This is a genomic window from Mongoliitalea sp. (genome assembly GCF_054166905.1).
The window spans coordinates 57,672-154,012 of sequence record NZ_JBSZCK010000026.1; the positions used below are offsets into that span (position 1 = coordinate 57,672).

A 96,341-nucleotide genomic window follows, 5' to 3' on the forward strand; every position below is an offset into this window, starting at 1 on the left:
GTAATGGAAGAGCGGCAGGTGACCATGGATGGAACTCGGTATACGATGGAAGCTCCATTCATGGTATTGGCAACACAAAACCCGATCGAGCAAGAAGGGACCTACAATCTTCCCGAAGCCCAGTTGGATAGATTTCTATTTAAAATCACCTTGGATTACCCGGATGTAGATCAAGAGTTGGAGATCCTCAAAAGCCATCATGCCAGGAAATCGGCAAATGCCATGGACCAGATTCAGTCTGTTTTGAAGCCTGAGGCCTTGATAGCCTATCAAGAATTGACAGCAGCAGTGAGTGTGGAGGAAAAGATTTTAAGATATATTTCTGAAATTGTCGTGCGTACAAGGAATCATCCAAGTTTATACCTAGGAGGTTCTCCTCGTGCCAGTTTGGCGATTATGAATGCCTCCAAAGGGGTGGCCGCTATTGATGGAAGGGACTTTGTGATTCCGGAGGATATTAAAAAAGTGGTAACTCCTGTGCTGCGACACAGAATCCTGCTAAGTCCTGAGCGGGAAATGGAAGGGCTAAGCACAGATACCGTCATCGAAGGAATCGTTCAATCTGTTGAAATCCCTCGCTGATGTTTCAAAAGTTTATCCAACAATTGTTTGTAGGATCTAGGCTATATGTGATCTTGCTTAGCTTGAGCTTGATTTTTTTGCTTTCCTACTGGGTTTCCTTGTTGTTTCCCATAGGCATTATCTTGCTTTGGAGTCTTGCTTTTTTAGTGCTGTTGGATACGATTATTCTTTTTCGCAAACAAGAGGCATTGGTAGCACAGCGTCTATTGCCAGAGAAGTTTTCCAACTCGGATGCGAATGAGGTGCGGTTGTTATTGGATAATCATTTGGCCATTTCTATCGCGTATACCATCATCGATGAGATACCTGTGCAATTTCAAAAGAGAGATTTTGAGCTTACGGGCGTGTTGCCTGCAAACTCAACACACCAAGTATCCTATCAGCTTATTCCCCTGGAGAGAGGGGAGTATTATTTTGGAGATTTGCATGTATTTGTGCAAAGCAAATTTGGTTTGGTCAAGCGAAGGGTGAGTTTCCAACGGGGGCAATTGGTCAAGGTATATCCTTCCTTTGTTCAAATGCAGCAGTATGATTTTTTGGCCAATGATACCAGAAGAGTGGATCAGGGCTTGAAGAAGATCAGAAGAATCGGGCATACCTTGGAATTTGAGCAGATCAAGGAGTATGCGCTTGGGGATGATGTACGTTCCATCAATTGGAAAGCAACTGCGAAGGCAGCCAATCTGATGGTGAATCAGTTTCAGGATGAAAAGTCACAGCCGATTTATTCCATCTTAGATATGGGGAGAGTCATGCAGATGCCATTTGAAGGCCTGAGTCTTTTGGATTATGCGATCAATAGCTGCCTTGCTTTTTCCAATATTGCCATCAAAAAAGGAGATAAAGCAGGGGTGATTACATTTTCCCATACCATCCATCAATCACTTGCAGCGAGTAATCGCAAAACCCATCTATTGAGTATACTAGAAATGCTCTATGGCCTGAAGACCGATTATTTGGATACGGACTTTGGGTTATTGTACACGTGGCTGAAGCGCAAGGTTAATCAACGGAGTATGGTCATTCTCTTTACCAATTTTGAGCATCATGCTGCATTGGAGCGGCAAATGCCGTATTTGCAGGCGATTGCTAAGCAGCACTTATTGGTAGTGGTCATGTTTGAAAACACGCTGCTTGAGTTGGTGGCATCCCAGCAATCGGAACGTATTTCAGATGTGTTCAAACAAACGATAGCAGGTAAATTTCTTTTTGATAAGCGATTGATGGCCAAAGAACTCAACCGTCACGGTATCCAAACCATCTTAACCAAACCACAAGAACTCAGCATCAATACTATCAACAAGTATTTGGAATTGAAAGCGAGGGGGTTGATTTAATTCATCCTTCCCAACAACTGTATCCTATGGGAGTCAAGTTTGATGAAGATGAAAAGCAAAATGGTAAAGGACCAAAGGGAGGATCCTCCATAGCTAAAGAAGGGAAGTGGAATTCCAACTACCGGAAAAAGTCCAATAGTCATGGAAATATTTATCATGAAGTGGAACAACAAAATGGAAACCACACAATACCCATAGATGCGGGAAAATCTGTTTTTTTGCCGCTCCGCCAAGTAAATCAGTCGGATAAGCAAGGTGCAGAACAAGAATATCATAACCGTACTGCCTATCCATCCAAACTCCTCTCCTAGGGTACAAAAAATAAAATCCGTATGCTGTTCAGGCACAAAATCAAACTTGGTTTGAGTTCCTTCCAAATACCCTTTTCCCCAAAAGCCACCGGAACCAATAGCGATTTTTGATTGAGTAACATTCCATCCAACACCTAAAGGATCTAGGTCAGGATTAAATAAGACCATGATCCGGTTTTGTTGGTGTTCGGGCAGTTTGGATACAACATAGTCTAAGCTGTAAATGTAAACAACCGTGAAAATCCCTATTCCCAGCAACGTCACGATTCTCCCGATTCGTTTTTTTCCTGCTATAATCAGGAAGGCAATAATGGCAAATACTCCGCCAACCAGATACAAATTATTTTCAATTCCCAATGCAAGAAGTGAAATAGCGATAAAGCCCAAGCCCAGAACATAATAGGTTTGGGGCATACCTTCTCTATAAAGCATGATAAAGAATGCTGAATATACCATGGCTGTACCTGTGTCGGGTTGCAGCATGATAAAGGTAACCGGAAGGAAAATAATGGCAAGTGCTTGGAGTTGATGCTTGGGTTGACTCAGGTCAAAGGCGGGCCGCTCCATAAACTTTGCCAACATCAAAGCGGTAGCAAACTTGGCAAACTCTGCCGGTTGAAGTCGAAATGCCCCAATTTCAAACCATGCCCGCTGTCCATTGACCAGTTTTCCAAAGAATGGCGTAATGATCAAAAATCCTAAAAAGATAAGGTATAAGGGGATTGCCAGGTTTTCAAACAGCCGATAATCAGCCACCATGATGATGGTGATCAAAAGAATTGCAGTACCGATCCAGACAAGCTGCTTACCGGAATTGATAGAGAAATCAAAAATACTTTTGGCAGCTTGCTCATCATATACCGCTGCATAGATATTAAACCAGCCAAAAATGACCAAGCAGGCATAGATACTGACCGTCAACCAATCGATTTTATTTAAATATAGTTCGTCCTTGTTTCTCACCTTACATAAATTTTCCTACCAGCACATATTCTTCCAAAGCTTCTCGGGTAATATAGCCGCGGATGTATTTTTCAATCATTAAACTTGCTGTACTTGCAGCTGCACGTCCACCCCAGCCTGCATTTTCTACATACACGGCTATAGCGATTTTAGGATCTTCTTTAGGGGCAAAGGCTACAAATACAGAGTGATCTTCACCCTGCGGATTTTGGGCAGTACCCGTCTTGCCTGCTACAGTGATATCTTTGATCGCAGCTCTGGCAGCAGTTCCATAGATAGCTTCCGCCATGGCATCCTGCACCATATCAAAGTGATGGGCGTCGACTCCCACCTCTATTTTTGTGCGGTATTTGATATCGATTTTGGTAGGGTCCCCATCGATAGCCTTGATCAAATGAGGGGTATAGTAATAGCCTTTGTTCGCGAAAATTGCGGCTAAGTTTGCCATTTGAAGTGGTGTCACAAGCATTTCGCCCTGTCCGATCGAAAGTGAGTAAATGGTAGAATACTTCCAACGGTTAGGACCGTAGACGCGGTCATATAATTTACTGGAAGGAATGGATCCGCCTTTTTCATTGTATAAATCAATTCCTAAAGGCCCACCTAAGCCAAATTTCATGACTTTTTCTCTCCATTCGTTTAAGCCGATTTCTGTATCCTTAAAAGTATTTCTGGATACTTCCCGGTTGATCATCATCCGATAAGCCTGATGGTAGTAGGGATTGCAAGAATACTTGATTGCACCAAAAAGATTTACCGGATTGGGGTGATTGTGGCATGCGACAAGCGAACGGTTACAGGAAAGGGTCGTATTGGGGTTTAATACACCCATTTGTAGACCAATGAGGGATTGAACAACTTTAAAGATAGAGCCTGGAGGATACATGGCCATGATGGGCCTGTTAAATAAAGGCTTGCTTTCATCCCTGTTGAGCAACAAATAATTAGAACCAAACTTGGCACCTGTCAATAAATTTGGATCATAAGTAGGTGCGGAAATCATGGCGAGAATCTCCCCTGTTTTCGGTTCAATAGCTACTACGGAGCCACGCTTTCCAGCCATCAGAAGCTCTCCATATTCTTGTAAAGCCAAATCAATGGTCGAGGTAATATTGTGACCTGCCACCGAAGCAGTATCATACTCTCCAGCCTTGAAAGGACCTTTGTCAACTCCCCTGACATTTACCATTTTGTATTTCACCCCTTTTACACCTCGCAGGGTTTTTTCGTAATACCCTTCAATTCCACTGAGGCCTACATAATCCCCTTGTCGATAATACCGTGCAGTATCCCGTTCGAGTTGCCCAGCAGAAATCTCCCCAATATATCCCAAAGCATTGGCCGCAGCAGGCTGAGGATAAGATCGCACCGAGCGAGTCATGACAAAGAGTCCCGGATAATCTATCAGGTAATCTTGGATTCTGGCAAAATCCGTAGTAGAGATTTGCCGGACCAAGGGAGATGGTTTTACACTCGAATATTTCCGTGCAGCGGTATAATTTTCAATTAACTGCTCTTTACTGATCTGAAAAATTTCGCAAAATCGGACGGTATCTTTTACGGTAAATTCCCGTGGAATGACCATCAAGTCAAAAATAGGATTGTTGTACACCAAGATTTTGCCTGTACGGTCGTATACCAAGCCTCTATACGGGTGGTCTACCACTCGCTGAATAGCATTCCGCTCAGCTCTTTTCAAAAAGCTGTCGTCCAATACCTGAATTGAGAATAATCTTGTCACAATTACCAACCCCACCAAGATGATGACTATGCTGAGGATGATAGGTCTTTGTTCATTCATTAAACACCCCTTCTTCTCCTGTAGAATAACAGTTGAACAATTATACTGATTATAAATACAAAAATAGCACTGAATACTGTTTTTTGAACGACAGGCATAAACAAATCTGTACCCAAGTATTCAATTAAAAAAAAGATGAGGTGATGAATAATAAATAGGGGCAAGCTATAGGTCAAAAACCATCCGAAGCCCATATTCAAAAAGCTCGGCTGAAGGTCTTCATCATATCCCCCCGTAGGAGTCAATACTTTAATCCATTGATTGCGAATGAAGCCAATCACCAACAAACTTGCTGTATGGATGCCCATGGTGTCATAAAAGATATCTACACTTAGCCCCAGTATAAATGAAATCAAAAGCATAGAGATGACTTTGATTTCTAGGGGAAGTAGCAGCAGGTAAAGCACATACAAAAAGCAAAAACCCATCCCAAAGATCACCAGGTTTTTCAACAGGAGCACCTGAACCAAGAGGTAAATAAAAAAGCTAAGGACGAGATAGAAAATCTTTCTGCTATTCATTGACTATTCCACTTGATTCGTATAACTCATCCAACTCCTGTTCCTGATTGTTTTCTACTAGGTACACGTAAGAAATTTTTGTAAAATCGGTAGATAATTCCAAAGTAATGTCCAAGTAGTTGGTTTCTTTTCCTGGTTGTACATCGATGACTTTTCCTATAGAAATTCCTTCAGGAAAGACCGCATTGTATCCGGAGGTTACGATTTCGTCTCCGATTTGTATGGATACGTGCCTAGGGACATAGAGCATTTTGGCGCGTTTAGGGTCTGCTGCGTCCCATTTGGTAGATCCAAATACTTCAGATGATTTAACCTTGGAAGAAACCAATAAATCGGTATGAAGCAATGAAATGACTGATGCGAAATTCTTGGTCACAGCTTTCACCCTTCCTACTACACCTTCTTCATTGAATACTCCCATTCCTTCTTTGATTCCATGGGCCGATCCGCGATTGATGGTCAGATAGTTTTGGCTGTGATGGATGGAATTGTTGATGACCTTTGCTCCCTTAAATTGAAAGCTTGCGCTCAGCACACTGTCTAATTCCATATACACAGAGTCCGCAGGTTTTTTGAATTTCTCCAATTCCGCTAATAGGTTGGCATTTTTATCTACCAGAGCCTTATTGACTGTAGCCAAAGAGAAATAGTCCAATACGTTGGATTGCGTATTCAGGATAGAGCCACTGATTTGGTTGGCACTATTGAGTGCAGCTGATCCCTGCTGAGAATTATTGGAAACTATCAGAAAAATAGCAACGGCCTCTAATGCTACGAATAGCAAAAAGGCCCGAATTCGATATAAGAATAGGAAAATCCGCTGCATTCTTCATTAAGTCATCAAAACTGTCCTGAAGTTATGAATATTTTTCAAAGCTGTACCTGTACCTCTTACCACTGCTCTCAATGGATCTTCGGCAATGTGTATAGGTAGCTTTGTTTTTTGATGCAATCGTTTATCCAAACCCTTCAATAAAGCACCACCACCGGTCAAGTGAATACCGTTGTCATAGATATCAGCAGAGAGTTCAGGTGGAGCAATTTCCAAGGCTTTCAATACCGCTTCCTCGATTTTGGATACAGATTTGTCCAAAGCGAAAGCAATTTCAGAATAGGAAACTTTGATGACTTTAGGAATCCCTGTCATCAAATCTCTCCCTCTGATTTCATAATCTTCCGGAGCATCGTCTAATTCAGTCAATGCAGAGCCGATAGCAATTTTTACTTTTTCAGCAGAGCGCTCACCTATCAAAAGGTTGTGCTGTCTACGCATGTAGTCCAAGATATCCTTTGTGAAGGTATCGCCCGCCACACGGATAGATTGGTCAGCCACGATCCCGGATAAGGCTATCAAAGCAATCTCCGTAGTACCTCCTCCGATGTCCACGATCATGGAACCCATCGGTTTTTCAATATCGATACCGATACCGATAGCTGCTGCAATCGGTTCGTAGATCATATACACTTCTTTGGCTCCTGCATGTTCTGCGGAGTCACGTACAGCTCTTTTTTCTACTTCTGTAATCCCGGAAGGAATACAGATTACCATTCGGTGGGATTTAGGAAACATCCCTTTGTTATGACCCGGAATCATTTTGATCATTCCTCGGATCATTTGTTCTGCAGCATAGAAGTCTGCAATCACCCCATCTTTCAATGGACGGATGGTTTTGATGTTCTCATGCGTTTTTTCATGCATGTTCATCGCATCCCTCCCTACTGCCAGGACCCTATTGGAGGATCTGTCAATAGCAATGATGGAAGGCTCGTCTACAACAATTTTATCTTTATGTATGATCAGTGTATTGGCAGTTCCTAAATCTATGGCAATGTCGCTTGAAAAAAAGTCGAATAAACCCATTCTGTTGTTAAATTTTGTCTTGTTTGTGGCGCTAATTTAGCATTATTAATGCCAAATATTCCCCGTGGGTCGGCAAAATTATTATCTAATTCCCAATTTCTTACAAGAATGCTGTTTTTTTTTGTGGGAATATTTTTCTTACCTTTGTGAAGTAATATCCGAATGCATGAGGGGACTTGAGTCCCCTCTTTCATTTGTTAGGATTGAAATGTTATGAATGTCAAGGAAAGTATAGAAGAAATAGTATTGAAGCATTTACCGGATGAATCTCATTTTGTGGTAGATGTTCAAGTACTGCAAAAGTCCTCAAAGACATCGGTCAAGATATTAATCGATGCAGATCAAGGACTAAATATTGACACCTGTGCTATTGTGAGTAGAGCAGTCGGCGAGGAAATAGAGGCCAAAGAGATTTTGAGTGATGCATATATCTTAGAAGTGTCCTCACCCGGCTTGGATTTTCCGCTAAATTCCAAAAGGCAATATGTAAAAAATATTGGAAGATCCCTGAAAGTCACCTTAGAAGATGGCAAGGAGATTGAAGGAGAATTGATGGGGGTGGAGACTTTTGGTCTTCAGCTAAAGGTGAAAATAAAAGAAAAAGGAAAGAAAGCAGTGGAGGAGGAAATGACTCTTCCATTTGAGCAGATAAAAAAATCAATTGTATTAGTCTCATTTAAATAACAAAGATGGATGCTAAAGTTCTAATAGATTCCTTTGCAGAGTTTGCAAGATCTAAAAATGTGGATCGCCCTACCATGATCCGTATTCTGGAAGATGTCTTCAGAGCGATGATTCGCAAGAAGTATGAGAACGATGAAAACTTTGATGTGACCATCAACGCTGATAAGGGAGACTTGGAAATCCTTAGAATTAGAGAAATCGTCGATGATAACTCTGAAGACATTTGGGATTTAGATAAAATCTCTCTAACAGAAGCGAGACAAATTGAGCCCGATTTCGAAGTTGGTGAAGAAGTGTACGAGAAAATCGAGTTGGAAGCCTTCGGTAGAAGGGCAGTACAGATGGCGAGACAGACCTTGATCCAAAAAATTAAGGATTTGGAAAAAGACCTGTTATTCAATCAATACGAGGAGCTTGTAGGGGAAATTGTTTCGGCAGAAGTCTACCAAGTATTGGGTAGAGAGGTATTGTTGATAGATGGAGAAGGCAATGAATTGATTCTTCCTAAAGGTGAGCAAATCCCGAAAGATAGATTTAGAAAAGGGGACAGCGCCCGTGCTATTGTACATAAAGTAGAAATGGTCAATGGAAACCCAAAGATCATTTTATCTAGAACCTCTCCGATTTTCTTGGAACGTTTGTTTGAGAATGAGGTTCCGGAAGTATTTGACGGATTGATTACCATCAAAAAGATCGTAAGAGAACCGGGAGAGCGCGCTAAAGTAGCTGTAGAATCCTATGATGATAGAATCGATCCAGTAGGTGCTTGCGTAGGTATGAAAGGGAGCAGAATCCACGCCATTGTACGTGAATTGCAAAACGAGAATATAGACGTCATCAACTACACAGATAACCTTGAATTGTATGTTCAACGCGCCTTGAGTCCTGCAAAAGTGACTTCAATCAACGTTGATAAAGAGAAATTGCGAATCTCCGTATTCTTAAAGCCTGACCAAGTATCTATGGCTATTGGTAAGGGAGGATTCAATATTCGTTTGGCTTCCCGCTTAGTCGGATACGAAATTGATGTATTTAGAGAGTTGGGTGAGTTAGAAGACGAAGATGTGGATTTGGAAGAGTTTGCAGACGAAATCGAACACTGGATTATCGACGAATTTAAGAAGACAGGTTTGGATACTGCAAAGAGTGTCTTGACTTTGACTAAGGATGATTTGTTAAGAAGAACAGAGTTGGAAGAAGAGACCATTGAGGAGGTCTTTAGAATCCTCAGACAGGAATTTGAACAGTAATAAAAAAATATTCCCCAATTATTGGGTTATATTTGTCAAAAATTAAGAGAGAGAGTTTTTAGCGTATGTCAGAAGATAAAACTATGCGATTGGGCCAAGTAGCCAGAAAACTCAATGTGGGGATTTCCACATTGGTAGATTCTTTGGGCAAAAAAGGCTTCGATGTAGAAAACAACCCGAATTCTAAAATCAACATAGAGCAGTTTAATATGTTGGCCAAGGAATTCAAATCTTCCGCTATGGAGAAAGAAGAAGCATCCCATTTGCATATTGGGAAGCGTCATCACGAAAATTTCACCATAGAGGCAGAATCTGAGGCGAAGGAAGAGAAAAAACCTGAGCCAACACCAGAACCAAAGCCTGCACCAAAGCCGGCTCCAGTAGCTCCTGTGGCGAAAGAAGAGAAAGCTCCTGAGCCAGAAAAGGAAAAAGTTGCAGTAGATGCACCTAAGCTACAAGGAATTAAGGTTTTGGGAAAAATCGATTTGAATCCTAAAAAAGAGCAACCTGCACCTGAGCCAGTTCAAGCAAAGGTGGAGCCTCCCAAATCGGCTCCTGCACCTGAAGCGAGCAAGCCAATACCGGCTCCTGCTCCATCACCAAGCCCAGCCCCTGAACAAAAAACTGCTAGTTCGGAGGAAAAAGCTGCACCTCAACCTCAGGCTGTGAAGCCTCAGTCTCCTGACACTCGCGTAAAAGAAACTCCTGTTCAACCGACTGCCTCTCAGAAGCCAGCTCCTGCAAAAGCGGAAACAGCCCCAGCGGCTGAGCCAGCAAAACCTGTTGTAGAGCAGAAGCCTGTTGTAGCTCCAACTACTCCTGCTGCGGAAGAAAATGTTCCTACGGAGCTGATTTCAGCCAAAGCTGATGCATTGAAAGGTTTGACAGTCTTAGGTAAAATTGTACTTCCTGATGAACGCTCTAAGAAAAAAGGTGGCAAGCCTGTGGCGTCTTCTGATGAGAAGAACAAAGACAACAAAAAGAAAAGACCTCGTAAGAGAATTGATAAAAAACCAGGTCAAGGGGATCGTCCGGCAGCAGCTGGAGGAGATGCCAATAAGCCTGCACAAGGACAGGGTCAAGGCCAAAGACCTGCTGGTCAAGGTCAAGGTGGTCCAAGACCAGGTGGACAAGGTGGTCAAAGACCTGGAGATAGAAGACCTCAACAAGGCGGACGTGGAAATCAGCGTCCTGCTCCAAACACCAACCGAGTACAAAAAGCAGAACCTACACAAAAGGAAATCCAAGATCAGATCAAGCAGACACTTGCACGCTTGCAAGGTGGAGGCAAATCTGGCGGAAAATCTAAGAGAAGAGATAAACGTGCTGAGCGTCAGCGCGAGGAGATGGAGGGCGAAGAGGAAAGCAAAATCCTAAGAGTAACCGAATTTATCTCAGCTAACGATTTGGCATCTTTGATGGATGTATCGGTCAATGAGGTGATTTCTACCTGCTTGTCTCTGGGTATGTTCGTTTCCATCAATCAACGATTGGATGCGGAAGCCATAACTATCATCACTGATGAATTTGGATACGAAGTAGAATTCTCCAAACCAGATGAAGAAATTGATGAGGTAGAACAAATCGATAGTGAAGAAGAGTTGGTGCATAGAGCACCGATTGTCACCATCATGGGTCACGTAGACCATGGTAAAACATCCTTGCTCGATTATATTCGAAGGTCGAAAGTAACTGCTGATGAGGCCGGAGGTATTACGCAGCACATTGGTGCTTACGATGTAACTACTACCAATGGTGATAAAATTGCATTTTTGGATACACCAGGTCACGAAGCCTTTACAGCGATGCGGGCCCGTGGTGCGAAAATTACAGACGTTGCGATTATCGTAATTGCGGCGGATGATAGTATCATGCCTCAAACCAAAGAAGCAATCAACCATGCGCAAGTAGCGGGTGTACCGATGATCTTTGCGATCAATAAAGTGGATAAGCCAAACGCAAACCCTGAGAAAATTAAGGAAGAATTGGCTAATATGAACTTATTGGTGGAAGACTGGGGAGGTAAATATCAGTCTCAAGATATCTCCGCAAAAACAGGTTTGGGTGTAGATGAGCTTTTGGAGAAAGTATTGTTGGAAGCTGAAATTCTTGAATTGACAGCTAATCCGAACAGAAATGCCTCCGGAACAGTAATCGAAGCCTCCTTGGATAAAGGGAGAGGATATGTTGCTACTGTCATGGTACAAATGGGTACCTTGAAAATAGGTGACGTCATGCTAGCTGGACCTCACTATGGTCGTGTGAAAGCCATGTTTGATCACAAAGGCAAGCGTATGAAGGAAGCAGGCCCATCTACTCCTGTACAGGTATTAGGTTTGGGTGGTGCCCCTCAGGCAGGTGATACCTTCAAAGTTTATGACAATGAGCGTGAAGCAAGAGACATCGCCAACTCAAGAGAGCAAATCTTGAGAGAGCAGTCTTTGCGTACCAAGAAACATATTACTTTGGATGAGATTGGTCGTCGATTGGCTATCGGTTCATTCAAAGAATTGAATATCATTATCAAAGGTGATGTGGATGGTTCTGTAGAGGCTCTTTCTGACTCCTTATTGAAACTATCCAAAGCAGAAGTTTCTGTAAATATCATCCATAAAGCGGTAGGTCAGATCTCTGAGTCCGATGTATTGTTGGCCTCAGCTTCTGATGCAATCATTATTGGATTTAATGTGAGACCGTCTTCAAATGCGAAGAAACTTGCTGAAAACGAGGAGATTGAAATCAGACATTATTCCATCATCTACGATGCGATCAATCAAATCAAGGATGCGATCGAGGGTATGTTGGAGCCTGAATTTGAGGAGATCATCACAGGTAACGTACAAGTTCGTGAGGTATTTAAAATCTCCAAGATTGGTACCGTTGCAGGTTCCTATGTGACTGATGGTTATGTTACCCGTAAAAATAAGATCCGCATTATCCGTGATGGTATCGTCATCCACGATGGAGAAATCGATCAGCTGAAGCGATTCAAAGACGATGTTGCTGAAGTGAAGGCTGGTTATGAATGCGGTATTTCTATCAAAAACTTCAATAATATCCAAATCGACGATATCATTGAGGGCTACATGATGCAGGAAATCAAAAGGAAAAAATAATTGATCAAATAAAAGGAGCCTTCGAGCTCCTTTTTTTATGCCTTTTCAATTCTAAGATGATAGAAGCAGTTAGATATTTTTGTTTGATACTACTTGGATGGAGTTTGATTTCTATCCTAGCAGGATTGTATAAACCGGTCTTAGTTCTATGGTTTCTCGATCGGATGAACCGAATGATGGTATTGAAGTACTATGGATTGCTGGGGTTGATTTCAGGAGGAACGTGGTGGTGTTTGGGATTAGTGTAAGTTGAGTTGTACCAAGTACTAAGTACCATGTACCAAGTATGAGGAAGCGAGACTTGCCTGCTGCAAGCAGGAGACGAGAAGCGAGAGACGAGAGTTTAGAAACAAGAACCAAGAGACAAGAACCAAGAACCAAGAACCAAGAAACAAGAATCAAGAGACAGGAGACGTTTGACATGTCCTGAAATATGCTTGCTTCGACAAGCTCAGCAAAAGTGCGCGAAATAAAGTTGAAATATACCTCTACCTGAGGTAGACAGGTTCGGAGATATATTTGGTGGCATTTAAATAAGATAATTCTTCTTAAAAAAGTGTCAAGAAAAATCAGGTCGTGACAACTGTTTGTTTTAGAATTTTTGAAAGTGACTTTAATGTTGAAATTATGGACATCATTGGATGGCAGGATATAAGGCGGCTTCCATGACTAATCCAATACGAAAGAATAGATCTTCTGCTTTATTCCATTTTTAAATCATCTATCCAAACTTTGTCTTCCTTTCCAAGTTTTACTTTTAGCATCCCCTGTGATGTGCAGTTTATAATGCGTATTTTTGTCATTTGAATCCCATGCAACAATCCTACATGCCTGATACAGACACCCTGACGGAGCAAAAACAAGAATATATCGAGATCTTTGGAGCTCGTGAACATAACCTCAAAAACATAGACCTTTCCATTCCCCGCAACAAATTGGTGGTCATTACTGGTCTGAGTGGAAGTGGAAAAAGTTCTCTTGCATTTGACACCATCTACGCAGAAGGTCAACGCCGCTATATGGAAAGTTTCTCTGCCTATGCCCGTTCATTTTTGGGAGGTATGGAGCGTCCCGATGTAGATAAAATCAATGGTCTCTCACCGGTGATTTCCATTGAGCAAAAGACTACCTCTAAAAATCCCCGCTCTACCGTAGGTACAGTGACAGAAATCTATGATTTTATGCGTCTGTTGTATGCCCGGGCAGGTGAAGCATACTCTTACCTTTCCGGTATCAAAATGATCCGGCAGACGGAAGACCAAATCATCGAACAATTATTTGAAAATTTTTCTGGAAAAAAGTTATACATCCTTGCTCCAGTAGTCAAAGGTAGAAAAGGCCATTACCGAGAATTATTCGAGCAAATACGCAAAATGGGTTACTCCAAAGTTCGTGTAGATGGTGTGGTGATGGAGATGGTACCCAAAATGCAGGTAGACCGATACAAAATCCATGATATTGAAATTGTGGTGGATCGCATAGTAGCAGAGGAGGAGGACCGTTTCCGGATTTCCCAATCCTTAAAAACTGCCTTGAATTTGGGGAAAGGTGTGATCATGCTGCGCGATGAATCGGGCGCTATCCATCATTTTTCCAAATATTTGATGGACCCAACCACAGGTTTATCCTATGATGAACCTGCTCCCAATACCTTCTCTTTCAACAGTCCTTATGGTGCCTGTCCAACTTGTAATGGCCTGGGAGTGACAGAGGAAATTACCAAAGAAAGCATCATTCCAGATCCTAGTTTGAGTATCACCCGTGGTGGGATCGCTCCCTTAGGAGAATATAGAGATATCTGGATTTTCAAAAAAATTGAAGCCATCCTTAAACATTTTAAATGCAGCATGAGCACTCCGATCGGTAAATTACCGGAAGAGGTGTTAAATGTCCTATTGTATGGGGACAAAATTGAGGTGGCTGTAGATTCCGTGAAGTACCCAGGTACGCAATGGAATACTACTTTTGAAGGAATTGTCAATTTTCTTCAAAAGTATCAGGAAGGTGGTTCCGACAAAATACAGCAATGGGTCAGCGAATTTACCATTACCAAAACCTGCCCGGATTGTGACGGGTATCGTCTTAAAAAAGAAGCTTTGCATTTCAAAATCGCCGATAAACACATCGGGGAATTGGCTATGATGGATATTCAGACGTTGGGCAACTGGTTTGAGAATCTGGAGGAGCGTTTGTCTGACCGGCAAAATGTCATTGCCAAAGAGGTTTTGAAAGAAATCAGGAAAAGAATTGGCTTTTTATTGGATATTGGCTTGGACTATTTGTCCTTGAATAGACCTTTGAGAACCCTCTCCGGAGGTGAGGCGCAGCGGATCCGTTTGGCTACCCAGATTGGCACCCAACTTGTCGGTGTTTTATATATCTTGGACGAACCCAGCATTGGACTGCATCAGCGGGACAATGTTAAGTTGATCAAAGCCCTGCAAGATTTACGTGATCTGGGCAACACGGTATTGGTAGTGGAGCATGATAAGGACATGATGCTGGATGCCGACTATGTGGTAGACATAGGGCCCGGAGCAGGAAGGCATGGTGGTCAGATTGTAGCAGCAGGCACTCCTCAGGAAATCCTGCAGAAGAAAAGTACCACAGCCAAGTACTTGTCAGGTGACCTGAAAATTGAAATCCCTGCCCAAAGAAGGACTGGAAATGGACATTTTTTAACGTTGAAGGGAGCCTCTGGAAATAACCTGCAGGATGTGGATTTAAAATTGCCCTTGGGTACCATGATCTGTGTAACAGGAGTTTCTGGAAGTGGAAAAAGTACATTGATTCATGAGACCTTGTATCCTATTCTCAATCAGCATTTTTACAATTCCAAAAAGGAGCCTTTACCTTATAAATCCATTGATGGGTTGAAACAATTAGATAAGGTCATAGAAGTAGATCAATCTCCCATTGGAAGGACCCCACGATCCAATCCTGCAACCTATACAGGAGTATTTTCAGATATCAGAACCCTTTTCACGGAGTTGCCGGAAGCAAAAATCCGTGGGTATAAGCCAGGCAGATTCAGTTTCAATGTTAAAGGTGGTAGATGTGAGGACTGTGAAGGTGCGGGGATGAAATTGATTGAGATGGACTTCTTGCCGGATGTACATATCCCATGTGAAACCTGCAAAGGCAAACGCTACAATCGAGAGACCTTGGAAGTGCGTTTCAAAGGAAAATCCATTTCCGATGTCTTGGATATGACCGTGGAGCAGGCAGTTGAGTTTTTTGAAAATCAACCGAAAATCCTCCGAAAAATCAAAACCCTCAATGATGTTGGTTTGGGTTACATTACCTTGGGACAACACGCCACCACCTTATCTGGTGGTGAGGCCCAACGGGTGAAGTTAGCTACTGAATTATCCAAAAAGGACACCGGAAATACTTTCTACATCTTAGACGAGCCCACGACGGGACTACATTTCCAGGATATTGAACACTTATTGCAGGTACTTCAAAAGTTGGTGGACAAAGGCAATACGGTGTTGATCATTGAGCACAATTTGGATATTATCAAGGTAGCGGATTATGTGGTAGATCTTGGACCGGAAGGTGGTAATGGAGGCGGCAGCATTCTGGTGCAAGGAACACCTGAGGTGGTAGCCCAGCATCCAAAGAGTTATACAGCCAAATTTCTACGTGCCGAACTTGCTTGAATGAGCATATAACCTGTTATCTACGATTCAGTACCCTTTTGTAAATTGGTCTTTTTAGACTCCATAGCTCAAGGTATATTTGAAGCACTATGAACAAAATCAAACTCTACTGGATCTTACAAATACTCGGATGGTCTAGCTATGCGATGATCAACTTATTTTTTGCATCCTTGGATAGGGGTTTGACAAGTGTTCAAGTATGGGCCTTTTTGGCGTTAGCAGCAGTTTATTTGTTCTCTACACATCTTCTCAGACATGTAGTGAAAAAGTATGGCTGGTTCAATTTGGAGTTTAGCCGCCTGCTAACGTACACCTTGATTGCCTTGACCGTGTTGTCCCTTGGTAATACGGTAGCTCAGATTATTCTAAACATCATCTTTGGTACATTGAAGCCGGAGGAGGATTTAAGACCCCTGCTGATTGCAGTCAATACATTTGTGAGTTTCTTGTTTTATGCCTTATGGGCTATGTTGTACTTTTTGTTCCACTTTTTGGATAATTACAATCAGACACTAAAGTACCAAGCTAAGATCAATGAGATTCAACTGAATCATCTGAAGAGTCAATTGAATCCGCATTTTATATTCAATGCTTTGAATTCAGTACGAGCTTTGGTGGATGAAGATCCTAAAAAAGCCAAAATCGCTATCACACAACTGTCCAATATTTTGCGGTTTTCCCTGATGATGGACAAAAAACGGGTCATTGATTTTGAAAATGAGCTGAATACTGTCAAGGATTACCTGAATTTGGAAACTATCCGATTTGAGGAGCGATTGCAGGTTAGTTACCTGATTGAGGCAGAAGCTTATGATTACAAAATACCTCCCATGATGTTGCAGACCATCGTGGAGAATGCCATCAAGCATGGCATATCCAATCGGGTGAAAGGAGGGCTTATTGAAATCAAATGTTTTGAAGGCATTACAGATGATTTGGTTATTCAGGTCAAAAACTCAGGACAGTTAAAAAACACAGTGAATCCTAAGCGAAAGAATGGAGAAGGCCATGGGATTACCAATACTATTCAACGATTGAAATTAATATATGGGCAACGCGCTTCCTTTAAAATATACAATTCTGGAAGTGATTTTGTCATCACTGAAATAAAAATTCCAAAACAAAACCTTACCTTAGGTTAAAAATTAACAAAAACCATGCAAGCACTTGTCATAGATGATGAACGATTAGCAAGAAAAGAGTTGATTAATCTCCTTTCCCAATTTGAGCAGGTAGAAGTTGTCGGTGAAGCCAACAACGTGGACGATGCCAAAGAGAAAATCGAAGCCCTATCGCCTGATGTAGTCTTTTTGGATATTCAAATGCCTGAGAAAACGGGATTTGATTTATTGGAAGAATTGGACAACGTGCCGTATGTGATTTTTACGACTGCTTACGATGAGTATGCGATCAAAGCTTTTCAAGTGAATGCTTTGGATTATTTATTGAAGCCGATTGAGCCAAAAAGATTGGCCGAAACTATCGAGCGACTGCAAAAAAAATTACAGGAAAACGCTGAGAAATCCACCCAAGAAGTGAGCGAGTCTACTGGTAAAAAACTTACTCTCAACGATCAGGTTTTTGTAAAAGATGGGGATCGCTGCTGGTTTGTTCGTCTTTCCAATGTTCGCTTGTTTGAGTCAGATGGGAATTACATCAAAGTATATTTTGATAATTTTAAACCCATGATTCACAAGTCTTTGAATGCCTTGGATGAGCGTTTGGATGAAAAGTCTTTTTTCCGTGCAAGTCGCAAGCATATCATCAATCTGAGTTGGGTAGAGGGTATTGAGCCTTGGTTTAATGGAGGCTTGGTAGTGACACTCAAAGGAGGAGACCGTATTGAAGTCAGCCGAAGACAAGCCGCAAGATTTAAAGACATGATGAGTCTTTAATCCATCATTTATTCGAATATTTCTCCGATTAGTTGATTTAGGTTTTAAAATTTCGTAAATATACAGGCATATTATTCTTGTATACATAAAAATCTTGTTTGTACAATCAGTTTTAGGTTAGCCAAACCCAAATGGACTTATGAAAGAGGAAAGAATCCTTATTGTTGAAGATGATGTAAACATCGCGGAGAATATCGAAGAGATATTGGAATTGTTAGGGTATATCAATATTGATATTGCCAATTCAGCTAATCAAGCCGTCAAAATTATCAAGAAATATAAACCTGATTTGGTATTTATGGATATCAAGTTGAAAGGTGATAAAGATGGGATTGAGCTAGGTGAAATTGTACATCAAATGGTTGATGTTCCGATAGTATTCGTGACTTCTTACTCTGACCCTACCATCATTGAGCGTGCTAAACGTATCAATCCTGCAGGATTTATTGTAAAGCCTTTCAACACAAATGACATTCATGCTATAGTAGAGATTGTACTCTATAATAAGCGTGTAAAACCTTCTGTAGAATCTGTCAGTGTAAAAACTGCGGACGAAAGCCCCTATTTGGTTACAGATGCGGTATTTATCAAGTCAGATAATGCATTTGAGCGAGTACCTTACGATAATATTTATTACGTGGAGGCTAATGGCAACATGGTTACCATCTTCACGAAAGCCAAAAATTACACCATCCGTAAGTCTATGAAGGATATGGAGGATAAATTACCACCATCGATGTTCCTCCGGGTTCAAAAATCCTTTATTGTGCAATTGAATCAAATTGAAAGTTTCAATACCCGGGATATTACTTTGAAAACAGGGGATGTTGTCCAAGTGGGGAGACAGTACTATAACAGTTTCCTAGCTAAATTGAATACCATTACAGAAAGTTAAAACAAAAAAAGCTGATCATTTGATCAGCTTTTTACTTTTCTACTGTACTAAGTACACTGATAAGTTGGATGATTTCGACATCAAATGTCCTTTTTGAATCATCTCCTGAAATTTTTCATTCAGTTCATTGCTGTTTCCGTACAATTCAGCTACAATCTCACCGCACTTGTTGATAAAAACGATGGAGGGTGTTTTTTTAGTAGCAGGTTCCAGGATTTCGATCTTAAGATCTTTTGCCATTTCCTCCAATGCTACCGCTTTACTTCCCTCATGTGTAGAAGCAAATAATAATTGGCTTCCCAACAAAAAGCTCGCTGTAAATAGAATCATCTTTTTCATAACCGTATATTAACCTTTATTTATTTCGAAATTTTGACCTTCGTTCGTTGTCGAAAGCATAGTATATACAGCAGAGTTGATGAAAAGGTTTCAGATTTCTAAAAATTTTTTTCAGTAGATAATTTTGTTTTCAAAAAATATGATGGCTAATGGTTTGAAAATATCATTTATTGGCTATTTCAGAAAAATAATATTCTGAAAAAACGGATTAGGGTTCACGCAAAGTCGCGGTGTTTTGAGCCACAAAGGCGCAAAGAAAAGATCTCAATCATCAAAAAGGAGGTAGAATTCTTAATGTAAAATCAACCCTTAATGTCCTTTAGACAAGAATGCAAGATGTTGAATTGAAACTTTTCCAAAGTTTAATTAGAAGACAATCAATCTGAACCTGCAAATAGAACTTTGGAAATTTATGCTAAACTTAACGAAATCAAATCCACCTTCTAAAATCTAAAATCCAAAACACCTATCCTCATTCCTTTTACAATAGCTCGTTCGCCAAATTTGCCAGCTCTGAGCGTTCTCCTTTTTCCAGTTTGATATGGGCATAGAGTGGATGGTCCTTGACTCGGTCTATGAGGTATGACAAGCCATTACTCTGGCTGTCTAGATATGGTGTGTCAATTTGGAAAATATCTCCCGTGAAAATGATTTTCGTGTTTTCTCCGGCTCTACTGATGATGGTTTTGATTTCGTGAGGCGTAAGGTTTTGTGCCTCGTCGATGATAAAGAAAATGTTGGATAAGGAGCGTCCTCGGATATAGGCTAATGGTTGAATGACCAACTTTTCTTGGTTGACCAATTCGGTGATTTTTTGGTATTCTTTGTCGGATTCTTTGAATTGGTTTTGAATAAATTTTAGATTGTCCCAAAGTGGCTCCATATAAGGATTCAATTTGGATTTGATATCTCCCGGTAAGTAACCAATATCTTTATTGCTTAAAGGAACAATTGGTCTCGCTAGGAATATTTGTTTATAATCCCTCCGTTGCTCTAAAGCTCCAGCCAAAGCTAATAGGGTTTTTCCTGTTCCAGCTACCCCTTGAATGGACACCAGTTTGATACGTGGATTTAAAATGGCATGGAGCGCAAATGTTTGCTCTGCATTTTTTGGTTTGATATTGTAGGCCAATCGCTTATCTACCCGTTCGATTCGGTTGTCTTCGGCATTGTAATAGCTTAAAACTGAATTTTTTTCACTTTTGAGGATATAGAAAGCATTGGATTTGCGCTTGCGCGTGCCCAAAATATGCTTCGCTTCCACTGAGTGCTGATCGTAAAGTGTGTTAATTACTTCAGGTGCTATACCATCTAATATAAACTTACCCGTATTTTCGATTTCCGAAAGGTTTTTGATTTTACCTGTTTCGTAATCTTCGGCATGGATGTCGAGTGATTTGGCTTTGAGACGGAGGTTGATATCCTTACTGACGAGGATTACCCGGCGGTTTTTTTCGGTCTGCTTGAGATGTAGGGCTGAATTGAGAATTTTATGGTCATTTTTTTCTTCCCCAAAAATCATATTAGCATTGATGCTGCTATCAGGATTCATGTGGATCTTAAAATTCCCTTTGGTTTTGCCATTCAGTGGAGTCCAGTTATGGATCATCTGATCTTTAGAGAGGGTATCCAAAAGTCTGATGAATTCCCTAGCCTCGAAGTTTTTGGTGTCATTTCCTTTTTTGAACTGATCCAACTCTTCCAAAACAGTAATCGGAATGACCACATCATGTTCGGCAAAATTCATGATGGAGTTGTGGGCGTATAGGATGACCGAGGTATCTAACACAAAAATTTTACGGTCTTGGTTGGTTTTTGCTCTTGGCATGGTTTGAAAGCTGTTAGTGGTACAATTCTGTCGAATAAGTTAGAAAAATAAATTATAGATTTCCATTGAAAGCCAAAAAATTCCGTTTATGTGGTTTATTTATTTGACTATCAAGAGTATATTTTTTGAAGTAGTAGGTAGAGTTTTTGGTGATAACCCCAAAGTTTTCATCCTTATGATTTTCTCCCTATTGCTTTTCTTTAGAGTTCACAGTTTTTTTCTGGCGGAAATTTCAGGTCCTGACTAGAAAACCAGTCTAATGTCTAATGTCTAACGTCTTATGTCTCAAACTGTCCACGAATGACACAAATTACACGAAGTAAGTATTAGCTTGATGGATCAGGCTTTTGATGTTTTCTTCTCTAGCCTCTCTCTACAATTTATTCGCAAAGCTCAGCGAATTTCACGAATGGGTTTCTCGCAGAAAGTGCAGAAAACGCGGAAAAAATTTTAAAACACAGATTTGAATATGGATTTCCGCAGATTTCCACAGTTTTTTCCTGCAGGAAATTGTATGTGCTCACCACAATCGAGTCTAATGTCTCATATCTAACGTCTTTTTCGAGCTCGGTTGAAATTAAAAAGTATTAGTGCAATTAGCGCAATTCGTGGTCCTTTTTATTTACGGAAATTGCAGGTCCTCACCACAACCCTGTCTTGATTCTTGGTTCTTGTATCTTGTCTCTAAACATCCTTCATCCTTCATCCCTCATCCTTCATCCTTCATTTCTCTCACTGATAATGCGCCTGTATCCCCCTAACAATTAGCAATTGTGCAAGCACATAGGTTCCCATGATAAGGACGGATGCTTCGGGGAAGGGTTTGAAAAACATGTTGATGGCGATCATGCTGTCGGAAATCATAAATAAAAATGCTCCAATGAATACCTGCCAAAAACTTTCTGGGGAGGTTTCTTTGAACCGTTCTCTTGCGGTAGTGGCCATCATGACAATGATGATAATGTAGACAACCACAGGGATTTTCATGCTACCTAATCCGGGGTTTACTAGGAAGTAAACAAATGCTGCTAGTAGATAGATTGGTAAGTTATAAAAAAATAGCTGGAGGAAATTTACCGTTCCCACGCGGAAAGGCTGACGTTGACTAATCTTAAAGGCTATGATGTAACAAATATGGGCCATCAAAAACGCTCCTAGTCCATAAAGGAAAAAAGGCTGCCATAATAAAAGAGTATCCCCAAGCCAAGAGAATATCAGGGCACCAATCATGGCCTTGCGAATATAAGTACCTTTCAATGCGATACTTACTTGCCAAAAATAAATGGCCAAAAATGGAATAATCAATGTTTTCGTGTACAATCTTTCTTCTTGTTGCCCATTGGCTGTCAGGAAGATATCTAGGATAGATATCAACAGAAACAAATAAAGCCAAAGTATATTTTTCTTTTTCATCGCTGGAAACTCGTTCGTCTTCAAATATAAGCAAACCTCTCACTTTTATTTGGTAAAAATAAGATTTTGCTGAAGTTAACATTTGGTTAAAGATTTCTTAACAACCCATGAGTGAAACGAAGGAAATTTGTTTTTTTAAGTTAATTTGAAATATCTCAACCGATTGAAATAGATTAATTCCAGCATTAGGAAATATCGTTCTTTTCCAATGTTAAGGAATTGTTAAGTTTGCATGTGAATAAATGTTAAAATTTAACAATTCGAAAAAAAATAACTTGGATATGAGGGCTACATTTGTAGCGGAAAAAAACTATTCCTAAACTAAATTTATTTCCACAAAAAACAAATATTATGAGGCAATCATTACTTAAGAGTCTTTTTGCGGCAGTAATGTTGATTTTCGTATCAACTTCTGCATTCTCGCAAGGGGTGACTACATCAAGTATGCAAGGTTTGGTGACAGACCGTTCTGGAGAGACGCTTCCAGGTGCTAACATTGTTGCGGTCCACATGCCATCCGGTACACGATATGGAGCGGTTTCCAATTTGGAAGGTCGTTTCATCATCCCTAACGTAAGGGTAGGTGGTCCTTACCAAGTAACCATCAGCTTCGTTGGTTTTGAAGATCAAGTGATTGAAGGTATTAATCTTGCGCTTGGTCAGAACTTCAACATCAATGCAGTCATGACAGATGGTGTTAACCTAGAAGTAGTTGAAGTTGTCGGCTCTAGAGGAGGTATCTTTGATGCGGATAGAACTGGTGCTGGCTTGAACGTGGGTGCAGACAAAGTAAATGCTTTACCTACTGTCAACAGAAGTGTGAATGACTTTACCCGTTTGACTCCTCAATCTAATGGTAACTCTTTTGCGGGAACAAGTTCTCGTTTCAACAACTTTACTTTGGATGGTAACATCTTGAACAACAACTTTGGTTTAGGTACTGCGCAGCTCGCTGGTGGAAACCCTATTTCCATCGATGCAATCGAAGAGATCCAAGTAAACTTGGCTCCTTATGATGTAAGACAAGGTGGATTTACCGGTGCCGGTGTGAATGCGGTTACAAGATCTGGTGACAATACCTTCAAGGGTTCTGCTTACTATTTTTTAAGAACAGACCAAATGAGAGCTACTAGAATTGTTGACAATTTTGTACCTCAGAATAATGCTAGAAATGAAATTATGGGTTTCCGTTTGGGAGGTCCAATCATTAAAAACAAATTATTCTTCTTTGTGAATTATGAAGAAGAGCAAGAAGATACACCTTCTATCTTGAGAAGAGCAAGAAGACCAGGAGAAACTCCTGATGGTCAGTTTATCTCTCGAGTATCTATTGAAGATGCAAACTTTGTTAGACAGAGCTTATTGGATATCTATGGTTATGATACCGGTGCTCCTGATTCTTATCCATTCGCGTCTGAGCAGACACGTTTAAATATCCGTTTGGATTACAACATCAATCAAAACAACAAATTGTTTGTTCGTTACAACAGATTCTCTTCTTTCTCTGATGTACCAACCAACGTTCGCTCTACAAGAAATATGTCAGTGTTTAATAACACTTCACGTATCGGACCTGAGGCTATAAACTTCAGAAATGCGAACTATACTAACGATCGTTTGGTAGAAACAATTGCCGCTGAATTGAATACCAGAATCGGTAACAACGCTTCCAATCAGTTGAATATTGGATATACTTCCATTGCTGACCCTAGAAGAGGTATTCCAGGTGGACAAGCGTTCCCATTCATCGAAGTGTTGGAGCCAAATCCTCAAGGTCAGTTGGAATATTTCATGTCTATGGGTAATGAATTGTTCTCTGTAGGTAACTTGTTGGAGAACAATATTTTCAACATCACGAACAACTTTACTTTATTTAAAGGAAAGAGTACTTGGACATTCGGTGGTAACTTTGAATTCTTTACGTTCGATAACGCTTTCAACCCAGTATTCAACGGTCACTACAGATTCTTGAGTTATGAGCGATTTGTTGATGCTGTGATCAACAGAAACCCAAATGTATTCCCGGATGCATTTGCAAAAAGCTTTGCTTTGGATGGCTCCAATACGCCTCCAACGGATAGAACAAGATTTGGACAGCTAGGTTTGTACTCTCAAAATGAGTATCAAGTAAACTCTCGTTTGAAAGTAACTGCAGGTTTGAGAATTGACCTTCCTTACTATCCTATCGAATTGCCTCAAAATCAATTGTTGGCTGAAAGAGGTACAACATTTACCTTACCAAATGGCCAAACAATTGTACCTGATGTATCTGTATTCCCTACTGTTAACCCATTGTGGTCACCAAGAGTTGGTTTCAACTATGATGTAAAAGGTGATAGATCATTTGTGTTGCGTGGTGGTACTGGTGTATTTTCCGGTCGTCTTCCATTCGTTTGGTTGTCTAACCAAGTAAATGGTTCTGGTGTGGTAAGAGGTATCTTCGGCTTTGAAGGTCAAGAAGTTGTCAATCAGGGAATTACTTTCAGTCCTGATGTGACTGCTTGGAACCCTTCAAATCCTAGCCAAACTCTAGGTACAGAATTAGCGTTGACTGATCCTAACTTTAAGTTGCCTCAGACTTGGAGAACCACTTTAGGTTCTGACTTCAGATTACCAGGTGGTATCATTGGTTCCTTTGACTTTATCTATTCAAGAGATCTTTCTGCCCCTTTAGCACAGAATATTGTTTTCAGACAGCCTGACACGAATTGGAATGGACCTGACCAACGTCCTATCTGGATTCCTCAAGATGGATTTTTTGGTCCTTCAAGTGATCCATTCTTTAGACAAGTATTCTGGTTGACGAATGCTGACCAAAACCCTGATTATGTTTCTGGTACGCTTACTTTGAACAGATCTTTCAATAACGGTTTGGACATCATGGCTGCTTACACCATTTCTAGAGCGAGAGATTTGGATGCTACAGGTGGTTCTCAGGCACAGTCATTGGTTCCTACTGTAGTTACTGAGCAAAGAAATAAGCCTGAGTTGAGCTTTGCTGGTTTTGATCAGCCTCACAGAATCATTTCCAATATTTCTTACACTACGGAAAATACAACCATCTCCTTATTCTATGAAGGTGGACCTAATGGAAGATTCAGCTACACAATGGCTAACGGTGGTGGTTTGAATACTTTGTTGAACGTAGGTGATGGACAAGCTCGTTTGATCTATGTTCCAAACAATGCGAATGAGTTAAACTGGCAGCCATTTACACTAGCTGGTAGAACTGTTACTGCTGCTGAACAAGCTGCTGCGTTCGATGCATTTATCGATCAAGATAGATTCTTGAGAAATGCTAGAGGTAGAGTATTTGGAAGAAATGAAGGTGTTCAGCCTTGGGTGCATACATTTGACTTGAGCTTTGCACAAAGAATCAATATCACGAATGATAAGAAAAACAAATTGGAAGCAAGATTTGACTTCATGAACTTTGGTAACTTGTTGAATCCTGAGTGGGGTGTTCCATTCTTCCCTTGGCAACAAAATATCTTGAGTTATAGAGGTACAAATGCTGCAGGTGAGCCAGTATTTAGACTTGCTACTAACCCAGGTACTTCTGATTTGGTTAACGAAACATTCAGGCCTACGAATGGTATTGGTAGCTTGTGGAGAATGCAAGTTGGTATCAGATATAGCTTTAACTAATCAATCTTAATATATCAAAAAAGCCTCCAGAAATGGGGGCTTTTTTTGTTAGAAACTATTGAACAATAACTTTTTCCACTTTATTAGAGTTAATCAAGCTATATGCTTTTAAAAATTACGTCTTCAATCCTTTGAAAAGTACTATTTAATAGCTTACTTTCCGATTAGCATTTGAAAAATTGTCACTCCACCCGATGCTATCCTAGTATGAGTTTATTTTATTTGAAAAGTAAATTAGGTCGTGTTATTACGCTTGATAACAAGGAATTTCTGTATTTCAGTGGTACAGATTACTTGGGGTTAAGTGCGCACCCGGACTTTCAAGCCTTGGTAGTGGAAGGGTTTTCCGAATTAGGAATGAATCACGGGCTTAGTAGGATCAATAATGTTCGAATGACCATTTTTGAAGAATTTGAAAATCAGTTTGCCTTAGGTGCCGGTGCTGAAAAAGCCTTGGTTTGGAGTAGTGGTTACTTGGCAGGACAGGCAACACTTTCTTATCTTCTGGAATCTACGGACTATATTTTTATTTCACCAGACACCCATCCCGCTATTCTTCCGGAGGAGTTGCATCCTAAACCCAAGCAGTCATTCGCTGAATGGCAACGAGAAGTGATTGAAACCTGTGAACAGCTGAAGCCTCAAAAAATCCTGATTTTATCAAATTCTGTTAATCCACTCAGGCCTGAAGTTTATGATTTCTCATGGGTCGGTCATTTGCCTAGAAAGCATGAATATAAGTTGCTGTTGGATGATAGTCATGCTTTCGGTGTGACGGGGTCTGGAATATATGGTAACTACTCCAAATGGAAATATTTGCCTGTTGAATTGTTCGTTACTGGTTCCCTAGCAAAAGGCTTAGGAATTCCAGGTGGTATTTCATTGGGCTTGACCTTTCCTATTATTGACATAGCCAATCAGCGCGTCTTTCGTGGGGCATCTCCCCCCCCTCCTGCTTTCCTTCAGGCTTTTGTCAAATCTCAATTATTATATGAAGTGCAGCGTAATAAATTATTGGAGAATATTCAATACTTCCAGTCCATTGCTGCCAATTTAGAAGTGCTTCAATACACCAATAATTTCCCAATTTTTGTATTTGAGGATAATAAATGGGTAAAAAAACTGGAAGATGCACGTATCATTGTCTCTTCTTTCCCTTATCCTTCTCCTACAGACCCGTGGATCAATAGAATTGTAATTGCTGCATATCATACTAAAGGCGATCTTAGTTTATTGGGTAAAGCCTTACTAAAAATCAAAAACTCCAATACCATTAAAATATAAAGTTATGAAAAGGCTATCACTACTTTTGTTGTTACCTATTTTTATCCAATGTAACAGTCCTCAAGTAATCGAGCCCTTTCAGGATATTCCTGATACTTATCCTACCCTTCAAAAAGTACTGGCTGAACCTGAAATTTATCAGGTCCAAATCCTTTTTTCTACCATTCATCGAGATGAGTCTGGAACTATCAATTTTGAGGATCATCCGTTTAATCTAGATGATGAACGCTATTTTTATCCTGCTTCTACCGTAAAATTACCAGTAGCTATTTTGGCTTTGGAATGGTTAGAGGCCCAGGGAATAGCAGGCTTATCAGCTGAAAGCATCATGCTCACTGACTCCATAAGACCTTCCCAGTTTCCTGCTTTAGTAGATAGTACGGCTGCCAGTTTGATGCCGAGCATAGCGCATTATGTAAAAAAAATTCTTTTGGTAAGTGATAATGATGCCTATAATAGACTCTATGAATTGCTAGGTCAAGAGTATATCAATGAGCAACTGCGGGCCAAAGGGCTTAGGCATACGGTTATCAATCACCGCTTAAGTCTGCCTATGTCAGAGGAGGAAAACAGGCATTTCAATCCTATTCGTTTCTATGCTGAAAGCGGTGAATTGCTTCATAGTTTACCTGCTCGCTATACAAATACGGTGTATGCAAATACGGGTAATCCAACTATTGGAAAAGCCTATTTCCAAAAAGGTAGCTTGGTGGAAGAACCTATGGACTTTACGTACAAGAACAAATTTGCTCTATCAGATCTACATGGTGTTGTGAAGCGAATAGTTTTCCCGGATGCTTTTTCAGAAAATCAACGTTTTCAATTAAGTGAAGAAGCAAGGCAATTTGTCCTTCAATATATGGGAATGCTTCCTGGAGAATCAACTTACCCTAGCTATGAGCTGCCCGATTATTACGACTCTTATTCCAAGTTTTTCAAGTTTGGTACCGATAAATCCCCTATGCCTAAACATATCCGAATCTTAAATAAAACTGGATGGGCTTATGGGCATTTGCTTGATGGTGCTTACTTCGTGGATTTTAAAGAGGGGGTGGAGTTTTTGGTTTCTGCTGTCATTTATGTCAATGAAAATGAAACCTTGAATGACGATACCTACCAATATGAAACTATTGGATTACCTTTCTTCGCTGAGCTAGGAGATTATTTGTATCAGCGCCAACTAAAGTTTCCCAAAACTGACAAAAGTCATCTGAATTCTATCAAAGGATTATTTTTTCTAGAATAATCATTTTCTAATCTTTTCTTTTACCAAAGATATTTTTATTTTGAGGCTTGTTAACAGCCTCAGTTTTATGAAGATCCGTAATATTAGGAATGCACTGATGATTTCCGTAAGCCTTTTTGCTTGCAAAAATGAAAATCAGCCAGTAACGGAAATCCAATCCTTTCAAGTAGTCGAAATTACTGCCCAAGAAGTTCCTCTTTCCAAGGAATTTGTGGGTCAGGTATATGGGAAAGCGGATATACCTATCCGGGCTAGGGTGGATGGTTTTATTGAAAAAATCCATTTTCAGGAAGGGTTAGAAGTCAAAAAGGGACAATTGCTCTATACGATCGATGATAATCCTTTTCGCTTAGATGTAGCCCGTGAGCAATCTAGGCTTTCAGAAGCACAGGTGAATTTGGTTAATTCCAGTAATGAAGTTGCCAGATTAGAACCTTTGGTCAGTATCAAGGCTATTAGCGAACGTGATTGGGATGCTGCAAATGCAAGAAAAAGTGCTGCTGAGGAGTCTGTAAAAGCAGCAAATGCCAATCTTGAATTGGCTAAGGTGAATTTGAGTTATACCAAAATTTTAGCTCCCTTGGATGGAGTAATCGGTAAAACCAAAGCTAAGCAGGGGGAATATGTAGGTAGGAGCCCTAATCCTGTTATTCTCAATACGGTTTCTCAAATCGATAGTGTTATCGTAGAGTTTTTTTTGAATGAAAAAGATTACTTGGCCTTTGCCAGACAGTTTATCGTCGATAATAAAAATCAATGGGATCTGAGGAGTAAATCTTTGGAGCTTTTTTTAGCAGATGGTGAGCGATTCCCGTACTTGGGCGAAATCACTTTTTTAGATCGAAATGTTGACCCTAGCACTGGCGCTATTTTGGTCCAAAGTAAGTTTCCAAATCCAGAACGATTGATCAGACCTGGACAATTTGCAAAAGTTAGAGGGGTAGTGGATATCTTGCCTGCTGCCTTGTTAGTACCTCAGCGTTGTGTATTTGAATTACAGGGATTTTTTAATGTAATGGTCGTCGATGCTAATGGATTGGTCAGTCAAAAACGGATTGAAATCTTAGAAACACATCAAGATTATTTCATTGTGCAATCTGGACTAAGTGCGGGTGAACGGGTCTTGCTGGAAGGATTGATGACGGTGAAGCCAGGTAATCAAATCGCTACCGAATTGGTGACTTTTAACTCCCAACGATAAGCGTCATGGATAGTCAACATCATTTCTTTGTCAGAAGACCGATTGTAGCAATCGTGATTGCGATCATCACTGTGACAGTAGGTTTAGTTTCTTTAGGTACATTACCGATTGAACAGTATCCAGATATCACGCCTCCTGTGGTTCGTGTGAGTGCCAAATACACAGGTGCCAATGCCATTTCCGTGGAGCAAGCAGTTGCCTCTTCATTGGAACAACAAATTAACGGTGTGGAAAACATGATTTACATGAAGTCCACCAATTCTAATGACGGAACAGTTAGTATTCAGGTAACTTTTGATATTGGGACAGACCCGGATATGAATACCGTATTTACCCAAAACAGGGTTTCCTCTGCCATGGCCAAATTACCTGAAGAGGTTACTCGAATGGGGGTGACTACTGAAAAATCCATGTCCAATACCCTCTTATTGATTTCATTGCTGTCACCCAATGGTCAATACGATCAGCAATTTTTGGGCAATTATGCCATGATCAATATTCGGGATCGCTTGGCACGGATTCCAGGGGTAGGACGGGTAAGTGTGATTGGTGCTTCGGATTATTCTATGCGTATCTGGGTGAAGCCTGATATGTTAGCAAAGATGGGCATCACTATCAATGAAATTAGTCAGGCCATCCGTTCCCAAAATGTAATTGTGCCAGGCGGTAAGCTAGGTGCTGAACCTGCACCTCCCGGTACAGAATTTACCTACGTCGTGAAGCTTCCGGAGCGCTTGCAAACGGAGGAAGAGTTTAGAGAAATAGTGGTTAGAACTCATGAAGATGGTTCCCAAGTGCGTATCAAAGATGTAGCACGGGTAGAACTGGGTACGGAGAGTTACAGTGCTTTTACCCGTACCAACGGTTTGGATGCTGCTTTGATATCGATCTATCAGTCCCCAGGTTCCAATGCCGTACAAGTGGCAGAGGATATTAAGAAGGAATTGGACCAAATGGCCATCAACTTTCCGGAAGGAGTAGCTCATGAAATCTCTTTGGATGCCACCAAGCCAATTACTGCGGGAATTGCTGAAATTGTTGAAACGCTAATTATTGCACTTCTATTGGTGATTGTGGTTGTATTTTTATTTATCCAAGATTGGAGAGCTACGCTTATCCCTACCTTAGCAATCCCAGTATCCCTGATAGGTGCCTTTATGTTATTTCCTCTCTTGGGATTCAGCATCAATGTGCTTTCCCTTCTGGGATTGGTGCTGGCCATCGGGATTGTGGTGGATGATGCCATTGTAGTGGTAGAAGCAGTTCAGGTAAAAATGGAAGAAGGCTTGGGTGTCAAAGAGGCTACCACTGCGGCCATGAAAGAAGTAACTGCACCGATTATAGCCACGAGTTTAGTCTTGGTAGCGGTATTTGTTCCGGTAGTGGGTATTCCAGGGATAACGGGTAAGCTCTATCAGCAATTTGCAATTACCATTGCGGTATCCGTCATTATTTCCAGTATCAATGCACTTTCACTTTCCCCGGCTTTATGTGCACTGATTTTGAAGCCCAAAAAGGAAGCAAGTGAGCGAACAGGCTTATTGGGAAGGTTTTTTAATGCCTTTGATCGGAAGTTTGATCGAGTGACCATGCGCTACAGCAGCTACACGGAAGTCGTTTCTGGGAAATTGAAGAGAGGTGTGGTATTTATCCTTTTGACAGTAGTTGCCAGTGCTTTTTTGGGTTCGAGGTTACCAGGAGGTTTTATTCCTGAGGAGGATCAAGGTTATGTGTTTTTGGCTGTTCAACTTCCTAGTGCGGCAAGTTTGCAGCGCTCGGATATGGTGGCTGCTCATGTAGAAACGCTCTTGAAAGAAATTCCTGAAATAGAAAGCGTTGCAACAGCAGTTGGCTACAATATGTTAGCAGACGCACTGAGTACTAATGCTGCGTTTTTGTTTATTTCGTTGGTAGATTGGGATGAGCGAAAAGGTATCACGGCTAAAGATGTAACCCAAAAAATCAATGCCATAGTATCCAGACAAATAAAGGATGGGATTGCTTTTGCCTTTGGTCCACCGGCCATTCCTGGGCTTGGTTCAGGGGCTGGATTCAGTATCATGATTCAGGATAAATTGGGGGAAGACCCGCTTTATTTGCAGCAAAAAACCATGGAGTTTATCCAAGCAGCCAATCAACGTCCGGAGATTGGTCGCGCTTCCACTCAATATCAGGCATCTGTTCCCCAGCGTTCGGTGGATTTGAATATCGATAAGATTTTGCAGACGGGGGTTCAGCTACCGGAGGTATATCAAACCTTTGGCGCCTTTCTCGGAGGGGCTTATGTAAACGATTTCACAAAATTTGGCCGAATTTATCGGGCCTACATCCAAGCAGAATCCGAGTTTAGGCAAAATACAGAAGGCTTAGAACTATTCCATGTCAAAAATAATCAGGGAAATATGGTTCCCATCAGTACCTTCATTGAGGTAAGGGAGTCCAGCGGTCCTGAATATACCAATCGCTTCAATTTATTCCGCTCAGCAGAAGTCACAGGAGTGCCGGCGATGGGCTACAGTTCTTTACAGGCTTTGGATGCTTTGGAAGAGGTTGCACAACAAATTTTGCCCGAAAATATGACTTACAGCTGGAATGGGATGAGTTTTCAAGAGAAAAAGTCTGCGGGCTCAGCGGCCATCATTTTCATCTTTTCCTTTTTCTTGGTCTTTCTGATTTTGGCTGCACAGTACGAAAGCTGGTCATTGCCTTTTAGTATTTTGTTGGGGACACCTTTTGCGATTTTTGGAGCTTTCCTATTTTTGGAAATAGCACGTATTTTTAGTCTATCCTTCGAAAACAACATCTTCGCTCAGATTTCACTTATCCTACTGATTGCCATGGCTGCCAAAAATGCCATTTTGATAGTAGAGTTTGCCAAGTTGAAATTTGATGAAGGTCTGAGTCTGGTCGATGCCGCTTTGGAAGCTGCCAAATTGCGTTTCCGACCCATATTGATGACGGTATTTTCTTTTATTCTGGGAATTCTTCCCTTGGTTTTGGCTTCTGGCTCGGGAGCAGAGGCTCGGAAAGTGATTGGAATGGCGCTTTTGGGAGGAATTGGAATGGCTACATTCCTTGGGTTGTTTTTGTATCCCTTGTTATTCATTTTGGTAGGGAAGGTTTTTAAGTATGAACAAAAGCGCGCAATTATTCAACCATTAAAATCGTCCGACCATGAAAGCTAAAATACTCCTCTTTCTCATTGTGGCTGTGTTGGCTGTTTCCTGTAAAGTGGGGAAGCCTTACCAAGGAGCTGAAATTTTGGTTCCGGATACGTTTAGGGTTGATGGCATCGAAGATGTAGATCCGGATGCTTCTTTGCTCAATACGGCAGACTTGGAAAAGTTGGGGTATCCTGATTTGGATTGGTGGAGGAAGTTTGAGGATCCAGTTTTAGACACGTTAATCTATCGAGCCCTTCGGTACAATAGGGATGCTATGATTGCAGCTGAGCGCATTTTGCAAAGTAGGTATGCCTTGCGTATTCAAAATGCGGAGTTACTTCCAAAACTAGGAGTACAGGCTTCCGCTGAAAGAGGTAATTTTCTTTTCAATCAAATAGGCCAAGTTAATGAACTGTTTATCGCAGGTTCGGGATTAAACTGGGAAATTGATTTTTGGGGAAGGCTTAGAAATTTGTCGGATGCTGCCCGATTTGAATTGCTGGCAAGTGAATTTGGGTTGCAGAGTGTGCAGTTATCCTTGGTCTCAGAGGTGTCTTCCACCTACTTTCAATACTTGCGTGCCAAAGATGAACTGGAAATTGCCCAGCGGAATTTTGCCTTGCGGGATAGTATGCATCAGATAATTGTTGCACGTTTTGATAGGGGAATTATCCAACAGACCGATGTAGATCAATCGCTTATCTTAAAGGCCATAGCTCAGGGAGCGATTCCAAAGTTTGAGCGAAAAACCAATCAATTGGAAAATCTACTCAGCTTTTTGATTGGAAGTAACCCAACATCGATCGGGGCGGGTAAAACCTTGCCTAGTTACCTAGTCGAATTGGATTTCACGCAAGTTAATCCTATGGACTTGCTTCGCTATCGTCCCGACGTACTGTCAGCAGAATATGAGTTGATGAAAAGTCAATCGCTCATAGGTGCTGCTAAAGCCCAACAATTGCCTACGATCAGTTTATTTGGTACTGGAGGTATCATCACCAATGATTTTACAGATTGGAGTTTGCGTAATCCTCTGTGGAATTTTGGGGGGCAAATTATCGGTCCTATTTTCTTTTGGGGTCAGTTGAGGAGGCAGGTAGATATTGCTAGTAGTCGAAATAATCAAGCCTTTTATGCTTATGAGAATGCCATATTAAACGCTTTTCGAGAGGTAGAGGATGCTAAAATTGAGATCCGTACATTACTTCAAGAAATTGAAATCATGCGTATTCGAAAAGAAGCAGCACTCCATGCACAATATTTAAGCGGAGCTCGCTATACCCAAGGCGTTACGAGTTATTTGGAGTTTTTGGAATCCCAGCGCCAGGCCTTTGACGCAGAGTTGGAGTTGGTAGCCTTAAAGCAGTCATTGATGAGTGCTTATGCAAAGTTGTATAAGGCAACTGGAGGTAAGTTATAAAAAAAGGCTTTTCCGATTTGGAAAAGCCTTTTTTGAGCAAAAACTGATTTATTGCCCGTACTCTGCCATAAATTTATCCAAGTCTTGCAGAGTGATGATATTTTCGTAGAAGGCTCTACCAAATACTACAGCTGTCACTCCAATATCCACTAATTTTTTGAAGTCATCAATATTTCTTACGCCCCCATTTGCTGCTAACCGGATGTTTGGGAATCTTCTAATAATCTCTTTGTACATGTCAAAGTTAGGTCCTTCCATCACACCATCTCTGGTAATATCTGAGCATTTGAGGTATTTCAAGCCACGCTCATAGAAGTACTCAATATGATCAAATAAATCAATTTCGGTTTTTTTAGTCCAACCTTTTACTTTGATTTTATTATGCTGAGGGTCAGTATCGGCTGCAAGATTGATTTTTTCTCGGCCATAAGAAAGAATCCACTGGGCAAATCTATCCGGATGCAAAGCTGCTACGGTAGCCGCTGTAATTCCAGCCGCACCAAATTCAAAGGTTTTCAGCACATCCCCATCCGTAGAAACCCCACCTGTGAAGTCTACTTTTAGATTAGTATAGCCTGTAATAGCTTCCAAAATGTGGTAATTTTTTGGTTCTCCTCTTCGTGCACCGTCCAAATCCACCAAATGCAGCCATCGGATGCCATGATCCTCAAAGGCTTGCGCAATTTCAAGAGGGTTGTTGGAAATCACCTTTTCGGTGGCAAAATCACCCCTTTTTAGACGGACACACTTTCCGTTGATAAGGTATATGGATGGAATTAAGTCAAACATATTCTTTTTGTGCTAGTTAGAGAGTTTTACGCTTCCTTGAGACCCTTGGTTATCAAAAATTCATCTCTCGGAATCTTAAATATACTACAAGACGGATATTTTTAGCAATCATCTACAAAAATCTTTGATTTTTTGTAAATCATTCATCCTGAATAGGACACTTTTGCAGATACTCAATAGTCTAGTCGTGCTATTTTTCCACCGGAACCCGAAGCCCATACATTTTTGTATGATCGACATAATTTTACGGCATGAAACCCTTCATCAGATAAGCGCTCCCAGTTTTTGCCTACATCTCTCGAAAAATCGGTTCCATTGGGTCCGACAGCAATCAACCAATGTTGGAATGGATAGTAGACCACTCCAGAACGGTATCCCGTAGGGGCATTTTCAGTGGCAAATGACCAATCCTTCCCCCCATTATCTGAAGTAAGAAAGGTAAACCTTCGGTCATTCGCCGATAAAAAATCACCACCCACGCCTACAAGCGTTTGGTCGCTTACCTTAAATAATGAAAATACTCCCGAAGATTCCTTCAAGCTGTCCAATGGTAAGCTTTGCTTTGTCCATCGCGTGCCCCTATCGGCAGAATGATAGATTGCTGAATGTGTTCCGGCTGCCACAAACCAAACATTTTCTTGGTCGGCTACAATAGAGCTTCCACTCGCAGCAAAGGAACCAGCTCCCGCGGGTGCTGCTGGACTTGTTTCTATCCAGCTCCAGGTTTCTCCCTGATCTTTGGTCAATAAGACCATCCACTTGCCATCTACTTCATCCCCTATAGTATACCCACGATCTCCGACAAAGGCCATCCCGTCTAAAAAGGCATTAGATGGCCCTTGGTATTTCAAATCCCAGGTTTGTCCACCATCGATTGTTTTGTAAATAACAGCTGGCTGACCCGAAGACATCGCAAGGGCTGTACTGGCATCGAAAGCGACGATGTCTCTAAAGTCTACCGAGTCCATTCCTGCTATAGTCCCCGTATCCCAGGTTTCTCCACCGTCTAACGAACGAAGCCAAGTGCCTTTCGATCCACTTGCCCAGATAATATTATTAGTCAAGACGGATAACCCTCTCAAAGAGGCGTCTGTAGGGTTTTCTTTAATTTGCCAACCAAAAGGCCGTTCGATTACTTTATGCTTACGGTTTTCATCGCAGGCCATCATTAGTGGAAGTAAAAAAAGGAGGGATAAAAGCTTTTTCATGAGCGTGCTGGATTACATGCGGTTGACTACAGCTCTTTTGGGAATACGGATACTCCACATGCCTCTTAAATCCCCTATTTTATGGTTAATGGCTTGATCAGTTGGATACTTTTCTTCCAAGACTTTCCAGGTATCTGGAGCGATATCACTGTCTTTAGAACCATGGCAGTTCAAACACAAAGCGTTGGGAATCATGATAGCTTTGGTATACAAATACACTTCTCCACCTTCTATTTTTTGAATGTTCGGATCAGCAGGGATACCTTCTTCTACATTGTATTGATAAGCATCCAAAATCACTTCTTCTGTATCGGTTGGTTTATCTAAAGGATTCCTGTAGTTGAGAGAGGCTCTTTTGATCTGCACTCCATGCTTTTCATCTACCTCTTTCAGGATAGGCAAGGCATTGACATGACAAAAGTCCACTGCTCCTGCAAATCCTTTTTCTCCGATGGCAGCTTGCAATGCGCTGATCAGTTGTTGTTGGGCTTCGGTACTGATTTCTTCACCCCATTCCATAGCAGCTTGTAAGATTTGAGCTTCACTGAGCTTTTTGGCTTCCATGCTGCGGTTCACTTCATCAAAAACTTCTCTACTTACCCGCTCATTGCCTCCACAAGCACTGAAAATGAGCAGGTAAAGGATCATTATACCAAATTTTTTCATTTCTTTTTTTCTTAAAAATAGCTGACAAAAACCATTTAGAAAAATCAAAAAAGTATTTTATACTAAAAATAGCCCCAGGTAGATCTTCATAATTTTGCTTTCCTGCCAAATAATGTTTTTTATATGGCAAGAAGTGATAAATTTGTAAGGCTAGCTCAGCTATTTGGATGAAACGTAAGCTTATAATCGCTTGTGCGATATTATTAATTTCCTTTTCCATTTCTTATGGACAGCAATCTTGGAAGCGCCTAGGAGGTTGGGGTAATTCCTTTACCGGGATTTCATGGGTCACAGATGAAGTTGGTTTTATTGCAGGACCGCAAATTATCCTTAAAACTATTGATGGAGGCCTAAGCTGGGTGGAACAACTGCCACCTACCAAAACCCAAATGAATGGGATTGATTTTTTTGATGAAAACCTAGGCTTGATCGTCGGTGAAAATGGAGAGATTTACAGAACTACCAATGGTGGTGATCAATGGAACTTGATTCAAATAGCTTCCAATGCTCGCTTGAAAAGCGTGGCATTCCTCAATCAAAACCGGGTATATGCAGTAGGAGAAAATGGAGATGTTTACCGTTCCACTAATGGGGGGCTTTCTTGGGTGCGTCAAAACATCGGAATTAATTCGAATCTTAATAATCTATTTTTTCACAGTCAAGATACAGGATACATTGCGGCTTCCAATGGGCAGGTAGCCCGAACGTTCAATGGGGGTAATAACTGGACCTTATTATCTACTGCCCAAACAGACGCCATTAATGATATACACTTTATCAGCGGTACAGTAGGCTATGCGGTCGGTAACCGTGGGGTGGTTTTGAAGACCGAAAATGCAGGTCAACAGTGGACACGCTTGAACTCAGGAACTGAGCGGGATTTGCTATCTGTCAGCTTTTCCCGTCTAAACCCTAATCAAGGAGTAATTACAGGTAGGAATGCAACCATCATTCGAACGATAAATGGGGGGTTGACACTTGATGGGATCAATGTCAATAATTCAGAGAATTATGTTGACGTGAAGTTTAGAGGTAATACGAGTGTGGTTTTCGCCGTCGGGACCAATGGTTTTGTGATTTCTTCTATCAATGCTGGAAATAGTTGGACCTTGCGGTTATCCGGTCGGGATGTGGATTACACAGGCGTAAAGTTCCGAACGGATAATCTTGGATATATCATCGGTACCAATGGACGATTTTTTGTTACTTCCAATGGAGGGAATACGCTAGTGGACCGGTCCAGACCACTTTCAATAACCTTCAAAGACATTGATTTCCCTAGCAACAATTTCGGATATATTTCCGGGGATGCCGGTACCGTATTGCGTACCTCCAATTCAGGGGCCAATTGGAGTTCTCTCAATTTGGATAATAGCAGAGGTATCAATGGTCTCTTTTTCTATGCCAATACCATTGGTTATGCTGTAGGAGATCGTGGATATATTGTCCGTACAGTGGATAGTGGACTTACTTGGCAGAAGCTTTCTGAGTCTAATACAACGGTGGACTTAGTAGATTATGGAGGTTTTGGATTCTTAGTAGGGGTTGTTATAGGAAAAGGAGGCTTTATTGGTCGTTCTTTTGAATTAAGTGATTGGGAGCAAATTCCTTCGTCTACGACAGAGGATTTGAATGCAATCAAAGTAATGGATAATACCACAGGTATTGTGGTCGGAAATCGTGGAACTATCCTCAAAACCATCGATGAAGGGAAAACCTGGAGAAAAATAGATGTTCCATTTACCCAAAACCTAACAGGAGTAGACTTCCTGGATGAGCAGGTAGGTTTTATTTCTGGCGAGCGTGGATTGATCTTACGTACGCGTGACTCTGGGGAAACTTGGGAACAAATGCAGACAGGTACTTTCCAAAATTTCACAGGAATCAGCTTTGGTAACTTGAGCAAAGGCTATGCCGTGGGTGAAAAAGGTACTTTCTTTGACTATGATTGTCAAGTGCCTGCGACACCAACATTGATTTTTGGCGAAGATAGAATCTGTTTGAGTCAGCAGGTATATACCATTCAAGAAACAGCAGGTATTGATGAAGAATTTGAGTGGAGGATTGATGGGGGTACGATTATGGAAGGGCAAGGGACTAATAGAATTGTTGTTCGTTGGGATGCTCCTGGAAGAAATGCTGTTTTGGTACGGGCAAAAAATGAGTGTGGTAATGGCGCTACTCGCGGACTAGAGGTAATTGTCTCCACAACGCCTCAAACTATTCCTGATATTGCGGGCGAAGGTGTAGTCTGTCTCAATACTATGGGTACCTATGAACTCGACAATATTCCAGGCAGTACCTACATTTGGACAGTTACTGGTGGCTTGATTATGCAAGGTCAAGGAACCAATCAAGTGGTGATACAGTGGACAAGCATGAATCAGCAGACCTTAACGGTTACTCCTGAAAACCCCTGTGGTAGAGGTCAGACCTTCTCAAAGACTATCCGTGTATTGCAGCCACCTGCTCAAACATCGGTTATTACAGGGCCAGATATAGTCGCTTTTACGGAAGAAATTTATGAGGTTCAAGCTGTACCCAATATCAATTATCAATGGAGAGTAACTTCTAACGGAGGCAGGGTAGTCGCCGGTCAAGGCACCAACCGTGCCACGGTTCGTTGGGAGCGTGAGGGAAATTTTGAAGTGATCGTTGCAGCTATGAATGAGTGTGAGATGGGCCCAGAAAGAAGTTTCCCTGTCTTAGTGAATCTCATTACCAGTATTGGTAGAGAGTCTGTTGGAGAGGGGATTAAGGTGTATCCAAATCCATCTCCAGGACAGGTAAATATTGATTTGACAGGTGTGTCGGATGTGCGAAAAATCACCTTTGTGAATGCATTGGGTCAAATTAGCAGAGAAATATCACCTGCTGCTGAAACTAACCTCGTGCGAGTTGAAGAGCTTTCCCGAGGGCTGTATACGATTCTCATCCACACGCGGGAACAAACTTTCAGCAGGAAGTTAATTGTCAATTGATAGTGGCATTTTTGAAGTTGTTTAAAGTTTATTAAAATGCATCAAAAGGCTGCTTTGATTTTTCAGTAAATCAAAGCAGCGTGATTTTGATTGATTTTTAACAAGCGGCCATATTTTTCAAGGATTATCTCTCAAAACTTTCAGGAATCGGAGTGTGATTTCCGAAGGTGTCGAAACAATAATTGACTGGAAATTCAATTTTTTCAAAATATTATTTTTCTAATACAAAAGATATGCCCGCTATAATGGCTATTTGCAAAATATTATTTCATTTCTCTGCTTGTTTTATTTCAGGCTTTTGATGTCTTTTGCACAATAAACCCAAATATAATGGACGATAGAAGATTTCATCCCGAGAGTTTGATGATGTCGTATGGCTACAAGCCAGAATTATCCGAAGGTGCTGTAAAGTGCCCGATATTCCAGACATCTACGTTTGTTTTCAAATCTGCCGAAGAAGGAAAAGCCTTCTTTCAGGTAGCGTATGGACAACGTGAGAAAAGACCGAATGAGGAGCTTGGTTTGATTTATAGTAGATTGAATAATCCGGATCTACAAATTTTAGAAGAACGTCTCTGTCTATGGGATGAAGCGGATGAATGTGCCGTCTTTGAAAGTGGTATGTCTGCGATTTCGACGGTGATGTTGGAATTTTTGAGACCGGGAGATGTGCTTTTGTACAGCAAGCCTGTTTATGGAGGTACAGATCACTTTATCAATAAAGTGTTGCCGGAATACGGTATAGTAGGACTTGGTTTTACCGCAGATCAGGAAGCTAAGGAGATTTTGGCCATGGTGGATACCTTTAATCTTCGTGAAAAAGTGAAAATGGTATATGTAGAAACCCCTGCTAATCCAACCAATGCGCTCTTTGATTTAGAAGCTTGTAAATTCGTAGCAGACACACTGACTACCGCTGAGAAAGATGTGGTAGTGGTAGTAGACAATACGTATATGGGGCCTTTATGGCAACATCCGTTGAAGCATGGAGCGGATTTGGTGGTGTATTCTGCGACCAAGTATATCGGGGGTCACTCTGATTTGATTGCTGGTGCTGTGCTAGGAGGTTCCAAATACATGAAGCGTGTGCGAACCCTTCGGACCTTTTTAGGCAATATGGCAGGACCTTGGACAGGTTGGTTGTTGATGCGAAGCTTAGAGACTTTGAAAGTTCGCATGAATAAGCAGGCTGAGAATGCTGTAAAAGTTGCCAATTATTTGCAGAGTCATCCAAAGGTAGAAAAGGTGTATTACTTGGGTTTTATTCCTGAGGGAACTCGGCAGTATGAAATTTATCAAAAGCAGCTTTCTTGTGCCGGAGCCATGCTTTCATTTGATATTGTGGGCGGAGAAGCAGAAGCATTTAAGTTTTTGAACGGCTTGAAGTTGATGAAGCTGGCCGTTTCCTTGGGTAGTACAGAATCCTTGGCAGAGCATCCTGCTACCATGACCCATAGCGATGTCTCTCCAAAAGACCGGGAGGAGATTCATATCTCTGAAAAATTGGTGCGTTTATCGATTGGTGTCGAGCATTTTGATGATATTATTTGGGATATCAGTCAAGCCTTGGATCAGGTATAAGAAATAAAGGGCTCTTGCATAGTGCAGGAAGCCCTTTTTATTTTTTTGAGAATTTATCAATCAAACTTTTCTACTTCTTCCCGGATGATGACGAATTGAAAAAGGTCACCCACCACTCCATTCTTAATGTATGCGTGTCTCAGGATAGCTTCAGCTTCAAAGCCGGAGTTTTCCAGTACTTTCATGGCAGGAATATTGAAATCAAATACCTGTGCATAAAAGCGCTTGATGGTAGGAAAATTTTCCAATAAATACTCGGTGAATAATTGTAAAGCTTCTTGAGCTATGCCTTTTCCCCAAAAAGGTTCTGCCACCCAAAAGCCAATCTCCATATTGGTTCTCAACTCGTTTTTACCGATTTCACTACCAATAGAACCCACTAATTGTCCATCATATTCGATAGCGAAATTTTGTGGAGGCGTAAACTTGATGTTATGCTCAATCCAATGTCGGGCATCGTGAATAGTATAAGGAGAAGGGAAGATGTCTTTGAGATTGGCAGCAATTTTTGGGTTATTGGCTATGGGATAAAGTGCGTGGAAATGCCCATCATTCCATCGCACCAAACTGACCTTTCCTTTTCCTTGGATTTTCATGAATACTATGGGATTTAACTGTTATAACGGCCCTAGCAAACGATTATTCTTTTTTGGCTCGTTAAGTTTAAAGATAAGTTTATTTTTCAAAAAAAACTTACTCCAAACCAGTTTCATTCATTTTGTCTAGATTTTCGGCTAATCGAAGGGCTTGAATGAAATCTTCAATGTCACCATCCATGACATCTGGCAAATTGTAGACGGTCTTATTGATCCTATGGTCTGTTACCCGGCTTTGTGGATAGTTATATGTTCTGATCTTATCCGATCGATCGCCACTTCCTACCATGGATCTTCGCTGCGCACCCACTGCCTCATTGTGTTTGGCAAGTTCAATTTCATATAAGCGGGAACGCAATACCTTTAATGCTTTTTCAAAGTTCTTGATTTGGGATTTTTCATCCTGACAGGTTACTACTAAGCCAGTTGGATTATGGGTTAATCGCACAGCAGAATAGGTAGTATTTACAGACTGTCCACCAGGACCGGAGGAGCAGAAGGTATCTTTACGGATATCATTCATGTTGATATCTACTTCTACTTCGTCCATTTCGGGAAGTACAGCTACAGTAGCAGCAGAAGTATGCACCCTTCCTTGGGTTTCGGTGGCAGGTACGCGCTGTACTCTATGTACGCCTGATTCATATTTCATCATCCCATATACATCCGCTCCAGTAATGGTACTGATGATTTCTTTGTATCCTCCAGAAGAGCCAAATGTTAAATCAAGTACAGTCAATTTCCACTGTTGCTTTTCACAAAATCGCTGATACATGCGGAATAGGTCACCGGCAAAAATAGCTGCTTCATCCCCTCCAGTACCTGCACGGACTTCCAAGATACAATCTTTGGAGTCATTTGGGTCTTTAGGTATCAGTTGCTGTTTGATGGATGCTTCAAGCTCTTCTTCTTTTCCGCGAAGCTCATCTAACTCTATTTTCGCCATTTCCCGGAACTCGGGATCTTTTTCCTTTTCTAAGATTTCTTTGGTGCTCGTGATGTTGTCTAGGACCAATTTGTATTCGTCATACAAAGCAACAATTTTTTCGAGATCCTTATATTCTTTGGTTAGTTTGGTATATTTACTCATATCGGACATAGACTCAGGCTGAACGATGAGTTGTCCGACTTCTATAAATCTGTCCTTGAGCGCTTGTAGCTTATCAAGCATAATGTTTGTTGATTTTTTGGAGGCGTAAAATTAGTAAAACCTAGGGAGTAAAAAATGTATTGGCTCCCAACACGAGAGAATAATTAAAAATCTCTAAGTATTTTGAAGTCTGTATGCCCCTGTTCTTCTTGTTGCTCGACGATTAATTCATTCACCTGTGCCATTGGAGGACCCAATTTTAACCAACTTGACATGGCTAGTATTCCGTGAAGTTCACCTTCAATCTCCACAGTGACCGAGCCATCGGGTTCGTTCTTTACCCAACCCTTTAGACCTAAGGTAACAGCCTTATCATAGGTGGATTTTCGAAAGAATACCCCCTGAACTCGCCCGTAAACATGTATTCTTCGGTTGATCATGACTGTTATTTATTGAAGAACAAAACTAGGTGGAATCACTTAATTGTGCATACCAAAAGTTGTGTTCGGTATGTACAAATTAAGAATGGAAAAATATAAACGTTGAGTTGAATGGATAAGTTTAACTGCTCTTTTAGAGCTTTTCAACACTTCGAGGTGGACGGGGATAAGACTAAAAAATTTTGATTGAACCCAACAAAAATCTGCATGTTATTTTTCGTGGTCCTCGTACCATTTTTCCTCAAAAGTGGAAGTGACTTCCACATCAGCCGTCAGCACTCTATATACCATCCACAAAATTGGTAAAGGCGAAATCGAAAACATAAATAAAATAAGCGCTGTGCTTAGATTAGCCTGAATTGCTGTGACATACACGATAAGAAAAGCTGTCACCAAATAAACGGGGAAGAGATAATTTTTCATCGTAGACTTTTTTTAGTGTGTAAGCTAAACTACAAGCACTTACATTTTGTTAGATAGCTATTATGAAAGGTTTTAGATTTTCCCAATATATTCCACCGCAAGATCCGGATAAAAGTACCTTCGAAAATTTGCTCAATATTTTCCTCCAATTGGTCACTATGACCGGAGGGGATGTGGCAGAAGCACTGAGTTGGTTGACCAACTTGGATCAGCGATATCAAATGACTAATCCGAACTATGGGATCGGAGATTTTATCGAGGACTTGAAATCTAAGGGATACCTTACGGAAGAAAACCAACAAGGGAAGTTTGAGATTACCGCCAAAGCAGAACAAACCATTCGAAAAAGTGCCTTGGAGGAAATTTTTGGAAAACTGAAAAAAGGCAAATCAGGAAGGCATAAAACGACGCACACCGGTTTAGGAGAAGAGCAAGGTACTGATAGAAGGCCTTATGCTTTTGGAGATAACTTGGATCACATAGCCCTGACAGATTCCATTCGCAATGCTCAGATCAATCATGGATTTTCGAGTGATTTTCTTTTGACGGAGGATGATTTGGAAGTGGTCGAGCAGGAGCACAAGACGCAGACATCCACCGTACTGATGATTGATATTAGTCATTCCATGATTCTGTACGGAGAGGATAGAATTACTCCTGCCAAGAAGGTAGCGATGGCACTAGCAGAATTGATCAAAACCAAATATCCAAAAGACACCTTGGATATTATTGTCTTTGGAAACGATGCCTGGCAAATTGAAATCAAGGATCTGCCCTACCTACAAGTAGGCCCTTACCATACCAACACCGTAGCGGGATTGGAATTGGCTATGGATTTATTGAGAAGAAGAAAAAATCCAAATAAGCAGATCTTCATGATAACGGATGGCAAGCCAACCTGTCTGAAAGTGGGGATTAAATACTACAAAAACAGCTTCGGTATCGATAGCAAGATTCTCAATGAGACTTTGAAGTTGGCAGCCCAGTGCCGCAAATTGAAAATACCTGTAACCACCTTTATGATTGCTTCAGATCCTTATCTGAAAGAATTTGTCAAGGAGTTTACCAAAGTGAATAACGGAAATGCCTATTACAGTAGCCTAAAAGGTTTGGGCGACTTGATTTTTGAAGATTACAGAAGAAATAGAACCAAAAAATTCAACTAATGGACTACCACGCTATTGCCTCAAAAGATTTATTGAAAATAAAAACACTGGGAGAACTGAAAGCTTCCGGTTATCAGCCTGTTTCTATCAAAGAAGAGCTGAGAAAAAATTTGATTCAGAAAATCAAGACCAAGCAAAATGTATTTGAAGGGATTTGGGGGTATGAAGATACTGTCATTCCAGACATCGAGCGAGCAATCCTATCCAAGCATAACATCAATTTGCTAGGGTTAAGGGGGCAGGCTAAAACTAGAATAGCCCGGATGATGACCCTGTTGCTGGATGAGTACGTTCCGGTAATTGAAGGTTCCGAGTTAAATGATGATCCTTTAGCTCCATTATCAACATTTGCCAAAGAACTGATTGCCCAAAAAGGAGATCAGACCCCTATCAGTTGGTGGCATCGCTCCGATCGCTACACTGAGAAATTGGCTACTCCGGATGTATCTGTGGCTGACTTGATAGGTGATGTAGATCCAATCAAGGCTGCCACTATGAAGTTGTCTTACAATGATGAGCGTGTCATTCATTATGGTTTAGTGCCTCGTTCGCACCGCTCCATTTTCGTAATCAATGAATTACCGGACTTACAAGCTAGAATTCAGGTCGCTTTGTTCAATATACTGCAGGAAGGGGATATTCAGATCCGCGGTTTTAAATTGCGCTTACCTTTGGATATTCAGTTTGTATTTACAGCTAATCCTGAAGACTACACCAATAGAGGGTCCATTGTAACTCCGTTGAAGGACCGTATTGAGAGTCAGATTATCACCCATTATCCCAAATCCATAGACACGGGTAAAAAAATCACATCCCAGGAAGCCAACTTGCACGGTAAGCCTATGGACCGCATCCATATTCCCGAGCTTCTTAGAGATTTGATTGAGCAGATTGCCGTAGAGGCGAGAAACAGTGAATTTGTAGATGAGAAAAGTGGTGTCTCTGCACGATTGACTATCTCTGCATTGGAGAATCTTGTTTCCGCTGCCGAAAGAAGAATTTATCTCAACGATGAGCAGGAAACCGTCGCTCGTATAGCAGACTTGATGGGAGTGATTCCTGCCATCACGGGCAAAGTGGAATTGGTCTATGAAGGGGAGCAGGAAGGAGCTGGTTTGGTAGCATACAACTTGATTGGGAAGGCCATCCGCACCCAGTTTGTAGATTACTTCCCTTCTCCTGAGCAAAAGAAAAAGGACAAAGAAGGTAATCCCTATGTAGTGCCTTTGGCATGGTTTGGGGAAGGTAATACCTTGGATATACTCACTTCTCAGTCGGATAAATCCTACAAGCAGTTGTTGCATCAGGTGCCGGGATTGGAGGCCTTGGTTACGAAATCCATTCAGCGTCTGCCGGAAAAGGAGAAAGAATTCTTTATGGAGTTTCTCTTACACGGCCTTGCAGAATACAGTCAGTTGAGCAAGCGAATGCTGGATACTGGCTTGCAGTTCAAAGACCTTTTCAGCAGTATGTTTGAAATGGGAAATCCCTCAGATGACTTTGATGAAGACGATGAATAAATGAAATTGCGTACTTTCGCACTTCCATTGATTTTCCGTATGTCTGAATTAAACCTTCCAATTGATTTCGCTCAACGTATGCAAGCCTCCCTTGGAGAGGATGAATATCAAGAATTCTGTCAGGCGCTTCAAGCGGACCCGGCAGTTTCTATACGTGTAAATCCTTGGAAATCCATATCAAGACCATCTGCATCCCATGTGATACCTTGGGCTGCAGATGGTTATTTTTTGCAAGATAGGCCTTCCTTTACCTTAGACCCTTTATTTCATGCAGGGGCCTACTACGTACAGGAATCATCCTCCATGTTTATTGACCACATTCTTAGAAGTCAATCCATTGATCCGGATGGTTTGTTTTTAGATTTGTCGGCTGCACCTGGTGGGAAATCAACCTTACTTTCTACTTATTTGGGAAAACAGGGCTTTTTGGTGGCCAATGAGGTAATCAAGAGCAGAGCTTCCATTCTCAAAGAAAACATCATCAAGTGGGGCTTAGGCAATACGATGGTTACCAATAATGATCCAGAGCATTTTCAGGAGTTGGAAGGTTTATTTGATGTAGTATTGGTGGATGCCCCTTGTTCGGGAGAAGGCATGTTTAGAAAAGATCCTGCTGCTATGCAAGAATGGTCTCAGGACCATGTTACTTTGTGTGCACTCCGGCAGCGGCGCATCATGGATCAGGCGGCGACACTTGTCAAGGCAGGTGGTTATTTGCTGTACAGCACCTGTACCTTCAACGCTCAGGAAAATGAGGAAATCGTACAGTTTATCACAGAAGAATTTTCTTACAAACCAGTTCAGATTCCTCTGGATCCAGCATGGGGCGTTGAAGAAATCAATATCTCTTGTGGCGATGAGGACTTTTATGGATACCGATTTTTCCCGCATAAAGTCCGTGGAGAAGGGTTTTTTATTGCAGTTTTCAAAAGGCCTGAAGATGCGTATATAGGTAGCCCGAGGAGAATGAAGGATTTCAAACATCCACACCTTAAGCAAGTTTCCGCCTCGGATGCGCAATTTTTGCAATCCTTAATCAGTCTTCCTGAGGATGCGGCGTTTTATAGCTTACAGGATAGTTATTTCTTCCTGCCCAAAAAACATCAGCTCAATTTCGAGCATTTGAGCAAGTTTTTAAATATTAAATATGTGGGGGTAGAACTCGGTAAAATCAACAAAAGTCAGTGGATACCCAGTCATGAGTGGGCACTGAGTATTTTACCAAAAGAAGGATTGACAATACAAGAGTTAACACTTGCACAAGCACAAGATTTTCTTCGAAAGGAAGAATTCCTCATAGAAGGATTGCCCGAGGGATGGATATTGGTGCAGTATCAAGGCCTGAGTTTAGGTTTGCTCAAAAATCTGGGAAACCGCACCAATAATTACTATCCTAAGGAATGGAGAATTCGAAATCTTTAATCCTCAGATTGGTCCGAGTACAAACTCCAATCAATGGTTTCATCCTGCAAGTAATGAGGATAGATTTTTAAGTGCTGCTTTTTAACTTCTTTCACCAAAGCTGCTCGGAATTCTTCAATATGCAAGGCCTCTTGTGCAGCCATAAATACCGGTTCAATCCCGGTCTTTTTGGTATAAGCTTCAGAAAGCTTCTCAAAATCCAGGTATTGCTGTTGTTCCAATTCTATGTCACTCATGTGGAGGCGCTCTTCCTCAGAAGGCATCGGTGGCACGAGGTCAATTTTGTTGAACACCAACAGCATGCTTTTATCACCCGCTCCAATTTCATTGAGGGTCTGTTGTACTACTGCAATATGCTCTTCAAAGCTCGGATGGGAAATATCTACCACATGTACCAACAAGTCCGCTTCACGAACTTCTTCAAGGGTTGACTTAAAGGATTCGATCAGGTGGGTTGGTAGTTTTCGGATAAACCCAACGGTATCTGAAAGCAAAAATGGGATAGTATCCAAAACTACTTTTCGTACAGTTGCATCAACGGTAGCAAAAAGCTTGTTTTCTGCCAAAATATTTGCCTTGGTCATCAGATTCATCAGGGTACTTTTACCTACGTTTGTATAGCCAACTAAAGCTACTCTTACAATACCCTTTCTACCTTTTCGTTGGGTAACTCCTTGCTTTTCAATTTCCCGAAGTTTTTCTTTGAGCAAGGTGATTTTATTTCGGATATCCCGCTTATCTGTTTCAATTTCCTTTTCACCGGCACCGCCACGGGTACCTGTACCCCCTCGTTGACGTTCCAAGTGAGTCCACATGTTGGTCAAGCGTGGTAGCAAGTATTGGAATCTTGCCAATTCCACTTGGGTTTTGGCCTGGGCTGTTTGGGCTCTGTTCAAGAAGATATCCAAAATCAATAAGGAGCGATCATAGACTTTCACTTTGAGTTCATTTTCCAAGTTACGCATTTGGGAAGGACTCAAATCATCGTCAAAAATGACCATGTTGACTTGGAAGTGTTCCACATAGGATTGGATTTCTTCGAGTTTACCGGATCCCACGAAGGTTTTTACATCAGGGCGTTCCATTCGTTGGGTAAAGCGATACACTGTTTTTGCACCGAGTGTTTCAGTCAAAAAAGCTAATTCCTCCAAATATTCATTGACTTGTTGCTCTGTTTGTCCTTGGTTGATCAATGCCACCAAAACAGCTGTTTCTTGCTTCGGGGCAGTGTCGTACAGTTTTTGTAATTTTCTTGAATATTTGCTCATAAGTGCATATAAGGATTTCAATTACGGAATAGTTCCGCAAGTAATAACTGCAAATTTATCATCCTCAGTTGAAAAGCTGTTATATTTGAGCTCCAGAAAAGCAAGCATTATGAAAATTATTCAAACCCTCATTGGCGGATTGTTCGAGATATACCCTCAGGTTTTTAATGATAACCGTGGATATTTCTTGGAATCTTTTAGAAGTAATGCCTTTGTGGAAGCTGGCATCAATAAGACATGGGTACAGGAAAATCAATCTTTTTCCAAGGCTGGAACTGTAAGGGGCCTACATTTTCAAAAGCCACCGCATGCGCAAGCGAAGTTGGTTCGGGTAATTACAGGAAAGGTATTGGATGTAGCGGTGGATTTGAGAAAAGGATCTGCAACTTTCGGTCAAAGCTTTACGCAGGTATTGGATTCAGAGTTGCACAATATGTTGTACATACCGGAAGGTTTTGCCCATGGATTTTCAGTATTAGAAGATGCCGTATTTACCTATAAGTGCTCTGCGTATTACAATAAAGAAAGCGAGGGAGGTATCCTTTGGAATGATCCTGCGTTGAATATAGATTGGAAGGTTTCGAATCCAATTTTATCTGATAAGGACAAAGTCTGGCCAACATTAGAAGAATTCGTGACATTAAGTGAAGGTGGATTATAATGGGAATACTTGATTTCTTTACAAGAAAAAAAGAAGCAGCAATTGAGCCCTTACAATTGGATTGGATGCAGGTAGATGTGCACTCCCATCTCATCCCTGGGATTGATGATGGTGCCAAAAGCATGGAGGATGCTGTTTCGATGATTCGAAGATTACAGGAGTTTGGCTTGCGTAAATTGGTTACGACTCCTCATGTCATGTCTGAGTTTTACAAAAATACTCCCGAAACGATTCAGACAGGGTTGAAAAAGGTCAGGAAAGCTTTGGTAAAAGAGAATATTACGATTGAGCTGGAGGCTGCTGCTGAATATTACCTGGATGAGGTTTTTTTAGAAAAAGTACAAAAGGGCGAAAAACTTCTCACGATAGCCAATAATTACGTTTTAGTAGAAACGGGCTTTATCAATAAGCCCCAAATGTTATTTGAAATCTTTTTTGCCATGGAGATGCAAGGGTACAAGCCAGTATTTGCACATCCGGAGCGCTATCAGTATTTGCTGCAGGATAAGAAGTTATTAGGAGAACTGTTTGACAGAGATGTTTATTTTCAGCTAAATCTGCTATCCTTGACGGGTTTTTATTCGAAGCCGATCAAAAATTTTGCAGAGATGCTGATAGACGAGAAAAAGGTGAAATTCTTTGGAACAGATTGCCACAACCACCGTTATTTGGATATGCTGGAAACTTTACCAAAATCCAAATATTACGAAAAGCTTTCTCAGCAAGACACACTTAACAAACTGCTATGAAAATCCTGATAACGGGAATCACGGGTGTACTGGGAAGTAGGTTAGCCAAAAAATTTCATGAAGTAGGCGAAATCCATGGCCTCAAAAGGACTAATTCAAATATTTCATTACTCGAGGAGGGCTTGCCAATCGTGTGGCATGAAGGCGACCTTTTAGATCCAATTAGTTTGGAAAATGCCTTGGAGGGGATAGACTTGGTGATTCATGCTGCTGGATTGGTTTCATTTGAGCAAAAAGATCGAGAGCGTTTGAATAAAGTCAATTGGGAAGGTACTGCCAACTTGGTCAATGCCATGTTAGAGAAAGAGGTGAAAAAACTCATTCATGTAAGTTCAGTTGCCGCTCTGGGGAAATCTCCTGAGCAAACCCTCATTGATGAAAACCAGAAATGGGTCAATTCTCCCTTGAATACTCCCTATGCCGTTTCTAAGCATTTGGGTGATTTGGAAGTGTGGAGAGCTGTTCAGGAAGGCTTACAGGCTTTAGTAGTCCATCCTTCGGTGATTCTCACCAAGATTTCAGATCAGCGATCCAGTGCGCAGGTGTATGATTATGTGCTGACAGAAAAGAGCTATTATCCCTTGGGTACGATCAACTATATTGATGTACGTGATGTGGTTTCCTTGATATTTCAACTCTTTCAGAAGGAGGTGTGGAATGAGTCAGTCATTCTCAATGCAGACAGTATTTCTTACCAAGACTTCTTTGCTTCCATGGCAAAAGTCTTTGGGAAAAAAGCTCCTTCGAAACCAGTGACTTCTTTATTATTAAAAATAGCGCTCTTTACTCAGGGAATTGGAAAAATTTTTGGCCTTGTCAAAACACCGCTCAATAAGCAGGTGGCCATGATGTCCCAACTTCAAGTGATTATGGATAATTCCAAAGTCAAATCCTTGATTACCTATGAGTTTACACCATTAGAAAAATCCTTTCACTGGGCACTTTCGAACGAATAAATCCTTTCCCTTGTTAATAAACATGGTACTAATGATCTCTTTTTTTGACCTGATGGTTGAAAAAAATATTATCCAAATGATTTTGGAGATGTGATTTATTTGGTATCTTAAGAAAACCAAAACCCCTTGCGATGACAGGAGACTTTGAAAATGAATGGGAAGAGGACAAAAACCTCGTAGAAAGGTTTGAGAATTCCCAAAAGTCGAATTTAGATCTCTATTTTGAAGAAGAAGAGTTTGAGAACATTATTCGCTTCTATTTCGAAGAGCAAAAATTCGTAAAGGCACTCAAAGCCTCAGATTACGCCTTGGAGAAATTCCCTTACAGTGTAGAAATAAAGCTTTTAAAAGCTCAAAGTTTGATCTTCGTCGATGAGCTTGATGAAGGCTTGGAGCTCTTGGAAAGCATCAATAATCTGTCTCCAAACAATGAAGATATCGTGTTTGCCTATGCCAATGCCATGATGATGGCCGGGAGTGGAAAAGAGGCGATAGAAATGTTGGAGAATTTTATACCCTTAGCAGATGATAAGGCAGAGGCTTTTTATTTGCTGGGTAACCTTTATCGCTCCGAATCTAACACCGAAAAAGCCATTCACTATTACAAAGAGTGCGTGAAAATCCGCATCAATCATGAGGATGCACTTTTCCAGTTGGCCATGATTACAGAAGAGGAGGGGACCTTTGAAGAAATTTTGCAGTTCTATCAGGAGTTTATCGATCAGGATCCGTATTCAGCGGGTGCTTGGTATAACCTGGGTGTGGTTTATAATCGTTTGGGCCGCTATGATGAAGCGATCAAAGCCTATGATTATGCATTGATTATCGATGATGGCTTTGCCAGTGCCTATTTCAATTTGGGTAATGCCTATATGAACACCCAACAGTTTGAACTAGCTTTGGAAGCCTACCAAAATACCATCAATTGTGAAGGTGCGAATGCAGAGAACTGTTGCTATATGGGTGCTGCCTATGAAAAGCTCGATCAAATCGATATGGCATTTAAGTATTTCAAAAAGTCAGCGAAATTTGACCCGGAGTACGACGATGCATGGTTTGGATTAGGAATGTGCATGCTGAAGAAAGAAAAGTTTTTTGAGGCTATTCACTATTTCAAGAAGGCTATTTCCATTACCGGAGAGAATCCCAATTATTGGGTTGGCTTGGCTGATGCAGAATATCAATTGGGTAATTTGCAAGCAAGTTCCGAGGCATACGAAGAGGCCATCAAGTTGGAGCCAGGTATCATGGAGACTTATGTTAACTTGGCTATTATCTACTACGATCAAAATAGATTCGAGGAGTGCATGGATGTCTTGAAAGAAGGAATCGAAGAACTTCCAGAAGAGTCTGAGTTGTATTACCGTTTGGTGGTTTTTCTCTTGAAAATCGGCAAATACAAAGAAGCCTTTAATTATTTGGAAAATGCATTAACTTTGGACTTTGAAAGGCACACGATTCTCTTCGATCTCATGCCAGAGCTCAAGCAGCAGAAGGCGATTTTCAAGATTATCTCCCAGTACAAGTAAAGTGCCTTTGTAAGTTTAAGTCTATTCACCAAAACATATTGGAATGAATTACATTCTAAAAAACCTCCCTGTGCGAACAGAAAAACCACGCGCATCAGGCTTTACCATGGTCATGGATAAGGGTTTGAGTATCAGGGAAGTAGAGAATTTTATTAGTGCAAACAGCGACTACGTTGATATTGTAAAGCTCGGTTGGGCCACATCTTATCTAACCAAAAATCTAGCAGAAAAGATTGAGATTTATCGGGATGCCGGTGTTCCTGTTTACTTTGGAGGTACCTTATTTGAGGCATTCGTCATCCGTGGTCAGTTTGAAGATTACCGAAAGGTTTTAGACAAGTATGGTTTGCAATTTGCCGAGGTATCTGACGGCTCCATCAGTTTGCCACATGATAAAAAATGTGAATTTATACGCACACTTGCACAAGATGTGACGGTATTGTCGGAAGTTGGCTCTAAAGATGCAGCGAAAATCATCCCTCCATATAAGTGGATTGAGCAAATGCAAAATGAGCTGGATGCCGGAAGTTGGAAGGTTATCGGTGAAGCTAGAGAGGGAGGAACAGTAGGTTTGTTCCGTGATTCAGGAGAAGTAAGACAAGGTTTGGTTGAAGAAATCCTAACCAAAATTCCAGAAGAAAAAATCATCTGGGAAGCACCACAAAAAGAGCAGCAAGTATGGTTTGTGAAGCTTTTGGGAGCGAATGTGAACTTAGGGAATATTGCACCCAATGAATTGATACCATTGGAAACTATCCGATTGGGATTAAGGGGTGATACCTTTGATCACTTCTTGGGAACTCACAAAATTTAAAATATCTTGATAGGCTTTTCGGTACCGCCGGAAAGCCTTTTCTTTGCGCTTATGAGTGGAATTAAAAATTCTGTATTGTTATTTTTCAAGGGTATGTCCATGGGAGCAGCCGATATTGTACCGGGTGTATCAGGGGGATCTATTGCCTTGATTACCGGCATCTATGAAAAACTCCTAGATAGTATTAAGTCAGTGGATAAAACAGCCTTGCAGCTTTTGTTGAAAGGGAAACTCACAGATGTTTGGAAGCATATCAACGGAGGTTTTTTACTCATTTTAGTTGCCGGTATCCTGACAAGCATATTCACCTTATCCAAAGTTATTACCTTTTTGATGGATGAATACCCCATACCCTTGTGGTCATTTTTCTGCGGGTTAATCATCATTTCGGCAATCATCATCTTGAGAGATATTCAGCAGTGGTCGGTTGGTTCGATTGCAGCTTTGCTGATTGGTACACTGATTGCATATCTGATTACAGGCCTGCCTCCTACAAGTACCCCTGACACTATCTGGTTTGTGTTTATTGCAGGAGCTATTGCTATTTGTGCCATGATTTTACCTGGAATTTCGGGTAGTTTCTTACTCCTGATATTGGGCCAATATGAGCGTATTTTGAGTGCTGTGTCTTCTAAGGATGTGCTGACGTTGGCAGTTTTTGCAACAGGTTGTGTGGTAGGTTTACTTTCATTTAGCCGTTTAATTTCTTGGTTATTGAAAAACTTTCATGCTCTAACGATTGCGCTTTTATCAGGCTTTATGTTGGGTTCTATCAATAAGATTTGGCCTTGGAAAGAGGTGATCTCTTATCGAATGTCTTCTTCAGGAGTACAAAAGCCTTTTTTGACAGAAAACATCCTTCCTCAAAATTACTTGGCCGTAACTGGAGAAGAATCCTTATTTTTGTATGCTATCGTCGCTTTTTCATTTGGTATCATCCTAGTATTGGGAATCGAGCGGGCAGCGTATTACATCAATAGAAAATGAGAAAATTCGGATTGATCGGTTATCCTTTGGGACATTCCTTTTCCAAAAAATACTTCAGCGCCAAATTTGAGCGTGAAGGACTGATTGACTGTCAATTTGATTTATATGAAATTCCTCAGATTACCGATTTTCCTGAAATTCTCAATCGTAATCCTGAATTAGAAGGTCTTAGCGTCACAATTCCCTACAAAGAGCAGATAATCCCTTTTTTGGATGATTTAGATCCGGCTTGTGCTGCTATTGGCGCAGTAAATTGCATTCAGATAAGAGCAGGAAAACTTACAGGATACAATACTGATTATATTGGCTTCAAGGATTCCTTGGATGTTTGGTTGGAGGGACAGCGGCCTAATGCCTTGGTCCTGGGGACAGGTGGTGCTTCCAAAGCTGTCAATCAAGCCTTAAAAGATTTAGGAATCGCCTACACAGTGGTTTCCCGGACAGCAGATGCCTCTAAGAACCGAGTGAACTACCAACAGCTTAATCAAGATTCGCAACTGTTAGATCAGCACGAGTTGATCATCAATACAACTCCTCTTGGGACCTATCCCAATACCGAGCAAATGCCTGAAATTAATCCAGATTGGATTTCGGCGAAGCATAAGGTGTATGATTTGGTTTATAATCCGGAAAAAACGTTTTTGATGCGCTCCCTTGAAGCGCGCGGTGCATTGGTAAAAAATGGATTGGAAATGCTCGAATTGCAGGCCGAAGCTGCCTGGAAAATTTGGAACTGATGTCACAATTCATTTAAAAAAATTACCATGTACTGGAAAAAATTATCTCATGAACAAGTGAAGGCACGTGTATTTGATGCCTTGGAACAAAATTTAGATTACAGAGGCGACCGCCCTATCTTGGGGATCCCCGGTACTTACTTGGATACTTCCGAATTTTATCCGGACGCTCCTTTTTTGCAAGACGCTCCTTACATGTCTGCCATGGTGCGTAATCCTAATCATATTGGTGTACATACGCTAAGTGAGGAGTCTGTATTGGAGGTATTTGAAGGTACCCAAAAAATTGAGCGAGAGCTGATCAAGTTGACAGCGGAAGAGATTTTCAATGGTGACCCAGGTTCTGTTGATGGTTATGTGGCGACCGGTGGTACAGAAGCGAATATCCAAGCCATGTGGGTGTACCGCAATTATTTTCAACAAGAGTATGATGCCCGGTTAGGAGAAATCGCTTTGGTGTATTCCAAAGATGCACACTATTCCATGCCAAAGGGAGCGAATATCCTGGGGTTGACCAATATCATGTTGGATGTGGATATGGATACTCGGGAGATTTTACCAACTTCCTTGGAAGAAAAATTCAAGCAGGCGACCGATCAAGGGATCAAATACTTCATAGTCATCGCTAACCTTTCAACAACTATGTTTGGGTCAGTGGATGATATTGATATGTTGGGGGACTTTTTTACCAATATGAATGTACCCTTCAAAATTCACGTAGACGCAGCCTATGGTGGTTTTATCTATCCTTTTACGAATCCAACGAGTCGTTTCACCTTCCAAAATCCATACATGAATTCCATTACAGCTGATGGCCACAAGATGCTTCAGACTCCTTATGGAACAGGTTTGTTTTTGATTCGAAAAGGATTTTTTGATTACGTAAAGACAGACGAGGCCAAGTATATTCCGGGAAAAGATTATACAGTTAGTGGCAGTCGTTCTGGTGCTAATGCGATTTCCATGTGGATGATTTTACAAATCCACGGTTCGGAGGGTTGGAAGTATAAGATGGAAACACTCTGTGACCGTACCGAGCGAATTTGCAAAAAGTTGGAAAATATGGGTGTGGAATATTTCCGAAATCCCTATTTGAATATCATCGCTATCAAGTCCATGTATATGTCTGAAGAACTGGCGCATAAATATTACCTCGTTGCTAATTCTTATGATGGAAAAGCAGAGTGGTATAAAATTGTCGTTATGCCTCACGTCAAACAAGGGACGATTGATGCATTCCTCATGGAGTTAGCCGGGGAGTTGAAAACCCGAAAATTAGTGTAAGCATGAAAAGGGCACTTGCAGGTGCCTCTTTTTTTTCAGATCCAAATTGCGTAACATTGAATCATGAGTGCGACGCTAAAATATTGGCTGATTGTTGGATTTCTTTGTTTGAATGGGAATCTCATGGCTCAATATGCCGCTTTGGACCAAGAAATGGAGCAAGCACTCAAGCTCTCAGACGAAGGGGAACTGATTGATGCATTTGAAATCCTGACCCGTATTATTCAAGAGCGACCTTATTTTGCTGAGGTGTATTTTTATCGGTCCATGGTATTTGAAAAGGCTGGGGATTTAGAAGGGGCGTTGACAGATTTGAATATTCTATTAGAGTTGGACCCCATGCATACCGAAGGCATTTTTAATCGGGGGATGGTGCGATTTCAATTGAAGCAATATGAATTAGCAAAGAAAGATTTTAGAAGTTTGTTGACTACACCTTCGCGCGAGACTACCACTATTTTGTATCAGCGACCCATGTTTGCTTCCGGCATCACAGGTATTGTATCCCAGCAAAGTGGTAAAAAAGACTATATTTATATGCAACTAGGATTAGTGGCTTTGCAGATGCAAGAGTACCAAGAAGCTATACAATCATTTTCAGAGGCGATTAAGCTCAATCCAAGGCAGCCCGATTATCTGATTAACCTCGGTAAGGTTTTTCAGGCTAAGGGAGAACTAGCATTGGCAGAAGGATATTTTTTGAGGGCGTTGGAGTTGGACCCCTATCATCCGGTTGCCCATCAATATTTGGCCGAATTAACGCAGGAAACGGGTGATTGGGAAAAGGCTGTCGAATTGTACAGCCAATCCATAGCCGATGAGCCGGATTTTTATTTGCCTTATAAGCAGCGGGGTTTTCAATGGATTCAACAGGAAAATTGGCGAGAGGCTTTCATAGATTTGAACAAAGCCAACGAACTTCAACCAAAGGATGTGGAGGTGTTATTTAATCTTGGCTATGTATTTGAAAAATTGGATCAATGGGAGGCAGCAGTAAAAACTTATGAGGAAGTGTTGGCTATAGATCCTACGCATGTGCGTGCCAATTTTGGAAAGGGGAATGCATTGTATCGGAATTCCCAATGGGAGCAGGCCATAGCTTTTTATTCTGTTGCGTTGGTTTGGGATCCTGCTTTTGGTCCTGCCTATTATCAGCGAGGGATAACTCGCTATCGAATGGGTAAAAAAATAGATGCTTGCCAAGACCTTCACAAGGCTGTAAGTTTGGGGGTTAGTCAAGCAAAAGAGGCTCAGGATCGTATTTGTCCATGAGCCTCTTACTGCATTTTTTGGGATTAATCTCCTTCCACTTCTTCTGTTGCAGGGATTAATTGCTCAGGTTCCAATCGCTTGGTTTCACCTGCTGTCAATACTAAGCCTTCTAAAAGTAAAGGTTCAAAGTCCTCATTAGGAGTCAACAATACATTGTATGTTCCTTCCCTTAATCCTCTCAATACAAAAAATCCATTGTCATTGGTAAAGGTACCTACGGTATCTTGTCCAAGAATTGCCTGTACAGATACTGGCCCTGCATCCAAAGGCAATACTGTTCCTTCCAAAGTAGCCAAGGCTTCAGCTACTACTCTTAAGACAGGTCTCAGGATAAATTGACCTGAGTTGCCAGCTCTTACAATGGAACGAGCCACATCAAAGTCAATTACCAAATCATAGCTTACACCAGCTTGGATAGGCTTGTCCACCTTCAATTTCAATCCGCTCTGTTGAGCGCTAGGTGTCGTTAAATTGAGGCGTTGTCCATTAGAAATGATGTAATTATCATTTCCTAAAATCAAACGAATTTGAGAGATTTCGCCTGCGGGAACTTCAATTGCACCTAGATTTGCAGAGTTTCCACCAGTCAAAGTAAGTAGGTTAATTTTACTATCATTTTGTTCATAAGGTAGATTTAACCAAGCACTTTCATTCTCTTCACGGCCACCTTTAGGCAAAATCTCCACAGCTACTACTTCCACCCACACTTCATCAAAAGCAGCAGGTGCATCCACAAGAAACACATTCACTCTGGCCATACCCTCTGATATGTTTTCATCTCGGTCTAGGCTATCGCAAGCTAGAAAAGGCAACAAAAGAAGGCCAAAAATCCAGGAAAATTTTTTGTATTGTAACATAGGTAAAATAGTTGGTTCAAAAACACTCTTTCAAGAAAAGTGCCAAAAACTACTTAATCGAGTATTATTGGGCCTAAAACGACCCTAAAAAGTGGACTTAACCCACTTAAAATCGGCTCAATAAATTATTTTTTTCTTGCTTTTTTCATCCGAACACCTAATATTCCAGCCGAGGCAATCGTCAAAACTCCGATAACAACTATAGCAAAATTTATTCCTAATCTGTCGGCAATAATTCCAGTGAGAATTGCTCCAATGGCATAGCCCAAATCTCTCCAAAGTCTAAAAACACCCACTGCGCCTGCTCGATCTTCGGGATGGGTATTTTCAGCGACGGTTGCTAAAAATGTTGGATAGACCATAGCTGTTCCCCAACCTAAAAATGATGATAATACCAAGTAATGCCAAAGTTCTGCCGCCCAAGGAAACACCAATAAGACCAACCCTTGCAAAAGCATGCCTGTAACTAACAGCATTTTCTTGGAATACAGGTCCGCCATTTTCCCTGTAAATAACTGTCCAAACCCCCAGATAGCAGGGTAGGTTGCCGTCACAAGACCAATAGCTTCTAAGTTGAAACCTTTACTTGCTAACAGGATGGGAAATAAACCCCAAGCCATGCCATCGTTCAAATTATTGACCAGCCCTGCCTGGGTCACAGATCCCAAGTTAGGGTGCCTCCATGTACTGTCTAGAAAAACATGCTTGAGCTTAGGAACGGTACTGACCGTATTTTCAGCTTGTACGTGTTTGCGTGTATCTTTAATCAAGAATATAGAGCCTAATAAACCCAAAACAGCCATGCCTATTCCCAAATAAAACGGAAAAGGGCGTAAACCATATTCACTAGCCAAATAACCGGTAAGGAATGCTACCAATGCCACGGCAAGGTATCCGGCAAATTCATTCAAGCCCATCGCAAAACCACGTTGTTTTTCACCTACCAAGTCGATTTTCATGACTACTGTGCTACTCCATGCCAAGCCTTGATTGATTCCCAAAAGTACATTTGCTGCAACAATCCAATCCCATGAAGGAGCAAACATCAGCACAAATGGTACAGGAAGACCAAAAATCCATCCAATGATTAGGAGATTTTTTCTTCCGATTTTATTGGCAAATGTCCCTGCAAAATAGTTAGAAACAGCTTTAACGATTCCAAAAACTACTATGAAAGAAAGTATGGCTGATTTTGCAGCTATACCAAACTCCACCTCGGCTATTTGTGGTAGGATGCTTCTCTCCAAGCCAACCATTCCACCCACAAAAGCATTGATGATTACCAAAAGGGTAAATTGCTTCCAGTTCTCTCGTAAGCCTAATGTTACTTTCTCCATTTGTTCCTAAATTGAAACACAAAGGTCCTCAGCCAAAAATCGGATTCCTTTTACAAATGTTAAAAAAAGTACGCTCGCGGAATGCGCGGAAGACGCGGAAAAAAATGGAAGGAAAAGACGGAATTGGTTTTGGGGTTAAATCATGTTTGGTGGAAGTAACAAAAGGGGCTTTAGCCCTGTGATCTTCGTAGTAAGAATGAAAGTTAGGAAAAAGAGGGGCGTAGCCCTGATATCTTATCTATCTGGAAGGGTTATTTTTGGACACAGATCGGAAACATGATGATCACAGATTGACACAGATATGTTTGCTGACGCAAATTGGGGTTGGCTCGCGGAAATTGCGGAAGACGCGGAAAAAAATGGAAGGAAAAGACGGAATTGATTTTGGGGGAAGAAACATTTTTTGAATTAGTGGCAAAAAGGGAAGTAACCCTGACGCATTCGTTGCAACTAATTTTTTGATTAAATTAGTTGGCTTTTGCTCTGATTCTACTGAGGCTGACTTGGGTGATTCCTAGGTAGGAGGCAATGTGTTTGAGCGATACACGCTGCAAGATATCAGGTGAAGTACGCAATAGGTCTTCATATCGCTCTTCGGCCGTATGGAATTGGATGCTCTCTATCCTATTGACGGTATCTACATAGGCGGCTTCAAAAATCTTTCGGAAAAGACGCTCTATCTCAGGAAAATTATCATACAAATCAATCAAAGCTGGTGAATGAATGCCTATGAAATCCGCATCCTCCAACACCTGTATACCTTTTTTACTAGGCTTTCCGGTAAATAAACTTTCTACGCGGGCAATGAGGGAATTTTCTAAAGCAAAAGACTCTGTAATATCCGTACCATCTTTGTAATAGTATATCCGAGCAATTCCTTTACGGACAAAATAAATAGTCTTACAGGTATGCCCAATGGCCTGTAAATCTTTGTTTTTGGGAATATGCACTACCGAACAGATCGCCTGTATAGCTTCCTGAGCAGAAGATGAAAGTTTTTGGTGTCTTTCAAAGTATTGAAACAAAGCTGAAAAGTCTTCGGGCAAGGGATTGGTTGTTTTTGTGAATGCAGTAATCTGATAAAAATATAAAAAATACATGAAAGTAAACTCTTGCACATCTACTTATGCAAAAACAAGAAAAGTTGCATGTGTAGAAGTGCAGGTTTGAAGCCTTTACGCCATCTTTTATCTAAATCAAACCCATACCCAACCCAATAGAAATTAAAATAAGCAAAATGGCTACTGTGGTTTGCAGAAATTTCAGCGTTACTTTCTTCAATAGCTTGTTTCCCAAATAGGCTCCTGCAATCGCAGAAAGTGTTGCTGTTAGGACAAGTGTGAGGTTTTCACTCAAATCGGTGCTGACAAAGCGGGTAGCATAGACACTCAGTCGGGTTAAATCCACAAAGGTGGAAACCACCACTGCCGTGCCGATAAATGCTTCTTTAGATAATCCTGCTTTGATCAAAAATGCGGCCCGAAGGGCTCCTTGATTCCCTGATAAGCCTCCAAAAAACCCACTCAAAGCTCCGCCAAGGGGTAGTTTTTCTTTACCAAACTGTAGTTGTTGGAAATACGGAATCAAATCCATGGATGCAAATATGATCAGGAGTATGGATACGATAAACTTTACGGGTTCGACTACAAAAGTCTTTCCTAAGAGTTCATAGCTGAAAAGTGGATCTAAATCGGTGATGTTGAGCAGCACCCATGAACCTACAAAAGCAGCAATCACTGCTGGAATACCAAAGCGAATCAATACCGCTTTATCTGCATTTTTTCCAACCAACAAGAGTTTGAAAATATTGTTGAAAAAATGAACAACTCCTGTCAAGGCGATAGCTAAGTCAACGGGGAAAAACACCATAAATACAGGTGTCAGAATTGTCCCCAACCCAAACCCAGAAAAAAAGGTGAGGATAGAGACCAAAAAGGCCACACAGGCAATGATGATTAGTTCCATTGCAAGCGTTTCAGGAGTTGTTCATTTTGAGTGTGTGGAATAAATCTATTGAATTCCATGAAATACTTACCGGGATCTACCCCAACAAATGCTTCATAGCGTTTTTCGGCGTCTTCATACCATTCCCTGTGTAGTGGAAAGGGGTTTTGTTCTTGAACATATGCATACCAACCTTCCAAGTCTTCTACTACAAAAGCAATGCTACTTCCCTTTTTCTCGGTAAAGTTGTGCATGCCTCTGCGTTCATCCACTAGGCCGATATATCCTGTTTGAGAAGCCTGAAAAACTTTGGCCCACCCTTGATCCACCATCAATGGTAAACCTATTTTTTCCATGTAAAACAGTTCTGCTTCCTGTAGGTCTTCATAATAGGTCCAGAAAACTGCTCCATAGAATCCCAATCCTGCGGCTACGGATGGATCGAACGTTTTCAATGCACCAAATTTCTGTAGCTGAGGCATCAGCAGTTCATTTTCTGGATGCTGCTTAAAGGTCTCAAACTCCAACAAGTATCCTTCCGGGTCAATAGCGACAAATCCGTCATGTGCATTGTCAGTTTTTGGTTTGTAGGTATATTTGATGGGTACATTTTTTTCTAACAGGTATGCATACCATTCGGGCAATTGGTCCGTCAACAAGGCGATGGCTACTGTTTTGGGTTCATCGGCTTTGTGTCTACCGATAGATTCATCCACAATTGTCAAGTAGGCATCCAATGATAGTTGGAAGGTTTTGGCGAAGGTGTAGTCGGAAACTTTTTCTAGTCCCAGCAATTGCCCATAAAAGTCTTCAGCCCTTTGGAGATCTTGATAGTAAAGGAAAATATTGGTTGCTTGGATACCGAAATCAGGTAAGGATTTATAAGCTGTATTTGTTGAAAGGAGCTGATTGATATAATGAGTTGGATACCCCAGCAATCTCCCAAATCTTCTGGCGGCTGCTTCGGGCTCAAGGTTGGGGATTGATTTTTTTAAATTTAAATAGGCAGCTAAGGAATTTTCTTTATGAAAAATCAATACTTCTTTACCCAAAGAAACGGAAGTAGGGAATAGGGAGGTTTGAATCAAGTCAGGTTCTCTAAACACCCCAACACCTGCTTTCTCAGCCATGGATATTACTTCCTCCCATAGTTCATCCACCATTTGGGCTTCCATAGGTTCGCTCAATGCAATGGGCTTAACATCTGCCGCTACCATTTCAATAAATGCATGTATATGACCGAGCTGTTTTGCTTTTTCAGTGGAGGCTTGGCAGCTGAGTAGAAGGCTTAGGAGCAAGCAATAGAGAATGTTTTTCATAAAGCAGTAGATTCAAGCATGAAGTTAATCAAAAAATGAGATTGCTTATTTGTCTCTAAACAAACTATCTACAGACCATTTTCCTCCCCCACGAATAATCAAGTAAATACTTCCCAATAACATACTCCAGTCTGTTCGACTTCCATGCATCATGGGCCAAAATCCTTCATTTTGTAAGACTTCTGATTTTGTTGTTGCAATGGCTACCAACATGATGACCAAGGTAGGAATGGATGCGAGTCTTGTGGCCAATCCCAATAAAATCAAGGCCCCTGAGATGATCTCAAATGCGCCCACAAAGCTGCCAAGAAACTCCGGATTGGGGAGTCCGATTTTTTCAAATCTTCCTGCTCCTCGAATTGCCGGAAACAGGAATTTCTGAATGCCTTCTGATAGAAATACTGCTCCTACCATCAAACGAATAATGATGGTGGTTTTGGATTTGTCTGTTTGTAAGAGTTGTTTGATCATGGTTTTTTGGTTTGTTAACCTTAACCTTTGAGGTCTTTGGGACCTCGAAGGTTTGTAATTGATATTTTGAAATATATTGTTCTTTCAGCTTCTTCTGCTCGAAGACCTTCGGGGTTTTTGGAAACCCCAAAGGTCAGTCTATAGCATATTCAATTTTTTGCCCTTGTTTCAATTCATCGGAAGCACGGCTCAATAGAACATCCCCGCTATTCAATTCTCCAAAGATTTCTGTTTTTCCGTTTTTTGAAATACCCGTCCGCACATCGACCCACTCCATCACCCCATCTTTGATACGGATGACAAACTTTTTTTCCAATGTCGTGGCCACTGCTGCGGAAGGAACGACAAAAGATTCCTCAGCTCTGTTTAAGATCAGTGCTGCCATCGTATACATGCCTGGCTTCAAGATTCCTTCCTGATTGTCAAATTCATATTCCCATATTTCTGTGCGTGTTTGCGGATTGATGCTTCCAGATTTTCTGGCCAATTGTGCTTCTAATCGTTGGTTACTCAAACCGTCGGTAGTGAAATATAATTGTTCTGATTGTGTGGTAGTTTGTACGTATGCCTCTGGTACGTGCACTCGCAGCCTTAATCTATCTGGTCTTTCTACCGTAAGTAATGTCCTACTTTGGTTTTGATTGACAAAATCTCCGGCATCCACATTTCTGCTGGTAACAATGCCATCGAATGCTGCACGGATACTTAAATAATCCTGCTGTTCACGAAAACTTCGAGCCATCAACTTTGCTGCCTCCCAAAATGCACTATCGGCATGAAATGCATTCCTGACAGAAATTAAATCCCCTTCTGAAATGGCTCCTTCTGTTTTAGAAGCATTCAATAATCGTTTGTACCGGTCTTCTGATGCACGGTATTTTGCCTCGGCCTCTACTAGTTTGGCTTCAGCTTCGGCAGTTTTACTTTTGATTTCTGGTGCATCAAGGCTCAGCAAAACTTGACCCTTTTTGACTTTATCTCCTATATCCACCCATACTCGCTGCACATAAGCATCCAACTTGGTGTGTATGTCGGCTTTTTCATAAGGTAAAAGCTCTGCAGGTAACTTTAATTCAGTCTCTATTGCTTCTTTTGATAGTTTAAATGCACTACGAATATCCTCTGCTTCGGAAGTTTGTTGCTCACCCGAGCTACAGGAAAACTGAAAGAGGGCTACTCCTAAGAGGAAATGATATGTTATATTTTTCATAATTTCTGGATTAAGCTTCAAAGTAGGTACTGTTGGTGTCCAATGGGTTTAATGATGGGCTGATAAATTTCTTTTTCCCTACTAGTTGCTTATAAATCAAGGGTAGGAAAAATAAAGTACTGACCATGGAGAATAAGAGTCCACCAATTACTGCGACACCCAAAGGCGCAATTTGATCACCACCTTCGCCTATGCCCAATGCCATAGGCATGATGCCCACTACCATCGTAAGACTGGTCATCAGAATCGGTCTTACTCGATTAGTAGCTGCTTGGATATGGGCAGATGCTACTTGTTCCTTTCGAAGTTCTTCAGCGTTTGTTATAAAGAGAATGGCATTAGCCACGGCTACACCTACGGCCATTATCATTCCCATGTAAGACTGTATGTTCAGTGTATGTCCTGTTAGGATAAGGAAGATGATGGAACCAGCAACAACCGTAGGGATGATGGCCATCGTAGCCAATGCAGTCCGAAACGATTGGAAATTGGCAGAAAGCATCAAGAAAATGACTACCACAGCAATCAAGAGACCAAGCTGAAGTTCTTGAATTGTCTGACTAAGTAGATCTATTTGTCCTTTTGGTAAGATTTGAACACCCGTTGGCAACGCTCCCAATTCTTCAATTGTATTGTTTAAGACGTTGACTGCTGAACCCAAATCTGTTTTGTGAATATTGGCCGTGATTGTGATAAATCGCTGTTGATTTAAGCGGTCATAAGCTGCGGGCGTTCGTAGGCTTTCAAATGATGCAACATCCCGTAAGTACACTTTTCTAGTGCCATCATTCACAATCGGGACCATTTCTATATCCTGTTGACTGGCTACCAAGTATTGAGGATACTCTACCTGTACCTGATAGGCGACTGCCGAAACTGGATCCCGCCAATAGTTGGGTTGGGTAAATCTACTCGAAGAAGTTGCGGTCACTAAAGCTTCCGATATTTCCTTTACAGTCAATCCTAACTGACCTGCTTTTACTCGGTCAATATTGATTTTCAATGTTGGATAATCCAAAGGTGTTGCAATCTGTACATCTCTGAAAATGGATTCCTTAGAAAGTTTATTTCTCAGATTCTTTGCGATTTCATTTGATTGCGCTAAGTTTTTTCCCAAAACAGCGATTTCAATGGGATTGCTGGCACCCAAATTCAAAACCTGGTCCACTAAGTCTCCTGGTTCAAATGAAATCTTGGCATCAGGCATTTCCGAGGAAACCTTTTGTCGGAGTTGTTCTTTGAATTGGTCTATTGATATGGTAGCATTTTTGCTTAGGTTAATTCTAGTCACAGACTCATGAGGCCCACTGGTCCATAAATGAATCAGATTGACTGGAAAACTGGAGGGCTGGGTACCAACAAAGGCAGAAGTAATGTCTATGTTACCTTTTCCAACCACCTCTTCTGCCAAACTTAATAATGTTTGGGTAGCCTCTTCTGTACGCTCCAAGCGTGTCCCTGTATCGAGGCGTAAGCGGACTACGGTTTGTCCAGCGTCTACTTTGGGAAAAATATCCAGCCCAACAAGACTAAAACCTCCAATAAACAGGAGAGCAGCAACTCCAAAGTAAGCAAATAAACTCAGGGTATTTCTTTTTTCCAGCGATTGTACTCTTTTCAAATACTTGGCCTTAAATCTATTGAATCGGCTGTTTTCGTCTTCTGGAATGTGTTTTTTCATCAACCAAACAGCCATCACGGGGACAAATGTCATGGAGAGTAAAAAGGATGCAATCATGGCAAAGCCCACTGCCAAGGACATGGGCAAAAACATCCCTTGAGGCACACCTGACATAAATAGAGCAGGTGCAAAAACTGCTAAAATACTGAATAGTATTAGAAGTTTAGGGGTGACTATTTCCTTACATCCATCCAAGATGGCAAGAGCCTTGCTTTTTCCCATTTCCAAATGGCGGTGGATATTTTCTATAGTTACGGTAGCCTCATCCACCAAAATCCCAATCGATAGCGCTAAACCTCCCAAGGTCATTATATTGATGGTCTGACCCAGCATATTTAGAAAAACCACCGAAGTCAATAGCGCAATAGGAATGGTCATGACCACAATCAAGGCTCCTCTTCTGTCCCCTAGAAAAAGTAACACCATCAATCCCGTTAATGCAGCCCCCAAAATTCCCTCAAAAAGCACATTTTTGAGAGAGTTGATCACATAGCCTGATTGGTCGAACTCGTAAGAAACAGCAATGTCATCTGGAATAGAAGCCTGCATCCGAGGCAAGGTCTCTTTGACATTTTTCACTACTTCCCAAGTGGAGGCATCTGCTCTTTTGGTTACGGGAATATATACGGAGCGAGCTCCATTGACCAAGGCGTACCCAGTTGTGACATCGGAAGAAATTTCTATGTTAGCTAAATCCTTTAGGTAAACTGAAGCACCTGTTCCCAGTGTCAAGGGTATATTTTCAAAATCGGAGATGGTCTCTGCTACCGCATTGGTTGGCGTGAGGAGCATTTCATCTCCCATTCGTAGATTTCCTGCTGGGGAGATCACATTGTATGCTGCCAAGGCTGCTACTACTTCATCGGGGGTAAATGAGTAGCGTTGGATTTTTTCAGGGTCCAACTTTACAATAACAGATTTGGCACTTCCTCCAAAAGGTGGCGGAGCAGATACTCCAGGGAGGGTGGAGAACATTGGTCGCACATTGAATAGTGCCAAATCGGCAATCTCTCCAAGTGTACGGGTTTTAGAAGAAAAAACCAATTGTCCCACAGGAACAGAGCCTGCATCGAATCGGGTGATAAAGGGAGGAACGGTGCCCGGAGGCATGAATGCTCTCGATCGGTTGACATAGCCCACTACCTCAGCGGCAGCCTGACTCATATCCGTGCCTTCATGAAAGATGATCTTGATCAGCGCATTTCCCTGAACCGATTTGGACTCTACGGATTTTACACCAGTGACATAGAGAAAATGATACTCGTAATAATTTGTCACGAAAGACTCCATCTGATCGGGTGAAAGCCCACCATAAGGCTGTGCCACATAAATCGTAGGTAAACCAAATGTTGGAAAGATATCGATCTTCATGGATCGGATTGCCAAAAAGGAGAATACCCCTATGGCCAATACTGCCACCATTACTGTGATGGGTTTGTTAAGAGAACCTTCAATTAATCGCATATCTTAATCCTGTAATTGAGCTAAAAAGAATTCTATATCGCCACTGACTGCGGCAAAGTACAGCAGTCCTTTCCACATCTCGGCCATGACCTTGATGCTTTCAGCTTCGGCTTTTGCCAAATCTGCCTGACCTTGGACTAGTTCGTTCAGATTGATTAGTCCGGCATCGTACCTTGCTTGCAGCGCTTGATAGCTGTATTCAGCAGCTTGCACATAGGCTGGTGCCAAGGTCGCTGCTTCCAGTGCTTTTTCTAAAGTCACTTTGGCAATCGTTCTGTCTTTGTCAAGTGATCGTTCTACCTGCAGTTCATACGCTTCAGCTGCTGAAATCAGGGAATTTTGTCTTTGAACCAATTTGGAAGTACGGGTAAATTGTAAAATCGGAACGGCCACTTGAAAGCCTACTCCATAATTGTACTTAGAGAAGGCTAGACCATCCGTGGGATTGTTGAAACCTCCTTCAAAAAGAATAGAAGAGCCCCTAGCAAAGGTTGTCGCCCATAGATTTAAGTCTGGCAATAGGGAGCGGTTGAGCTCAGTCTTTTGAGCATTTGCTAAAAGGGTTTGTGTTCGCGATCGCTGAAGAAGGGGATGGCCATCCATCGGCTCGTCTATTTGAATCGGAACCATTTTGTCAAGACCTCCATCTAGTTGAATTACTATTTCATCGTCGCCGAGGAGTTCGCGAACTTGTGCTAGCATGCTCTCAGCTATTTTTTGGGCATTGAGATAGTCAATTTTGGAACGAACTAGCAAGGAGCGAAATTGGGATGAATCCACACCCGGACGAAGGCCATTTTCCACCAAAGTTTTGGAAAGGCTCAGGTTGGATTCGAAACGGTCTTTATTTTTTCTGGCAGCTGTCAACATGGATTCAGCTGCCCAGTAGTTGAGATAAGCTTCTGTAAACCTAACCTGGTGTTCAAGGGTTGAAAGTACTTCTTGATTTAGAGCAAGTTCCTGTCCAAATTTGGCTGATTGAATTTTGCTTTCTCTTTTCCCAAAGGTAAAGGGGCTCCAGTTTAGTAGGAGAGCAGCGGCAGAACCAAATACCATATCGAAAGAGTTTTCCAGTACAGGCGGGCCTGAAATCGGCATGACCTGTCCTGGCAAAAACATTCCTGTGATGTTGTTATTGGTAGAATATACCATTTGGTAAGAGCCGTCTAGGCTAGGTAGGAAATCAGAGCGTTCGTATTGCACTAGTCGTTGAGCCGCTTCGGTTTCAAGGCGTTTGGCCTGTAGCTCCGGATAGTTTGCTGTACTGATTTCAAGTAGTTCCTTGAGTTGGCTTTGTGCCTGCACCTGATAGAATATCAGTAGAAACAATAAGCCAGTTATGGATTTTTTAAACATAGGTCGATGGATGAAAGACTTAAAGATGATTCACCGACTACAAAAATAACTCATGTATATACAGGGATTGTGGTAAAAATGAATGGGAAAATGGTAAAAATGAAAGTGGGAATTTGATTTCCCTAGAAGTCATTGATAAAAAAAATTTAGAATGGCTTAGAGGATTTTATTTATTAAGAAAAATCATTCTTTTATTCTCAAGTTTTCCTTGGCTCTTGACTGCTGTGTATGACATTCAAGATGGCGATCTGATTATTTTGAATTTGAAAAATAATTCTGTAGCTCCATCTGAAAAATCTTCTAATGTTACCTGGATTGTTAGGGTAGTATTCGTCCAATTGATATTTTTCTGGTTCAAAAACTAAATCTTTATTGGCTCTAATTATTTCTTGCTTGACTTTATCAGCAGCACCTTTGGAGTCTAATTTTATCCAGTCATAATGATCCTTTAGCGCCATCTTGGCTTTATCTGTCCAAACAACCTCTTTATATTTTTCAGACCTTACCAATTTTCAGATTCTTTTTCAAAATCTTCTACCGAAGAGAAATCACCTCTCTTTACCTGAAGAATTGCTTCTTCAATGGCACCAACATATTCCTCTAAACTCATGGTAGCATATTTAGATTTTGTGTCCTTCAACAAGGAATAGAGGGCCTCTAATTTATTTTGATCATTGATCGCGTTGATCACGTCATGAAGTTTTGATTTTAATTCCGCTACACCCATAGCTACTTTAATTTTAAATTTTGTGTCAGTAAATATAACGAAATTATCACTAGATCAATTGGGAAAAGGGAGTTGAAACTAGTTAGTTTAAAAATGGATTTTTCTTCTTGCTTCGGGCGTTTCGTTTAAACGTTGCGCTTGCTGCGTGAAACTATTATTTTTTATCCAAAATACCTCCCCCTAAACTGATGAGGTGTTTCTCCGGTATGTTTCTTAAAGTACTTGACGAAGTAGGAGGAATCGTTAAATTGAAGTAGATCAGCGATTTGGTTGATGTTTTGTTCGGTGTGGAGGATATTCCTTTTGGCTTCCAGGATCAATTGGGCACTGATATGCTCGGATGCGGTTTTGCCGGTTTTCTTTTTGCAGGATTGATTGAGGTTTTGGGGAGTAGTCTGTAAAAGGGCAGCATAATCTGCTACTCTATGCAGGATGGGGCTCTTTTGGGACAACAAACTCAAAAAACGATCGCAAAGCGGGTTTTCGACGATGGATGCTTTCCCAGTTGCGTGTTCGGAAATTTTCGCAAAAAGAACCCTGAGGTATCCTTTGATCACATCTTCTGTATTTTTTGCGTCAGACTGAAAGATCCGAAGGATATCTTCAAATATATGCGCTACCATAGGGTCTTGCCAATGGGAGATCCTTGTGAGTTCCCCCAATTGTTGCATCTGTTGGAGAATTTTAATTTCCTTAATAGCATCGATAAATTCCTCTTTGAACATCATCACGTAGCCTTTGGGTATGGCTGTAAACTGCCAAAAATGCAATTGACCTGGCTTGAGGAAATAAAAGTCAGGGGTTTGTATTTGGTAATTCTCTGTTTCTATCCAATGAAAGCCTTCTCCCTCTGCGATATAGATCAACTCAAAATATCCCTCGTGCTTATGGGGTTTGGTCTTTTTGATCAATGGCTTGAAACGGGAGATTTTGAAAAGCTCTTGAGAATCAAGTTTGTTTTTGGTGGAAATTAGAGCGCCTACTGTCATGATTAGATGCAAATTGCGGAATTTCCTTGATACTATCAGGTGTCATTTCTAGTAATGGTAATCGAAGATGATAAATAGTGAAATGCTTACCAACATACAAACCTCCCAGATTCTGTTTCTATCATGGAAAAATTTCAGATTGAGGTCATATAAAAGCCTTGAGTTCTCACCCAAGGCCTGTTATTTTTAGATCATGACTTATTAAACTCCTACCTTTTGATCTTCTTCAAACACAATCTTAAAACTCGGATCATCATCCGTGTAATTGACATTGATTATTTTTTCAGCTTTGCTGAGTAAGACCTTACTCGAGCTATCCAAGTGGCGGATGTAAACTGTTTTTCCAAGCTTATGATAGCGCTCGGTTACTTTATGTATGGCATCAATACCTGAGTGATCCACGATTCTACTTTCGGCAAAGTCAATAATGATTTCTTCAGGGTCATTGATAGGGTCAAATTTTTGCCCGAAGGTCATGGCCGAAGCAAAAAATAAAGGACCAAAGACTTCATAATGCTTCACACCATTTTCATCCACACGCTTTCTGGTACGGATCATTTTTGCATTTTGCCAAGCAAATACCAGTGCTGAAATAATCACACCGATCAATACAGCCAAGGCTAAATTGTGCAGGAATACCGTCACCAAGGTTACGATCACCATCACTAATACATCATGGAAAGGCACTTTTCTGAATACTTTTAAAGACGCCCACTCAAACGTTCCGATCGCTACCATAAACATCAGTCCAACCAATGCCGCCATAGGGACCATCTCAATATAGCTGGAGAGGAAAAGTATGAATACCAACAATCCAACGGATGCTACAATACCCGAAATTCTATTTTTACCACCAGCATTTACGTTGATCAGGGATTGGCCAATCATGGCACATCCACCCATTCCACCAAAAAAGCCTGTCGTGACGTTTGCAATACCTTGAGCCACACATTCCTTATTTCCGTGTCCTCTAGTTTCTGTGATTTCGTCGATCAGGGTCAGGGTCAACAAACTTTCAATCAAACCCACTCCAGCCATAATAGCCGAATAAGGAAGGATAATCATAAAGGTCTCCCAATTCAATGGCACCACTGGCAGGTGAAATTCTGGCAGTCCCCCACTGATAGATGCTAAATCTCCAACAGTTCTTGTGTCTATTCCCCCAAAAATTACAATCATGGAGACGGTCAATATAGCCACCAATGCAGAAGGAACCGCAGTAGTCACTTTTGGCAAAAACTTGATAATGACCATAGTCAATGCCACTAGTCCAATCATCAAGTACAATGGGTTTCCCGTCATCCACTCTACAGTACCCGCTGCTGTGGTGAATTTGAATTGATCAAATTGGGACATCGCGATTACGATTGCTAGTCCGTTGACAAAGCCAAACATTACCGGATGAGGCACTAGTCGGATCAATTTTCCTAACTTTAAGAGACCTACCACTATTTGGATTAAACCCATTAATACTACAGCTGCAAACAAATATTCCACACCATGTGTAGCTATCAGTGCTACCACTACTACGGCAATTGCACCGGTGGCGCCAGAAATCATACCTGGTCTACCGCCTAAGATGGAGGTAATCAACCCGATGATAAATGCAGTGTATAAACCTACCAATGGACTGACTCCGGCGATTAGTGAAAAAGCTACTGCTTCTGGCACCAATGCCAAGGCTACAGTTAGGCCCGATAATACTTCGTCTTTCAGATTTGCCTGTGCAGGTTTGAACAGGCGGTAAAACATCTGTGTCATAATTTTTTGTTTGGGAAATTCGTAATTAATAATCTGTTTCAAGGCATGATTGCCTTGCTTCAAGAGAGAAAACTAAGTCGTTTAAAAAATCAGGTAATCAGGGTGGAGTAAGCGTCATAGGTCAATACTTATTAAATTCAAACCTCAAAGGTAGCTCATTTAATCAGAAAATCAGAATTTTATTTCAATGAATGAATAAAAATGGCTATTTTATTGCTAAATTTTGATTCGTAATCGATTGTTTTTAAAATAAAAGTTTGGAATTAATATTAATCGGCTACTATTTTTACCTGAAAGTAATTTTTGTATCAATTGCGCTGCTAGACGATAAGGATTGCTTTGTCAAGGCAGAGCGCCTTTTACACAAATTAGATTGATTTCAGAATTTTTTAGGTAGATTTTTGTATTTACCAACTAAAATCTACCTAAATCATGTCAACATACAAGAATTACATTTTATGTTTCTTGAGTGTTTTTCTTCACCAAATTGTTTCAGCACAACAAACAGAAATAAAAGGAAAAATAAAAGATGCCAGCACTGGAGACAATCTTGAGTTTGCCAACGTTGCACTTTTATCTCTAGCTGATAGTACACTGGTAGGTGGGACTACAGCTGATTTTGAAGGAAACTTTTCATTCATTGCAGACGAAGGTAAGTACCTACTCAGGATAGGTTTTGTAGGTTATGATAATTTTTTTAAATCATTAGAAGTTAAAGGTAGACAGTTAAATCTTGGAGTTCTCAGGCTTCAATCGGGTACTAAAGCTTTGGATGAAGTGACAGTGACTGGTGTAACGTCTATTTTTAAAAGTGATATAGATAAAAGGGTATATAATGTAGAAAACAACATTTTGGCTGAAGGTGCCAGTGCTTCGGAGCTCCTCAACACCCTGCCTTCCGTTCAAATTGATGAAAATGGAGGTATCACCATGAGAGGCTCAGGTAATATCCTCATCTACATCAACGGAAGACCTACCAACATGACTTCGGAGGAGACCGAAAACATCCTTGCTCAGTTCCCTGCCAACAGCATCAAGGACGTAGAACTTATTACCAACCCATCGGCTAGATACGATGCTCAAGGGGTGGGAGGAATTATTAATATCATTTTGAAGAAAGATGTAAGACTCGGGCTGAATGGTCAAGTAAATGTTGCTGTTGGTACAAGAGACAAATATCAAGCAGGTTTGAATCTAAACTATGGTACGGATAAGTGGATTTTCAATGCTTCATACAACTTTCAAAGCCGTTATATTTTTGAATTAAGTGAGAGTTTGCGCAACACGTCAGACCCAAATGTTTCACCCTTTTTAGATCAGGATTTTGATACTAGAAATACCAATCAAAATCATTTGGTTAATTTGGGCTTAGATCATTTGATTAATCAAAATGTAACTTTGGGATTCTATGGTAGATTTAGTCATACGTCTAGAGACCGAATCAGAATTTATAATCAGCGACATCAGAATTTCGATAGAGGACAGGATAGCTTATTTGTACGTGTGCTGACTGAGGATCAGTTTGCCCGAAATCTCGAATTAGGAACTACCTTCGATGTAGATCTTGATACGTTAGGGCAAAAGTTCTACACTTCCATCAGTTATGCCACTTCCAAGCAAGAGCGTGTGGAATTTTTTGATCAGCGTTTTTTTGATGCAAATAATCTTGAAGTTCCGAGCCGATTTCAGGATCAAATTTACGGGAGGCCCATTGATTCAGACTTGTGGATTGCTCAGGTGGATTATACCAAACCTTTCAGAAATGGGCTTAAGCTTGAGACAGGACTAAAAGGGACCTTTTCATACTTTAGGCCTAGTCAATTTTTCGATCAATTGGATTTAGAAAGCAACGAATACGTCACCAATGACACCATTACAAATTCCTTTGATTTTGATGAGTTCGTAGTAGGTGGATATGCCATCCTCCGAAATTCAACAAAAAAATTGGCCTATCAAATAGGGCTTCGTGCCGAACAGACCTACACACTAGGTTTAGATGGTAACACAGCCACTTCATATGAAAATAATTATTTCAGCTTCTTCCCGAGTATCTATCTAACCTATGATTTAGGGGATGAAGAAGAGTTTTTGGTCAATTATAGTAGAAGAATCAACAGGCCCTCTTGGGGTCAATTAGCACCATTTTACAATGCACAAGATTTGTTAAATACCCGCTTGGGCAACCCTCTACTTTTGCCTGAATTTACTGATAGTTATGAGGTTGGTTACACCAAAGGGTGGGAACAATGGCTCATGAGTAGCACTTTGTATCATCGTAGGACTACCAATGCCATGACACGGGTGTTCGGTCTTTTGGAAAATAATGGGGTGGTGCAATTGCAAGAAAATGCCAACTTCAGAAGAGATACAGGTCTAGAAATGATCAATCAGTTTCAGTTTGCTTCTAATCTAGATTTGACCTTGACAGGAAACTTCTTCTATACAGAAATCGACGGGCGTAACATTCGTGAAAACTTTTTCAATTCCAACTTTACGTGGAGTGTGAACATGATTGGTAACTGGGCCTTGCCTAAAGTTGCTACGATACAGTTTATGGCGGACTATCGAGGTCCTGTTGTGATGCCTCAAGGGGAAGTAGATCCGATTTGGGGGATTAATATCGGCGCAAAAAGAGAGGTCTTGAAGAACAGGGGTACGATCAGTGTGAATGTGTCGGATATTTTTAACACCAGAATCTACAATGTCCGCACAAATGACATTGAATTTTCTCAAATCCGGATGTTCAATATGGAAACGAGGATTGGTACACTTTCTTTTACTTACCGGTTTGGAGGATTCAAAAGCAGGGAGGAACGATTAAGCCCTACCAAGTATTCAGATGATCCTTTTTGATGCTTAAGAGGTAAGAGAACTCAGGAGGTGTTTTCCGAAGGTTATCTACGGATTATCAGTGATAAGTTCGGAGGCCTGTCGATTTTGAAGTGTTTCAGGAACTGATTTTATCATCACTTAGGGGCGCTTTCTAAATCAAATGAGTACCTTGCTTAACCTATTTTAAACCTTGATATTCATTTGTGAACTACCTTACATTTATCCGAAATAACTCCGTCATGGTGATTTTTGGAATCATGATGACTGCTTTGTCCAGTTTTGGGCAGACTTTTTTATTGGCCCTGTACGTGCCCTTTATTATGAATGAATTTTCCCTATCCAACGGTTTGATAAGTACTTTTTATGGGGTAGCTACTATCGTGAGTGCTGCTCTCTTACCTAAGGTGGGTAAATTAATTGATACAGTTCCTCTACGGAAGTTTACCTTGGCGACGACTTTTTTATTCATTATATCCTTGTTGTTTTTTAGCATGGCACAGGCTTGGTGGTATATTCCCATTGCGTTTTTAGGTTTGCGCTTAGCTGGTCAGGGTCTGTATTCGCACATTTCCATCACTACCATGTCACGTTATTTTTCTGTCAACAGGGGTAAGGCTATTTCATTGGCTTCTTTGGGTCATCCCATCGGACAAGCGATTCTGCCTGCCATTATATTGCTGGTGATTACACAGGTAGGCTGGAGAGAGTCCTTGTGGCTCAATGCGGGTCTGGTTTCGGTAATTGTTACAATTTTCACCTTGTTTGTTGTTAAGGATAAGCATTTGGTTCCTGAAGTTGTCGTAGAAGAATCTGAGAATAAGCATAATGTTGTTCAAAAAAAGATCAGACAGCGGGATATCATGCGATCCAAAGAGTTTTGGCTGTTAGCACCAAATGTGTTTTTTATTCCATTTGCCATCACCGGATTATTCTTCTATCAATTTCCTATTGTTGAGTTTAAAGGTTGGAATACAGGGGTTATTGCCGCTGGATTGACTGCGTATGCGATTGCATCTGCTTTCAGTATTCTCACGGCAGGGCCATTGATCGACCGATACAAGGCTAAAACCTTTTTCCCCTTTTACCTTTTTCCCTACTTGATTGCTTTGCTGTGTATTTGGTTGATCGATGCCTCCTGGGCGATGTATCCATATATGGTCTTGATGGGATTATCCACGGGATTTGGAAGTGCGACGGTAGCAGCGCTTCAAGTGGAGTTTTTTGGTCAAAAATATATCGGTACAGTTCGCTCGCTTTTCACTAGTATGATGGTTTTAAGTTCTGCTGTGGGGCCTGCACTCTATGGAATTATTTTAGATGCTGGATGGGGATTCGAGACAGTTTTTCCAGTAACCATTGGTATTTTGGTAGTGGTAATACTACAATCCATGCGTGCAATCCCACAGTACTCGAGGGCTAAGTGGAAAGTGAAATGGAGGAGATTGAAGAAGAAATAATGTTATCTTTAGGAATGGTTTTTATCAAATAATTCAATAGAAAGCAAATGACCAAAATTATTCCCTTGTCGCCCCTATCCGAGATGGTAGCTATCATCAAGCTAAAAATTAACCTTGATAATATGCCTTTTCCCATTTTTCGAAAAGTCGTGATCCCTGCGGATATTTCCATGCATGAGTTACACTTAATCATTCAAGTGGCTATGGGCTGGGAAAATAGTCATCTATTTCAGTTCTCTGACAAAAAACAGAGACCAAAAATAATGGTTCAAAGAGTAGTTGAAGAGGATGATTTATGGGGAATGCACCACGGAGATACATACATGGCAGATGAGATTTCTCTGTTAGAGTTTTTAGCGCAAACTGACGGAAAAACTTTCTGGTATTGGTATGACTTTGGCGATGACTGGTGGCATAAGATTTCTATTCAGAAAGTCACCAAAAAAGATTTATCCGAATTTGATGGGGAAATTCCTGTTTGTACGGAGGCGGCCGGACTTTGTCCTCCGGAGGATTGTGGAGGACCTTGGGGTTTTGCGCAGCTAGAAGAAGCCATCAACGAACCCAAACACCCTGAGTATAAAAACTACAGGGAATGGCTGGGCATAAAAGGAAAGAAAAAAATTGATTTCGAAAATGTAGATATTGAAGAAATCAATGACAATCTGGATTTACTTTGGAATGCGTGGGTTGATGAGGATTAACTGATTTTGGATTTCAATTATCTTCCTTTAAATTAGAGTTAAATAATCTTGTGCATGGATAAAAAGAACAAAATCATTTCCAAATACATATTCAAGGACGATTATAACCCAAAATATGTTAATGGTGCTTTTGGTGGAATTGGGCCACAAGGTGAGTTTATAGTGAATTTTTATTTGGAAAGAGTTGCTTTGCCTAACTCTCAAACATTTGAAATTAAAGAAGGGAATGTTTTTAGTGAAGTTGAAAGCGAGAGAAAACCTGCTGATCATGAACAAAGTCTCGTTAGGGTCGTAGAAAATGGCATAATCATGGATTACCAACATGCCAAAGAAATTCACAGATGGTTGGGGGAGCATCTTAAAACCTTTGAACAAAACTTTTTGAAAAATGAATAATCTACTATTCGAAAACACGAGCACGAAGACACTTAGTCTTGATCTTGGTACAAGTTCTATTGGGTGGGCTATAGTCGAAAACCGACAGGTTCGCCCTAAAAATTATTTTACAAAAAACATTGTAAAAAGACACGAAGACCCTCTACTAAAAAATCTTCAAACATTACGAAGTATAAAACAGCTACCAGTAGATTGGAATGGAAAAGGGTCTGTGACATTTTCTGAAGCGTTAATACAAAAGGTTTTTACAATAGTCCGTGAACTCCAATTTCAACCTGATATCTTTCCAACAGGCAGAAACAGCATTCAATTGGAGTTTGAAATAGGAGATGATTATCTTGAGTTTGAGATTTTTGAAGATAAAATAATCGGTCTCATTCAGTTTAATGGAAAAGATGAAGAAAGAGAGATTTTGGAAGAAGAAATCTTTAAACTAACAGAAGATTTTCATGCTGCCACCGTACCTGTCTGACGATGAAATATTGTATAGAGCTGTCAAACCTTTTCCAAATTGGTGGAAACCTGAGGTGAACAAACCTTCATCAGCTGTTTTTAAAGACTCAAGGGGTGTGTCAGTTGATCGGGATGCAGGCAGGCCAAGTTCAGAAGTTATCGAGGAATTGAGAAATCGTTTTCCGGTTAGAGCCGTAGTTTCCATTTCAGTAGCTTTATGTCGAGGGTTTGGCACACATCCTGTAGCTAAGCCTTTACCAAATCAACCTGAACATGCTGAAATCCACAGAAGTGAATCAGAAATTGAGCTTACAAATGGTCAAGCTAGGAAGTTAAGTAAAGCTGCCAAATTAGTGTTTTTTGACTCAGTTGTTCGCTAAAACACTAATTGTCCTGTAAAATTGGGGTCAAAAAGTTATTTTTCTGATGTAATCTTGAAAAATTTTAATTTATAGACTCAAAGGTCTAGCTTCCATACTTAAACCTCAATGGCAATATCATTTCAACAGGAGACGGTTGTCCATTGAATGTGCCAGGTTTCCAGCGATGAGGATATTTTAGAAGTAAGCGTACTGCCTCTTTGGAAATGGACGGGTGAACTTCCTCGGGATTATATATTCGAATAAGGTCAATAGCACCTTCAGCGTCAACTTTAAATTTCACATACACAGTTTCATTCATGCCCGAATACCGGACTTCATTGGGCATTTTCATGTTTTTATTCAAATACTCAAACCAACCTTGCATGTCTCCTTTGGGTACAGGCATGGTAATAGTGGGCTTGGGGATAGCCTGACCGTCTTGGTCAAAATAGACTTCTTCTATGATTGCTCCTGATTTTGTTATCGATTTACTTTTGGGTGTGCCATTTGTGAAAAATATCTCTGAGGTTGTGGTTGAATTCATCAAATCTTTTACTGTTCGACCAATTAATTCAGCCTCATCGGTGTATTCTGAATCAATTTTTTGGATTGTTGTTCCTTGCTCGTTTTTATCTACTCTTTTTTCTAGTACCAAGACTGTGTCAGTTGTGAACGTAAGGGTCATTTCTGAGAGCTCCGAACCTGTTTTGATCATAAAGTAACTTGCTGGAGACTTTTTGCTTGGTTGAATAGGAACACGATACTCATCCAAGTAGATGATAGTCTGTCCAAGGCTTTGGAAAATAAAAAGAATATAGAAAAGAAAGATGCTTATGAATTTTTGCATGGGGGTAACTAGTTAGAAGTTAGGGTTAACTAAGGAAATACCTTTTGTATTCAATGTCCCAATAGTAGAAAAAATTGAGAAAAAATTCATCATGGAATTTCTGGTTTTTGTATTTGAAGATGAACTTTTTAGGAGATATAGGCTGTTTCAGCTCTTAATTTTCTTCATCCCTTAATGGTAAAACCCTTAGTCTGAAGTTCCAAAAACCATCGCCATATTCTCAAGTCCTCCGTAAAGATAAAGTCGGTTTTCTTTGATGTTGTAAACAGTAGCCCATGTAATCCCTCGCATGAATTGACCATCAAATTCCAAAACTGACAGGGTATTTCGGGCAGGATTTTCGAGGGGCTTACGTTGATTACTATCCTCCCACACCACAATCCCCTCTTGCGTTTTGGTCATACAACCTGCAGATTCCAAACCTATTGTTTTTGCAACCCAAGGGATATCGAAGGCATTTATCTGACATGCTTTATCACTGATGAAGGTGAGCTCTATTGGACTCATATCCTCGAACACTTCCCCATTCAATGCAAAATCAGCTATTTTAGCCAAGCAAGTAAGACTATGGAATTCATTCGTTGAAGTATGTTTAAACCCTATAAAGGTCCATGTACGGAACAAATCAAACTCCCCTGAAAGAGTCCCCCAATCATTTGAGCATACCCTAGATCCTTCACTGATGATTTCAGGCTCTTCTTCTTCCAATACAGGTTCTTCGGCTTCTTGGACACAAGCTCCAAGAATAATCAAGAGAAAAAAGATATAGCCTAGATTTTTCATGTGTACCTGATCTAATTTTTTCCAAAACGAATATACACATAATTTAGTAGTTTTCTGAAAATTAACTATCTATCGATTTATACGTTAGCTGATTTTTAGGTATTGTAGTTGTTGCAAACTCTCTGTACCTTCGCAAACTTTTATTTGAAAGCTATGAACTTAAGGGAAAAATCAGCGGAAGTAAGAAAGGTTTTTGATCAGTTGGATCATGAAGTCAAAGCCTTTATGGATGTGAGCCAACTGACTTGTATCAGTGGCTGTGGGAAGTGTTGCTCCAATCCCAAAGTGAGTGCCACGGTGATGGAGTTTATACCCTTAGCTTTCGATCTCTATGACAAGGGAAAGGCAGACGCAGCTCTTGAGTTATTGGAAAGCAAAACAGCCGACGATTGGTGTATTGTGTATAAAAGCTTTTCAGAAGATGGTTCAATGGGTTTTTGCTCAGATTATCACAATAGAGGAATGATCTGTCGCTTATTTAGCTCTTCCTATCGCACAAATAAACATGGAAAAAAAGAAATCATCACCTGCAAAAACATAAAAACTGAAAAGCAAAACCAGTTTGAAGCTGCCGCTCAAGCTATCAATGAAGGTCTTGAACTACCATCCAGCAGTGGCTATTATGCCCAATTATTCAACATTGATCATGGGCTGACCACGGATCAGATGCCCATAAATCAAGCGATACAAAAAGCTATTGAGAAAGTGCTGACCTATCAGTTTTATACCGAAAACCAAGAACCTGAGGCCACCGATACTTTTTGATGCAGGATTTTTGCTGTATATTGTATTCAATTTCCAACAATAGCAAGACGCATGTTCAACATTTCTGAGATAGTACAGACAATCAAGCAACTTATAGAAGTCAGGATCAATATGGTGAAAAATGAAATCTCTGAGCAGGTTTCTGTTGTCCTCACCAGGATATTTCTATTGGTTCTTATGGGTGTTTTTTCTGTTATGATCCTTTTATTCATGAGTTTATCACTCGCTTTTTATTTGAGTGACTTGATGTACTCATCTTATAAGGGGTTTTTATTGGTTGCAATTCTGTACCTCATAGTATTTCTGATTTTCTTTTTGGCTAGGGATTCCCGATCATTTGGCCGATCCTTGAAGGCATTTTTGCGTGCATTTATCTTTGGAGAAAACAAAACACCGAGAGACGATGACTAACAAAGAGCTTCAGAAAAAAGCCGAAGAATTGGAGCAGACACTTAAAATGCAGCTCTCCATTGCTAGAAATGAATCTGGGGACTACCTAAAAATGGGAGCGATAGTATTTGGTTCAGCCATAATTGCTGCAGCTACTGTCAAAATCTTGGGTTCCAAGAAGAAAAAGAAAACAGCAAAAGTTCTCCAAGTTTTAGAAAAGGAAGGATTGCTTGATGAGGAATTGGAACATCGATTGACTCAAAAAAAACAACCGGGACTAATGGGAAGGATAGGAATGGCTTTGCTGCCCATAGCTATGAACTATGGGAGAGAGTTTCTGATGAAGCGGTTGAATGAACAAGGGTCTGTGGCCCCAATTGAAGATGAATCCTAATTCCATTGCTCAAAGTCTCCAATCATTTGTCCTTACAGGAAATAAAGGCCTTGCTTGGCTGATTGACCCAGATGATGTGGCAGATATGATGGCTTTTCAAGAGCTACTTATCAGTTTAACCAAAGCGCCCATTGACTTTATTTTGGTAGGAGGGAGCTTGGTGCAACAGAGAAATCTAGACGATGTCATTCGGAATGTAAAATCAATTTTGTCACATATTCCCGTGCTTATTTTTCCTGGGAATGCGATTCAGTTTTCAGAGTTGGCAGATGGAATTTTATTCCTCTCCTTGATTTCTGGTAGAAATCCAGATTTACTGATAGGGCAGCATGTGACTATAGCACCTTTATTAGCTAAAACAAGTCTGGAGGTTCTTCCAACGGGTTATATGTTGATCGATGGGGGTAATCATAGCAGCGTGCAGTATATCTCCCAGACCTTGCCACTACCTGCTGATAAACCAGAATTGATGCTAGCCACAGCTTTGGCAGGAAAATATCTTGGGCTGCAATACTTTTATATGGAAGCAGGAAGCGGCGCTCATCAACCTGTACCTGCATCTTTAATCAAATCATTCAAAAAGTATATGGAGGCACCCTTACTTGTGGGAGGTGGATTGCGTGATTTGAGTGCAGTAAAAACCGCCTATCAAGCAGGGGCAGATGTGGTAGTAATTGGAAATGCTGCTGTCAGTAATCCAGGTTTATTGCATGAAATTGGAGATTTTTTGACCACAATACGTGTCTCATCCAATTAAAAAAAGCTCCCCTGAGGAGAGCTTGATTGATTATACCAGCGAGCGGAATTGTTGTAAAAACCGCACATCGTTTTCTGTAAACAAGCGCAAATCTTTGATCTGATACTTGAGCATGGCGATTCTTTCTATACCCATGCCGAAAGCAAATCCTGTATATTCTTTGGAGTCTATCCCGCAATTTTCCAAGACATTCGGGTCTACCATACCGGAGCCTCCTATTTCAACCCATCCTGTTCCTTTGCAGACATTACAGCCTTTCCCACCACATAATTGACAGCTGATATCAATTTCTGCACTTGGCTCTGTGAATGGGAAGAAAGATGGTCTGAATCGCACTTTCGTTTCCTTACCAAACATTTCTTTCGCAAAGTGATACAAGGTATTTTTCAAATCAGCAAAACCTACATTTTTGTCTACATACAAGCCTTCAACCTGATGGAAAATGCAATGTGCACGAGCGGAGATTGCCTCATTTCTGTATACTCTTCCAGGAGAAAGGGTACGAATGGGAGGTTTTTGGTTTTCCATCACGCGTACTTGTACGGAAGAAGTATGGGTGCGAAGAGCAATGTCTGGGTTTTTCTCCAAGAAAAAGGTATCCTGCATTTCACGTGCCGGGTGGTTTTCAGGAAAATTTAAGGCTGTGAAATTATGCCAATCGTCTTCGATTTCGGGACCTTCGGAAAGATTGAAACCAATACGCTCAAATATCTCAATGATTCGCTGACGGGTAGCAGTCAAAGGATGGATTCCTCCAACAGCAATATTCGAAGGAGGTAAAGTCAAATCGATGGCAGCAGACTTGGATTGCTTGTTAGCTGAAGAAACATGCTCAATTAGTTCTTTGAACTTTGTCTCTGCGAGTTCTTTGACTTCATTGACAACCTGACCAAATGCTTTCTTTTGCTCGTTAGGAATGTTGCGCATTTCTGCAAACAGCTCTCCTACCACACTCTTTTTGCTGATAAACTGCATGCGGTAGGCCTCCAATTGTTCTTGGTTGCTTGCTGAGGCAGCTCGAATTGCTTCCTTTATTTTATTTACTTTCTCCTGAACCATGGATCTTTCATTCTTAGAAAGCACAAATCTAAAATAATTGACTGGAAAAACATTTTTTAATGGGTGCTAAATCCAGATTTATCCATGACCTCGTAAATCCATCCAAACAACAAAATTTAAAAATCATGAAAACAACAACATTTCTAAAATCCGCATTGATCGCTTTTTGTGTATTCACAGCAGGACAAGCTTTTGGTCAAAAAGAAAAAACAGTGGAAGTAGGTGGTGCACCTATGTACCCATCCAAAAACATCGTGGCAAATGCAGTAAATTCTAAAGACCATACTACCCTTGTCGCAGCTGTACAGGCAGCAGGCTTAGTAGAAACTTTGCAATCCGCAGGACCTTTTACAGTATTTGCACCTACCAATGATGCATTTGGAAAGCTACCCGCAGGAACCGTGGAAACTTTGGTCAAGCCGGAAAACAAAGAAACATTGACAGGTATTCTGACCTACCACGTGGTTGCCGGAAAAATGGACGCCAAAGAAATTTCAGAAGCTATCAAAAAAGGAAATGGAAAAGCTTCTTTCCAGACTGTACAAGGAGGAACGTTGACTGCTTGGATGCAAGGCAAGGATTTATACATCAGTGATGAAAATGGTGGTAAAGCAAAAGTTACTATTGCAGATGTATTCCAATCCAACGGCGTAATTCATGTGATCGACACAGTTGTTCTTCCAAAAAGCTGATGATTCACATTTCTTGTGAAACAAAAAAAGAGGCAATTTGCCTCTTTTTTTGTTTGTAGGTAGTTGATTTGATTACCAAGTTCTGCTTCCTCCACCCCAAGAGCCGCCTCTCATCATACCACCTGGTCCACCTTGTGCTGGTTGCTCAGCTCTGAAGTTCCCGATGTTATAAGAGAATGTCAATAAAGCAAATCTATTCAATACGCGGGTGAAGGTGTCTTCAATAGCCACGTCTGTTACATTTCTTGCAATCGCATTGTTTTGATTCAACAAGTCAAATACAGTTACTTTTAATTCTGCTTTGTTGTTTTTAGCAAATCGCATCCCTGCTTCAATGTTCCACAACCATACAGATTGATCCAAATTAGCTGATAAACCTCTAAACAAGTTGTTTTGAGCCGTATTGGAGATAAATAATTTACCGCCATTTGGTGAATAATAGAAGCGGATATTAGAACTCTGAACGTAGAAGTTGTTATTCAAATTTTGCTGCAAACTGCTATTTACTACAGTGTAGGTAGCTGTGGTCTGTAAAGTAAAGTCTACATCTTTGGAGATATTACTTGTAAAGGTTACTCCTTGTGCTAAATCGATGTTATCATTGAAGTTTTTCTGTCCATTGATGATACCTGGAGTTCTGTTGTAAGACACACTGGAGTTGGTATTAAACTGCGTCTTGATTTTTTTGATTGGTGCACCATAGGTCAAAAACAAACGAGATCTGAATTGACCTGATAAGTTTTCCGGTCTGGAAAGCTGACTACCTGGTCTCAACAATACTTCACCGTTGATCAAGGTATCTGTCTGTGCAATGAAGGTGCTGTTACCGATAAAGTTTTCCGTCACAGAGAAAGTACCAAACATGAAGAAAGTTCTCGATTTTTCTAAGTTGATTTTAGATATGTTGGCGAAGATATTATGCGAAAACGCCTGTCCCAAATCCGGATTACCCACCGAAAGTGCTAACTGGTTTTGGTTGTTGATTACATTCTGTAGTTGATTCACAGAAGGCTCTTGCGTGAATGTTCTGTAACGCATACGGAAAGAGAAACCTGTTTGCATATTTCTATAGAAAGCGTTCATGCTTGGCAAGAAGTTGCTAAAAGACTGATTGAAGGTTCTCTCCACAGGGAAAAGTGCGTCATTATCTTGAACTGCGTACTGGTAGTCCATGCTGGCATTGACATTCCATTTTTTGTAATTGTAGCTATAGCCTACGCTTGGTCTTTGGATGATGAATCTATTTTCAAACACGTTACTCAAAGCCGTATCCAATACCATGATTCCCAATTCTGGCAACATGGCAAAGGTTTGCTGATCAGCAGAAGTTTTGTTGTTACCTATTTGGTATGATGCTGTCAATAAGGATTTTTCACTAAGTGCCTCCGTGAATTGTAAGGTAGCTCTGTAATTGAACCCATCAGAAAGACCAAAAGTCTCTTGATTCAAGGTATCACGGATGTCTCTAATGAAATCTTGGTTGGCTGCAATCAACTCAGATAATTGATCCCGCTTATTCCAAGAGGTAAATACGGTCGTAGAAAGTGTTCTTCCTTTTTTATCAAACTTATATCGATACACCAAATTGTTTGAAATGTTGTAGCCATCTGTTTGTGCATCAGAAATAGCTCGGGTAGCACTCAAAGGAGCTAAAGCACCAGTTCTGGTTATCGCATCGCGGTCATTGAAGGAGCTATTATCTTGAAAATTAATCGAAGGGGTTACAATCACCGCATGCTTAGGAGTGATATCGTATTCGATTCGGGAATTGATTCTGTGGTTATTGTTACGAATGGTGTTAAACAAACTTTCTTCGTAAAACTGACGGTTGGTCTCTGATAAAATAATCTCACGATTAGTCAATCTGAAAAGGTTATTGTTGGTAGAGTTGAAGAAATAACTTGCAGTGAAGTTCATTTTATCTCCAAACTTGTCAGAGTAGTTGACTCCCAAACTGTTGGTAGTGATGATTCCTTGATCTTGTCCTACCAAGAAATTGTTGTTACCTCCTCCGCCTGGACGACCACCGCCACCGGGACGGCCACCGCCACCACCGCCAACGCCTACTAGATCTTGGGAGGAGAAGTTTTGTTGGTTGATGTTGTTGAATAAACCGATAATAGAGATACGTTTATTGCCTTTGAACATGTTGAAGTTACCACCTGCGGAATATCTCCCATCGGTTCCGTAACCCCCATAAACACGTCCAAACTGACCATTTCTTCTATCAGGTCTGGTGACAATGTTGATAGTTCTTGAAAAGTTACCGTCATCAAATCCTGTTAATCTGGATTGATCCGAACGTTGATCTAGGATTTCAACTCTGTCAATAACGTCTGCAGGTAAGTTTCTAAGTGCCAAAAATGGATCAGAGCCAAAAAACTCTCTACCATCCACGATTACACGCTCCACGCGCTCGCCTTTGGCTTGAATTTCGCCATTTTGAATGGTTACACCTGGGATTTTTCTTATTAATTCTTCTGCGTCTGCGTTCTCACGTGTTTTAAATGCATTAGCATTGAAGGAAGTAGTGTCTCCACGAACCTCACCTACTGGGATTTGACCTTCGATAACTACTTCACCAAGAAGTTTGGAGTCTTCCAATAAAATAAGCGTGCCCAAATCTAAGGGTTGGCCTCGCTCGTGGATTTTGGTGATTTTCTGGTAGCCTAGAAAAGAGATTTCAATCTTTACGGAAGGAATTCTTGGGCGCTCGATTTCAAAGCTTCCGTCCACACCAGTTACGGTGGATACTAGTAAGGAATCTGTGACTGTTTTTACCAAAACATTGGCACCGATCATTCCTTCTTTGCTTTCTCCTTCGATGACTTTCCCTTTCAGTATGGGTGCTTGTCCTCCTCCGGGTCTTTGCGCCTGAACATCAAAAGAATAGATGAACAAAAGCACGAATAAAAATTTAATAGTGGTAGAAATTTTCATTTTGTAGAATTATTGAACTAGGATTTAGACTGCGAAGTGAATGAATAGTTTAATCACCTGTATCGCTAAGTTTTGAATGGATAAAAAAGATGTTAAGTGGATAAAAAGCAGGTTGAAAATTTAGAAAAAAATTAGCCTAGTTTAGAGGATAGAGGGTACCTTTCCTTCTAAACTAGGCATATGTATGGATGTATTTTTATTTTAATGCAACCTTAATGGATAATTCCTGTAATTGCTCTTCAGCAATCGTACTTGGAGAGTCGATCATGACGTCTCTTCCTGAGTTATTTTTCGGGAATGCAATGTAATCTCTGATAGAATCGGAGCCACCAAAAATTGCACACAAACGGTCAAATCCAAAGGCGATGCCACCGTGCGGAGGAGCACCGTACTCGAAGGCTTCCATTAAGAAACCAAACTGCTTTTGAGCTTCTTCCTCAGTAAATCCTAAGTGTCTGAACATCAATTGTTGGGTTGCTCTATCATGAATTCTGATCGAGCCTCCGCCAATCTCTACCCCATTGATGACCAAGTCATAGGCATTGGCACGAACAAGTCCCGGATCCGTTTCCAACAAAGGAATATCCTCCGCTTTAGGAGAGGTGAATGGATGGTGCATGGCGTGGAAGCGTTGTGTTTCTTCGTCCCACTCAAGTAGAGGAAAATCTACTACCCACAATGGTTTGAATACATTTCTATCTCGTAGTCCCAAATCTTCGCCCATTTTCAAGCGCAGTTCGGAAAGTTGCTTGCGGGTAGTTTTGGCCTCACCGGACAAAATCAATAACAAATCTCCTGCTTCAGCTCCGGCTAATTTTGCCCAAGCAGCCAAGTCTTCCTGATTGTAAAATTTATCAACTGAAGATTTGAAACTTCCATCCGCATTGCACTTCACATAGACCAAACCTTTTGCTCCAATCTGCGGACGCTTTACCCATTCAGTGATCTCGTCGATTTGCTTGCGTGTATATTCTCCGGCGCCTTTGGCACAAATACCCACCACTATTTCAGCAGCATCAAAAATGGAGAATCCTTTTCCTTGAGCAAGATTGGTCAATTCCACAAACTTCATGTCAAACCTCAAATCAGGTTTGTCATTGCCATAGAATTTCATCGCATCTTCGTAGGTCATACGCTTCACTTCTTCCAACTCGATGCCTTTCACTTCTCGGAATAAATGCTTAGTCAATCCTTCGAAGGTTTTTAAGATATCTTCTTGGGAAACAAAAGACATTTCACAGTCTATCTGTGTGAATTCGGGCTGACGGTCTGCTCTCAAATCTTCATCTCTGAAACATTTGACGATCTGAAAATATCTGTCAAATCCGCTGACCATCAATAATTGCTTGAATGTTTGTGGAGATTGTGGCAAAGCATAGAATTCTCCTGGATTTACCCTGCTTGGAACAACGAAGTCACGGGCACCTTCCGGTGTGGATTTGATCAATACAGGAGTTTCTACTTCGATAAAATCTGCAGCGTCCATGTATTTTCTGGTCTCCTGCATCATGCGGTGACGTAGTTGTAGCTTTTCACGGACCACATTTCTTCGAAGGTCCAAGTAGCGATATTTCATCCGTAGTTCATCCCCTCCATCAGTATCATCTTCGATGATGAAAGGAGGGACTTTGGCAGGATTGAGTACATCTAGATTGGCTGCTTTTACTTCAATCGCTCCGGTTGGTATTTTATCATTTTTTGATGCTCGTTCAATTACTACGCCTGTGGCGGTAATGACAAACTCTCTTCCCAAAGAAGCAGCTTTTTCCAATAAGGCTTTATCGGTAGATCCTTCTTCAAAAATTAATTGGGTCACTCCGTAGCGATCTCTCAAATCCACCCAAATCAAACCTCCCTTGTTGCGTACACGCTGTACCCATCCAGCTAAAGTTACCTCTTGGTTTATGTGGTCAAGTCTTAATTCTCCACAGGTATGTGTTCGTAGCATTTGTTTTTTCTTTTTAAGTCGACAAAGATAAGCAAAGTCGCCAAGTATACGACAGAAATGAATAATTATGACCGAATCCTTGTAGTTTTTGTAAGCATTGTTCCGAACAATTGATTTTTGTCAAAATTTCTGGTTTATCAAATTATTTCCATTGAGCATCGCGCAATTTCTATTTTGTAACCTTCGTTTAAATATTTGGGTATAAAAACCTTGAAAAACTTGCTATTTGAACGGAATTTAAATTTCTTTGAATATCATCCGCAGCCAACAACACTACACATGAATAAAAAATGGATCAGCACAGGGATTTTGGTGCTATGCTTAGGGGCAGGGTATTACCTATACAACCAAGTATATTCCGAAACCATCCCTGAGGAATCTGAACTGGAAGTCTATGAAGAAGAGGAAGAAGAGCTTCTTTTGTATGGCATCAATGCCAAAGATTTGGATGTCATCGAAGGGGTCGTGGGGAAAAATGAAACGCTTTCTTCACTTTTAGCACCTTTCAATATTCCTTTTCAGATCATCGATGAAATTGCCAAAAAATCCAAGGAAGTTTTTGATGTTCGTCGCATCGCCTACAATAAGAAATTCACTGTTTTATCAGCAAAAGATTCATCACAGGCACAATTTTTTATCTATGAACCCAATCCATTAGAGTATGTGGTGATCAACTTGGAAGCAGTTGAGATTTATAAAGAAGAAAAACCCGTCAGTTACAGACCTGTGGAAATTGGTGGAGAGATTACCTCCAACTTATCTTCCAATATGACCGCGTTAGGTATCAGTTACGATGTAGTGGATCAGTTTGCCGATTTGTTTGGCTGGTCAATTGACTTTGGGGCCTTGCAAAAAGGGGATGAATTCAAAGTAGTCTTTCAGGAAAAAGTGGTGGAAGATGCAGTAGTAGGCAATGGAGAAATCGAGGTTGCCTTCTTTAAGCACAAAGGGCAAGAGTTGTTTGCTATTCCTTTTGAGCAAAATGGACAGCTTTCCTTCTTTGATCAGGAGGGAAATAGCTTTAAGAAAGCATTCTTGAGAGATCCCTTGAAATACACGAGAATTTCATCACGCTATAATCTGAATAGATTTCATCCCGTACAAAAGCGCTACAAGCCACATTTGGGTACGGATTATGCCGCCCCTACAGGGACTGAAATCCGGACAGTTGGAGATGGTACAGTAGTCGAAGCACGCTTTACCAGTGCCAATGGCAATTATGTCAAAATCAAGCATAACGAAACTTACACGACCCAATACCTTCACATGTCCAAGTTTGCATCAGGCATCAAACCCGGCATGCGAGTTAAGCAAGGGCAGGTAATTGGCTACGTTGGTAGCACGGGATTGGCAACCGGTCCACATTTGTGTTTCAGATTCTGGAAAAATGGGAAGCAAGTGGATTGGTTACAGGAAAAAATCCCGCCTTCCGAGCCTATTGCTCCCACCAATAGAGCGGCTTTTGAGTTGGTAAAAGCGGAGAAATTGGGGGTTTTGGCAAGAATTCCTATACAATCAGCAGAAAAATTGTTAGCTGATAATTGATGGTTTAAAAAAAGTCAACTAGTTTATAATGTATCGTCCCTTGAAGTTTTTAGGATTTCAAGGGATTTTTTTTTGATAAGCTGTATAGTAGTTTCTTATGGGATATGCTAGTATATATTGGAAATATAACGAGTTAGTTGTATCTTTTTATAATACTAAATACTTGGAAGTGTTTAAAAATATATTTAACCACACAGAAAATATTGGTCATTTCCATATGATGATGAGGATTGGCGAAGAAATTGAAGTGTAGCTATGGGAAAAAAGCCAAGAATTATAGTGTGATTAACTTTCAAAATGTCCAGTTTTTTTGCTAATAAACTGGACAAATAAATTATCTTTGTACTACCATAAAAAGAATGAAAACAGCTGAATACATAGCATTTACTATAGACAGACTGCCTAAAGGTTATGTGTTCACCTATGCCGATTTCACTACACAGGTGAATCAAAAAGAAGCAGTGATAAAAGCCCTGAACCGTATGGTAGCTTCGGGCAAAATTGCCAAACTATCCAAAGGCAAATACTACAAACCCGAAAACACCCCTTTTGGCAATCTTCAACCCAATCAGGCACAAGTAGTGAAAGACTTATTGGAAGAAAACGGAAAAATAACGGGCTACCTCACGGGTTATAGTATTTACAATCAATTGGGCTTAACCACACAGGTAAGTAATACCATACAAATCGGGAAAAATCAAATTCGCCCCAACTTTAAAAGAGAACGCTATACGATTGCTTTCATAAAGCAAAAAAACACTATCACCAAAGAAAATATTCCTTTGTTGCAGCTATTGGATGCCATCCGATACATCAAAAAAATACCTGATGCCAGTATAGAAGCATCCTGCAAGCGGTTCTTAGCCATAATAAAAAACTTTTCAGACAAAGAAATAAATACCTTGGTCCGCTTGGCATTAAAATATCCACCTGCTACAAGGGCTTTACTAGGTGCGTTGTTAGAACAATTACAACAGAGCAAAACAGCTGAACTACTTTTTAAATCATTGAATCCAATTACTAAGTATAAACTAACAGGTGCAGCGAAAACAATATCCAACACCCAAAAATGGAATATTGTATGAACCTACACGAGAATAAAACCTTATTCAGACAAGCGGTTCAGTTTACGGCTGACCAAATGAAAATCCCCGCTATTTATGTAGAAAAAGACTATTGGGTTACCTATGCATTGTTCACCATTTTCAATAATGAAATTGGCAAAGACACCGTATTTAAAGGCGGAACTGCACTATCTAAATGTTACAAAATGATTGACCGCTTTTCAGAAGATATTGATTTGGTAGTATTGAGAAGAGAAGGCGAATCAAACAACAGATTAACCACAAAAATAAGAAGAATAAGTGATGTTGTAAACGCCATATTGCCTGAAGTAACCATCGAAGGCATTACCCATAAAATGGGAATGAACCGAAAAACGGCTCACTCTTATAACAAAGAATTTAAAGGCGATTACGGACAAGTAAGACCGGAAATTGCGGTAGAAGCTACTTGGTTGGGATACTTCGAACCCTACACAACTAGAAGCATCATTTCATTTGTGGGTCAGATGATGTTGGATAATAAGCAATCAGAAATTGCTAAAGAAAACGGTCTACTTCCCTTTGACCTATTAGCATTAGAACCCACAAGAACCACTTGTGAAAAAATAATGAGTTTGGTTCGTTTTTCTTATAGCGAAAACCCAGTAGATGATTTAAAGAAAAAGATTCGGCACACCTACGATTTACATCAGTTACTTAAACAAGAGGAGTTTTTAAAATTCTTTCAATCAACGGCTTTTGATGAAATGCTTTTAAAAGTAGCCAATGATGATGTCGCCAGTTTTAAAAACAACAATCAATGGCTTGTCTATCATCCAAATGAATCACTTATATTCAAAGACTTGGAAAATGTATGGGATGAGTTGAAAACGATTTACAATGGTGATTTTAAAAATTTGGTGTACGGAGAATTACCCAAAGAGGAAGCCATATTGGAAACATTAAAAATGATTCAAGAAAGGTTAAAAGCAATTTCTTGGACAATAAAAATTGAACCCAAGAAATGAAATTCTCTGAAAAAAATTAGAAAATGCATATACCGAGCTGTCGGGGCAATGAAGATTTTGCAAAATAGTCAACGTAACAAGTCACAATAAACATTGGCAATATAGTAACAACAGAAAAGAACAACGAGGGTATAATCGAGTAGGTGATCTCGCCAACCGTTAAGTTTGTAATCATATAACTAACTATCACTAATTTTATTAATTTTAGATGACAATAAGAACCGCTAAACTAAGAAAGGGGAGCGGCTTTTTTCATAGCTTACCTTGCATAGTTGGGGTCTGCTATTGGCAACAAGCATAAATAACACCAAGATGTATAAAACATTTTTCAGAATTTTCCTCGGTATCCTAACGATTATTGCTACAACCATCTTGGTCATCTTACTATTTACAGAAGTTATTGAAATAAAGAACGCTCAAGTTTTAAAATGGCTACCCTTATTAATTTGTTTCATTGGGTTTTATTTTGCGGGGCTTATAAACAGGAAAACAAACTTAGCATTGACCCCCATTTTATTAATTGCGTTAGTTGTATTTATTCCATTGGAGCTATTATACTTCCCTTTTTTATTCATGATAATACTTTTTTCACTCTTAAGTATTCTTGTTTCTCGGACTGATTTAAGTAATAAGATAAAAATTCCATTATTCATAGGTCAAATCATAGTGTTCGGAATCTATCTATTTTCTCAACCTCTTATTATAAAAAATAAAGGTTACGGTACCGATGCAGCAAACAATTTGTTTAATGCCACCGTCCTTTGGGATTTCACGTCTAATACTCCACTCAGCCTACCCAAGGAAGTATTTAAAGACATAAATGGCAATCAAGTTAGCTTGAAAGACTTTGACGGTAAAACATTATATGTAACATTCTGGGCAACTTGGTGTGGATATTGTCTGGGAGAAAAACCTGAACTTGAAAAACTAAAAAAGCTATATCAAGATAATTCAGACATAGTTTTTATAGATATTTCTTTGGATTCAACTATTGAAACCTGGAAGGCTTATTTACTCAAAAACGAACAAAATGGAATTCAGTTGATAACAAGTAATGAGGCTAAAACAAGGTCAAATTATCAATTTTCAGGTATACCATATCATATCATTGTTGATTCTAAGGGAAACTATAAAGAATGTCAAGGCCCTTATTTCATAGACAAAGAATTGCTCAGTAATCAAGATAAAGTAACCGAATATATAAATACCCCTTACAAAGTTTTTAAAACGAGTAAGACCAATGGAAAAGAAACAGTTGTAAGAGTGAGATAAAATACCAGGCATGAACATTCGAGAGCTAAATGAAGCACCCATGAGAGAAGAATCACACGATAACGCTTGGCCACTGCCCAAATTTCTTTTCTTGGTAGATTGGGGAATCTTAACAGATATTCCCTTTCAAGAAGTTAGCGGCTTGGATCTTCAATCAGATACACTGGAATTTAGACATACTCACTCTACTACATTTTCAACAGTCCCTAGACCTGGTACGGTAAAGGACAGTAGAATGACCTTGAGCAAAGGGCTGTTTGTTAAAGAAGTTTTTTGGGAATGGTATCAAAAAATTCAAGCGAATACAAATGATCGCCCAAACCTTAAAATAAAATTAACGGATGAGCGTGATGCACCAATCATGTCATGGATCTTACATCATGCATGGCCTGCCAAAGTTGTTTTTACAACTGATCCAGAATCTGCGGAAAACGAAGTCTTCGTTGAACGTATAGAAATTGCGTATGTGGGGATTACAATTGCAAATCCTTGAAAAAGTAACCGATGTCGATGGATATGCTAGATTGAGGGGTCAATAGGCTCCGGATTATTCAGCTCATTAATAAAGAAAAAAACCAATGCTTACTAGCATTGGCTTTAACCATAATTTAGTCCCTAAGTAAATATTTTTAGTCCCTAATAAATACCATTATTTCACTCCACCCAATCTGAGCTCTGTTCTTCTGTTCAGTTGATGCATGGCTTCTGTGCACGGTACGGTTCCGCAATCATTGATTGGCTGGGTTTTGCCGAACCATTCGTACTGCATTCTGGCAGCTTCCACTCCCCTGTTGATCAGGTAATCCATCACCACGGCCGCCCTGCGCTCGCTCAGGCCTTTGTTGTACTCCTCGCTGCCACGTTGATCCGTATGACCCGCAATGAACAGCTGCAGATTGGACATGCGCTTCAACATGATCGCTGTACGCTCCAGTTCCTTCTTGTGCACCGATCTCAGCGTACTCTTATCAAAGTCAAAGTAGATCGTCGGCAAG

General features: G+C 40.7%; 82 protein-coding genes (1 of these 82 only partly in view). 46 read left to right on the plus strand and 36 right to left on the minus strand.

The features are described from left to right. Positions 1-582, plus strand: the 3' portion of a protein-coding gene (locus ACXIUD_RS09165) for an AAA family ATPase (RefSeq protein WP_458052329.1). Its footprint begins 420 nt before the window's first position; 582 of the gene's 1,002 nt are visible here — the last part of the coding sequence; its start codon lies beyond the left edge, outside the window; it ends in the stop codon at positions 580-582. Beyond that, positions 582-1,919: a DUF58 domain-containing protein gene (locus tag ACXIUD_RS09170; protein ID WP_458052330.1), complete on the plus strand. Its 1,338-nt coding sequence runs from the start codon at positions 582-584 to the stop codon at positions 1,917-1,919. Before ACXIUD_RS09165 ends, ACXIUD_RS09170 begins: the two co-directional genes overlap by 1 nt. Here the strand turns inward: ACXIUD_RS09170 and rodA are convergent. From rodA to ACXIUD_RS09200, 6 genes are read right to left on the minus strand one after another with little or no spacing between them, the layout of a single operon-like run. Further along, positions 1,916-3,193, minus strand: a complete 1,278-nt coding sequence (rodA, locus tag ACXIUD_RS09175) for a rod shape-determining protein RodA (RefSeq protein ID WP_458052331.1) — start codon at positions 3,191-3,193, stop codon at positions 1,916-1,918. The two genes, ACXIUD_RS09170 and rodA, sit on opposite strands and share 4 nt — an antisense overlap. Before the next feature lies 1 nt (position 3,194). After that, a complete protein-coding gene (gene mrdA / locus ACXIUD_RS09180) occupies positions 3,195-4,994 on the minus strand; it encodes a penicillin-binding protein 2 (protein WP_458052332.1) in 1,800 nt (599 codons plus the stop codon). Beyond that, the gene (locus tag ACXIUD_RS09185; protein WP_458052333.1) at positions 4,994-5,515 is read right to left on the minus strand and encodes a rod shape-determining protein MreD; all 522 of its coding nucleotides are present in this window, start codon (positions 5,513-5,515) and stop codon (positions 4,994-4,996) included. Before ACXIUD_RS09185 ends, mrdA begins: the two co-directional genes overlap by 1 nt. Continuing rightward, positions 5,508-6,341 (minus strand): rod shape-determining protein MreC, encoded by an 834-nt coding sequence (gene mreC / locus ACXIUD_RS09190; protein ID WP_458052334.1) that lies wholly within the window; start codon positions 6,339-6,341, stop codon positions 5,508-5,510. The genes ACXIUD_RS09185 and mreC overlap by 8 nt, the downstream gene beginning before the upstream one ends. A gap of 6 nt (positions 6,342-6,347) precedes the next feature. Continuing rightward, positions 6,348-7,376: a rod shape-determining protein gene (locus tag ACXIUD_RS09195; RefSeq protein ID WP_458052335.1), complete on the minus strand. Its 1,029-nt coding sequence runs from the start codon at positions 7,374-7,376 to the stop codon at positions 6,348-6,350. Next, the gene (locus tag ACXIUD_RS09200; protein WP_458052336.1) at positions 7,337-7,570 is read right to left on the minus strand and encodes a hypothetical protein; all 234 of its coding nucleotides are present in this window, start codon (positions 7,568-7,570) and stop codon (positions 7,337-7,339) included. Before ACXIUD_RS09200 ends, ACXIUD_RS09195 begins: the two co-directional genes overlap by 40 nt. Before the next feature lie 19 nt (positions 7,571-7,589). On the opposite strand from ACXIUD_RS09200, the gene ACXIUD_RS09205 reads away from it, so the two are divergent. The 8 genes from ACXIUD_RS09205 (at position 7,590) to ACXIUD_RS09240 (ending at position 18,881) form a co-directional block, all read left to right on the plus strand. Beyond that, the gene (locus ACXIUD_RS09205; RefSeq protein WP_458052337.1) at positions 7,590-8,060 is read left to right on the plus strand and encodes a ribosome maturation factor RimP; all 471 of its coding nucleotides are present in this window, start codon (positions 7,590-7,592) and stop codon (positions 8,058-8,060) included. A gap of 5 nt (positions 8,061-8,065) precedes the next feature. Next, complete coding sequence (nusA, locus tag ACXIUD_RS09210; protein ID WP_458052338.1) at positions 8,066-9,310, plus strand: transcription termination factor NusA; 1,245 nt, start codon at positions 8,066-8,068, stop codon at positions 9,308-9,310. Between the two features lie 65 nt (positions 9,311-9,375). Beyond that, entirely contained in the window at positions 9,376-12,426 is a 3,051-nt protein-coding gene (infB, locus tag ACXIUD_RS09215; protein ID WP_458052339.1) for a translation initiation factor IF-2, read from the plus strand. Positions 12,427-12,482: 56 nt separating this feature from the next. Further along, entirely contained in the window at positions 12,483-12,674 is a 192-nt protein-coding gene (locus ACXIUD_RS09220) for a hypothetical protein (protein WP_458052340.1), read from the plus strand. Positions 12,675-13,238: 564 nt separating this feature from the next. Continuing rightward, positions 13,239-16,091, plus strand: a complete 2,853-nt coding sequence (uvrA, locus tag ACXIUD_RS09225; protein ID WP_458052341.1) for an excinuclease ABC subunit UvrA — start codon at positions 13,239-13,241, stop codon at positions 16,089-16,091. 89 nt (positions 16,092-16,180) lie between these two features. Further along, complete coding sequence (locus tag ACXIUD_RS09230) at positions 16,181-17,233, plus strand: sensor histidine kinase (protein ID WP_458052342.1); 1,053 nt, start codon at positions 16,181-16,183, stop codon at positions 17,231-17,233. Between the two features lie 15 nt (positions 17,234-17,248). After that, positions 17,249-17,986 (plus strand): LytR/AlgR family response regulator transcription factor, encoded by a 738-nt coding sequence (locus ACXIUD_RS09235; RefSeq protein WP_458052343.1) that lies wholly within the window; start codon positions 17,249-17,251, stop codon positions 17,984-17,986. Positions 17,987-18,125: 139 nt separating this feature from the next. Continuing rightward, positions 18,126-18,881 (plus strand): LytR/AlgR family response regulator transcription factor, encoded by a 756-nt coding sequence (locus ACXIUD_RS09240; protein ID WP_458052344.1) that lies wholly within the window; start codon positions 18,126-18,128, stop codon positions 18,879-18,881. A 39-nt stretch (positions 18,882-18,920) separates the two neighbouring features. On the opposite strand, the gene ACXIUD_RS09245 is transcribed toward ACXIUD_RS09240, so the two are convergent. The 3 genes from ACXIUD_RS09245 to ACXIUD_RS09255 form a co-directional block, all read right to left on the minus strand. Beyond that, positions 18,921-19,220, minus strand: coding sequence for a hypothetical protein (locus tag ACXIUD_RS09245; RefSeq protein WP_458052345.1), 300 nt, complete (start codon positions 19,218-19,220; stop codon positions 18,921-18,923). Between the two features lie 481 nt (positions 19,221-19,701). Then, entirely contained in the window at positions 19,702-21,048 is a 1,347-nt protein-coding gene (locus tag ACXIUD_RS09250) for a PhoH family protein (protein ID WP_458052346.1), read from the minus strand. A 732-nt stretch (positions 21,049-21,780) separates the two neighbouring features. Continuing rightward, positions 21,781-22,461: a lysoplasmalogenase gene (locus ACXIUD_RS09255; RefSeq protein ID WP_458052347.1), complete on the minus strand. Its 681-nt coding sequence runs from the start codon at positions 22,459-22,461 to the stop codon at positions 21,781-21,783. Positions 22,462-22,812: 351 nt separating this feature from the next. On the opposite strand from ACXIUD_RS09255, the gene ACXIUD_RS09260 reads away from it, so the two are divergent. The 6 genes from ACXIUD_RS09260 (at position 22,813) to ACXIUD_RS09285 (ending at position 34,424) form a co-directional block, all read left to right on the plus strand. Then, positions 22,813-26,109: an outer membrane beta-barrel protein gene (locus tag ACXIUD_RS09260; RefSeq protein ID WP_458052348.1), complete on the plus strand. Its 3,297-nt coding sequence runs from the start codon at positions 22,813-22,815 to the stop codon at positions 26,107-26,109. Positions 26,110-26,316: 207 nt separating this feature from the next. Next, positions 26,317-27,393, plus strand: coding sequence for an aminotransferase class I/II-fold pyridoxal phosphate-dependent enzyme (locus tag ACXIUD_RS09265; RefSeq protein ID WP_458052349.1), 1,077 nt, complete (start codon positions 26,317-26,319; stop codon positions 27,391-27,393). A 4-nt stretch (positions 27,394-27,397) separates the two neighbouring features. Then, positions 27,398-28,639 (plus strand): serine hydrolase, encoded by a 1,242-nt coding sequence (locus ACXIUD_RS09270; RefSeq protein WP_458052350.1) that lies wholly within the window; start codon positions 27,398-27,400, stop codon positions 28,637-28,639. Between the two features lie 67 nt (positions 28,640-28,706). After that, a complete protein-coding gene (locus tag ACXIUD_RS09275) occupies positions 28,707-29,840 on the plus strand; it encodes an efflux RND transporter periplasmic adaptor subunit (protein WP_458052351.1) in 1,134 nt (377 codons plus the stop codon). 5 nt (positions 29,841-29,845) lie between these two features. Next, on the plus strand, positions 29,846-33,025 hold the full coding sequence (locus ACXIUD_RS09280; RefSeq protein WP_458052352.1) for an efflux RND transporter permease subunit: 3,180 nt from the start codon (positions 29,846-29,848) through the stop codon (positions 33,023-33,025). Further along, on the plus strand, positions 33,015-34,424 hold the full coding sequence (locus tag ACXIUD_RS09285) for an efflux transporter outer membrane subunit (protein WP_458052353.1): 1,410 nt from the start codon (positions 33,015-33,017) through the stop codon (positions 34,422-34,424). The genes ACXIUD_RS09280 and ACXIUD_RS09285 overlap by 11 nt, the downstream gene beginning before the upstream one ends. 48 nt (positions 34,425-34,472) lie before the next feature. Here ACXIUD_RS09285 and ACXIUD_RS09290 read toward each other — a convergent pair whose 3' ends face one another. The 3 genes from ACXIUD_RS09290 to ACXIUD_RS09300 all read right to left on the minus strand — a co-directional run bounded on the left by ACXIUD_RS09290 (position 34,473) and on the right by ACXIUD_RS09300 (position 37,069). Beyond that, on the minus strand, positions 34,473-35,213 hold the full coding sequence (locus ACXIUD_RS09290; RefSeq protein ID WP_458052354.1) for a 1-(5-phosphoribosyl)-5-[(5-phosphoribosylamino)methylideneamino]imidazole-4-carboxamide isomerase: 741 nt from the start codon (positions 35,211-35,213) through the stop codon (positions 34,473-34,475). 173 nt (positions 35,214-35,386) lie between these two features. Then, entirely contained in the window at positions 35,387-36,421 is a 1,035-nt protein-coding gene (locus ACXIUD_RS09295) for a WD40/YVTN/BNR-like repeat-containing protein (protein ID WP_458052355.1), read from the minus strand. Positions 36,422-36,433: 12 nt separating this feature from the next. Next, complete coding sequence (locus ACXIUD_RS09300; RefSeq protein WP_458052356.1) at positions 36,434-37,069, minus strand: Tll0287-like domain-containing protein; 636 nt, start codon at positions 37,067-37,069, stop codon at positions 36,434-36,436. A gap of 185 nt (positions 37,070-37,254) precedes the next feature. On the opposite strand from ACXIUD_RS09300, the gene ACXIUD_RS09305 reads away from it, so the two are divergent. Next, positions 37,255-40,068 (plus strand): YCF48-related protein, encoded by a 2,814-nt coding sequence (locus tag ACXIUD_RS09305; protein ID WP_458052357.1) that lies wholly within the window; start codon positions 37,255-37,257, stop codon positions 40,066-40,068. Between the two features lie 330 nt (positions 40,069-40,398). Next, complete coding sequence (locus ACXIUD_RS09310) at positions 40,399-41,649, plus strand: cystathionine gamma-synthase family protein (RefSeq protein WP_458052358.1); 1,251 nt, start codon at positions 40,399-40,401, stop codon at positions 41,647-41,649. A gap of 56 nt (positions 41,650-41,705) precedes the next feature. Here ACXIUD_RS09310 and ACXIUD_RS09315 read toward each other — a convergent pair whose 3' ends face one another. From ACXIUD_RS09315 to ACXIUD_RS09330, 4 genes are all read right to left on the minus strand, one after another. Further along, complete coding sequence (locus ACXIUD_RS09315) at positions 41,706-42,245, minus strand: GNAT family N-acetyltransferase (RefSeq protein ID WP_458052359.1); 540 nt, start codon at positions 42,243-42,245, stop codon at positions 41,706-41,708. Between the two features lie 97 nt (positions 42,246-42,342). Then, on the minus strand, positions 42,343-43,416 hold the full coding sequence (gene prfA, locus ACXIUD_RS09320; RefSeq protein WP_458052360.1) for a peptide chain release factor 1: 1,074 nt from the start codon (positions 43,414-43,416) through the stop codon (positions 42,343-42,345). Between the two features lie 83 nt (positions 43,417-43,499). Then, a complete protein-coding gene (locus tag ACXIUD_RS09325; protein WP_458052361.1) occupies positions 43,500-43,775 on the minus strand; it encodes an acylphosphatase in 276 nt (91 codons plus the stop codon). Between the two features lie 210 nt (positions 43,776-43,985). Next, on the minus strand, positions 43,986-44,198 hold the full coding sequence (locus tag ACXIUD_RS09330; RefSeq protein ID WP_189582672.1) for a hypothetical protein: 213 nt from the start codon (positions 44,196-44,198) through the stop codon (positions 43,986-43,988). A 62-nt stretch (positions 44,199-44,260) separates the two neighbouring features. On the opposite strand from ACXIUD_RS09330, the gene ACXIUD_RS09335 reads away from it, so the two are divergent. From ACXIUD_RS09335 to ACXIUD_RS09345, 3 genes are read left to right on the plus strand one after another with little or no spacing between them, the layout of a single operon-like run. Then, positions 44,261-45,364 (plus strand): vWA domain-containing protein, encoded by a 1,104-nt coding sequence (locus ACXIUD_RS09335; RefSeq protein WP_458052362.1) that lies wholly within the window; start codon positions 44,261-44,263, stop codon positions 45,362-45,364. After that, complete coding sequence (locus tag ACXIUD_RS09340) at positions 45,364-46,884, plus strand: magnesium chelatase (protein WP_458052363.1); 1,521 nt, start codon at positions 45,364-45,366, stop codon at positions 46,882-46,884. Before ACXIUD_RS09335 ends, ACXIUD_RS09340 begins: the two co-directional genes overlap by 1 nt. Beyond that, complete coding sequence (locus ACXIUD_RS09345; RefSeq protein WP_458052364.1) at positions 46,885-48,306, plus strand: methyltransferase RsmF C-terminal domain-like protein; 1,422 nt, start codon at positions 46,885-46,887, stop codon at positions 48,304-48,306. Here ACXIUD_RS09345 and hflX read toward each other — a convergent pair. After that, positions 48,303-49,574 (minus strand): GTPase HflX, encoded by a 1,272-nt coding sequence (gene hflX, locus ACXIUD_RS09350; protein ID WP_458052365.1) that lies wholly within the window; start codon positions 49,572-49,574, stop codon positions 48,303-48,305. The genes ACXIUD_RS09345 and hflX overlap by 4 nt on opposite strands. Before the next feature lie 109 nt (positions 49,575-49,683). Between hflX and rfbC the strand changes: the two genes are divergently transcribed. The 9 genes from rfbC to ACXIUD_RS09395 all read left to right on the plus strand — a co-directional run bounded on the left by rfbC (position 49,684) and on the right by ACXIUD_RS09395 (position 58,563). After that, positions 49,684-50,235: a dTDP-4-dehydrorhamnose 3,5-epimerase gene (gene rfbC, locus ACXIUD_RS09355; RefSeq protein ID WP_458052366.1), complete on the plus strand. Its 552-nt coding sequence runs from the start codon at positions 49,684-49,686 to the stop codon at positions 50,233-50,235. Continuing rightward, the gene (locus ACXIUD_RS09360) at positions 50,235-50,984 is read left to right on the plus strand and encodes a tyrosine-protein phosphatase (protein ID WP_458052367.1); all 750 of its coding nucleotides are present in this window, start codon (positions 50,235-50,237) and stop codon (positions 50,982-50,984) included. Before rfbC ends, ACXIUD_RS09360 begins: the two co-directional genes overlap by 1 nt. Beyond that, a complete protein-coding gene (locus ACXIUD_RS09365) occupies positions 50,981-51,940 on the plus strand; it encodes an NAD-dependent epimerase/dehydratase family protein (protein WP_458052368.1) in 960 nt (319 codons plus the stop codon). The genes ACXIUD_RS09360 and ACXIUD_RS09365 overlap by 4 nt, the downstream gene beginning before the upstream one ends. Before the next feature lie 131 nt (positions 51,941-52,071). Continuing rightward, a complete protein-coding gene (locus tag ACXIUD_RS09370; protein ID WP_458052369.1) occupies positions 52,072-53,469 on the plus strand; it encodes a tetratricopeptide repeat protein in 1,398 nt (465 codons plus the stop codon). Between the two features lie 43 nt (positions 53,470-53,512). Continuing rightward, on the plus strand, positions 53,513-54,283 hold the full coding sequence (locus tag ACXIUD_RS09375) for a phosphosulfolactate synthase (RefSeq protein ID WP_458052370.1): 771 nt from the start codon (positions 53,513-53,515) through the stop codon (positions 54,281-54,283). 51 nt (positions 54,284-54,334) lie between these two features. Continuing rightward, positions 54,335-55,270 carry a DUF368 domain-containing protein gene (locus ACXIUD_RS09380; protein WP_458052371.1) on the plus strand — a complete coding sequence of 312 codons (936 nt, stop codon included), beginning with the start codon at positions 54,335-54,337 and terminating at the stop codon, positions 55,268-55,270. After that, a complete protein-coding gene (locus tag ACXIUD_RS09385) occupies positions 55,267-56,007 on the plus strand; it encodes a shikimate dehydrogenase family protein (protein ID WP_458052372.1) in 741 nt (246 codons plus the stop codon). The genes ACXIUD_RS09380 and ACXIUD_RS09385 overlap by 4 nt, the downstream gene beginning before the upstream one ends. A 27-nt stretch (positions 56,008-56,034) precedes the next feature. Then, positions 56,035-57,291 carry a pyridoxal-dependent decarboxylase gene (locus ACXIUD_RS09390; RefSeq protein ID WP_458052373.1) on the plus strand — a complete coding sequence of 419 codons (1,257 nt, stop codon included), beginning with the start codon at positions 56,035-56,037 and terminating at the stop codon, positions 57,289-57,291. A 63-nt stretch (positions 57,292-57,354) separates the two neighbouring features. After that, on the plus strand, positions 57,355-58,563 hold the full coding sequence (locus ACXIUD_RS09395) for a tetratricopeptide repeat protein (RefSeq protein ID WP_458052374.1): 1,209 nt from the start codon (positions 57,355-57,357) through the stop codon (positions 58,561-58,563). A 23-nt stretch (positions 58,564-58,586) separates the two neighbouring features. On the opposite strand, the gene ACXIUD_RS09400 is transcribed toward ACXIUD_RS09395, so the two are convergent. The 13 genes from ACXIUD_RS09400 to ACXIUD_RS09460 form a co-directional block, all read right to left on the minus strand. Continuing rightward, complete coding sequence (locus tag ACXIUD_RS09400) at positions 58,587-59,420, minus strand: DUF4382 domain-containing protein (protein WP_458052375.1); 834 nt, start codon at positions 59,418-59,420, stop codon at positions 58,587-58,589. Positions 59,421-59,545: 125 nt separating this feature from the next. Further along, positions 59,546-60,757, minus strand: coding sequence for an MFS transporter (locus ACXIUD_RS09405; RefSeq protein ID WP_458052376.1), 1,212 nt, complete (start codon positions 60,755-60,757; stop codon positions 59,546-59,548). A gap of 467 nt (positions 60,758-61,224) precedes the next feature. Next, positions 61,225-61,857, minus strand: coding sequence for a Crp/Fnr family transcriptional regulator (locus tag ACXIUD_RS09410; RefSeq protein WP_458052377.1), 633 nt, complete (start codon positions 61,855-61,857; stop codon positions 61,225-61,227). A gap of 91 nt (positions 61,858-61,948) precedes the next feature. Then, positions 61,949-62,722, minus strand: coding sequence for a TSUP family transporter (locus ACXIUD_RS09415; RefSeq protein ID WP_458052378.1), 774 nt, complete (start codon positions 62,720-62,722; stop codon positions 61,949-61,951). Beyond that, positions 62,713-64,020 carry a VOC family protein gene (locus ACXIUD_RS09420; protein ID WP_458052379.1) on the minus strand — a complete coding sequence of 436 codons (1,308 nt, stop codon included), beginning with the start codon at positions 64,018-64,020 and terminating at the stop codon, positions 62,713-62,715. Before ACXIUD_RS09420 ends, ACXIUD_RS09415 begins: the two co-directional genes overlap by 10 nt. Positions 64,021-64,065: 45 nt before the next feature. Next, entirely contained in the window at positions 64,066-64,491 is a 426-nt protein-coding gene (locus ACXIUD_RS09425) for a DoxX family protein (protein WP_458052380.1), read from the minus strand. Positions 64,492-64,624: 133 nt separating this feature from the next. Beyond that, entirely contained in the window at positions 64,625-65,701 is a 1,077-nt protein-coding gene (locus ACXIUD_RS09430; RefSeq protein ID WP_458052381.1) for an efflux RND transporter periplasmic adaptor subunit, read from the minus strand. A gap of 10 nt (positions 65,702-65,711) precedes the next feature. Beyond that, on the minus strand, positions 65,712-68,846 hold the full coding sequence (locus tag ACXIUD_RS09435; protein ID WP_458052382.1) for an efflux RND transporter permease subunit: 3,135 nt from the start codon (positions 68,844-68,846) through the stop codon (positions 65,712-65,714). 3 nt (positions 68,847-68,849) lie between these two features. Beyond that, the gene (locus ACXIUD_RS09440; RefSeq protein ID WP_458052383.1) at positions 68,850-70,202 is read right to left on the minus strand and encodes a TolC family protein; all 1,353 of its coding nucleotides are present in this window, start codon (positions 70,200-70,202) and stop codon (positions 68,850-68,852) included. A 197-nt stretch (positions 70,203-70,399) separates the two neighbouring features. Further along, positions 70,400-70,711, minus strand: a complete 312-nt coding sequence (locus ACXIUD_RS09445; protein ID WP_458052384.1) for a type II toxin-antitoxin system RelE/ParE family toxin — start codon at positions 70,709-70,711, stop codon at positions 70,400-70,402. Beyond that, on the minus strand, positions 70,705-70,929 hold the full coding sequence (locus tag ACXIUD_RS09450; RefSeq protein ID WP_458052385.1) for a hypothetical protein: 225 nt from the start codon (positions 70,927-70,929) through the stop codon (positions 70,705-70,707). Before ACXIUD_RS09450 ends, ACXIUD_RS09445 begins: the two co-directional genes overlap by 7 nt. Before the next feature lie 161 nt (positions 70,930-71,090). Further along, positions 71,091-71,918, minus strand: coding sequence for an AraC family transcriptional regulator (locus ACXIUD_RS09455; protein WP_458052386.1), 828 nt, complete (start codon positions 71,916-71,918; stop codon positions 71,091-71,093). Positions 71,919-72,119: 201 nt separating this feature from the next. Further along, positions 72,120-73,679 (minus strand): SulP family inorganic anion transporter, encoded by a 1,560-nt coding sequence (locus ACXIUD_RS09460; protein ID WP_458052387.1) that lies wholly within the window; start codon positions 73,677-73,679, stop codon positions 72,120-72,122. A gap of 432 nt (positions 73,680-74,111) precedes the next feature. Here ACXIUD_RS09460 and ACXIUD_RS09465 point away from each other — a divergent pair, with 432 nt between their 5' ends. From ACXIUD_RS09465 to ACXIUD_RS09490, 6 genes are all read left to right on the plus strand, one after another. Continuing rightward, positions 74,112-76,532 carry a TonB-dependent receptor domain-containing protein gene (locus ACXIUD_RS09465; protein ID WP_458052388.1) on the plus strand — a complete coding sequence of 807 codons (2,421 nt, stop codon included), beginning with the start codon at positions 74,112-74,114 and terminating at the stop codon, positions 76,530-76,532. A 182-nt stretch (positions 76,533-76,714) separates the two neighbouring features. Beyond that, entirely contained in the window at positions 76,715-77,968 is a 1,254-nt protein-coding gene (locus ACXIUD_RS09470; protein ID WP_458052389.1) for an MFS transporter, read from the plus strand. A gap of 47 nt (positions 77,969-78,015) precedes the next feature. Continuing rightward, positions 78,016-78,672 carry a plasmid pRiA4b ORF-3 family protein gene (locus ACXIUD_RS09475; protein ID WP_458052390.1) on the plus strand — a complete coding sequence of 219 codons (657 nt, stop codon included), beginning with the start codon at positions 78,016-78,018 and terminating at the stop codon, positions 78,670-78,672. A gap of 54 nt (positions 78,673-78,726) precedes the next feature. Beyond that, a complete protein-coding gene (locus ACXIUD_RS09480; protein WP_458052391.1) occupies positions 78,727-79,068 on the plus strand; it encodes a DUF3467 domain-containing protein in 342 nt (113 codons plus the stop codon). After that, on the plus strand, positions 79,061-79,540 hold the full coding sequence (locus ACXIUD_RS09485) for a hypothetical protein (protein ID WP_458052392.1): 480 nt from the start codon (positions 79,061-79,063) through the stop codon (positions 79,538-79,540). The genes ACXIUD_RS09480 and ACXIUD_RS09485 overlap by 8 nt, the downstream gene beginning before the upstream one ends. Continuing rightward, the gene (locus tag ACXIUD_RS09490) at positions 79,518-79,901 is read left to right on the plus strand and encodes a hypothetical protein (RefSeq protein WP_458052393.1); all 384 of its coding nucleotides are present in this window, start codon (positions 79,518-79,520) and stop codon (positions 79,899-79,901) included. Before ACXIUD_RS09485 ends, ACXIUD_RS09490 begins: the two co-directional genes overlap by 23 nt. An 85-nt stretch (positions 79,902-79,986) precedes the next feature. Here the strand turns inward: ACXIUD_RS09490 and ACXIUD_RS09495 are convergent, their stop codons facing one another. Both ACXIUD_RS09495 and ACXIUD_RS09500 read right to left on the minus strand, forming a co-directional pair. Beyond that, on the minus strand, positions 79,987-80,730 hold the full coding sequence (locus ACXIUD_RS09495; protein ID WP_458052394.1) for an energy transducer TonB: 744 nt from the start codon (positions 80,728-80,730) through the stop codon (positions 79,987-79,989). A 186-nt stretch (positions 80,731-80,916) separates the two neighbouring features. Then, positions 80,917-81,513 carry a hypothetical protein gene (locus ACXIUD_RS09500; protein ID WP_458052395.1) on the minus strand — a complete coding sequence of 199 codons (597 nt, stop codon included), beginning with the start codon at positions 81,511-81,513 and terminating at the stop codon, positions 80,917-80,919. Positions 81,514-81,666: 153 nt separating this feature from the next. Here ACXIUD_RS09500 and ACXIUD_RS09505 point away from each other — a divergent pair, with 153 nt between their 5' ends. From ACXIUD_RS09505 to ACXIUD_RS09520, 4 genes are read left to right on the plus strand one after another with little or no spacing between them, the layout of a single operon-like run. Then, positions 81,667-82,278, plus strand: a complete 612-nt coding sequence (locus ACXIUD_RS09505; protein ID WP_458052396.1) for a YkgJ family cysteine cluster protein — start codon at positions 81,667-81,669, stop codon at positions 82,276-82,278. A 51-nt stretch (positions 82,279-82,329) separates the two neighbouring features. Beyond that, positions 82,330-82,689, plus strand: coding sequence for a phage holin family protein (locus ACXIUD_RS09510; protein WP_458052397.1), 360 nt, complete (start codon positions 82,330-82,332; stop codon positions 82,687-82,689). Further along, positions 82,682-83,062: a hypothetical protein gene (locus tag ACXIUD_RS09515; RefSeq protein WP_458052398.1), complete on the plus strand. Its 381-nt coding sequence runs from the start codon at positions 82,682-82,684 to the stop codon at positions 83,060-83,062. The genes ACXIUD_RS09510 and ACXIUD_RS09515 overlap by 8 nt, the downstream gene beginning before the upstream one ends. After that, positions 83,052-83,819, plus strand: coding sequence for a phosphoglycerol geranylgeranyltransferase (locus tag ACXIUD_RS09520; RefSeq protein WP_458052399.1), 768 nt, complete (start codon positions 83,052-83,054; stop codon positions 83,817-83,819). The genes ACXIUD_RS09515 and ACXIUD_RS09520 overlap by 11 nt, the downstream gene beginning before the upstream one ends. Positions 83,820-83,849: 30 nt before the next feature. Here ACXIUD_RS09520 and ACXIUD_RS09525 read toward each other — a convergent pair whose 3' ends face one another. Then, positions 83,850-84,878: a phenylalanine--tRNA ligase subunit alpha gene (locus ACXIUD_RS09525; protein WP_458052409.1), complete on the minus strand. Its 1,029-nt coding sequence runs from the start codon at positions 84,876-84,878 to the stop codon at positions 83,850-83,852. Between the two features lie 125 nt (positions 84,879-85,003). On the opposite strand from ACXIUD_RS09525, the gene ACXIUD_RS09530 reads away from it, so the two are divergent. Next, positions 85,004-85,570, plus strand: coding sequence for a fasciclin domain-containing protein (locus ACXIUD_RS09530; RefSeq protein ID WP_458052400.1), 567 nt, complete (start codon positions 85,004-85,006; stop codon positions 85,568-85,570). 72 nt (positions 85,571-85,642) lie between these two features. Here ACXIUD_RS09530 and ACXIUD_RS09535 read toward each other — a convergent pair whose 3' ends face one another. Together ACXIUD_RS09535 and aspS are read right to left on the minus strand one after the other, a co-directional pair. Further along, positions 85,643-88,510, minus strand: a complete 2,868-nt coding sequence (locus ACXIUD_RS09535) for an outer membrane beta-barrel protein (protein ID WP_458052401.1) — start codon at positions 88,508-88,510, stop codon at positions 85,643-85,645. Between the two features lie 196 nt (positions 88,511-88,706). After that, positions 88,707-90,458 carry an aspartate--tRNA ligase gene (gene aspS / locus ACXIUD_RS09540; protein WP_458052402.1) on the minus strand — a complete coding sequence of 584 codons (1,752 nt, stop codon included), beginning with the start codon at positions 90,456-90,458 and terminating at the stop codon, positions 88,707-88,709. Positions 90,459-90,737: 279 nt separating this feature from the next. On the opposite strand from aspS, the gene ACXIUD_RS09545 reads away from it, so the two are divergent. From ACXIUD_RS09545 to ACXIUD_RS09565, 5 genes are all read left to right on the plus strand, one after another. Further along, positions 90,738-92,003, plus strand: coding sequence for a M23 family metallopeptidase (locus ACXIUD_RS09545; protein WP_458052403.1), 1,266 nt, complete (start codon positions 90,738-90,740; stop codon positions 92,001-92,003). Between the two features lie 359 nt (positions 92,004-92,362). Then, positions 92,363-93,088 (plus strand): DUF6088 family protein, encoded by a 726-nt coding sequence (locus tag ACXIUD_RS09550; protein WP_458052404.1) that lies wholly within the window; start codon positions 92,363-92,365, stop codon positions 93,086-93,088. After that, the gene (locus ACXIUD_RS09555; RefSeq protein WP_458052405.1) at positions 93,085-94,074 is read left to right on the plus strand and encodes a nucleotidyl transferase AbiEii/AbiGii toxin family protein; all 990 of its coding nucleotides are present in this window, start codon (positions 93,085-93,087) and stop codon (positions 94,072-94,074) included. The genes ACXIUD_RS09550 and ACXIUD_RS09555 overlap by 4 nt, the downstream gene beginning before the upstream one ends. 312 nt (positions 94,075-94,386) lie before the next feature. Beyond that, positions 94,387-95,346 (plus strand): TlpA family protein disulfide reductase, encoded by a 960-nt coding sequence (locus tag ACXIUD_RS09560; protein WP_458052406.1) that lies wholly within the window; start codon positions 94,387-94,389, stop codon positions 95,344-95,346. A gap of 10 nt (positions 95,347-95,356) precedes the next feature. Further along, positions 95,357-95,839 carry a phage tail protein gene (locus ACXIUD_RS09565; RefSeq protein WP_458052407.1) on the plus strand — a complete coding sequence of 161 codons (483 nt, stop codon included), beginning with the start codon at positions 95,357-95,359 and terminating at the stop codon, positions 95,837-95,839. Positions 95,840-95,995: 156 nt separating this feature from the next. On the opposite strand, the gene ACXIUD_RS09570 is transcribed toward ACXIUD_RS09565, so the two are convergent. Further along, positions 95,996-96,341 (minus strand): OmpA family protein (locus ACXIUD_RS09570; RefSeq protein WP_458052408.1); only part of this gene is annotated, 346 nt, incomplete at its 5' end.

Coding starts and splice junctions, on each gene's coding strand:
- ACXIUD_RS09395 (WP_458052374.1), top strand. CDS start 57,355: ATGAGTGCGACGCTAAAATATTGGCTGATTGTTGGATTTCTTTGTTTG.
- ACXIUD_RS09260 (WP_458052348.1), top strand. CDS start 22,813: ATGAGGCAATCATTACTTAAGAGTCTTTTTGCGGCAGTAATGTTGATT.
- ACXIUD_RS09240 (WP_458052344.1), top strand. CDS start 18,126: ATGAAAGAGGAAAGAATCCTTATTGTTGAAGATGATGTAAACATCGCG.
- ACXIUD_RS09520 (WP_458052399.1), top strand. CDS start 83,052: ATGAATCCTAATTCCATTGCTCAAAGTCTCCAATCATTTGTCCTTACA.
- mreC (WP_458052334.1), bottom strand. CDS start 6,341: ATGCAGCGGATTTTCCTATTCTTATATCGAATTCGGGCCTTTTTGCTA.
- ACXIUD_RS09505 (WP_458052396.1), top strand. CDS start 81,667: ATGAACTTAAGGGAAAAATCAGCGGAAGTAAGAAAGGTTTTTGATCAG.
- nusA (WP_458052338.1), top strand. CDS start 8,066: ATGGATGCTAAAGTTCTAATAGATTCCTTTGCAGAGTTTGCAAGATCT.
- ACXIUD_RS09480 (WP_458052391.1), top strand. CDS start 78,727: ATGGATAAAAAGAACAAAATCATTTCCAAATACATATTCAAGGACGAT.
- ACXIUD_RS09420 (WP_458052379.1), bottom strand. CDS start 64,020: ATGAAAAACATTCTCTATTGCTTGCTCCTAAGCCTTCTACTCAGCTGC.
- ACXIUD_RS09345 (WP_458052364.1), top strand. CDS start 46,885: ATGAAATTGCGTACTTTCGCACTTCCATTGATTTTCCGTATGTCTGAA.
- aspS (WP_458052402.1), bottom strand. CDS start 90,458: ATGCTACGAACACATACCTGTGGAGAATTAAGACTTGACCACATAAAC.
- ACXIUD_RS09380 (WP_458052371.1), top strand. CDS start 54,335: ATGAGTGGAATTAAAAATTCTGTATTGTTATTTTTCAAGGGTATGTCC.
- ACXIUD_RS09460 (WP_458052387.1), bottom strand. CDS start 73,679: ATGACACAGATGTTTTACCGCCTGTTCAAACCTGCACAGGCAAATCTG.
- ACXIUD_RS09170 (WP_458052330.1), top strand. CDS start 582: ATGTTTCAAAAGTTTATCCAACAATTGTTTGTAGGATCTAGGCTATAT.
- ACXIUD_RS09365 (WP_458052368.1), top strand. CDS start 50,981: ATGAAAATCCTGATAACGGGAATCACGGGTGTACTGGGAAGTAGGTTA.
- ACXIUD_RS09465 (WP_458052388.1), top strand. CDS start 74,112: ATGTCAACATACAAGAATTACATTTTATGTTTCTTGAGTGTTTTTCTT.
- ACXIUD_RS09255 (WP_458052347.1), bottom strand. CDS start 22,461: ATGAAAAAGAAAAATATACTTTGGCTTTATTTGTTTCTGTTGATATCT.
- ACXIUD_RS09230 (WP_458052342.1), top strand. CDS start 16,181: ATGAACAAAATCAAACTCTACTGGATCTTACAAATACTCGGATGGTCT.
- ACXIUD_RS09290 (WP_458052354.1), bottom strand. CDS start 35,213: ATGTTTGACTTAATTCCATCCATATACCTTATCAACGGAAAGTGTGTC.
- ACXIUD_RS09530 (WP_458052400.1), top strand. CDS start 85,004: ATGAAAACAACAACATTTCTAAAATCCGCATTGATCGCTTTTTGTGTA.
- ACXIUD_RS09435 (WP_458052382.1), bottom strand. CDS start 68,846: ATGCGATTAATTGAAGGTTCTCTTAACAAACCCATCACAGTAATGGTG.
- ACXIUD_RS09405 (WP_458052376.1), bottom strand. CDS start 60,757: ATGGAGAAAGTAACATTAGGCTTACGAGAGAACTGGAAGCAATTTACC.
- ACXIUD_RS09490 (WP_458052393.1), top strand. CDS start 79,518: ATGCTGCCACCGTACCTGTCTGACGATGAAATATTGTATAGAGCTGTC.
- ACXIUD_RS09550 (WP_458052404.1), top strand. CDS start 92,363: ATGAAAACAGCTGAATACATAGCATTTACTATAGACAGACTGCCTAAA.
- ACXIUD_RS09300 (WP_458052356.1), bottom strand. CDS start 37,069: ATGATCCTTTACCTGCTCATTTTCAGTGCTTGTGGAGGCAATGAGCGG.
- ACXIUD_RS09500 (WP_458052395.1), bottom strand. CDS start 81,513: ATGAAAAATCTAGGCTATATCTTTTTTCTCTTGATTATTCTTGGAGCT.
- ACXIUD_RS09250 (WP_458052346.1), bottom strand. CDS start 21,048: ATGCCAAGAGCAAAAACCAACCAAGACCGTAAAATTTTTGTGTTAGAT.
- ACXIUD_RS09560 (WP_458052406.1), top strand. CDS start 94,387: ATGTATAAAACATTTTTCAGAATTTTCCTCGGTATCCTAACGATTATT.
- ACXIUD_RS09545 (WP_458052403.1), top strand. CDS start 90,738: ATGAATAAAAAATGGATCAGCACAGGGATTTTGGTGCTATGCTTAGGG.
- ACXIUD_RS09485 (WP_458052392.1), top strand. CDS start 79,061: ATGAATAATCTACTATTCGAAAACACGAGCACGAAGACACTTAGTCTT.
- ACXIUD_RS09195 (WP_458052335.1), bottom strand. CDS start 7,376: ATGGGTTTATTCGACTTTTTTTCAAGCGACATTGCCATAGATTTAGGA.
- hflX (WP_458052365.1), bottom strand. CDS start 49,574: ATGAGCAAATATTCAAGAAAATTACAAAAACTGTACGACACTGCCCCG.
- ACXIUD_RS09330 (WP_189582672.1), bottom strand. CDS start 44,198: ATGAAAAATTATCTCTTCCCCGTTTATTTGGTGACAGCTTTTCTTATC.
- ACXIUD_RS09265 (WP_458052349.1), top strand. CDS start 26,317: ATGAGTTTATTTTATTTGAAAAGTAAATTAGGTCGTGTTATTACGCTT.
- ACXIUD_RS09400 (WP_458052375.1), bottom strand. CDS start 59,420: ATGTTACAATACAAAAAATTTTCCTGGATTTTTGGCCTTCTTTTGTTG.
- ACXIUD_RS09305 (WP_458052357.1), top strand. CDS start 37,255: ATGAAACGTAAGCTTATAATCGCTTGTGCGATATTATTAATTTCCTTT.
- ACXIUD_RS09385 (WP_458052372.1), top strand. CDS start 55,267: ATGAGAAAATTCGGATTGATCGGTTATCCTTTGGGACATTCCTTTTCC.
- ACXIUD_RS09375 (WP_458052370.1), top strand. CDS start 53,513: ATGAATTACATTCTAAAAAACCTCCCTGTGCGAACAGAAAAACCACGC.
- prfA (WP_458052360.1), bottom strand. CDS start 43,416: ATGCTTGATAAGCTACAAGCGCTCAAGGACAGATTTATAGAAGTCGGA.
- ACXIUD_RS09425 (WP_458052380.1), bottom strand. CDS start 64,491: ATGATCAAACAACTCTTACAAACAGACAAATCCAAAACCACCATCATT.
- ACXIUD_RS09185 (WP_458052333.1), bottom strand. CDS start 5,515: ATGAATAGCAGAAAGATTTTCTATCTCGTCCTTAGCTTTTTTATTTAC.
- ACXIUD_RS09340 (WP_458052363.1), top strand. CDS start 45,364: ATGGACTACCACGCTATTGCCTCAAAAGATTTATTGAAAATAAAAACA.
- ACXIUD_RS09200 (WP_458052336.1), bottom strand. CDS start 7,570: ATGAAAGAGGGGACTCAAGTCCCCTCATGCATTCGGATATTACTTCAC.
- ACXIUD_RS09235 (WP_458052343.1), top strand. CDS start 17,249: ATGCAAGCACTTGTCATAGATGATGAACGATTAGCAAGAAAAGAGTTG.
- ACXIUD_RS09455 (WP_458052386.1), bottom strand. CDS start 71,918: ATGACAGTAGGCGCTCTAATTTCCACCAAAAACAAACTTGATTCTCAA.
- ACXIUD_RS09410 (WP_458052377.1), bottom strand. CDS start 61,857: ATGTATTTTTTATATTTTTATCAGATTACTGCATTCACAAAAACAACC.
- ACXIUD_RS09285 (WP_458052353.1), top strand. CDS start 33,015: ATGAAAGCTAAAATACTCCTCTTTCTCATTGTGGCTGTGTTGGCTGTT.
- ACXIUD_RS09220 (WP_458052340.1), top strand. CDS start 12,483: ATGATAGAAGCAGTTAGATATTTTTGTTTGATACTACTTGGATGGAGT.
- ACXIUD_RS09370 (WP_458052369.1), top strand. CDS start 52,072: ATGACAGGAGACTTTGAAAATGAATGGGAAGAGGACAAAAACCTCGTA.
- ACXIUD_RS09515 (WP_458052398.1), top strand. CDS start 82,682: ATGACTAACAAAGAGCTTCAGAAAAAAGCCGAAGAATTGGAGCAGACA.
- ACXIUD_RS09415 (WP_458052378.1), bottom strand. CDS start 62,722: ATGGAACTAATCATCATTGCCTGTGTGGCCTTTTTGGTCTCTATCCTC.
- ACXIUD_RS09205 (WP_458052337.1), top strand. CDS start 7,590: ATGAATGTCAAGGAAAGTATAGAAGAAATAGTATTGAAGCATTTACCG.
- ACXIUD_RS09555 (WP_458052405.1), top strand. CDS start 93,085: ATGAACCTACACGAGAATAAAACCTTATTCAGACAAGCGGTTCAGTTT.
- uvrA (WP_458052341.1), top strand. CDS start 13,239: ATGCAACAATCCTACATGCCTGATACAGACACCCTGACGGAGCAAAAA.
- ACXIUD_RS09270 (WP_458052350.1), top strand. CDS start 27,398: ATGAAAAGGCTATCACTACTTTTGTTGTTACCTATTTTTATCCAATGT.
- ACXIUD_RS09325 (WP_458052361.1), bottom strand. CDS start 43,775: ATGATCAACCGAAGAATACATGTTTACGGGCGAGTTCAGGGGGTATTC.
- ACXIUD_RS09390 (WP_458052373.1), top strand. CDS start 56,035: ATGTACTGGAAAAAATTATCTCATGAACAAGTGAAGGCACGTGTATTT.
- ACXIUD_RS09535 (WP_458052401.1), bottom strand. CDS start 88,510: ATGAAAATTTCTACCACTATTAAATTTTTATTCGTGCTTTTGTTCATC.
- ACXIUD_RS09295 (WP_458052355.1), bottom strand. CDS start 36,421: ATGAAAAAGCTTTTATCCCTCCTTTTTTTACTTCCACTAATGATGGCC.
- ACXIUD_RS09510 (WP_458052397.1), top strand. CDS start 82,330: ATGTTCAACATTTCTGAGATAGTACAGACAATCAAGCAACTTATAGAA.
- ACXIUD_RS09450 (WP_458052385.1), bottom strand. CDS start 70,929: ATGGGTGTAGCGGAATTAAAATCAAAACTTCATGACGTGATCAACGCG.
- rfbC (WP_458052366.1), top strand. CDS start 49,684: ATGAAAATTATTCAAACCCTCATTGGCGGATTGTTCGAGATATACCCT.
- ACXIUD_RS09275 (WP_458052351.1), top strand. CDS start 28,707: ATGAAGATCCGTAATATTAGGAATGCACTGATGATTTCCGTAAGCCTT.
- ACXIUD_RS09525 (WP_458052409.1), bottom strand. CDS start 84,878: ATGGTTCAGGAGAAAGTAAATAAAATAAAGGAAGCAATTCGAGCTGCC.
- infB (WP_458052339.1), top strand. CDS start 9,376: ATGTCAGAAGATAAAACTATGCGATTGGGCCAAGTAGCCAGAAAACTC.
- ACXIUD_RS09475 (WP_458052390.1), top strand. CDS start 78,016: ATGACCAAAATTATTCCCTTGTCGCCCCTATCCGAGATGGTAGCTATC.
- ACXIUD_RS09565 (WP_458052407.1), top strand. CDS start 95,357: ATGAACATTCGAGAGCTAAATGAAGCACCCATGAGAGAAGAATCACAC.
- ACXIUD_RS09360 (WP_458052367.1), top strand. CDS start 50,235: ATGGGAATACTTGATTTCTTTACAAGAAAAAAAGAAGCAGCAATTGAG.
- ACXIUD_RS09430 (WP_458052381.1), bottom strand. CDS start 65,701: ATGAAAAATATAACATATCATTTCCTCTTAGGAGTAGCCCTCTTTCAG.
- mrdA (WP_458052332.1), bottom strand. CDS start 4,994: ATGAATGAACAAAGACCTATCATCCTCAGCATAGTCATCATCTTGGTG.
- ACXIUD_RS09280 (WP_458052352.1), top strand. CDS start 29,846: ATGGATAGTCAACATCATTTCTTTGTCAGAAGACCGATTGTAGCAATC.
- ACXIUD_RS09495 (WP_458052394.1), bottom strand. CDS start 80,730: ATGCAAAAATTCATAAGCATCTTTCTTTTCTATATTCTTTTTATTTTC.
- ACXIUD_RS09440 (WP_458052383.1), bottom strand. CDS start 70,202: ATGTTTAAAAAATCCATAACTGGCTTATTGTTTCTACTGATATTCTAT.
- ACXIUD_RS09310 (WP_458052358.1), top strand. CDS start 40,399: ATGGACGATAGAAGATTTCATCCCGAGAGTTTGATGATGTCGTATGGC.
- ACXIUD_RS09245 (WP_458052345.1), bottom strand. CDS start 19,220: ATGAAAAAGATGATTCTATTTACAGCGAGCTTTTTGTTGGGAAGCCAA.
- ACXIUD_RS09335 (WP_458052362.1), top strand. CDS start 44,261: ATGAAAGGTTTTAGATTTTCCCAATATATTCCACCGCAAGATCCGGAT.
- ACXIUD_RS09315 (WP_458052359.1), bottom strand. CDS start 42,245: ATGAAAATCCAAGGAAAAGGAAAGGTCAGTTTGGTGCGATGGAATGAT.